We start from the raw sequence: 83,848 nt of genomic DNA, 5'->3' as shown, positions 1-83,848 counted from the left end.
ATTGAAGTCCCAGTAAACGGCGGCCGTAACTATAACGGTCCTAAGGTAGCGAAATTCCTTGTCGGGTAAGTTCCGACCTGCACGAATGGCGTAACGATGGCCACACTGTCTCCTCCTGAGACTCAGCGAAGTTGAAATGTTTGTGATGATGCAATCTCCCCGCGGAAAGACGGAAAGACCCCATGAACCTTTACTGTAGCTTTGTATTGGACTTTGAACGGATCTGTGTAGGATAGGTGGGAGGCTTTGAAGTGAGGTCGCTAGATCTCATGGAGCCAACGTTGAAATACCACCCTGGTGCGTTTGAGGTTCTAACCTAGGTCCATTAGCTGGATCGGGGACAGTGCATGGTAGGCAGTTTGACTGGGGCGGTCTCCTCCCAAAGCGTAACGGAGGAGTTCGAAGGTACGCTAGTTACGGTCGGACATCGTGACGATAGTGCAATGGCATAAGCGTGCTTAACTGCGAGACTGACAAGTCGAGCAGATGCGAAAGCAGGACATAGTGATCCGGTGGTTCTGTATGGAAGGGCCATCGCTCAACGGATAAAAGGTACTCTGGGGATAACAGGCTGATACCGCCCAAGAGTTCATATCGACGGCGGTGTTTGGCACCTCGATGTCGGCTCATCTCATCCTGGGGCTGTAGTCGGTCCCAAGGGTATGGCTGTTCGCCATTTAAAGAGGTACGTGAGCTGGGTTTAAAACGTCGTGAGACAGTTTGGTCCCTATCTTCCGTGGGCGCTGCAGATTTGAGGAAGCCTGCTCCTAGTACGAGAGGACCGGAGTGGACACACCTCTGGTGTATCGGTTGTCACGCCAGTGGCATTGCCGAGTAGCTAAGTGTGGAAGAGATAACCGCTGAAAGCATCTAAGCGGGAAACTCGTTTCAAGATGAGATCTGCCGGGGCCTTGAGCCCCCTGAAGGGTCGTTGTAGACCACGACGTTGATAGGCTGGGTGTGGAAGTGCAGCAATGCATTAAGCTAACCAGTACTAATTGCCCGTGCGGCTTGACCCTATAACTTTGACTGCCAATCGCAGCTCAAGACTGTTATGCCAAGTACGCAATCAAATCCACGCTGATTCACAGACTCTATGAATTTGCTGTGCAGTCCTCACTGCTCAGCAACCCTTTATGCCTGATGACCATAGCAAGTTGGTACCACTCCTTCCCATCCCGAACAGGACAGTGAAACGACTTCGCGCCGATGATAGTGCGGGTTCCCGTGTGAAAGTAGGTCATCGTCAGGCTCTTACAGCCCAAACCGCCCTCCCACTACAACAGTGGGAGGGCGTTTTGCTTTTGGCTTGCACGGTCAACATCGGCCGGCGCACAGCATTCACAACTCCCAGTTGCCCTGTAGATCTGCAGCCAATTCGACCTGCCCCCCTTTAGACGTGCTAGTTGAAGAGTTGACGGTTTGGGCTCCTGCCGGTTTCAAAGACTGAATCGCCCCGGGATTCGCGGAGGCTGTTTGGTTTAAGTCAGGCCACCACCTCGGTGTTCTGACTGGCGAGTTGCCGGTAGTAGTTTGCCTCAGCCTCTGCAGGCGGGATATACCCGATGGGTTCGAGCAGGCGATGGTGGTTGAACCACGACACCCATTCGAGCGTTGCGAACTCCACGGCCTCCTTGGTTTTCCATTGCGCTCGGCGGTGAATCAGCTCGGCCTTGTAGAGGCCGTTGATGGTCTCGGCTAGGGCGTTGTCATAGCTGTCGCCCTTGCTGCCCACAGACGGCTCGATGCCGGCTTCTGCCAGTCGTTCGGTGTAGCGAATGCTGACGTACTGCGACCCTCTGTCCGAATGACAAACAAGGCTTCCATCGCGCTCCGGCTGCCGGGCATATAGAGCCTGCTCCAGCGCGTCGAGTACGAAGTCCGTTCGCATCGAACTGCTCACTCGCCAGCCGACGATACGCCTGGCAAACACATCGATGACGAAGGCCACGTACAGCCAGCCCTGCCAGGTCGAGACGTACGTGAAATCGCTGACCCACAACTGGTTCGGCCGCTCGGCACGGAACTGCCGATTCACTCGGTCCAGCGGACATGGCGCCCTGGAATCGCCAATCGTGGTGCGCACGACCTTGCCGCGCATCACGCCGCGCAGGCCCAGCCGGCGCATCAATCGCTCGACCGTGCAGCGGGCCACGGTCACGCCTTCGCGAGTCAGTTGCCGCCACACCTTGTCGGCGCCGTAGACCTGCATGTTGGCCTGCCAGACGCGCTGAATCTCCGGGACCATCACATCATCGCGCTGAGCCCGGATGCAGCGTTTGTGAGGCTCACGCAGCAGCGCCGCATGCCTTCGATATGCCGACGGGGCGACCTGCAAGACCTTGCAGAGCGGCTCGACCCCGAAGACATCGCGATGCTTGTCGATGAAATCCTTCAGGACTTGAGCCGGCGGTCGAGCTCCGCCTGGGCGAAAAACGCGCTGGCCAGCTTCAATATCTCGTTGGCCCGGCGCAGCTCCTTGACCTCGCGCTCCAGCTCCTTCATCCGCTGGGCCTCACTGGTCGTGATGCCTTCACGCACGCCAGTGTCGACCTCGACGCGTTTGACCCATTCGTACAGCGTCTGCGGCACGCATCCAATCTTCGGCGCGATGGACTCGATGGCCGCCCACGGCGACGGGTACTCCCCCCGGTGTTCCTGCACCATCCTCACCGCCCGCTCACGCACCTCGGGTGAGAACTTGTTCGACTTGCTCATGGCTCAATCCTCTCAGAGTGTTGAGCCTCCTCAAAACCCGGGGCGATTCACAGGCAGCAGCCCACTCAACCAACAGCCGCCCCTGAGCAACCTCTTGGAACTCAACGGCTAGCTCGCCAAACTGATGCCACCGACTGCATAAAGATCCGCCACGCCTAAAACAAAAAATAGTGATATCGACGCAAGGATCAAAAAGGCTGTATACTTCTAAATTCTTCGGAGGGGTGCCCGAGTGGCTAAAGGGGGCAGACTGTAAATCTGTTGGCTTACGCCTACACTGGTTCGAATCCAGTCCCCTCCACCAAATTGTGAGTTGAAGGCGTTGGACCGTACTTGCGCGAAATTCGGTCTTGCGGGAGTAGTTCAATGGTAGAACCCTAGCCTTCCAAGCTAATGACGCGGGTTCGATTCCCGTCTCCCGCTCCACGGTTTGGATAGGTTGGTTAAGAGGAGTTTGACTCCTTGTTGCCCATGTGGCTCAGTGGTAGAGCACTCCCTTGGTAAGGGAGAGGTCGCGGGTCCGATTCCCGCCATGGGCACCACAGTTTCAGGTGCGTCTCCGTTTGGGGTGCATCAATATTTGTCGTGTTGGTGTAGATTTTTTCGGAGTCGAAAAGATGGCAAAAGGTAAGTTTGAACGTACCAAGCCCCACGTGAACGTGGGCACGATCGGTCACGTGGACCATGGCAAGACGACGCTGACGGCGGCTATCGCCACGGTGCTGTCCAAGAAGTTCGGCGGCGAAGCCAAGGGCTACGACCAGATCGACAACGCCCCTGAAGAAAAGGCGCGCGGCATCACGATCAACACCTCGCACGTGGAATACGAAACGGCCACCCGCCACTACGCCCACGTCGACTGCCCCGGCCACGCCGACTACGTCAAGAACATGATCACCGGCGCCGCTCAAATGGACGGCGCCATCCTGGTGTGCTCGGCCGCTGACGGCCCGATGCCCCAGACGCGCGAGCACATCCTGCTGGCCCGTCAGGTGGGCGTGCCCTACATCATCGTGTTCCTGAACAAGTGCGACATGGTCGACGACGAGGAACTGCTCGAGCTGGTCGAGATGGAAGTGCGCGAACTGCTGGACAAGTACGACTTCCCCGGCGACGACACCCCCATCATCCGCGGTTCCGCCAAGCTGGCCCTGGAAGGTGACCAGTCCGACAAGGGTGAGCCCGCCATCATGCGCCTGGCCGAAGCCCTGGACACTTACATCCCCACGCCTGAGCGCGCCGTGGACGGTGCCTTCCTGATGCCCGTGGAAGACGTGTTCTCCATCTCCGGCCGCGGCACCGTGGTGACCGGCCGCGTCGAGCGCGGCATCATCAAGGTCGGCGAAGAAATCGAAATCGTCGGTATCCGCGACACGCAAAAGACCACCGTCACCGGCGTGGAAATGTTCCGCAAGCTGCTGGACCAGGGCCAGGCTGGCGACAACGTGGGCCTGCTGCTGCGCGGCACCAAGCGCGAAGACGTCGAGCGCGGCCAAGTGCTGTGCAAGCCCGGCTCCATCAAGCCCCACACCCACTTCACGGCTGAGGTGTACGTGCTGAGCAAGGATGAAGGCGGCCGTCACACGCCCTTCTTCAACAACTACCGTCCCCAGTTCTACTTCCGCACCACCGACGTGACCGGCTCCATCGAGCTGCCGGCCGACAAGGAAATGGTGATGCCCGGCGACAACGTGTCGATCACTGTGAAGCTGATCAACCCCATCGCCATGGAAGAAGGCCTGCGCTTCGCTATCCGCGAAGGCGGCCGTACCGTGGGCGCTGGCGTCGTTGCCAAGATCATTGCGTAATCTAGTGGGGATCGAAGGGGTATAGCTCAATTGGCAGAGCGTCGGTCTCCAAAACCGAAGGTTGTAGGTTCGATTCCTACTGCCCCTGCCACTTCAGGGTGGTAACAAATCAAGCCCGCCAGCCCCTGGCGGGCTTCGGCGTCTTGTAAGGCGCGATCAAATAGGCGAATTCATCTATGGCCACATCCCAGGTTGAGACGGTCACGACTGGTGCGGACAAGGCAAAGTTGTTCGCGGCAGTGGCGATTGTTCTCGCGTCCATTGCCGGTTTCTATTTGCTGGGTAAGCAAGGGCCCCTGATTCAATGGGGTGTGTTGCTGTTGGGGCTAGTGCTGGCTGTGGCGGTTTTTCTCGTTTCCGAGCATGGACGCCAGTTCGTCGGGTTTGCAAGCGATGCGTGGCGTGAGGTCAAGAAGGTTGTCTGGCCCACGCGCAAGGAAACGCTGCAAATGACGGGCTATGTGTTCGCTTTTGTGGTGGTGATGGCGCTATTCCTTTGGTTCACGGACAAGACCTTGGAATGGGTTCTGTACGACTTGATCTTGGGCTGGAGGAAGTGATGGTGGATGCCGTGGACACGAATGGTGTGCAGCCTCCGGTGGATGTTCCGGTGAATCCAGATCTGCGCTGGTACATCGTTCATGCCTATTCTGGTATGGAGAAGGCGGTAGAACGCAACATCCAGGAACGCATTGCGCGCGCCGGTATGCAGCAAAAGTTCGGCCGCATTCTGGTGCCCACTGAAGAAGTGGTGGAAATGAAGAATGGCCAGCGCAAGACTACCGAGCGTCGCCTTTTCCCTGGTTATGTGTTCGTCGAAATGGTGATGGACGATGACACCTGGCATTTGGTGAAGCACACCAGCAAAGTGACAGGATTCGTGGGCGGGGTGAAGAACCGCCCTGCGCCTATTTCCGAAGAAGAGGTGCAGAAGATTGTCAGTCAGATGCAGCAGGGAACGGACAAGCCGCGCCACAAGATCGAATTCATGGTGGGCGAGTTGGTGCGGGTCAAGGAAGGTCCGTTCACCGATTTCAACGGCTCCGTAGAAGAAGTGAATTACGAGAAGAATCGCTTGCGCGTTTCTGTGATGATCTTCGGCCGCTCCACCCCGGTGGAACTGGAATTTGCCCAGGTCGAAAAGACCTGAGCGTCATTGAAGTATTCGCGCTTTTCGACTCGGTGCGATGAGAGAAGAGAGTCGGTAACCCCGGGGAGCCTGGTGAACGATCAGGCGTTAATACCCGCAAGGAGCAAACATGGCGAAAAAAATCGTCGGCTTCATCAAGCTGCAAGTGCCAGCTGGTAAGGCCAATCCCTCCCCTCCGATTGGTCCCGCGCTGGGCCAACGCGGTCTCAACATCATGGAGTTCTGCAAGGCGTTCAACGCGCAAACCCAAGGTGTCGAGCCTGGTCTGCCGCTGCCCGTGGTGATCACGGCTTTTGCAGACAAGAGCTTTACTTTCGTCATCAAGACGCCGCCCGCAACGGTGCTGATCAAGAAGGCGATCAAGCTGGACAAGGGCTCTTCCAATGCCTTGAGCACCAAGGTGGGCAAGATCACCCGTGCACAGCTCGAAGAGATCGCCAAGACCAAGCTCAAGGACATGAATGCTGCTAGCGTTGACGCGGCAGTGCGCACGTTGGCTGGTTCTGCTCGCTCGATGGGCGTGACGGTGGAGGGTCTGTAAATGGCAAAGCTGACCAAGAAGCAAAAGGCCCTGCAGGGCAAGGTGGACTCTACCAAGCTGTACGCTTTCGCTGAGGCGGTGGCTCTGGTGAAGGAAGCCGCTACTGCCAAGTTCGACGAATCCATCGACGTTGCTGTGCAACTCGGCGTGGATGCCAAGAAGTCGGACCAAGTGGTGCGTGGTGCCGTGGTGCTGCCGAATGGCACGGGCAAGACGACGCGCGTTGCCGTGTTCGCCCAAGGCGCCAAGGCAGAAGAAGCCAAGGCCGCAGGTGCCGACATCGTGGGCATGGACGACCTGGCCGCTCAGGTCAAGGCTGGAGATATGCCGTTCGACGTGGTGATCGCTGCTCCCGATGCCATGCGCGTCGTGGGTACGCTGGGCCAGATCCTGGGCCCCCGCGGTCTGATGCCGAACCCCAAGGTAGGCACGGTGACGCCGGATGTGGCGACGGCCGTGAAGAACGCCAAGGCGGGTCAGGTGCAGTTCCGTGTCGACAAGGCCGGTATCGTGCACAGCACCATTGGCCGTCGGTCGTTCGACAACGACAAGTTGCAGGGCAACCTGGCAGCTCTGATCGAAGCGCTGAACAAGGCCAAGCCTGCGACCAGCAAGGGCGTGTACCTGCGCAAGGTAGCCGTGTCGTCCACGATGGGCGTCGGCGTCCGCGTGGATACGCAGACCATCGCGGCGTAATTGCGAAATCTTCAGACCTGGTGCGCCCATGAGGGCGGCAGGTCTGATGTGGTGGGCTGACAGCTCCTTTGAGGGCTGGCAGGCCATCCAAGACCGTTGGTGTGCAAGGTGCACTTAAACCTTTGGAGGCCAACGCAGATGGCGATCCCGCTGCAGATGGAATGCATGTTCCAAAACAGTTGGTCGCTGCAACAAGAGCGCGCACGGAGGCTTGTCCGAAGTGCGCATATGAAGGAGTAGACCTTGAGTCTTAATCGCAGTGAGAAAGAAGCGGTCATCAATGAAGTGACCAGCCTCGCCGCTAAAGCTCAAACGCTCGTGATCGCGGAATACCGTGGCATCACGGTGGCCGACATGACCAAACTGCGCGTGGAAGCTCGCAGCAAGGGTGTGAGCCTGAGTGTTCTGAAGAACACCCTGGCCCGCCGTGCTGTGGCTGGCAGCCAGTTTGACGTGGTGGCCGACCAGATGACCGGTCCTCTGATCTATGGCTTCTCCGAAGACGCTGTGGCCGCCGCCAAGGTGGTGGCCGATTTCGCGAAAACCAACGACAAGCTGGTGATTCGCGGCGGCGCTTTCGCGGGCAAGGCCCTGGACGTGAACGGCGTGAAGCAACTGGCCAACATTCCTACCAAGGAAGTACTGCTGGCCCAGCTGTGTGGCTTGCTGATGTCGCCGATCTCCCGCACCGCCGTGGTGCTGGGTGCCCTGGCGGCCAAAAAAGGCGAAGGCGAGCCTGCTGCTGCCTGAGGCAGCGTGGCAATCGTCCCCCCTCTCAACCAATTGTTAGGAAATCAAAATGGCATTCGATAAAGACGCATTCTTGACCGCGCTGGACAGCATGACGGTCCTGGAACTCAATGACCTGGTGGAGGCCATTGAAGAGAAGTTCGGCGTGAGCGCTGCCGCTATGGCTGCTCCCGCTGCTGGCGGCGCAGCCGGCGGCGGTGCTGCAGCTGCTGAAGAGAAGACCGAATTCAACGTGGTGCTGGCTGACGCCGGCGCCAACAAGGTGGCGGTCATCAAGGCAGTGCGCGAAATCACCGGTCTGGGCCTCAAGGAAGCCAAGGACCTGGTGGACGGCGCTCCCAAGAACGTCAAGGAAGGCATTGCCAAGGCTGACGCCGAAGCTGCCGTCAAGAAGCTGGTGGAAGCCGGCGCCAAGGCCGAACTCAAGTAATCGACCTTGTCTCCTGGGCTGGGGGTCTTGCAAAAGGCCTCCAGCCTTTGGTGCTTATGGGACGCACTTTAGAGCGCACCAGAAAGCGGCCCCCGTGGACTGTTTTCTAGTGTCTTCTGAACTATCCGACAGCAGAAGACGCCTTGGTTCGGGCGATGTGCAACGCATCGCCGTCCGCCATGGTTGGTAGTGGCCAACCGCCAAGCCTGCAAGGTGGCCGCCTTGCAGGGCAGTCGTCGAAGATCCCATTCCATGTCCTTGCCCGGAGATCTCATGGCCCAAACATCCACGTACAGTTATACCGAACGCAAGCGCATTCGCAAGAGCTTCGGTAGCCGCGACAGTGTGCTCAAGGTCCCGTACCTGCTGCAGATGCAGCGGGATGCCTATACCGCGTTCCTGCAGGCCGACACGGCCCCGCAAAAACGCAGCATCGAAGGCCTGCAGGCCGCTTTCAACTCCGCGTTCCCCATCGTTTCCCACAACGGCTTCGTGGAGATGAAGTTCGTTGAATACAACCTGGCCAAGCCGGCGTTCGACGTGCGCGAATGCCAGACCCGCGGCTTGACTTTTGCATCGGCCGTGCGTGCCAAGGTGCAGTTGATCATCTACGACCGCGAGTCCTCGACCTCGCAGTCCAAGGTGGTCAAGGAAGTGAAGGAGCAGGAGGTCTACATGGGCGAAGTGCCCCTGATGACCGATAAGGGCTCCTTCATCATCAACGGCACCGAGCGCGTGATCGTCTCCCAGCTGCACCGCTCGCCAGGCGTGTTCTTCGAGCATGACAAGGGCAAGACCCACAGCTCGGGCAAGTTGCTGTTCTCTGCGCGCATCATTCCCTACCGCGGCTCCTGGCTGGACTTCGAATTCGATCCGAAGGACATCCTGTACTTCCGCGTGGACCGTCGCCGCAAGATGCCGGTCACGATCCTGCTCAAGGCCATCGGCCTGAACCCCGAATCCATCCTGGCGAACTTCTTCGTCAACGACAACTTCCGCCTGATGGACAGCGGTGCTCAGCTGGAGTTCGTGCCCGAGCGTCTGCGGGGCGAGGTGGCGCGCTTCGACATCACCGACAAGGCCGGCAAGGTGATTGTGGCCAAGGACAAGCGCGTGACGGCGCGCCACACGCGTGAGCTGGAGCAGTCCGGCACAACGCACATCAGCGTGCCTGAGGACTTCCTCATCGGCCGCGTGGTGGCCCGCAACATCGTGGACGGCGACACCGGCGAGATCCTGGCCAAGGCCAACGAAGAGCTGACCGAGGCGTTGCTCAAGAAGCTGCGCGCTGCTGGCGTGCAGGACCTGCAGGTCATCTACACCAACGAACTTGACCAGGGCGCCTACATTTCGCAGACGCTGCGCATCGACGAAACCGTGGATGAATTCGCCGCGCGCGTGGCCATCTACCGCATGATGCGCCCCGGCGAGCCGCCGACCGAGGATGCCGTGCAGGCCCTGTTCCAGCGCCTGTTCTACAACCCCGACACGTACGACCTGTCGCGCGTGGGCCGCATGAAGTTCAACGCCAAGATCGGCCGCGACGAAGCCACCGGCCCGATGGTGCTGTCCAACGACGACATCCTGGCCGTGGTCAAGATCCTGGTGGACCTGCGCAACGGCAAGGGCGAGGTGGACGACATTGACCACCTGGGCAACCGCCGCGTGCGCTGCGTGGGCGAGCTGGCCGAAAACCAGTACCGCACGGGCCTGGCACGTATCGAAAAGGCCGTGAAGGAACGCCTGGGCCAGGCCGAGCAAGAGCCGCTGATGCCCCACGACCTGATCAACTCCAAGCCGATTTCCGCGGCGCTCAAGGAGTTCTTCGGTGCGTCCCAGCTGTCGCAGTTCATGGACCAGACCAACCCGCTGGCCGAGATCACGCACAAGCGCCGTGTTTCGGCCCTGGGCCCGGGCGGTCTGACCCGCGAGCGCGCCGGCTTCGAGGTGCGCGACGTGCACGTGACCCACTACGGCCGCGTGTGCCCGATCGAGACGCCTGAAGGTCCAAACATCGGTCTGATCAACTCGCTGGCCCTGTACGCGCGCCTGAACGAGTACGGCTTCATCGAGACTCCCTACCGCCGCGTGGTGGACGGCAAGGTCACGATGGAAATCGACTACCTGTCGGCCATCGAAGAAGGCAAGTACATCATCGCCCAGGCCAACGCCACGTTGGATGCCGAAGGGCGTCTGACGGGCGACCTGGTGTCGGCGCGCGAGAAGGGTGAATCGACCCTGGTGTCCGCCGACCGTGTGCAGTACATGGACGTGTCGCCTGCACAGATCGTGTCGGTGGCTGCTTCGCTCGTTCCGTTCCTGGAGCACGACGACGCGAACCGCGCGCTGATGGGCGCCAACATGTCGCGCCAGGCCGTGCCCGTGCTGCGTCCCGAGAAGCCCATGGTGGGCACGGGTATCGAGCGCGTGGCGGCCGTGGACTCCGGCACCGTGGTGACGGCCAACCGTGGCGGTGTGGTGGACTATGTGGACGCCACCCGTATCGTGGTGCGTGTGAACGACGACGAAGCCGTGGCTGGTGAAGTCGGCGTGGACATCTACAACCTCATCAAGTACCAGCGCTCCAACCAGAACACGAACATCCACCAGCGCCCCATCGTCAAGAAGGGCGACAAGCTGGCCAAGGGTGATGTGATTGCCGACGGCGCTTCGACCGACCTGGGCGAGATCGCCATCGGCCAGAACATGCTGATCGCGTTCATGCCCTGGAACGGCTACAACTTCGAGGACTCGATCCTGATCAGCGAGCGCGTGGTGGCCGAAGACCGCTACACCTCGATCCACATCGAGGAGTTGGTGGTGATGGCCCGCGACACGAAGCTGGGCGCGGAAGAAATCACCCGCGACATCCCGAACCTGTCCGAGCAGCAGCTGAACCGTCTGGACGAGTCCGGCATCATCTACGTGGGCGCCGAAGTGCAGCCCGGCGACACGCTGGTCGGCAAGGTCACGCCCAAGGGCGAAACCACCCTCACGCCTGAAGAGAAACTGCTGCGCGCCATCTTCGGCGAGAAGGCGTCCGATGTGAAGGACACCTCGCTGCGCGTGGACCAGGGCTCGCAGGGCACGGTGATCGACGTGCAGGTGTTCACCCGTGAAGGCATCCAGCGCGACAAGCGCGCCCAGCAGATCATCGACGATGAACTCAAGCGCTTCCGCCTGGACCTGAACGACCAGTTGCGCATCGTGGAGGCCGACGCCTTCGACCGTATCGAGAAGCTGCTGACCGGCCGCGTGGCCAACGGCGGCCCGCAAAAGCTGGCCAAGGGTACGAAGATCGACAAGGCCTACCTGGCCTCGGTGGAGAAGTTCCACTGGTTCGACATCCGCCCCGCCGAGGAAGAGGTCGCCACGCAGCTGGAGTCCATCAAGAACGCGCTGGAGCAGACCCGCCACAGCTTCGACCTGGCTTTCGAAGAAAAGCGCAAGAAGCTCACCCAGGGCGACGAGCTGCCGGCCGGCGTGCTGAAGATGGTCAAGGTGTACCTGGCCGTCAAGCGCCGCCTGCAGCCTGGCGACAAGATGGCCGGCCGCCACGGCAACAAGGGCGTGGTGTCCAAGATCGTTCCGGTCGAAGACATGCCCTACATGGCCGACGGCACCCCCGCCGACATCGTGCTCAACCCGCTGGGCGTGCCTTCGCGGATGAACATCGGCCAGGTGCTGGAAGTCCATCTGGGCTGGGCCGGCAAGGGCATGGGCCAGCGCATCGGCGACATGCTGCAGCGCGAGGCCAAGACGGCTGAGCTGCGCAAGTTTCTGGAAGAGATCTACAACTCGCGCGGCCGCAAGGAAGACCTGTCGCAGCTGAGCGATGACGAAATCCTGGCCATGGCGCGCGAGCTGACCTCGGGCGTTCCCTTCGCATCGCCCGTGTTCGACGGCGCGTCCGAAGAGGAAATCAAGGACATGCTCAAGTTGGCCTACCCGGACGACCTCGCCCAGGCCAAGGGCCTGACCGAGACGCGTACGCAGGCGTACCTGTACGACGGCCGCACGGGCGAGCGTTTCGAGCGCCCGACGACCGTGGGCTACATGCACTACCTGAAGCTGCACCACTTGGTGGACGACAAGATGCACGCCCGCTCGACCGGTCCGTACTCGCTCGTCACGCAGCAGCCGCTGGGCGGCAAGGCGCAGTTCGGTGGCCAGCGCTTCGGTGAGATGGAAGTGTGGGCGCTGGAAGCCTACGGCGCCGCCTACGTGCTGCAGGAAATGCTGACGGTGAAGTCCGACGACGTGCAGGGCCGTACCAAGGTGTACGAGAACATCGTCAAGGGCGAACACGCGATCGAAGCCGGCATGCCGGAGTCGTTCAACGTGCTGGTCAAGGAAATCCGTTCGCTGGGCCTGGACATCGAGTTGGAACGTTCCTGAGCAGGATCGAGTTTTTAAAAAAGTGAGCGGCTGGCGCTCACTCCCTCTGGGTTTGCAGGTGTTTTGTCTTGCAAATCCTTATGTGGCAAGCGCCAGCAGCTATGTTTTTAGGTGAAAAGGAAAGAGTCACATGAAATCGCTACTCGACCTGTTCAAGCAATTCACGCCCGATGAGCATTTCGATGCCATCAAGATCGGCATGGCTTCGCCCGAGAAGATCCGTTCGTGGTCTTTCGGCGAAGTGAAGAAGCCCGAGACCATCAACTACCGCACGTTCAAGCCCGAGCGCGACGGCCTGTTCTGCGCCAAGATTTTCGGGCCCATCAAGGACTACGAATGCCTGTGCGGCAAGTACAAGCGCCTGAAGCACCGCGGCGTGATCTGCGAAAAGTGCGGCGTTGAAGTCACGCAGACCAAGGTGCGCCGCGAGCGCATGGGCCATATCGACCTGGCCGCACCCTGCGCCCACATCTGGTTCCTGAAGTCGCTGCCGTCGCGTCTGGGCCTGGTGCTGGACATGACGCTGCGCGACATCGAGCGTGTGCTGTACTTCGAAGCCTATGTGGTCACCGACCCCGGCATGACCCCGCTGAAGAAGTTCGGCATCATGTCCGAGGACGACTACGACGCCAAGCGCAAGGAATACGGCGACGAGTTCGTCGCCAAGATGGGCGCCGAGGGCATCAAGGAGCTGCTGGAAGGCATCGACATCGAGATCGAGATCGAGAAGCTGCGCGGCGACCTGACGGGCTCCGAAGTCAAGGTCAAGAAGAACGCCAAGCGCCTGAAGGTGCTGGAGGCCTTCAAGAAGTCCGGCATCAAGCCCGAGTGGATGATCCTGGAAGTGCTGCCCGTGCTGCCGCCGGACCTGCGTCCGCTGGTGCCGCTGGACGGCGGCCGCTTCGCCACGTCGGACCTGAACGACCTGTACCGCCGCGTCATCAACCGCAACTCGCGCCTGCGCCGCCTGCTGGAGCTGAAGGCTCCCGAGATCATCGCGCGCAACGAAAAGCGCATGCTGCAGGAAGCCGTGGACAGCCTGCTGGACAACGGCCGCCGCGGCAAGGCGATGACGGGCGCCAACAAGCGCGCGCTGAAGTCGCTGGCCGACATGATCAAGGGCAAGTCGGGCCGCTTCCGCCAGAACCTGCTGGGCAAGCGCGTGGACTACTCGGGCCGTTCCGTGATCACCGTGGGTCCGACGCTCAAGCTGCACCAGTGCGGCCTGCCCAAGCTGATGGCCCTGGAGCTGTTCAAGCCCTTCATCTTCTCGCGCCTGGAGGCCATGGGCATTGCCACGACCATCAAGGCCGCCAAGAAGGAAGTGGAAGCCGGCACGCCCGTGGTGTGGGACATCCTGGAAGAGGTCATCAAGGAACACCCGGTGATGCTCAACCGTGCGCCCACGCTGCACCGTCTGGGCATCCAGGCTTTCGAGCCCATCCTGATCGAAGGCAAGGCCATCCAGCTGCACCCGCTGGTCTGCGCCGCGTTCAACGCCGACTTCGATGGTGACCAGATGGCCGTGCACGTGCCGCTGTCCGTGGAAGCGCAGCTGGAAGCGCGCACGCTGATGCTGGCATCGAACAACGTGCTGTTCCCCGCGTCGGGAGAGCCCTCCATCGTTCCCTCGCAGGACGTGGTGCTGGGTCTGTACCACGCGACCCGCGAGAAGATCAACGGCAAGGGCGAAGGCATGGTCTTTGCCGACACCGGCGAAGTGCAACGCGCCCTGGAGGCTGGCGAAGTCGAGCTGCACGCCAAGATCAGCGTGCGCCTGACCGAGTGGACCAAGGACAAGGCGACGGGTGAGTTCGTGCCCGAGACCAAGCTCGTGGACACCACCGTGGGCCGTGCGCTGCTGTCGGAAATCCTGCCCAAGGGCCTGCCCTTCAGCAACCTGAACAAGGCGCTGAAGAAGAAGGAAATCTCCAAGCTCATCAACGCGTCGTTCCGCAAGTGCGGCCTGAAGGACACCGTGGTGTTCGCCGACAAGCTGCTGCAAAACGGCTTCCGCCTGGCCACGCACGCGGGCTTCTCCGTGGCGATCGACGACATGCTGGTGCCGCCGCAGAAGGCCGAGATCCTGGCCCGCGCCGAAGCCGAGGTGAAGGAGATCGAGCAGCAGTACGTCTCCGGTCTGGTGACGGCCGGCGAGCGCTACAACAAGGTGGTGGACATCTGGGGCAAGGCCGGCGACGACGTGTCCAAGGTGATGATGGACCAGCTCAAGGTCCAGAAGACCATCGACCGCAACGGCAAGGAAGTGAACGAGGAATCGTTCAACGCCATCTACATGATGGCCGACTCCGGCGCCCGCGGCTCGGCGGCCCAGATCCGTCAGCTGGCCGGTATGCGCGGCCTGATGGCCAAGCCCGATGGCTCGATCATCGAGACGCCTATCACCGCGAACTTCCGCGAAGGCCTGAACGTGTTGCAGTACTTCATCTCCACCCACGGTGCCCGTAAGGGCCTGGCGGATACGGCGTTGAAGACCGCGAACTCGGGTTACCTGACCCGTCGCCTGGTGGACGTGACGCAGGACCTGGTGGTGACCGAGGACGACTGCGGCACCTCGAATGGTTCGCTGATGCGCGCCATCGTCGAGGGCGGTGAAGTCATCGAGTCCCTGCGCGACCGTATCCTGGGCCGTACCGCGGCCGAGGAAGTGCTGCACCCCGAAACGCGTGCCGTGCTGGCGCAGCCGGGCCGGATGCTCGATGAAGACCTGATCGAAGAGCTCGAAGCAGCAGGCGTGGACGAAGTGAAGGTGCGTACCGCGCTGACCTGCGAAACCCGCTACGGCCTGTGCGCCAAGTGCTACGGCCGCGACCTGGGCCGCGGCGGCCTGATCAACCTCGGCGAAGCCGTGGGCGTGATCGCCGCGCAGTCCATCGGCGAGCCCGGCACGCAGCTGACCATGCGTACGTTCCACATCGGTGGTGCGGCATCGCGTGCGGCGGTGGCGTCCAGTGTGGAAGCCAAGTCCAACGGCATCATCGGCTTCAACGCCACGATGCGCTACGTGACCAACACCAAGGGCGAGCTGGTGGTGATTGCGCGCTCGGGTGAAATCATCATCCAGGACGAGCACGGCCGCGAGCGCGAGCGCCACAAGGTGCCGTACGGCGCGACGCTGACGGTGAAGGCCGACCAGAACATCAAGGCCGGCACCATCCTCGCCAACTGGGACCCGCTGACGCGCCCGATCATCACCGAGTACGCAGGTACGGTGAAGTTCGAGAACGTCGAGGAAGGCCTCACGGTGGCCAAGCAGGTGGACGAGGTCACGGGCCTGTCCACGCTGGTGGTGATCGACCCCAAGCGCCGCGGCTCTGCCAAGGTGGTGCGTCCGCAGGTGAAGCTGGTGGACGCCGATGGCAAGGAAGTGAAGATCCCCGGTACCGACCACTCGGTGACGATCGGCTTCCAGGTCGGCGCGCTGATCCAGGTGCGCGACGGCCAGGAAGTGGGCCCCGGCGAAGTGCTGGCCCGCATCCCGATGGAAGGCCAGAAGACCCGCGACATTACCGGCGGTCTGCCGCGCGTGGCCGAGCTCTTTGAAGCCCGCAGCCCCAAGGACAAGGGCATGCTGGCCGAGATGACCGGCACGATCTCCTTCGGCAAGGAAACCAAGGGCAAGGTGCGCCTGCAGATCACCGATCCGGACGGCAAGGTCTGGGACGAGCTGGTGCCCAAGGAAAAGAACGTGCTGGTCCACGAAGGCCAGGTGGTCAACAAGGGCGAGCTGATCGTCGACGGCCCGGCCGATCCGCAGGACATCCTGCGCCTGCTGGGCATCGAGGAGCTGTCGCGCTACATCGTTGACGAAGTGCAGGACGTGTACCGCTTGCAAGGCGTGAAGATCAACGACAAGCACATCGAGGTGATCGTGCGCCAGATGCTGCGCCGCGTCGTGGTCGAGAACCCGGGCGAGTCCACCTACATCGCCGGCGAGCAGGTGGAGCGTTCCGAGATCCTCAACACCAACGAGGCGCTGCAGGCCGAAGGCAAGCTCCCTGCCACGTACTCCAACGTGCTGCTGGGCATCACCAAGGCGTCGCTGTCCACCGACTCGTTCATCTCCGCCGCGTCGTTCCAGGAAACGACCCGCGTGCTCACCGAGGCTGCCATCATGGGCAAGCGCGACGAGCTGCGCGGCCTGAAGGAGAACGTGATCGTGGGCCGTCTGATCCCCGCCGGCACGGGCTTGGCTTACCACCAGGCGCGCAAGGCCAAGGACGCCATGGACGAGGCCGAGCGCCGCGCCATCGCGGATGCCGAAGCCGCCGAGCTGGCCTCTGCCGGCACCGACGACGCAGCCGCCGAGATCGACGGCAGCGCCGACACGGCTGATTAAGCCGTTGCCAGTCCCGCCTCTCGCATGCGGGTACTGAACGCTCCCGGCTTGCCCATCCGGCAGGCCGGGAGTTTCTTTTTTGTCGTGTTACCAATCCCTCGGTTGGCAGGGGCCGTGCCCGCTGGCGCGAAGCCCCGGCTGTGAACATGTTGACCACCTGGATACTTCTCGCCCTGTTCCTGTTCTGGGCCGTGGGCGCCTACAACCGGCTCATCCGCCTGCGATCCGCGGCGCTGCAGGCCTTTGGCGGGCTGGACACCCACATGGTGCGCTGGATTGCCCTGCTGGGTGAGTACGAGGCTGCGCGCGGTGCGCCTGGCGCGGTCCAGGCCATCGTGGGCGACGAACCGGCGCCGGCGGCGGGCGCGCACGACGCCCATGCCGCCCTTTGGGCCGCGGCCACGCAACTCGGCGCCTCGCTGGCAGTAGCGCGCGCGCGCCCGCTGGACAGCGGCGCCGCCGCCGCCCTGGCGGCCGCATCGCAGGTGCTGGAGAACGCCTGGCAGACCGTTGTGCGCGAAGCCGCGCAGGTGAGCGAAGGTGTGGCACCCCCTGCACTCGCCCCATGGGTGGTGCGGCGCGAACAGGTGGCGCTGCACAGCGACGAGGCGCGCCGCCTGTTCAACGATGCCGTGGCTCAGTACAACCATGCCATCGCCCAGTTTCCCGCCAGCCTGCTGGCGTGGCTGTTCGGCTTCAAGAAGGCGCAGACGCTGTGAACAAGCCTACTTCCATCCCGACGCAGGGGGCTCCCGCGGTTGCGTTGAGCCAGTTGCTGGACGCCACCGCCTTGGCGCTGCAGGCGGTGCGCGCAGGACAGTCGGGCACCGTGGCGCTGGAGACCACGGCTGCCGCGCTGCGCCCCGGCGTGCAGGCGCTGCTGTTCCAGGTGCTGCGCCACCTGGGGCGCGCACAGGCCTTGCGCCGCCAGCTGGCACCCCGCAACCCACCGCCGCGGGTGGATGCGCTGCTGTGCACCGCCCTGGCTCTGGCCTGGGACCCGCAGGCCGCTCCCTACGCGCCGTTCACCCTGGTCAACCAGGCGGTCGAGGCCGCCAAGCGCCACCCCGCGACGCGGGCGCAGGCGTCTTTCGTCAACGCCTGCCTGCGGCGCTTCCTGCGTGAGCGCGACACGCTGGTGGCCGCCACGCAGGGCGACGAGGTCGCCGTGTGGAACCACCCCGCATGGTGGATCCAGCGCCTGCGCCGAGACCACCCCGATCAGTGGCAGCAGATCCTGCAGGCGAACAATGCGCCCGCGCCCATGGTGCTGCGGATTTCTAAGTCAAAAAGCACTCCAGCGCTTTACCAGCAAGCGTTAGAAGCTATCAATATTGAAGCGATGGCGGTAGGCCCCGAAGGGCTGGCGCTGGCACGCCCCGTGCCGGTGCAGCAACTGCCTGGCTTTGCAGAGGGTGTTGTCTCGGTGCAGGATGCCGCCGCGCAGATGGCGGCGCCGCTGCTGCTCAACGGGCTGGACGCCGCGCAGCCGCTGCGCTTATTGGATGCCTGCGCCGCCCCCGGCGGCAAGACCGCCCATTTGCTGGAATGGGCCGCCGCACTGCGGGCCCCTTGGCGGGTCACCGCGTTGGAGGTGGATGCGGCACGCGCCGAGCGCATCCATGACAACCTGCATCGTCTGGGGCTGAGTGCCCAGGTGCTGGTGGCCGATGCCGCCGTGCCCGCCGACTGGTGGCAGCAGGCCAGCGGTGGTGAACCGTTCGACGCGATCTTGCTCGACGCGCCCTGTACCGCCTCGGGCATCGTGCGCCGCCACCCCGACGTGCGCTGGCTGCGGCGTGAGAGCGACGTGGCCCAGCTGGCCGCGCAGCAGTCGCGTCTGCTGGCGGCGCTGTGGCCGCTGCTGCGCCCCGGCGGGCGGCTGCTGTATTGCACCTGTTCGGTGTTCCGGGCCGAAGGCGACGGGCAGATCGCAGCGTTTCTTGCGCACAACACTGACGCACGCCTGCTGCCGTCGCCGGGCCATTTATTCCCCGGCAGCCCAGACAAGCGCGACGGGCTCCGTGACAATGGGCCGGGTGAACACGACGGTTTCTTTTACGCCCTGTTGCACAAGGCCCCCGCCTGAACGTGCCGGTCTGCGCAGGCCGGGCTGGCTGTGGGCCGCGCTGGTTTGTCTGCTGGCGCTGTGGAGCGCGGTCATTCCCGCCGCCCACGCCCAACAGCACGGCGAGATTGTTGAACTGCAACTCGACCCGCTGCCCGAGGGACTGTATCTGTCGGCCACGCTGCAGCTGGAACTCCCCGAACTCGTCAAGGATGCGCTCTACAAGGGCATTTCCGTGTTCTTCATCACCGAGGCCGAGGTGGTGCGCCAGCGCTGGTACTGGTCCGACAAAGTGGTGGCGCAGGCCAGCCGTTTTCTGCGGTTGAGCTACCAGCCCCTTACGCGGCGCTGGCGTGTGGTGCAGTCGTCAACGCCCTTTGCACCGTCGGGCCTGGGCGTGTCGCTGGGCCAAAATTTCGACACGCTGCAGGATGCGCTGGCATCGATGCAGCGCATCGCGCGCTGGAAGATCGCCGACGAGGGGCAGGTCGATGAAGGCGTGACCTACGTCATGAACTTCCAGTTCCGGCTGGATACCTCGCAGTTGCCCCGGCCCTTGCAGATCGGTGCGGTGGGCCGCTCGGGCTGGAACATGGTGCTTGCGCGCAGCGTGCCGCTGAGCGTGGTGGAGGCTGCGCGGTGAAAGCGGGCGATCCGCGTCCCGCGGGTTCGGCCCGCCGCGCAGAGACACGCGCACGCGCCGTGCGATGGGCGCTGGGCCTCGGCACGGGGCTGATGTGCGCCATCGCATTGGTGCTGCTGTTCCTGCTGACGCTGGCCACCAACAACCGTGACCTGTACGAACGCAACTTCGCCTGGCTGCTGGGCGTGAACGTACTGGTGGCGCTGGTGCTGCTGGCCGTGTTGGTCTGGGGCGCGCTGCGCCTGGTGGTGCGCCTGAGGCGGGGGCGCTTCGGCAGCCGGCTGCTGCTCAAGCTCGCGGGCATCTTCGGGCTGGTGGGCGTGATCCCCGGGCTGCTGATCTACGTGGTGTCCTACCAGTTCGTCTCGCGTTCCATCGAGAGCTGGTTCGACGTCAAGGTCGAGGGCGCGCTGACCGCCGGTGTGAGCCTGGCGCGCGTCACGCTCGACACCATTGCCAGCGACCTGGCCTCCAAGACGCGCACCGCCAGCAGCCAGTTGGCCCAGGTGCCCGATGCGGCCGCGGGCCTGGTGCTGGAGCGCATGCGGGACCAGTTGGGGGCCACCGACCTCGTGCTGTGGAACGCCGCGGGCCAGCCCGTCGCCGCCACCGGGCAATCGCGCTACATGCTCAACCCCGAGCGCCCGAGCGCGCAGCAGTTCCGCATGGCGCGGCAAGACCGCGTCACCTTCCAGATCGAGGGCCTGGACGACATCACCGACCCGCTGGCCGCGGAGAACGCGCGCGTGCGCGCGCTGGTGCTGGTGGCCAACCCCGGCGTGGGTCTGCTGGCCGAGCCGCGCTTCGTGCAGGCCACCGTGCCCTTGCCCCAGGCGCTGGTCGCCAACGCCATTGCGGTGCAGGAAGCGAACCGCGAATACCAGGAACGCGCGCTGGCGCGCGGCGGGCTGCGGCGCATGTACATCGGCACGCTGACGCTGAGCCTGTTCCTTGCCGTCTTTGGCGCGGTGCTGCTCGCCGTGGTGCTGGGCAACCAGCTTGCGCGGCCCCTGCTGGTGCTGGCCGACGGCGTGCGCGAAGTGGCGGCAGGCAACCTGTCGCCCAAGGCCGCGCTCCAGACCAAGGACGAGCTGGGCGGGCTGACGCGCTCTTTTGCCCTGATGACGCAGCAGCTTGCGGACGCCCGCGGCACGGTCGAGCAAAGCCTGAACGCGCTGGACGCGGCGCGCGGGCACCTGCAGACCATCCTGGACAACCTCACGTCGGGAGTCATCGTGCTGGATGAAAAAGGCATCGTCCAGTCGTCCAACCCTGGTGCGACCCGCGTCCTGCGCGCGCCGCTGGCGGCCTACGAAGGACGGCCGCTGGCTGAGGTGCCGGGGCTGGCGGATTTCGCGGCGGCCGTGCAGCGGCACTTCGATACCTTTTTGCTGGATCGTGACCACCACGGTCTGGACCACTGGCAGCAGACCTTTGAGCTGCACGCGGCGGGCGGTGGCGTCACCACGCAAGGCACCAGCCTGGTGGCGCGCGGCGCGCAACTGCCCAACGAGGCGCGGCTGCTGGTGTTCGACGACATCTCCGAAATCGTCTCCGCGCAGCGCGCCCAGGCGTGGGGCGAGGTCGCTCGGCGTCTGGCGCACGAGATCAAGAACCCGCTGACGCCGATCCAGCTCTCGGCCGAGCGTCTGGAGATCAAGCTCTCAGGCAAGCTGCCTGCGGCAGAGCAGGCCGTGCTGACCAAGTCGGTGAAGACCATCGTGGACCAGGTGGATGCGATGAAACGGCTGGTCAATGAATTCCGCGACTACGCGCGCCTGCCGTCTGCGGAACTGCACACGCTGGACCTGAACGCACTGGTTGCCGATGTGCTGCATTTGTATGGCGCCGAGACCGCGCAGGTGCCGGTCGAGGCCGAGTTGGACCCGCGCTGCCCCGCGATCTCGGGCGATGCCCAGCAATTGCGCCAAGTGGTGCACAACCTGCTGCAGAACGCCCAGGACGCGACGCAGCAGGCGGCCGAGCAGGGGGGCGTTCCACCGCCGCCCGTGCGCATCAGCACACGCTGGAGTGAATCCGCGCAACGTGTGCGGCTGACGGTGTCGGACTGCGGGCCGGGCTTTCCTCCACACATCCTACAGCGCGCCTTCGAGCCCTACGTCACGACCAAGCCGCGGGGCACCGGGCTGGGACTGGCCGTCGTCAAAAAAATCGCGGATGAACATCGCGCGCGGATCGATCTGGTCAACCGCGTGGAAGACGGCGTGGTGAAGGGCGCACAAGTGTCGCTATCATTCGCCCCTGAATCGGCGGTGGCGCTCTAACAACACCGCACGTGCAGCAAGGGTGCATTTACACACATGGCAAATATTCTGGTGGTCGACGACGAACTGGGGATCCGGGACCTGTTGTCAGAAATTCTGAACGACGAGGGGCATAGCGTCGACCTTGCCGAGAACGCCACGCAGGCCCGCAACGCGCGCTTGAATGGCAGCTATGACCTGGTGCTGCTGGATATCTGGATGCCCGATACCGACGGGGTATCGCTGCTCAAGGAATGGGCCATGGCCGGCACGCTGACCATGCCAGTAATCATGATGAGCGGCCACGCCACCATCGACACGGCCGTGGAAGCCACGCGCATCGGTGCCTTCTCCTTTCTCGAGAAGCCCATCACCATGCAGAAGCTGCTCAAGGCAGTGGAGCAGGGCCTGGCACGCAGCACGGCGCAGCCACCAGCAAGCGCTGCCGCGCCGGCCCAGACCAACACCGCACCTGCACCCGCAACAACCGGTGCCATTGCCAATGGCGCGCCGGCTCCTGCGCCTGTTGTTGCGGTGATGGAGCAGGCGCCCATGTCCCACCAGGGCTTCAATCTCGACCGACCCTTGCGTGAGGCGCGCGACGGTTTTGAAAAAGCCTACTTTGAATTCCATCTCGCCCGCGAAGGCGGCTCAATGACACGCGTCGCCGAAAAAACAGGATTGGAGCGCACACATCTTTACCGCAAGCTGCGCCAATTGGGGGTGGACCTCGGGCGCAACAAACGCAACGCGTGAATTGGCAAAAATTTTGCAGCTTGGCGTCATGCCCCGATTTCTCGGGCTATAATTCAAGGCTCAGGCCCGGTAGCTCAGTTGGTAGAGCAGAGGATTGAAAATCCTTGTGTCGGCGGTTCGATTCCGTCCCAGGCCACCACATACAACGCCCAACCACTCGGTTGGGCGTTTTTGTTTCTGCACTGCCACGCTGCGTGGAACGACGCAGTTGTTGCGTACCCTCATCCTCCAGCGCTGCACAGGACCTCTCCGTGATTCGGGGCCTTGTTTCTTTCGCGGGACGGTAGTCCTTTCTTTGGGAGCCAATACCTGCAGGCACGGGTGCGGGGCGTACGGAAGCCAGGCACTCTCCCATGCCCCAAAGATCCCGCGCTGCGGGCAGCTCTACGCAGGGCGACACTTCGGGCTGCATGTACGCTCATGTGTCATGAGCGTGTGACGGCTTTGAACTACAGTGACCGGATGCAAGACTTTTCACGCACGCTTTCGCTGACGGGGGCGTCCAACTTCCGTGATCTGGGAGGCTATGCGGGGCTGGATGGACGCACGGTACGCTGGCGCCGGTTGTTCCGCTCCGATCATCTGGCGGCCCTGACACCGCAGGACGCGCAGGTGCTGGCCGGTTTGGGGCTGACCCGCTCGGTGGACTTTCGCGGGCCGGTGGAGAGCGCGGCCCAGTCGTATGCGCTGCCGCAGGTGCGCTATCACGCGCTGCCGATCGAGCCGACCGTCGTGCAGCGCGCCAAGGAACTGGCAGTAGCGGGTCAACAGATCACGGCACCCGTTGCGGTAGGGCTGATGCAGGACACCTACCGCGCCTTTGTTTCCGACAACGCGCAGCAGTTTGCGGGCTTGTTCGGGCAGTTGCTGGCAGAGGATTCCCCCCTGGTCTTTCACTGCACTGCGGGCAAGGACCGCACCGGTTTCGCCGCGGCCCTGATTCTGCTGGCGCTCGGCGTGTCGCGCGAGGTGGTCATGCAGGACTACCTGTTGACTAACGCGCTGTATCGTCGGCCCGCGGGGCTGGGCAGCTCTGCGCCGCAGGAGGTGCTGAACGTGATCTGGCGCGTGCAGGAGGACTTCCTGGAGGCCGCATTGCAAGCCGTTGACCAGGACCACGGCGGCGTGCAGCGTTACCTGGAGCGACGCCTGGGCGTGGACGATGCCGCGCGCAGCCGCCTGGCGCAGCTGTACCTGCAGCCGTTGCCGGACTGGCGCCGCGGCCGTGCGCCCTGGGCCGCTCGGGTATAAAAAAAGCAGCCCGGAGGCTGCTTTTTTTGCGAAACCCGCGCCACGGTGTCAGAGCGTGGCGTCCTTGAGTTTCTTCAGTGCGCGGGTCTTGATCTTGACCGATGCGGGCTTGGCGGGGAACCAGCGCTCTTCGCCGGTGAACGGGTCCTTGCCGAAGCGCTTCTTCTTGGCGGGCACTTGCTGCAGGCCGATCTTGAGCAGGCCGGGCAGCGTGAACTCGCCGGAGCCCTTCTTGTGCACGGAAGCCAGGATGGCCGTCTCCAGCGCGGCGAGCACGGCCTTGGCGGCCTTGGGCTCGACACCCGCCTGCGTGGCGAGGTGGGCGATCAGCGCGGTCTTGGTGAAGGCTTCCTTCACGGGCTTGATGGCAGCAGGAGCTGCGGGGGCGGCTGCCTTCTTGGCAGGTGCCGCAGCCTTTTTGGCGGCGGTCTTTTTCACCGGAGCGGTGGTCTTCTTTGCAGTTGCCATGATGTCGGATCGTTGTAAGGTGTATAGAAGCAGGCCAGCCAGGCTGGTGATCGGATTCTAGGCGCTGTCTGTGCGCGTGGGGTGCCCTATTCATGCGGGTTTGCGCGAGAAAACCACGCTATCGCGGGCCTGTGGACGGCACAGGGCACGCACATGCCGCACGGGTGGCGCGCATGCGGGTAAGCTGTGCAACCATTCCCTGATGCACCAGGAGCAGGCCATGAGCGATAGCACCCCTTTCGGCTTCGGGCGTTTCGTCCCGGGATTTGATTTCCTGCAGAACCTGGCCAAGGGCGCTGCGGCGGGTATGCCCACCATGCCGGGGCTGTCGGGCTGGGTGGCGCCCACGGTGAGTGTGGACGAGCTGGACAAGCGCATCCAGGACCTCAAGGCCGTGCAGTTCTGGCTGGAGCAGAACGCGCGCGCCCTGGCCGCCACCGTGCAGGCGCTGGAGGTGCAGAAGATGACGCTGGCCACGCTGCAGGACATGAACGTGGCGATGGGCGACCTGGCCGCGAGCTTCGGCGCCGCCGCAGGCCAGGACAAGGAGCGGCCCGCCGCACGAGCCGCCGAGCCACCGTCCGCGTTTCCGTTCACCTCTCCGCCCGCGCCCGCACCGGAGGCGCAATCCCCTGCAAACGACGCCTCGGCGGCGCGTAGCGCGCGAACACCACCGGACGATGAAGCAGCGCCCGAGCAGACCAAGGGCGTGGCCGACCCGATGCAATGGTGGGGTGCGCTGACCAGCCAGTTCCAGCAGATCGCGGCGCATGCCCTGCGGGATGCGGGCACGCACCAGGCGGCCTTCGACGCCACGCGCGAGATGGCCAGCGGTGCACTCAAGACCGCCTCCAGCATGGCGGCGCAGATGGCCGCGCAGGGCATGCACGGCATGCGCGCGGCGGCGCAGGCCGCCGGTGCGGCGCCTGCGGCAACGCCCGCACCTGCCGCCGGTAAGCCTTCCACAAAGGCGGCCGCCCGGCCGGCGACCCAACCGGGCGGCAAGGCCAACGACAAGGCCAACGACAAGGCACGTCCGGCCGCCAAGCGGGCTGCCGTGGCCAACGCGGGCGCCAAGCGTGCCCCCGCACCATCGCCAACCGAAAAGGCTGCCGCGTCCCGCACGCGGCGGCCGGCAGGTTGAGCTGCGCGGCGGCGCCTGTACCCCATCGCAGGGCTGACACATGAGACTCTTTCCCAATGCACACGCCACCCATCCGCAGTGGCACATGGCCGCGGTGCTGGTGCTGGCGCAACTGCGGGCGCAGATGGCGCTGCCCCAGTACGCCAGTGCACCCACGCTGGGGCTGCTCTACATCACCGACCACTACGCGGACGATGCCGCGGCCCTGCTGGACCTGCTGCGGCGCGAACTGCCGACGGTCACCGACTGGGCAGGCGCGGTCGGCGTGGGCGTGGCGGGCAACAACGTCGAATATTTCGATGAACCCGCGCTCTCGCTGATGCTGTGCGACCTGCCGCGCGCGCACTACCGCGTGTTCTCGGGCGTGGCGCCGCTGGCGCACGGCGATGCGGCCGGGGTGGGCTTTGCGGCCCACACGGCGCTGGTGCATGCGGACGGCCAGACCCCCGAACTGGCGGACCTGGTGGCCGAGATGGCGGGCCGCACCAGCAGCGGCTACCTGTTTGGCGGCGTGGTGGCCAGCCGCGGGGCGCAGGTGCAGCTGGCGCTGCCCGCCGGCGGCGAGGGCGACGGCGTGCTGCACGGCGGCCTGTCGGGCGTGGCCTTTGATGCGCAGGTGGAACTGGTCTCGCGCGTCACGCAGGGCTGCCAGCCCATCGGCGCGCAGGCGGCCATCACCGCCGTGCAGGACAACGTGGTGCTGGAGCTGGACGGCGAGCCCGCGCTGGACGTGCTGCTGGACACGCTGGGCGTGACGCTGCAGGGCGACGCCCAGGCCGCGCTGCGCGCCGTGCGCGCCACGCTGGCAGGGCTGGAGGACGCGGACGCACCGCAGCGCCAGCGCACGGGCCATTTCGGCGCCGACACGCGCGTGCGCCACATCGTCGGGCTGGACGCGACGCGCAGCGGCGTGGCGCTGGGTGACCATGTCGAGGTGGGCATGCGCCTGGCCTTCTGCCAGCGCAACGTCGGCGCGGCCCGTGCCGACCTGATGCGCATCTGCGCCGAGATCCGTGAGGAGCTATCGCCCCAACTCGAAGAGGCGCAGGCGCTGCCCGCCGCAGGCAGCGCGCCGCATGCCGAGCCGGCGGGCGGCCGGCGCATTTGCGGTGCGCTGTATGTGAGTTGCTCGGGCCGCGGCGGGCCGCACTTCGGTGGGCCCAGCGCCGAGCTGCAGATCGTGCGCCATGCGCTGGGCGACGTGCCCCTGGCGGGCTTCTTCGCCGGCGGCGAAATCGCCGCGCACCGGCTCTATGGCTACACGGGCGTGCTGACGGTGTTCGTCGCATCGGACGGGGCTTTATAAGCCTTTTTGGCCTCTAGCGCCCGTCCATCAAGCGCAAGCAGCTATGCAATGCATAGCGCCGTGGCGCTTGCTCAAACGCCGATGACGGCGGGGCGGGGCGCCGCAGCAGGGCGCGGCAGGCCGCAGAACGCGAAGTCCAGCTCCGGCTCCAGCCCGCTCACGATGCGCGCGATGGACTTGCCCGAGCCGCAGGCGTGGGTCCAGCCCAGCGTGCCGTGGCCGGTGTTCAGGAACAGGTTGCCGTAGCGCGTCTTGCCGATCAGCGGCACGTTGCTCGGCGTGGCGGGGCGCAGGCCGCTCCAGAACTGCGCCTGGCTCGCATCGCCCGCGCCGGGAAAGAGCTGCTCCACGCGCCGCACGATGGCTTCGCAGCGCACGGCGTTCAGTGCGCGCTCGTAGCCGTTGAGCTCGGCCGTCCCCGCGATGCGCAGCCGGTCGCCCTGCGCGCTGGTGTAGCGTGAGAAGACCAGCTTGTACTCATCGTCCGTCAGGCTCACCTGGTAGGCGGCGGCCGTGTCGCGCACCGGCAGCGTCACCGAATAGCCCTTGGCCGGGTAGATCGGCAGGCGCAGGCCCAGGGGCTGGGCCAGCAGCGGGCTGAATGCGCCCAACGCCAGCACGTAGGCGTCGCCGCGCACGCGCTCGTAGCCGCCGGCCTCGTTGGTGATCTCCACATGGTCGATGGCGCCGCCCGCCGGGTGCAGCGCGGTGATGTGGCAGCCCAGGCGGAATTGCACGCCCGCGGCCTGGGCCACGCCGGCCAGCGCGCGCGTGAACAGGTGGGCGTCGCCGGACTCGTCCTCCGCCGTGTAGGTGGCGCCCGCCAGCTGCGGGCGGACGTGGGCCAGGGCTGGCTCGATGCGCACGGCCTCGTCGGCATCCACCACGCGGCGGTGGCAGCCCAGCGCACGCATCTGCTCGGCGGGCGCCAGCGCGGCGTCGAGTTCCTGGGCGCTGGTGTAGAAGTGCAGGATGCCCTGTGTGCGCTGGTCGTACTGCAGGCCCGTGTCGGCGCGCAGTTGCTGCAGCGTGCTGCGGCTGTAGCTGCCCAGGCTCACGATCTGCTCGATGTTGTGGCGCGTGCGCGCGGGCGTGCATTCGCGCAGGAATTGCAGGCTCCAAAGCCACTGGCGCATGTCCGCGCGCAGGCGAAACAACAGCGGCGCATCCTCTTTGCCCAGCCACTGCAGCACCTTGAGCGGCGCGCCGGGGTTGGCCCAGGGCTCGGCGTGGCTGACCGAGATCTGGCCGCCGTTGGCGAAGCTGGTTTCCGCACCGGGCACAGCCTGCCGGTCGATGACGGTGACCTCGTGGCCGAGTTGCTGGAGAAAGTACGCAGAGGTGGTGCCGACGACGCCGGCGCCCAGAACGATCACGCGCATGGTTTACAAGCCTTTTTCAAGGTTTGCGCAGGCAGGGCGCGCGCGAGCAGCTATTGAATGAATAGCGAACAGCGGGCGCGACCTGGCCTGGCTGCCGCTCCCCCTGTCCTTGGTACCTGAGAGATTCATGCCGCGCGGGACCGTGCGCGGCACTTGCTCCTTCGGTGCGCCACGGCGGGCGTGGCGGCTCTCCAGACGGCTGTGTGGGTATGCAGTACGGAACCTGAGCGTGTATGGGAGTTTGCGCCTTCGGTGAAACGGCATGCAGCCGTTTGCTCTCCTGCGCCGGCCATCGTAGCGGCCCGGGCGCGGCGCCCCCAGCGGGCTAACCCTCAAACCATGAACACGCTCTCAGGGCGGGGCGCCGGGTGCATGCTCAGGGGTAGACCGCTTCGCCCAGGTTGAGCATGAGGCGGTTGGCCCAGGCGAACAGCGCGGCGGCGTGCACCGTGTCCAGGATTTCCAGGTCGCTCAGGCCCGCAGCGCGCAGCGGCGCGATGTGCTGCGGCCCGAATGCACCGGGCGCGCGCGTGAGCGCGGCGCTGGCCTGCGCCAGGGCGCGTTCGCGGGCGTTGGTGCCGGCGCTGTCGGGGTCGGCGAAGATCTGCGCGATCACGTCGTTGCGCTTGGCCAGCTGCTCGAAGCGCTGCGCATGCACCGCCGCGCAGTACACGCAGCCGTTGATGCGCGAGACCACGGTGGTGGCCACCTCGCGCTCGGCGCGCGGCAGGCCGCCAGGCGCGTACATGATGGCGTTGAACGCCTCCGAGCGCTCGGCGAGCACGCGGGGCTGGTGCGCCAGCACGAGGTAGAAGTCCGACGTGCGTGCCTTGGGGTGGCTTGCGTCCAGCACGGCGTTCTGCTCGGCGCTGGCGGTTGCGGGGTCCACCACGGGCAGCCAGGCCTTCCAGTCCAGCGTCTCGCTGGTGTAGCCGGCCAGGCGCAGCGGCTCGCCGGGCGGGGGCAGGTTGGCGGGGTGCACGAAGGGCGCGTCCGGCGTGGTGGGAGCGACCGCCGTGGCTGCGGTGCCCGCGGGGCCGAGGGCGGCCAGCGCCGCCACGCCTGCCACCAACCGCGCCTGGTAGGCCACGAAGCCGATGAGCTGCGCGAGCAGCACCACGTCCGGCGTGGCGAGGCCCGCCTGGGGCAGGGCGAGCAGGGCCGCGCGGTCGGCCGCGGCGGGCTGCGTAGCCAGCAGCTGCGTGAAATGCGTGATGGCTTGCCAGCGCGCATCCGCCAGCGGGGCTGGCAGGCCGGCCAGGCGCGCGCCGTAATGGTCGGCCAGCGTTGCCACGCCGCTGGCGGCCGCCACGGCCTGGGCCACGGACAGGCGCTCGGCCAGCGCCAGGCCCCCGGGCAGTGCTGGCGCGAGCAGCAGGTCTTCGCAGGCCTGGGTGGCGGTGATGGCCTTGGCGCGCTGTTGGCGCGCGGCCTGGGCATGGGGGGCATGGCCCAGGCGGGCGAGCTGGTCGATGGTGTCGGTCATGGCGAAGGCAGGATGCGTTGGGAGGTGTCGGCGGGCGTCCATTCGTCGCCCAGCAGTTCCGGCTCGGCATAGGCCTGCAGCGCGGCGAAGTGGTGCTCCACGTCCTCGCGGTACAGCAGGCCGGCGATGCCGCTGGCCAGGCGCCGTGCACCGTCGCTGATGGCGGGGATGTCGCCCGACACCGTGCCGTGCGACAGCGCCGCCGGGTAGCAGAAGCAGTGGATGCGGTCCAGGCCGGGGCAGGCGCCGGCGGCTTTCTCGCGGAATTCGAACACCGGGCCGAGGTCGGGCGAGTCGGACAGTTCGCGGTCTTCATCGCCGGCGGGCGGCTGGTAGCGCTCGCCCCAGGTGCGGACATGGCGCGCAAACGGCGCGAATTCGGGCTTTTGTGCCCAGTCGATCACGAAGCCTGTGGCGAGGACCAGGAAGTCGAATGCGAACGTACCCTTGGCCGTCGCCACGTGCAGCGCGTGGCCCACCTGCGTAACGTCCTGCACTGCGCAACCGAAGTGGAAGAAGGCGTTGGCGTGGCCGGACACGCGCAGCGTGCTGCCGTGCGGCGGCGGCACCTGCTGCACGTTGATGTAGTGGCGTATGCGCCACTTCCATGCGTCGGGCAGGTCGTGGTGCCCTTGCGTGAGGCCGGGCACGCCCGAGCCCTTGGACTTGTTCACCGTGGGCATGACCGCGCGACGCGCGATCAGGTCCACGCTGGCGGCGCCGCATTCCAGCGCCGTGCCGGCGCTGTCCATGGCGGACGAGCCCATGCCGATCACGCCCACGCGCTTGCCCTTGAGCGTGGCGTAGTCCAGCACGTCGGACGAATGCGCCCACAGGCCACCCTGTGCGGCGTGGGCCACGCCCCGCATGAAGGCAGGGACCTGCGGGCCGCCCAGGCCGTCGCGGCCCGTGGCCAGCACCACGCGGCGCGCCAGCCAGGTGGCGTGGCCGGTGGGGGTCTGCACGTCCACCGCCACCAGGCCGTCGGCGCGTGGGTGCACGGCGGTGACGGTGTGTTCATTGCGCACGTCGGCCTGCGTCACGCGGCGGTACCAGCGCAGGTAGTCCATCCACTGCAGGCGCGGGATCTTGTCGAGCGCGGCCCAGGCCTCACGGCCCCACTGGGCCTCGAACCAGGCGCGGAAGGTGAGCGAGGGCACGCCGAGCGCGGGGCCGGTGAGCTCCTTGGGCGAGCGCAGCGTGTCCATGCGCGCCGTGGTGGCCCAGGGGCCCTCGTAGTCGGCGCGCGCGCGGTCCAGCAGCACGGCGGCAATGCCCTGCTGCGCCAGCGCCATGCTGGCCGCCAGGCCCGCCTGGCCGGCGCCGATGATGAGCACGTCGATGACGGGCTGCCCTTCATGGGTGCGAGGCGGCAGCCATGCGCGGGCGCGCCAGTTGAGGGTGAGCAGGTCGTGCCGCAGGCGGTCTTCGAGGGCGGCCAGGCCGGCCGCCCCCAGGGGAAGCGAAAAAGACATGGAGGACGTCGAAGAAAGCGTGGAGGGCGAAATCAGTCGATGCTGATTTTGGCGTCCTTCACCACCTGCGCCCACTTCGCGCGGTCCTTGTGGACCGTTTGGCGGAACTGCTCGGGCGTTTCGATGCGCACCGTGTTGCCCTGCGACTCGAAGCGCTGGCGCACGTCGGGCTGCTCCAGCACCTCGCGCAAGGCGGTGTTCAGCTTCTGGACCACGGCCGGGTCGGTGCCCTTGGGGGCGAAGATGCCGAACCAGATCGAGCTGTCAAAGCCCTTGGTGCCGGGCAGGCCGCTGGCGCCGATGGGCGGCACCTCCTTCACGGCCGCCACGGGCTTGGCCGTGGTCACCCCCAGCAGGCGCACCTTGCCGGTCTTGTAGTGCGGCAGCACGGTCTGCACCTGGTTCATGATGCAGCAGGTCTCTCCGCGCAGCACCGAGGTGATGGCCTCGGGCCCGCCCTTGTAGGGCACGTGCACCATGTTCAGGCCCAGGCGCGCATTCAGCTCGGCAAAGGCCATGTGCGTGCCCGTGCCGTTGCCGGTGGATGCGAAGTTGTACTTGCCCGGGTTGGCGCGCACGGTCTCGACGAACTCCTTGAGGTTCTTGGCGTCGATCACCGCGGGGTTGATGGTGAGCACGTTGGACACGTCGACCAGCGGGGCGACGGGCACGAAGTCGGCCTCCACGTCGAACGGCAGGTTCTTGTAGAGCGCGGCATTGCTGCCGTGCGTGGCGGCCGTGCCGAAGGCCAGGGTGTAGCCGTCGGCCTTGGCCCGGGCCACGTACTCACTGGCGATGTTGCCGGCCGCGCCGGACTTGTAGTCGATGACCACGGGCTGGCCGAGTTTCTGGCCCAGCGGCTCCTGCACCGCGCGCGCCACCACGTCCACGCCCGATCCGGCCGGAAAGCCCATGATCAGGGTGACGGGCTGCTTGGGCCAGTCCGTGGCCTGGGCGAGGGCGGATGTGACGGTCAGCAGCGTGGCCAGGGCGGCGGTGGCGTGGCGCAGGAGGGGCATGGCGAATTTCCTTGTGATGGGTCAGTGCAAGGCGGCGCCCTATCGTGTAGGCACAGCCGAAACACGCCCATTGTGGAGAAATTCACATGCAACGCGCTATATGCATATGGACGGCCCGTCGCCGTCCCGGGCCATGCTGCGCGCGGACGACCGGCGCTCGGCCGTTCATCTCCGGTAGGGGTTGTCGGGCCGGCGGTCGTGGCGGTTGGGCACGCCGTCGCCATCGCGGTCCCAGCCGCCGCGCACGAAGCGCCATTGGTCACTGCGCTGCACCCAACGCGGCTGGCGGTAATGGTGGCCGTGGCGCACCTGCATCCACTGGCCGGGCACCCACACATGGCGGTGGCCGCGCCATTCCCAGTGGCCCTGCGACCAGACCATGCCGCGGCGCGGTGCAGGCACGCGCTCGTAGCGTGGAGGCGGTGGCGCGTGGTATTGCACCGCATAGGCGGGCGGTGCCGAGTAGTGGGGCGTGCCGGCCTGGATCACGACGGTGGCGTTGGTGGCCGCATGCGCGGCGCCTGCCAATGACAGCAGGGCGACGAGGCTGCCGGCTGCGGCAAGGGTGGTGGTGCGGACCATGGCGTTCTCCTTTGTTGTGGGATGCGGCGCGGGGCGCTGCGGGAGACTCCATGCTGCGGGCCGCATGTCAACGTTTCGGCCGCGTTGTTGCATCCCCGGCAAAGGTTTGTGAGCAGGTGTGACGGCGGCCTTCCGGCGGGCAGGATTCAGGTGTTGGAAAGGCTGCAGCCCTTGTCAGAGAAGCGCCACAAGCTCCTTTTTCAATAGTGAGAGAGGCGCGACCAGTGCGCGGCGAGGCGCCGCGGTGCTTGGCGCACCGCCCGCCACGCCACGATTGCTTGCATGTGCCGTGGGATTGACCCCCTCTGGGGCCGCCCCCAAGATCAAACACCGCACACGGCTTGGAGAACTGGGGGGGCTTGCATGGACACACCCAACTGGGCCCTGGTGGCCAATGGCTCGATGGCGCGCCTGCTGGAGCTTGACCCTGCGGCAGCCACGCACTGGACGGAAAGGCAATGCCTGACGCATCCGGCCGCCCGCCTGCATGGCAGTGCGGCGGGGCATGAGCCGCCCGGACATTCGATTGCAGGACGCAGCGGTCTGGCGCCGCGCAGCGAGGCCGCCGCGCAGGAGCGGCGCACCTTCGCGCGCGAGGTGGCCCACGCGCTGCGCGAGGCCGTGGGCGCGGCCGAGCGCAGCCGCGTGGCCGTGTTCGCGTCCAACCCCTTCCTGGGCGAGCTGATGGAACAGCTGGATGGTGTCACCCACCAGCGGCTGGTGGCCAGCCATGCACAGGATCTGACGCACCTGAGCTTGCAGGAGTTGGCGCGGCATTTGCAGGCAGAACGCGGCGGCTGACACGGCCCCGGTGTGAGGACCGACCATGCGCGCCATGGTGCTGGACGGACCCGGCCAGCCGCTGCGACTGGCGGAGTTGCCGTGCCCCGTTCCGCAGGCAGACCAGCTGCTGCTGGCGGTGGAAGCTTGCGGCGTGTGCCGCACGGACCTCCATCTGCGTGACGGCGAGCTGCCGGACGCGGTGTGGCCCCTTGTGCCGGGGCATGAGATCGTGGCCCGTGTCGCCGGCCTGGGGCCGGGCGTGCGGGGCTGGCGGCAGGGACAGCGGGTAGGCGTTCCTTGGCTGGGGTGGACCTGTGGGCACTGCCGGTTCTACTCCAGTGGGCGCGAGAACCTGTGCGTGCAGGCGTGTGGGGGCGACGGATGGTCCAGTGTGGGCACCGCGAAGGGGGAAGTCAATGGCAGGCCGACTGCGTCGGGTTTTGGGTGTTTTAAGGCGCTGGCACCCGTCCATCAAGCGCCATAAGCTATTAATAAAGGAGCATCACGGCCTTGCGGTGCGGCGCATCTGGGCAAAGGCCTCGAACTCCCAGCTGCGCATGGCCAGCAGCAGGGTGTAGCCCTCGCGCTCACGCTCGGGCAGGCGCTGGTCGGCCAGGTGCTGCTGCGCGAAATCCTGCGCCACGCGCTGCAGCCGCTCGGTGAAGGCCGGCGCCAGGCTGCGTGCGATGGAGCCGTGCACCAGCAGCACGCCCTCGCCCGGCGCCTCGAAGCCGCCGTTGAAGTAGTCCAGCAGTGCATGGTCGCGGAAGTAGTGCATCACCGGCCCGTGCGGGCGCCAGCGGAAGGTCTTGGCAAGCTTCAGGCGGTAGCGGTTGAGCGGGCGCAACTCGATGATGCCGATGCGGTCGAGCTGCGCCAGGTACTGGATGCCCTCGGCCTCGCTCAGCCGGTAGGTGGTGGTGATCTGCTCCAGGGTCCACTGGCTCAGCACGCAGATCGCCATCAGCAGCAGCTTCTTGTCGGCCACCACGGCCTTTTCCTGCTCCTGCGTCAGCTCGCTCAGCAGCGGCTGGCTGTCAGCCACGCGCCGCGCCAGGTCGGCAAAGTCCAGCCGCAGCACGCGGCAGATGGCGTCGATGCGCGACAGCGGCATGTCGCCCTTGGCCAGCATGCGCTTGACGCTGGACTCGGCCATGCCCAGCGCCTGTGCCAGGCTGGCATAGGTCATCTGGGCGGACTTGAGTTCCTTCTTCAGGGCGATGACGAGGTCGGCGGTGGTGCTCATGGGGTGCTGGAGGTGAAAAGTATCGAATGGCGATACCCTAAGTGTGATCCAAGCCACCAAGGCCCACAAGCGGCTGGCCTGTGCGGGCTTTGTGCGCACAATGCGCGGCACCTTCACACCCCAGCACACCGCATATGAGCGCGCAGCACCCCGTGACCTTGTCGCCCACCGCCCAGCCCGCCGAGGCGGCGCACCCCAACCAGTTCGCGCTGCTGCGTCAGCGCCGCTTCGCGCCGTTCTTCTGGACGCAGTTCGCCGGCGCGGCCAACGACAACCTGTTCAAGTTCGCCTTCACGGTGATGGTGACCTACCAGCTCAGCGTGTCGTGGATGCCGCCGGCGCTGGCGGGACTGGTGATCGGCGCGCTGTTCATCCTGCCGTTCCTGCTGTTTTCCGCCACGGCGGGGCAGCTCACGGACAAGTACGAGAAGACGCGCATCATCCGCTTCGTGAAGAACCTGGAGATCGCCATCATGCTGGTGGCGGGCGGGGGCTTCGTGGCCGGCAGCGCGGCCATCCTGCTGGGCTGCGTGTTCCTGATGGGGCTGCATTCCACGCTGTTCGGCCCCGTGAAGTTCGCCTACCTGCCGCAGGCCTTGAACGAGCGCGAGCTGACGGGCGGCAACGGCATGGTGGAGATGGGCACCTTCGTCGCCATCCTGCTGGGCAACGTCGCGGGCGGTCTGCTGGTGGCGCTGCCGGGCATCGGCCACACCACGGTGGCGTTGGCCTGTCTGGCGCTGGCTTTGCTGGGCCGCCTGGTGGCGCAGTTCATTCCGCCGGCCCCGGCCACCGACCCGGGCCTGACGGTGAACTGGAACCCGGTCAGCGAGACGTGGCGCAACCTGAAGCTGGCGCACGGCAACACCGTGGTGTTCCGCTCGCTGCTGGGCATCTCGTGGATGTGGTTCTTCGGCGCGGTGTTCCTGTCGCAGTTCCCCAGCTTCGCCAAGGACGTGCTGCATGGCAACGAACAGGTGGCGTCGCTGCTGCTGGTGGTGTTCTCGGTGGGCATCGGCATCGGCTCGCTGCTGTGCGAGGTGCTCTCGCGCCGGCATGTGGAGATCGGCCTGGTGCCGCTGGGCGCCATCGGCATGAGCGTGTTCGCCATCGACCTGTACTTCGCCTCGCGGGCCCTGCCGCCGTCGGAGGTGCTCACCCTGGCGGCCTTCGCGGCGCAGCCCGCGCACTGGCGCGTGATGACCGACCTGCTGCTGCTGTCGCTGTTCGCGGGCCTGTACAGCGTGCCCATGTACGCGTTGATCCAGATGCGCAGCCAGCCCACGCACCGCGCGCGCATCATCGCCGCCAACAACATCCTCAACGCGCTGTTCATGATCGCCAGTGCCGTGCTCGCGGGGGCGCTGCTGTCGGCGGGCTTCACGGTGCCGCAGATCTTCCTGTTCACCGGCATCGCCAATGCGGTGGTGGCGTTCTACATCTTCCTGCTGGTGCCCGAGTACCTGCTGCGCTTCGTGGCCTGGGTGCTGTCGCGCTGCATCTACCGTTTCAAGGTGCGCGGCGACGAGCACATTCCCACGGAGGGCGCGGCCATCCTGGCCTGCAACCATGTGAGCTTCGTCGATGCCGTGCTGCTGATGGCGGCCAGCCCGCGCCCCATCTACTTCATCATGGACCACCGCATCTTCCGCATCCCGGTGCTGGGTGCGCTGTTCCGCCTGGCCAAGGCCATTCCCGTCGCGCCGCAAAAGGACGATGCCGCCACCTACGAAGCCGCGTTCGAGCGCGCGGCCCAGGTGCTGAAGGACGGCGACCTGCTCGCCATCTTCCCCGAGGGCGGCATCACGCGCGACGGGCAACTGCAGGCGTTCAAGGGCGGCATCATGAAGATCATCGAACGCGCGCAGGCCGACGGCGTGCGGGCGCCGGTGGTGCCCATGGCGCTGACCAACCTGTGGGGCTCGTTCTTCAGCCGCATCGAGCAGGGCGGCGCCATGGTGCGGCCGTTCCGCCGGGGCATGTTCAACCGCGTGGGGCTGAACGTCGGCGCACCGCTGCCGGCTGCCGAGGTGCAGCCCGCCCTGCTGCGTGAGCGGGTGGCGGGGCTGCTTCAGATCAGCGCCTGAGCCAGCAGGCGCCCCAGAGCCTGCGCATCCGCTGCGGCTTCAGCCGTTGCGAAAAAGAAAGCTGTACGCGTTCAGGGCCGGCACGCCGCCCAGATGCGCGTACAGCACCTTCGATCCGGCCGGGAATTCGCCGTTGCGCACCCGCTCGATCATGCCGTGCATGGACTTGCCCTCGTACACCGGGTCCGTGAGCATGCCCTCCTGGCGAGCGCACAGGCGGATGGCTTCCAGCGTACCTTCATTGGGCAGGCCGTACTCGGGGCCGCCGTAGCGCGTGTCCAGTACCACATCCTCGGCAGTGATGTCCTGGCCCAGCTCCACCAGATCGGCGGTGCTCTGCGCGATGCGCAGGATCTGCGCGTGGGTCTTCTCGGGCGTGGCCGATGCGTCGATACCGATCACCCGGCGCGCGCGCCCGTCGGCGGCAAAGCCCACCACCATGCCCGCCTGCGTGCTGCCCGTGACCGAGCACACGACGATGTAGTCAAACCGAAAGCCCAGCTCCTTTTCCTGCTGGCGCACCTCTTCGGCAAAGCCGACGAAGCCCAGGCCGCCATAAGGGTGCTCGGAGCAGCCCGCCGGAATGGGAAAGGGCTTGCCGCCGGCCCGCTTCACGTCCGCCATGGCCTGCTCCCAGCTCGGGCGGATGCCGATGTCGAAGCCCGCCGCGTCCAGGCGCACGTCGGCGCCCAGGATGCGGCTCATCTCGATGTTGCCGACGCGGTCGTACACCGCGTCGCTGTAGTTGACCCAGTTCTCCTGCACCAGCACGCACTTGAGCCCCAAATGCGCGGCCACGGCGGCCACCTGGCGCGTCTGGTTGGACTGGATGCCGCCGATGGACACCAGCGTGTCGTAGCCGCCGGCAATCGCCTCGGGGATCAGGTACTCCAACTTGCGCGTCTTGTTGCCGCCGAAGGCCAGGCCCGAGTTGCAGTCCTCGCGCTTGGCGTAGAGCTCCACCTTGCCGCCCAGGTGCTGCGACAGGCGCTTGAGCGGCTGGATGGGCGTGGGGCCGAAGGTCAGGGGATGGCGGGGGAATTTCTGCAGGTTCATGGCGGTGTTCCGGTCGATGGGGAAGGTGCCTTGCATCGTAGGAAAACCGCGCATTAACAGGGTTGTGAAATAAGATGATCTCAAGAATCAAAAAGAGTACTCAACGCCAAATAGCAGTATTTCATTTCCCCAATCAAGCCATGGCCGCAATAAAAAAACGCAACGTGAATGCCGCGGCAGAGGGTGCCGAGGTGGACCGCACCGACCGCGCCATCCTGCGCCTGCTGCAGCGCGACGCGTCGCTGTCCAACGTGGCCCTGGCGGCCAAGGTGCACCTGAGCCCGCCGGCCTGCCTGCGCCGCGTGGAGCGGCTCAAGCGGCTGGGCTTCATCGATGGCGTGGTGGCGCGGCTGAACCCGCAGGCGGTGGGTGCGGGCATGCTGGTGATGATCGGCGTGGTGCTGGACCGCTCCACGCCCGAGTCGTTCTCGGCCTTCGAGAAGGCGGCGGCCAAGATCTCGGGCTGCATGGAATGCCACGTGGTCACGGGCGAGTTCGACTACTTCATGCTGATCCGCACGCGCGACAGCGAGAGCTTCAACCGCCTGCATGCCGAGCAGCTGCTGTACCTGCCGGGCGTGCGGCAGGTGCGCTCGTTCATGGTGCTGCGCAACGTGCTGTCCACCACCGAGCTGCCGCTGGCGATCTGAATGTGGTATCGCATGGCGATACTTTTCGCCGCTGGATAGGTTACTGCGTCGGAATATCGGCTGCTTTGGCGCCGTGCGGCCGCAGCATCCGCCCCGTGTTCAACCAACGCCTGCGGGCACCGACCACCATGCATTCCTCTACCCCCACCCTCCAGCGCGACACGCGGGCCTGGCAGTTCCAGGTGTGGGCTTCGTTCGGCATCGCCGTGTTCCTGTGCGCCACCGGCCTGGCCTGGCTGCCGGGCGAGCGGCTGGAGGTGGCCTTCATGTTCATGGGCTACGTGTTCTGCCTGTCTGCGGCCTTCATGCTGGCCAAGTTCGTGCGCGACAACCAGGGCGCGCGCCGCGGCGCCGGCCAGGGCGGTGGCGACACCCCGCTGTGGAAGCTCGTCGTCTGGGGCGGCTTTGCCGTGGCCATGGGGCTCACCGGCTGGGGGCTGTGGGGCATGGCGATCAGCGCCACCTACAAGGCCTTTTTGGGCGTGAGCTGGCTGTACCTCATCACCTGCGCGTTCACGCTGGCCAAGATGCTGCGCGACCGCCACGAGGCGGATCTGGCCGACGCCCGCCTGCGCAGCCGCCTGCAGGCCCGCACCGAGGCCGCTGAATGATGCCCGCCGCGCAGGAGACCCACATGCCAACCCTTTTTCGCAAGACCTTCGCCCCCGCGCTGCTGGCGCTGGGCCTGCTGTGCGGCGCGGCGCTGCCGGCGCGGGCGCACAGCGAGGCCTCTGCAGCGCTGTCGCTGATGCCGGTGGCCTCCGTGGTCGTGGCCGCGGGCGGGGCGTCCGCGGCGGCGGGCGCCGTAGTGGCCCTGCCGGCGGCGCTGTCGGTGGGCGGCGCGGTGCTCACGGTGAAGGCCGTGCAGGCCTCGGCCACGGGCACGGTGTACCTGCTGGAGCGTGCATCGGACGGCGCCCAGGCCAGCGTGGAGGTCTCGGGCCGCGCCGCCGGTGCCGCCAGTGGTGCCGTGGGCACGGTGCTCACCTGCAGCGTGATCGGCACGGGCGTGATCCTGTCGGCCGCGGGCGAGGTGCTGGCCTTCGTGCCCAACGCGCTGGGCCGCGCGCTGCTGCACAACGAAAGGCTCTGACCATGCGCACCCTGCACTGGATCGCGGCCGCCGCCCTGGCACTGGCGGCCATGGCGGCACATGCGGGCCGCTCCTGCGAGCCGCGCCAGCCCACGGCGCAGACCATCGCCCAGGGCATGCAGCTGGCGCAGCAGACGGCCCAGGCGCTGGACGCCAGCGGCGCCCGCGTGGTGGTGCTGGCGCGCGCGGGGCAGGACTTGTCCCGCTACGGCCTGCGCCACTCGCACCTGGGCTGGGCCTACAAGACGCCCGAGGGCCCGTGGCGCGTGGTGCACAAGCTCAACGACTGCGGCACCGCCGTGGCCGCCGTGTACCGCCAGGGGCTGGGCGAGTTCTTCCTGGACGACCTGTGGCGCCACGAGGCCGTGTGGGCCGTACCCACGCCCGCCGTGCAGCAGGCGCTGCTGCCCGTGCTGGCCGACGGCGCGCGCGCCACGCGGCTGCACCAGCGTGCCTACAGCATGGTGAGCTATGCGTGGGGCACGACCTACCAGCAGTCCAACCAGTGGGCGCTGGAGACCCTGGCCCTGGCCATGGAGCCCGAGCGCGCCCACACCCGCGCGCAGGCCCAGGCCTGGCTGCGGCTGCAGGGCTACCAGCCCACGGTGCTGCGCATCGGGCCGCTCACGCGGCTGGGCGGGCGCATGACGGCGGCCAACGTCGCCTTCGACGACCATCCGCCCGCGCAGCGCTACGCCGACCGCATCGAGACCGTGACGGTGGACTCCGCCCTCGCATGGCTGCAGCATGCGCGGCTGGCGGGCGCCCCGCAGGTGCAGGTGCTGGGCCCGGAGAAGTTTTAAGCAAAAATGGGCTCTTGCGCTTATCCATCAAGCGCGAGCAGCTACTATTCCAATAGCAAACATCGTGAGGGATCACACATGAGCAAGGCATTGCGACTGTCGGAGAAATGGTTTCGCCGCGGCCTGTGGCTGGTGGCGCTGGTGTTCGCCAGCTTTCTGATCGGGCTGGGCGGCACCATCGTGGGCGACCTGCCCAAGGTGGAGGCGCCCTTGCAGCTGGACGATTTCCTGGACCGCGACGCCGCCCAGGCGCTGCGCGCCCAGGTCAAGGAAGCGCGCCAGGCCGAGCAGGAGGCCCAGACCGCGCTGGAGCAGGCCCGGCTGCAGCACGCCAAGGCGCGCAGCGAGACGCAGGCCGAGCGCGAGACCTTCAGCAACTGGTTGGCCGCACGCCGCGCCACCCAGCGCGCCGAGCACGACCCCGAGGTGATCGCGCGCACCCAGGCGCTGGACGCCCTCAAGGCCCAGGAGCGCCGGGCCCAGCAGGCCGTGCAGGCGCAGGATCAAGCCCTGCTGGACGCGCGCCAGGCCGCGCAGGCCGCGCAGCAGCGCCTGGGGCGCCTGGAGCAGGGCGGTTACGAGAAGATGGCCGCCGAGCGGCGCAAGGTGGAGTTGCGCGTGTTCCTCTACCGCCTGGCGCTCACGCTGCCGCTGCTGGTGGCGGCAGGCTGGCTGTTCGCCAAAAAGCGCAAGAGCACCTGGTGGCCGTTCGTGTGGGGCTTCATCTTCTTCGCGGTGTTCGCGTTCTTCGTGGAGCTGGTGCCCTACCTGCCCAGCTATGGCGGCTATGTGCGCTACGTGGTGGGCATCGTGGTCACGGCGCTGGTGGGGCGCTACGCCATCCTTGCGCTCAACCACTACCTGGAACGCCAGAAACAGGCCGAGGCCCTGCCCGAGCAGGAGCGCCGCAAGGAGCTGGGCTACGACGTGGCCCTGGCGCGCCTGGCCAAGGGCGTGTGCCCGGGGTGCGAACGGCTGGTGGACCTGAAGGACGGGGTGACCGACTTCTGCCCGCACTGCGGCATCGGCCTGTTCGACCGCTGCGGTGCCTGCGGCACGCGCAAGAGCGCCTTCGCCCGTTTCTGCCATGCCTGCGGGGCCGGTGCGGCGCCGTCCGGGATGGCCTCGCCCGGTGTGGCCCCTGCGGGTGCGGTCCCCTCGGGCATGCCGCCCGCCGGCGCGGCCCCCGCCGGTACGCCACCCCAGGGTGCGATGCCCGGCGCGGCAGGGAATCGCTAGGCGCAGGCCTGGTGCAGGTCCAGCGCGTTGGCAGCCGCCGCGCCGCTGGCCGTGTTGTCGAAGATGCACCAGACGCTGCGCGCTGCCAGGGTGGCGACCCGCAGCCGTGCCGCTAGCGCGTCGACCAGCGCCGCGTCATAGGCCGAGTAGTACACGCGCGGTGCGCCATGCAGCCGGCAGTAGACCAGGCCGGGCCAGCCGCCGGGCACCTCGCCGCCCGCGTGCAGCACCGGGTCGGCCAGCACGCGGCCGGCCTGCCAGGCGCACAGCAGCGTGTCGCCCTCCGGCGTGAACCAGCTGGCGTGGCGCGGCTCCACGGCAACGCTGCCGTGGGGAATGCCGTTCGCGCAGGCCGCGCAGGAACGCCTCGGCGACGGGCCGGTCGAGCCGCAGGCTGGGCGGCAATTGCACCAGCAGACAGCCCAGGCGCTCCCCCAGCCCCTGCACCTGTTCCAGGAAAGCCTCCAGCAGCGCGTCCGTGCCCTTCAGGCGCGCCGTGTGCGTGATGCTGCGTGGCAGTTTGACGCTGAAGCGGAACGCTGGCGGCGTGGACGCGGCCCAGCGCTCGTACGTGCTGCGCTGGTGGGGGCGGTAGAACGATGAATTGATCTCCACGGCGGGCAGCCGGGCGGCGTAGCGCTCCAGGTGCGAGCCTTCGGCCGGGAACCGGTGCCGGCTGCCCTGCGGCACGTTCCACCCCGCGGTGCCGATGTGCAGCGGTGCGGCTGTCGACGGTCGGGTGTCCATCGCCCCAGCATAGGAAGGATGGCGCGGCGCCGCGCGCGGAATGCGCCGGCCCTCGCCGTCAGCCGCCGCCTACGCGGCGCTATACGCCGCGTGCGCGCTCGGCCTTGAAGCGCGCGCGGAATGCGCCGAACTGGCCGGCGTCCAGCGCTTCGCGCACCTCGCGCATCAGGTTCAGGTAGTAGTGCAGGTTGTGGATGGTGGTGAGCATGGGCCCCAGCATCTCGCCGCAGCGGTCCAGGTGGTGCAGGTAGGCGCGCGAGAAGCCGCCGCGGCCCCCGTCGTTCCAGCTCACGCCCTCGGTGCCCGCGCAGGCGTGGCAGGTGCAGCTTGGGTCCAGCGGCTGGTGGTCGGTCTTGTGGCGGGCGTTGCGGATTTTCAGGTCGCCATAGCGCGTGAACAGCGTGCCGTTGCGCGCATTGCGCGTGGGCATCACGCAGTCGAACATGTCCACGCCCTGGGCCACGCCCTCCACCAGGTCCTCCGGCGTGCCCACACCCATCAGGTAGCGGGGCTTGTGCGCGGGCAGGCGGTGGGGGGTGTGCGCCATGATGTCCAGCATCTCGTCCTTGGGCTCGCCCACGCTCACGCCGCCCACGGCGTAGCCGGGGAAGTCCATCTCCACCAGGGCTTCGAGCGATTCCTGGCGCAGGTTCTTGTACATGCCGCCCTGCACGATGCCGAACAGCGCGTTGGGGTTGCCCAGGCGCTCGAATTCATTCTTGGAACGCACCGCCCAGCGGCGGCTCATCTCCATGCTCTTGCGCGCCTCGGCCTCGGTGGTCTTGTGACCGTTGGTCTCGTAGGGCGTGCACTCGTCCAGCTGCATCACGATGTCGCTGTTGAGCGTGGTCTGGATCTGCATGCTCACCTCGGGCGACATGAACAGCTTGTCGCCGTTCACGGGCGAGGCGAAATGCACGCCTTCTTCGGTGATCTTGCGCATGCTGCCCAGGCTCCAGACCTGGAACCCGCCCGAGTCCGTGAGGATGGGCTTGTCCCACTGCTCGAAGCCGTGCAGGCCGCCAAAGCTCTGCATCACGTCCAGGCCGGGGCGCATCCACAGGTGGAAGGTGTTGCCCAGGATGATCTGCGCGCCCATCTCGCGCAGGCTGCGCGGCATCACGCCCTTGACGGTGCCGTAGGTGCCCACGGGCATGAAGATGGGGGTCTGCACCACGCCGTGGTTGAGCGTGAGCGTGCCGCGGCGCGCGTGGCTGGAGGTGTCGGTGGCCAGGATTTCAAACTTGAGCATGGGCGCGATTGTCCCAGACTGCACCGGCGGGGATTGGTGCCCGCAGCGCCCCGCGCGGCCTACACTGACCCTATCGACACAGCATTGCAAGGAGGTGCCCCCATGTTCCGAATCCTGATCGCCGTTGATGGCTCCGAACTCGCGCTCGACGCCGTGCGCCATGGCGTGGCCCTGGTGCGCCGCGGCGGCCTGCAGGCCACGCTGGTGCTGGGCCACGTGCAGGAAGAGGCCTCGCTGATCGAGCTGGCCACGCAGGGCGCGGACGCCGTGGCCGCCGCGAGCGTGGAGGCGGGCCAGCACCTGATGGCGTCGGCCGTGGCGATGGTGGAGGCCGCGGGCGTGCCGTATGAGACCGAGATCGGCCTGGGCCCCGTGGCGGCCACGCTGGTGGACATGGTGGAGCGCTGCGGCTGCGACGCGCTCATCATCGGCGCGCGCGGCCTGGGCGGGCTGCGCGGCACGCTGCTGGGCTCGGTGTCGCAGGCGCTGGTGCAGCAAAGTCCCGTGCCCGTCACCGTGGTCAAGCATGCGGAGCCGGAGGAGCTGCCCGAGGATGATGACCAGGACGACGACGTAGGTGCGCAGGACTGACACCAGAAACAACGGGTCCCGCGGGACCCGTTGTGCTATTGAATCAAGAGCTGCTGGCGCAGATGGGCAGGGCGTTCAGGCCGCTTTTTTCCATTGCTGCGCCGCGCGCTGCAGCTTGCCGTGCGGCAGGCTGGCCAGGCGCGTGAACATGCGCCGGCAGTAGCCGCTGATCCACAGGCATTTGTTGAGCTCGTCCACGGGCAGCGGGCCGGAGACGACCACGATGTCGTTGGCCACGTCCGCCGCGCCAGCGGCGCGCAGGCGCCGGCGCGTGTGCGTGGCCCAGGACTGGATGCGTGCCGGGCTGCCGTGCTGGTGCACCTCGCCGGTGTGCAGGTCGAAGGCAATGGCCACGGTGTCGGTCTTGAGCTTGAAGCGACGCTCGCCCGTGACTGCGCTGGGCGTTTCGCGCATGTCGTACAGGTAGTAGCTGCCGGCCTTCAGCTGGTATTGCAGGTCCATGGTCGTCGTCCTCCGGGCTGCATTGTGCGGACGGCGCTGGCCGGTGATGGGGCGAATACCGCGCGAAAGCAGGCGCTTATTGCGCAGGGCGCGGGCCCGCCCCCGGCGGCGCCGGGGTGCGCCCGATTGTGTCGGCGCACTGCGGCGCCTTCAACCCGCCGGCCCGGTCAAAGGGTAACCGGTTGTGATCGGGCCGGCAGGCGCGCGTGGTGCGCCCGCCCATCCATTCGCGCTGTGGGGTTCAGAAATCCACCAGGCTCAGGCCCACGCTGAACACGGTGCGCTTGCGGTTGTAGTCGATCAGGCTGTCGCCGTAGCCCGTGAACAGCTGGGTGTGCAGGCGCAGGTTGGTGCGGTTGCCCACCAGGCTGGTTCCGAGGGTTTGCAGCCATTCCAGCCGTGCCGAGCCGCGCCCGGTCGCCCCCAGCGAATGCCGTGCGGTCAGCGCCAGGGTGTTGTCCTTGTCCACGTTCCAGGTCAGGCCCAGCTCGGCCCGGCCCACGTAGTTGCTGATGCCGGGGTTGTCGTCGCTGTCCGCGCTCTCGTGCAGGCGCTTCCACAGGCGGCCGGTGACGGTCCAGCGGTTGTCCAGCTCCATGCCGGTCATCAGGTACACGCGGTTCCAGCTGCGCGACAGAGGCAGGCTCTGGCCGTTGGACTGGTGCACCAGGCCGATGCCGCTGTAGCGCCAGCGCCAGCCGAAGGGCAGCTTGGCGTCGGTGGGGTACACGTACATGATCTCGGGCTCGTGGTCCGTGGTGCGGAACGGCCGCGAGATGCCCGGCGAGAACAGCTGCCAGTACGACTGCTGCGTGTAGCCCGCCCACAGCGAGTCGCGCAGCGTGGGGTGGCCGCGCGTGAGCAGGCCCTGCGCGAGCTTGGTACGCACCGACAGCTGCACGCGCATCTCGGTCTTGCGGTAGTCCACCTCGCTGGCGGCATTGTTGTCCGGGCTGCCCGAGGTGGGCAGGCGGTTGACGCTGGTGGCGCCCACGACGGACACGCTCATGGGCCGGTAGCCGCGAAAGCGGAACGCCCCGCAGTCGCTGCCCGTCTCCAGCTCCCAGAAGCGCGACAGGGTGCTGTACTGGCCGTCGCGGCAGCCGTCCACCTGCGCCACGTCGATGATGCGCGTGGCCGGCAGCGTGGCGTCCACCGGCGGGGGCGGCGCCTGCGTGGCGGCGGCGGGCTGGGCGCTGGCCGAAGCGGGCGGCGCCTGCCAGCTCTGCTCGCCGGCCCACTGGTCAAAGCAGGCCAGGCGTGCCTGGCTGTCACCGGTGAGGGCGGCGCACTGGCGCCAGCCGGCCACCCGGTTGACGGCGGGGGCTGCGGCGGTTTCGGCCCAGCTGACCAGCGGCAGGGCCGTGCCCAGCAGCGCGGTGGCCAGGCCCAGGCGGGACAGGGGGTGTGAAGGCTGTGTCATGGTCGGATGATGCGCGTGGTCGGTGACGGCTGCCATGCAGGTCAGGGCCGGGAAGGGGCCTGCTTGCGCAGGGTGAAGGTGTAGGGCCGGTCGGCCTCGTCGGTCCATTCGCCGCGGATCTCGCGCGCGCAGCTGCCTTCGACGACGTCGCCGCTCCAGTTGCCGCTGACCCGCGTGCCGTCGCGCGACTCTTCCAGGGTGAGCCGGCCCTGGTGCACGTCGCCCACCACCACCGAGGTGAAGCCCGGCCACTGGATGCGTCCCTTCACCGTGCCGTCCCATTCGGGGTGGGGGCCCAGTTCCAGCAGCACGGGCTCGGCCATGCCGTCCAGCCGCGCCTGCCAGCGGCCCACCAGTTCGGGCTGCTCCATCTGCGCGGCCGTGGGGCAGGCCGGGCGCGGAGGTTGAGAGGGTTTTTGGGCGCAAGCGCTTGCCAGTAAAGCGCTAGTAGCTATCAAAAATATAGTTTTCAACATGGGTTCAGGGTGTGGCGGGGCTGGGGGCGGCCTGGGCCTTGCGCGCGAATTCCTCGCGCAACTGGCGCAACTTGTCGCGTGGGTTCTCGCGCGCCGTGGCGGCGTCCAGTTTCATCTCGGCAATGAAGCGGCTGGGCTGGCAGGCCACCATCTCGCGCCCCTTCTTGCGCTTCTTGGTCCAGCTCACGGCCAGCGTGCGCTGGGCGCGGGTGATGCCCACGTACATCAGGCGGCGCTCCTCCTGCAGGCGCTGCAGGGTGTCGTCACTCACCTTCTGCTGGCGGCCGTCGTCATCGTCCAGCTTGAAGGGCAGCATGCCCTCGGTCACGCCGGCCAGGATCACGTGCGGCCACTCCAGCCCCTTGCTGGCATGCAGCGTGGACAGCACCACCATGTCCTGCTCCTGTTCGCGCTCGGAGATGGTGGACAGCAGGGCGATGGTCTGCGCCACCTCCAGCAGGCTCTTGGTCGCGGCCTGCACCGTCGCGCCCGCGGTGTCGTCGATCTGGCCGCCCGCGCGCTGTGCCATCCAGTCGCAGAACTCCAGCACGTTGCTCCAGCGCGCGGCGGCCACCTTTTCGCTGTCCTCGCTGTCGTACAGGTGCTGCTCGTAGCCCATGTCCTTGAGCCAGTCGGCCAGGAAGGCACGCGCGGCTTCGTGGCCGTGCGTGTGGCGTGCGCGATGCTCCAGGTCGTTGACGGTGCGGCCGAACTCCAGCAGGCCTTCCAGGCCCCGCTTGGGGATCACGGCGGGCAGCATGGCGTTGAACAGCGCGCCGAACATGCTTTGCTTGTGCTGCGTGGCGAACTCGCCCAGCGCCGCCAGCGTGGTGTGGCCCACGCCACGCCGCGGGCTGGTGACGGCACGCAGGAAGGCCGGGTCGTCGTCGTTGTTGATCCACAGGCGGAACCACGCGCACAGGTCCTTGATCTCGGCGCGGTCGAAGAAGCTGGTGCCGCCCGAGACCTTGTAGGGGATGTTGGCCTTGCGCAGGGCCTTCTCGAACGGCTTGGCCTGGTGGTTGGCGCGGTAGAGGATGGCGAAGTTCTTCCACGCCGGCGGTGGATTGCTGGCTGCCCGCAGGCCCTGGATGCGCGCCACGGCGCGCTCGGCCTCGTGCTCCTCGTTGTCGCAATCGACCACGCGCACGGGCTCGCCCTCGCCCAGCTCGCTGAACAGCGTCTTGGGAAACAGCTTGGGATTGGGCTGGATGACGTGGTTGGCCGCGCGCAGGATGGCGCTGGTCGAGCGGTAGTTCTGCTCCAGCTTGATGACGTTGAGCTGCGGGAAGTCCTGCGGCAGCTTCTTCAGGTTGTCCAGCGTGGCGCCGCGCCAACCGTAGATGCTCTGGTCGTCGTCGCCCACGGCGGTGAAGCGCGCGCGCTCGCCCACCAGGTATTTCAGCAGCTCGTACTGCGTGGCGTTGGTGTCCTGGTATTCGTCCACCAGCACGTGGCCCAAGAGGCGCTGCCACTTCTCGCGCACCTCGGGGTGGTGGCGCAAGAGGCGCATGGGCATGCCGATCAGGTCGTCGAAATCCACGCTCTGGTAGGCCGTCAGGCGCTCCTCGTAGCGCTGCATGATCAGGGCGATGCTGCGCTCATGGTCGTCCTGGGCCATGGCGAGCGCCTTGCGCGCATCCCAGCCCTGGTTCTTCCAGTTGCTGATGGTCCACTGCCACTGGCGCGCGGTGGCCAGGTCGGTGGTGCCGCCCGCGCAGTCCTTGAGGATGCCCGTCACGTCGTCCTGGTCCAGGATGCTGAACGAGGGCTTGAGTCCCAGCACATGGCCGTCCTCGCGCACCATGCGCACGCCCAGGGCGTGGAAGGTGCACACCAGCACGTCCTTGGCCTGGCGGCCGATCAGGCCGGCGGCGCGCTCGCGCATCTCGGCCGCGGCCTTGTTGGTGAAGGTGATGGCGGCAATGCGCCGGGGCGCCAGGCCCGTCTCGATCAGCCGCGCGATCTTGTGCGTGATCACCCGCGTCTTGCCCGAGCCCGCGCCTGCCAGCACCAGGCACGGGCCCTCGGTGTAGTGCACTGCCTGCAACTGAGCAAGATTGAGACCGGACATGGATGCAGCGGGAGGAACGGGGCGCGCCTGCGCCGCGGGTTGCGGCGGGCGGCGGGTGAGAGGGAGAACAGCGGGTGTGCATGATAGCGGCGTGCGCGCACCAGGGTGATTGCCCGGGGTGGCACGCCCGGTGACAAGGCGTTTCAGCGCGCGGCGGCGCTGCGACAATCGCGCCCGTGCTGTCCGTCCTGCTGATCACCTTCCCCTTCTTCGCCCTCGTGCTGTGCGGCTACCTGGCCACGCGGGCCGGGGCGCTGCCGGTGTCCGCCATCGGGGGGCTGAACAGCTTCGTGCTGTATTTCGCGCTGCCATGCATGCTGTACCGCTTCGGCGCCAGCACGCCCATCGCACAGCTGCTGGACCCGGCCGTCGCCGGGCTGTACCTGCTGTGTGCGCTGCTCATGGTGGGCGGCACGGTGGCCCTCACGCTGCGGCGCCGGGGGTGGAACGATGCGGCCTTCGGCGCGCTGGTGGCTGCCTTTCCCAACACCGGCTTCATGGGTGTTCCGCTGCTGGTGGCGTTGCTGGGCGAGGCCAGTGCCGGCACCGTGATCGTGGTGCTGGCGGTGGACCTGGTGATCACCAGTTCGGCGTGCATCGCGCTGTCGCGCCTGGATGGCGCGGGTGCGCACGGCGTGGCCGTGGCGCTGCGCAACGCGCTGCGCGGCATGGCCACCAACCCCATGCCCTGGTCCATCGTGCTGGGCGGCGTGGCGTCGGTCCTGCAGTGGCAGCTGCCGGGCCCCGTGGACCAGACCCTGGCCATGCTGGCGGGCGCGGCATCGCCGGTGGCGCTGTTCACCATTGGCGCGGTGCTGGCGCGCTCGCAGATGAACCAGCAGGAATACGTGCCGCCGGGCCAGTACGTGCCGATCGCGCTGGCCAAGCTCGTCGTGCACCCGCTGCTGGTGTGGTGCGTGGGGCGTGCGGCGATGGCGCTGGGGGTGGACCTGTCGCCGTTCACGCTCACGGTGATGGTGCTGCTGGCCGCGCTGCCCAGCGCGAGCAACGTGGCGCTGCTGGTGGAGCGCTTCGGGGCCCACGGCGGGCGCGTGGCGCGCATCATCCTGGTGAGTACGGCGCTGGCTTTCCTCAGCTTTTCGGCCGCCGTTGCGCTTTTGGTTCAAAAATGAGAGCGCTTGGCGCAGGGTGGGACTGCGCTAGGTGTCGATTTGGCTAAAAAATATCCACCTGAAGCGCAGCCGTTGTACCGCGTGCGCCAGACCGACGGCCATTGGGCAAGGACCTGGACCGGCCGCGCCGCGAGGGTGCCGTCCCCCTGCCCGTATTGCGACGCGAGGGGAGGGCAGGGGAAGGCGCGGGCGCCTGAGGGGCAGACTTCAATACTCCCAGAACATGCGCTGCAGTTCCTGCGTGCTGGCGCCCTTGGCCAGGGCGAGCATGGTCAGGATGCGCGCCTTTTCGGGGCGCAGATCGTGGGCCACCACCCAGTCGTGCTTGTCGTCGGGCTGCTCGGCGTTGCGCAGCACGAAGCCGTAGGGCACGCGCGCCGAACGCACGATGACCACGCCCTTGGCGCGCGCGTCCTGCAGCGGCTTGACCATGCGGTCGGCCACTGAGCCGTTGCCCGTGCCGGCATGGATGATGGCCTTGGCGCCGCCGGCCACCAGCGCGTTCACGGCCGTGGGCTGCACGTTGCCGTAGGCATAGACGATGTCCACCTGGGGCAGCGAGGTGATGCTGTCGATGTCGAATTCCGATTGCGTGGTGTGGCGCTTCACCGGCGCGCGGAACCAGTAATTCTTCCCCTCCACCACCATGCCCAGCGGGCCCCACTGGCTCTTGAAGGCGCTGGTCTGGATGTTGATGTCCTTGTTCACGTCGCGCGCGGTGTTGATCTCGTCGTTCATGGTGACCAGCACGCCCTTGCCGCGCGCATCCTTGGAGGCCGCCACGCTCACGGCGTTGACCAGGTTCAGCGCGCCGTCGGCCGACAGGGCAGTACCCGGGCGCATGGAGCCGACCAGCGCGATCGGCTTGTCGGTGCGCACTGTCAGGCTCAGGAAGTAGGCGGTCTCGGCCAGCGTGTCGGTGCCATGGGTGATGACGATGCCGTCCACGTCGCCCTGCTTGGCCAGTTGCGACACGCGCTGGGCCAACTTCAGCAGGTGTTCGTTGGTGAAGCTCTCGGAAGCGATCTGGAACACCTGTTCGCCCGACACCTGGGCGACGTTGGACAGCTCGGGCAGGCCGGCCAGCAGCTTGTCCACGGGCACCTTGGCGGCCGTGTAGGTGGCGCTGTTCATGGCCGAGGCGCCGGCGCCGGCGATCGTGCCGCCCGTTGCCAGCACCACCACGCGGGGCTTGGCGGCGGCCGGCTGGGCCTGCGTGGCCGCCGTGGCGCGCGTGTCCTGCGCGTGGGCGAGGGTGGGGGCGCCGGCAAAACCGGCAACGGTGATGGCAGCGGCCACCAGCGACATGCGAAACGCTTGGAAGGTCATTGTGGGTTCCAAAAAAGAAAAGCGGTCTCGTGGACCGGGGGCGGAACTTTGCCCCGATGGCGCAGCGCATGCCATGCGAGAAAACCCGCGGGCACCGCCCGCAGCGGTGGCGGCCTCAGATCGCCTGCGGGTCCACGTCCACCAGCCAGCGCACCAGCCCCTTGTGGCGCGGCCGTTCGGCATGCAGCAGCGGCTGCCAGGCGGCCAGGAAGCGCTGCAGCGCGGCGCGCTGGGGGCTTTCCAGCAGCATCTGGGCGCGCTCCATGTTGGCGACCCGCTGCACGGCCAGCGGCACGGGCGGGAAGAGGAAGACTTGGCTACTGCCCGGCAGCTGCGCGGCGCGCGCGGCGTCGGCGGCCGCCTGCAGGAAGGCCTGGGCGGCCTGCTGGGTGCGGGCGTCGGCGCGCACCAGGGCCTGGTGGGCGAAGGGCGGCATGCCGGCCTCGCGGCGCTCGGTCAGCTGCTGGGCGGCAAACGCCGGGTAGTCGTGGCGGCGCAGCGCGGCGTACACGGCGTGGTCCGGGTGCCAGGTCTGCACCCACATCTCGGGCGGGCTGCCCTGGGCGGCGATGTACTGCGCATCGCGCCCGGCGCGGCCCGCCGCCTGCATGAGCAGGGCGAACAGCCGCTCGGGCGCGCGAAAGTCGCTGGAAAACAGCGCCCCGTCGGGCTGCACCGCCGCCACCAGCGTGATGCGCCGGAAGTCATGCCCCTTGGCCACCATCTGCGTGCCCACCAGCACGTCCACCGCGCCCGCATGCACCTGGGCCAGCTGCTCCTGCAGCGCGCCCTTGGCGCGGGTGGTGTCGGCGTCGATGCGCGCCACGCGCGCGGCGCGGCGCTCGGGCGTGATGACGTTGCGCAGCAGCGCGGCCAACTGCTCTTCAAGCTGCTCGGTGCCCCGGCCGATGGGGGCGATGTCCGGGTTGCCGCAGCCCGGGCAGGCGCGCGGCACGCGTTGCGTAAAGCCACAGTGGTGGCAGCGCAGCGTGCGGTCGCTCTTGTGGAACACCTGGTGGGCGCTGCAGTGCGGGCAGTCGCTCTTCCAGCTGCAGTCATGGCAGTGCAGCACGGGTGCAAAGCCCCGGCGGTTGAGCAGCACCAGGCACTGCTCCCCGCGTTGCACCCGTTCGGTGATGGCGGCCAGCAGCGGGGGCGAGAACACGCCACCCGCCCCCGAGCTGCGCGGCTGTTGTCCCATGTCCACCAGGCGCACGCGCGGCAGCTCGCCTGTGCCGGCGCCGTCCCCTGAGCCGATACGGCTGGGCATGTGCAGGCGCAGGTAACGGCCCGGGCCGCCCTCGCTGGCCGGGGTGCTGGCATGCCAGCTCTCCAGCGACGGGGTGGCGCTGCCCAGGATCACCTTGGCGCCCTGCTCGCGTCCGCGCCACAGCGCCAGGTCGCGCGCGGAGTAGCGCGCGCCCTCCTGCTGCTTGTAGCTGGCGTCATGCTCCTCGTCCACCACGACCAGTGCCAGCCCCGGCAGGCTGGCGAACACCGCCATGCGCGTGCCGAGCACGATGCGCGCAGCGCCCGTATGCGCGGCGAGCCAGCTCTTCAGGCGCTGTGCCGGCGTCATCCCGCTGTGCATGCTGACCACGGCCGCCTCGCCGTACAGGGGCGCGAAGCGCTCGCGAAAGCGCGCCTCCAGCTGCGGGGTGAGGTTGATCTCGGGCACCATCACCAGTGCCTGTGCGGCGGGATGGCCGGCCAGGGCGCGCTGCACGCAGTGCAGGTACACCTCGGTCTTGCCGCTGCCCGTGCTGCCGAACAACAGAAAGGGCCCGCGCTCTGCATCGATTTGGGCCGTAGCGCTTGCCTGTTCTGCGGTAAGTGCTATTGTTTTTGTAACTGCTTCGGACGGGTGCGCCGGCGGTGCGGGGCGGCGCAGGCGCCGCGCCAACTGCTCGGGCGTGAGGTCGCGCAGCTGTGGGGGCAGGGCGGCCAGCGCCACCTCGCCCACCGCGCGTTGGTAGTAGCGCGCGGCGAAGGTCACCAGACGGCGCCAGGCGGCGTCCAGCGGCGCCACGCCTTCGAGCACGCCCGCCACCGTGCGCGGCACCATGCCCGGCGGTAGCGCCGCTGGCTCGGCGGGCGCGTCCCAGACCACGCCCAGCACCTCGCGCGCGCCCAGCGGCACGCGCACCAGTGTCCCGGCAGGCAGCGGGCGCGGGCTGGCGTAGCTCAGCGGTTCGCCCACGCCACTGTGCGCCGGCGTGCTCACGGCCACGCAGAGCAGGCAGGCTGCGCTGTCATGCGGCGTGGTCGGGGGCGGGGAACGGTCAGGCATGGGCGGTGGGTGAAAACGCGGGCGGCACCGGGGGCGCGGCCCCGCATGATTCCACAAGCGTGCCCACTGCTATGAGAGGTGCTGTGGATAACTTTGTTGAAAAGCAGCGTGCAACAGGCTGCGGGGCGCGCCCCGGTTGGACTGGGCGCTAGCGGATTTGTAGACGGCGCGATGCAAAAAAAGCTTATGAATCAACGTTCTTTGCTGCGCCGCAAACAGTGCCGCAGCGGTTGTCGGGCGACGCTCTGCGCAGGGGGCGCAGTTGCCAGCATGTGAACAACTGGCGCTGTCAATAGGGAAGAGCATCCCCGGATGTGGTAGGCGTTGCAGCCACTGTGGGACTTTTCCTTCACTTCGTGCGGCAAGTGCTTGATTTTGCGAGGGAAACACAGGAAGTTCAGATTTTCTGTGGATAACTTTGTTGATATCCCGGCTGGGCCGCCCGAAAGCCCTTGTCTGGCCGTGGTTTGCTTAGGGTGCCCACAAAATCGGCAGGCGCAGGACTTTCATATGAATCAACCACTTACGAGGTTCGGAGTGATTTGTTGCCGTTTGTTGCGCTGCTGGCTGCGGGCCGCGCGGCAAGCCGGATGCGGCTGCCGCAGTGTGAATAAGTCATGCCGGCGCCGCAGCCCTGGTAAGTAGGCATTCACCGCTGCCGCAGGCTGCGTGAATAGCCATGCACAGCTTCCACCAGCGCGGCCACGTGTTCGGGCGGGGTGAACTGGCTGATGCCGTGGCCCAGGTTGAAGATGTGCGTGGGACCGGTGGTGGTCTTGTCAGTGTGCGGCGTGCCGAAGCTGTCGAGCACGGCGCGCACCTGGGCTGCCACAGCCTCGGGCGGGGCGAACAGGACGTTCGGGTCGATGTTGCCCTGCAGCGCCTTGCCGGGGCCGCCCACCTGCCCGCCGACGATGGCGCGGGCCTTGCCCAGGTGGGCCGTCCAGTCCAGGCCCAGCACCTCGCAGTCGATGTCCTTCATGTCGTCGAGCCAGATGCCGCCGCCCTTGGTGAAGACGATGCGCGGCACGTCCTGCCCGTCCACGCCGGTGCGCTTGAGCTGCGCCAGCACGCGCCGGGTGTATTCCAGGCTGAAGTCCTGGAAGCACCCGTCGGCCAGCACGCCGCCCCAGCTGTCGAAGACCATCACGGCCTGGGCGCCGGCGTCGATCTGGGCGTTCAGGTAGGCGGCCACGGCGTCCGCATTCACCGCCAGGATGCGGTGCATCAGGTCCGGGCGGCTGTACATCAGCGTCTTGACGAGGCGGTAGTCGTCGCTGCCCTTGCCCTCGACCATGTAGCAGGCCAGCGTCCAGGGGCTGCCCGAGAAGCCGATCAGCGGCACACGGCCGTTCAGCGCGCGGCGGATGCTGGTGACGGCGTCGAACACATAGCGCAGCTTGTCCAGGTCGGGCACGGCCAGCGCGGCCACGTCGGCCTCGTCGCGCACCGCCTTGGCAAAGCGCGGGCCTTCGCCCTCGGCGAACGACAGGCCCAGGCCCATGGCGTCGGGCACGGTGAGGATGTCGCTGAACAGGATGGCCGCGTCCAGCGGGAAGCGCTCCAGAGGCTGCAGCGTCACCTCGGTGGCGTACTCCACGTTCGTGGCCAGGCCCATGAAGCTGCCGGCCTTGGCGCGCGTGGCCTTGTACTCGGGCAGGTAGCGGCCCGCCTGGCGCATCAGCCACAGGGGCGTGTAGTCGGTGGCCTGGCGACGGCAGGCCCGCAGGAAGGTGTCGTTCTGGAGGGGGGCGAAGCTCATGCGCGCGATTGTCGCAGGCCGGGTCCCGCAGGCCTTGGGCAAGCCCCGCGGGCTTGCCTCAGATCAAGGAAAGGGGCGCTGCAGGACGATGCGCCGTCTCCTCAGACGGGGGAACGGGTGGGGGCCGGGTTCCACAGCGTCCCATCGGCTCCGGCCTCCAGCAGCCGGGTCAGCAGCGGGTGCATCACCTTGCGGGCGCTGTAGATCAGGTGGAACTGCTCATGCACCTCGGGGGTGGTGCCCACGGGCACGAGGCCATGGGTCTGCTCCAGGTGCGCGCCCAGGGTCTCGGGCGCGGGCATCACGCCCATGCCGGTGGCAGCGAAGGTGCTGAGCAGGGCGCTGTCCTCGAATTCCCCTGCAATGCGCGGGCGGATGCGCTCGCGTTCCAGCCAGTGGTCGATGCGCGCGCGCAGCGCGGCGTGCTCGGTGGGCAGCAGCACCGGCACGACCGCCAGGCTGCGCGGGAATGCGTGGCGCGCGGCCTGCGCCCACAGCGGCGGGGCATACCAGCCAATGGCGCTGGTGCCCAGCAACTGGCTGGTGGTGCGCAGCGCCGGGTTCGGCGGGGCGGGGCGGTCGGCCAGTACCGCGTGCAGCTTGTGCAGCGCCAGCTCGCCCAGCAGGGGCTGGAATTCCCCCTCGTGGCACAGCAGGCGCAGGTGGGGCTCGTCCAGCACGGGAGTGAGCAGCCGGTGCACCGCCAGTTTGGCAATGCCGTCGGAGATGCCCAGGTTCAGGCGCAGTGTGGGGCCCGAGGCGGCCTCGCGCACGCGCTGGGGCAGCTGCTCGCCCAGCGCGAAGATGTGGTCGGCCTCGTGCAGCGCGGCCACGCCGGCCTCGGTCAGCATGAGGTTGCGGCCCTCGGCGCGCAGCAGGCTCACCCCCAGGGACTTCTCCAGCTCGCGCACCTGTGCGCTGATGGTCTGCACGGCCATGTCCAGCCGCTCGGCGGCCCGTGCCATGCCGCCCTCCTTGGCGACGACCCAGAAGTAGTACAGGTGGCGGTAGTTGAAGCTCTGGCTCATGGAGTTACTTCGTAAAAACCGAAGTAATAGTATCGATAAGGCAGATTTTTTGGAATCCATGCGACCTCTACATTGCACCTCCTCGGGCTGTGGGCCCGTCAGTACAACCTTGTTGGAGAAGGAACGCATGGAAACGATAGGCACCTGGTGGATGTGGGCGGGCTTCGCCGCCTTTGTGGTCGTGGCGATCGCCGTGGACCTGCTGGTGATGGAGCGCCAGGGCGCGCACCGGGTGACGATGGGCGAGGCCGCGCGCTGGAGCCTGCTGTGGTTTGCGCTGGCGTTCGTGTTCGTGGGACTGCTGTGGTGGTACCTGGACGGCAGCCAGGGCCGCGACGTGGCCAACACGGTGTCGATGCAGTTCATCACCGGCTACCTCGTCGAAAAGAGCCTGTCGGTGGACAACATCTTCGTGTTCCTGATGCTGTTCAGCTACTTTGCCGTGCCGCCGCAATACCAAAAGCGCGCCCTCATCATCGGCATCATCGGCGCCATCGTGTTGCGCACGCTGCTGATCCTGGCGGGCGCGTGGCTGTTGGCCACGTTCCACTGGCTGCTGTACGTGTTTGGCGCGTTCCTCGTGGTCACCGGCATCAAGATGTGGTTTGCAGCGGGGAAGGAGCCCGACATCGCGACCAACCCGGTGCTCAAGCTGCTGCGCCAGCGCATGCGCATCACCGACCGGTTCGACGGAGAGAAACTCTCCACCATGATCGACGGCGTCAAGCACTACACCCCGCTGTTCGTGGTGCTGGTGCTGATCGGCACCACCGACATCATCTTCGCGGTGGACAGCATCCCCGCCATCTTCGCCATCACCAGCGACCCGTTCATCGTGCTCACGGCCAACGTGTTCGCCATCCTGGGCCTGCGCGCGCTGTACTTCCTGCTGGCCGACCTGGCCAACCGGTTCCACCTGCTGGCCTATGGCCTGGCGCTGGTGCTGGTGTTCATCGGCACCAAGATGCTGCTGATCGACCTGGTGAAGATTCCCATCGGCTACGCGCTGCTGGTCACGGCGACGCTGATTGCCGGCTCCATCGTGCTGTCGCTGCGCGGCTCGGGGGGGAGCGCGGCGCGCCCCGTGCCCCCACTGCCGGGCAAGCGCTGACCTGCCCTGCGCGCCCCCCGGCCGGGGTCACGCCCGGCCGTGGGTGGCCCGGTTCAGCGCGTGCGTGCCAGGGCCTGGTCGATATCCCAGAGGATGTCGTCCAACTCCTCGATGCCCACGCTCAGGCGCACCATGTCCGCGCGCACGCCGGCGCGGGCCAGCTCTTCCTCGTTGAGCTGGCGGTGCGTGGTGGAGGCGGGATGGATCACCAGCGTCTTCGCGTCGCCGATGTTGGCCAGGTGGCTCAGGAACTCGCAGGCGTCGATGAACCGCTCGCCCGCGGCTGCGCCGCCCTTCACCCCGAAGGTCAGGATGCCCGAGGCGCCGGGCTGACCGTCCAGTGCGCGGAACTGTTTTTGCGCCAGCGCGTAGTGGGGCGAGTCCGGCAGGCCCGGGTAGTTGACCCAGGCCACCTGCGGGTGCTGCTGCAGGAACCGCGCCACGGCCAGCGCGTTGCGGCAATGCTCGCGCATGCGCAGGTGCAGCGTTTCGGCGCCCTGCAGCAGCAGCCAGGCGTTCAGGGGCGAGAGCACGCCGCCGAAGGTGCGGTTGACCTCCATGCGCGCCTTCATGGTGTAGCCAAAATCGCCGAAGGTCTCGTAGAACTTCACGCCGTGGTAGGCGCGGCTGGGCTCCACCATCTCGGGGAATCGGCCGTTGTCCCAGGGGAATTGGCCACCCTCCACCACCACGCCACCCATGGTGGTGCCGTGGCCGCCGATGTACTTGGTGGCGCTGTGCACCACGATGTCGGCGCCCAGGGCCAGCGGGTTGCACAGGTAGGGGCTGGCCACGGTGTTGTCGATGACCAGCGGCACGCCGTGGGCGTGGGCCACCTCCGCAATCGCCGCGATGTCCAGCACGTTGACCAGCGGGTTGCCGATGGTCTCGCCGTACACGGCGCGCGTGTTCGGGCGCATGGCGCGGGCGAAGTTCTCGGGGTCGGACGGGTCGACGAAGGTCGTCTCGATGCCCAGGCGGCTGAAACCCACGCCCAACTGCCCCACCGTGCCGCCATAGAGCGTGCTGGCGGCCACGATGTGGTCGCCGGCCTTCAGGATGGCCAGCAGCGCCGCCATCTGCGCGGCCATGCCGCTGGCGCAGGCCAGGGCCGCGCGGCCGCCCTCCAGGCTGGCCATGCGCTCCTCGAACACGGCGACCGTGGGGTTGCTGATGCGGCTGTAGACGTTGCCGAAGGTCTGCAGGTTGAACAGGCTGCTGGCGTGTTCGGCGTCGTCAAAGACGAAGCTCGTGGTCTGGTGGATGGGCGTGGCGCGCGCGCCGGTCACGGGGTCGGGCTGGGCGCCGGCGTGGATGGCGCGCGTGCCGAAGCCGAAGGCACGGTCGGCTCCAGAGCCGGGTGGGGTGGATGCGGTCATGGTGTTATGGGTCAAATAGGCCTCTAGCGCTTATCCATCAAGCGCTAGCAGCTATCAATATGGGAGCTTGCGCAGGCGCTTGGACGAGATCACCTGGGTGTTCACGCCCATCCAGCCCAGGCCGCCGAACAGGCGTGCGTGCTCGATCTTCACGCAGCGGTTCTGGATCACGCGCAGGCCCGCGGCCTCGGCCTGCGCGCCGGCGGCCTCGTTGAACACGCCCAGCTGCAGCCACAGGCATTGCGCGCCCACCGCGATGGCTTCAGCCGCCAGCGGCGGGATGTCCTCGCTCTTGCGAAAGCAATCCACCATATCGATGCGCGCGCCCTGCGCGGCCAGCGCGGCGGCGGCATCAAGCACGCTGGCGTAGGCGGTCTCGCCCAGGATCTGCCCGCCTTCGCGCGCGACCAGCGGGTTCACGGGAATCACGCGGTAGCCGTGCGCCTGCATGTACTTGGCGGCAAAGTGGCTGGGCCGGTGCCATTGCGGTGACAGGCCCACCACGGCGATGGTGTGGCACTGCGTGAGCACGTCACGCAAAGTGCTGATGGTGTCGGGTGTGCGGAGCATGGCGGCAGTGTATGCACAGCCGTGGGCCCACGGGTATCCGCGCCACCCCTCAGGCGGTCGTGGCGCGGCGCTGGAGCCACCAGCCCCACGCCAGCCCCAGCAGCGCGGCCAGGCCCGAGGCCAGCAGCACGCCGCGCTTGGCGGCGTCCAGCAGCGCGGCGCTGTCGAACGCCAGGGTGGCGATGAAGATCGCCATGGTGAAGCCGATGCCCGCCAGCAGCCCGGTCAGCAGCAGCCCGCCCCAGCCCATGCCCGCGGGCAGGGCGCACAGGCGCAGGCGCACCGCCAGCCAGCAGGCCAGCAGCACGCCCAGCGGCTTGCCGGCCACCAGCGCCAGGGCCACCGCGGCCATGAGCAGGCCGGTGCCCGGCGCCGCCGGCTGCGCGCCGCCTGCACTGCCCAGCGCCACGCCGGCATTGGCCAGGGCAAACAGCGGCATCACGCCAAAGGTCACCCACGGGTGCAGGCTGGCCTGCACGCGCTGCACCGGGGGCGCGGGCTCGCGCCCGGCCAGGGCGTGCACCGGCGTCACCAGGCCCAGCACCACGCCGGCCAGTGTGGGGTGGGCGCCCGTCTGCCAGATGCCCCACCACAGCACCGCGCCGGCCGGCACATAGGCCCAGGCGCGGCGCACACCCAGCTGCTGCAGCAGCAGCACGCCCGCCAGGCCCAGCGCGGCGATGCCGAACATCGGCCACTGCAGCCCGCCCGAGTAGAACAGCGCGATGATGAGCACGGCCACCAGGTCGTCGATGATGGCCAGCGTGAGCAGGAACACCCGCAGCACCGGCGGCAGGCCGCGCCCCAGCAGGGCCAGCACGCCCACCGCGAAGGCGATGTCGGTGGCGGTGGGCACGGCCCAGCCGCTGCGCAACGCGGGCGGCACCAGCGCCAGGTACAGCAGCGCCGGCACGGCCACGCCGCCCAGCGCGGCCAGCACGGGCAGCAGCGCATCGCGGGGCTGGGCCAGGGCGCCGTCGTGCAGTTCGCGCCGGATCTCCAGCCCCACCACGAGGAAGAACACCGTCATCAGCGCGTCGTTCACCCAGAAATGCAGCGACTGCGTGAGCTGCCAGCCGCCCACGGCGACCGACAGCGGCACGTGCCACAGTGCGTGGTAGCTGGCGGCCCAGGGTGAATTGGCCCAGGCCAGCGCGGCGGCGGCCGCGATCAGCAGCACGATGCCGCCCGCGGCATCGGCATGCGACAGGCGCGAGAGCAGAGCGGTGCAGCGGTCGGCCAGGGGAAGCAGGGCGGGCTGGCGCGGCGCAGCGCGCCGCGGGGTAAGGCGGTCGGTCATGGACAGGCGGGGCCGCATGCTGCGGCCCGTGGTGCACAGGCGGCCCGACCTGCGCTGCAACAATCCTGCCCTGCCGCCCCATGCGGTGGACACCCGCGGGCAGTATAGGAAGCCGCGCCCAGCGTGCCCGCGCAATGCCCTGGCCCTACACTGGCTTTTTTCGCATGCCCAGGAGTTTGCGATGGTCCGTGCCACCTCTGCCGCTTTGCAAGGCGTATGTTTGGCGCTTGTCCTGGCCGCCAGCGCGGCGCAGGCGCAGCCGGCCGCGCCGGCCCTCTGGGTGAATGCGCTGGGCATGCCCTTCGTGCGCATCGCGCCAGGCAGCTTCCGCATGGGCAGCAGCGAGCCCGTCGACGCGTTGGCCCGTGCCTACCCGACGCTGGAGCGCTGGCGGTTTGAGCAGTTGGCCGACGAGGCGCCCGCCCATACCGTGCGCATCACGCGCGCGTTCTACCTGGGGCAGACGGAGGTCACGGTGGGGCAGTTCCGCCGCTTCGTGCAGACCTCCGGCTACGTGCCCGAGTCCGAGGCCGACGGCACGGGCGGCTACGGCTACAACCCGGCCTACGACCCCGCCGCCAGCGCGCGCGGCGACGCATTCGAGGGGCGCGACCCGCGCTATTCCTGGCGCAACCCCGGCTTCGCCCAGGGCGACGACCACCCGGTGGTCAACATCACCTGGCACGACGCGCATGCGCTGGCCGCGTGGCTCAGCGCCACCGAGGGCCACCGCTACCGCCTGCCCACCGAGGCCGAGTGGGAATACGCCTGCCGCGCCGGCACGCGCACGCGCTACCCGCATGGCGACGACCCGGCCGCGCTGGCGCGCCACGCGAACGTGTTCGACGAGGATGCCGCGCCCTACTGGCCGCGCTGGCGGCCCCAGGCCGCGCCGGGGCACGACGGGCATGCGTTCACCGCGCCCGTGGGCCGCTACGCGCCCAACGCCTTCGGCGTGCACGACATGCTGGGCAACGTGTGGGAATGGGTGTCGGACTGGTATGCCGAGGAGGGCTATGCGCACTCCCCGCAGGACGATCCGCAGGGCCCGGCCACCGGCCAGGTGCGCGTGCGCCGCGGCGGTTCCTGGCACACCTGGCCGCTGTACGCGCGCTGCGCGTTCCGTAACTGGAACACGCCCCAGACGCGCTACACCCTGGTGGGCCTGCGCCTGGTGCGCGAGATCGACCCGCCGCAATCGCCACGGCCACGCGGCGCGCGGCGGTGATCAGAGCGCGGACATGGCGGCGCGCAGTTCCGACTCGCCCAGGATCTCGGAGAACACCACCGGCGCCTTGCCCGGCGCATGCAGCACATAGACCGGCACGCCGCTGCGGCCGAGCTGCGCCAGCGCGGCGGTGATGGCGGGGTCGCGCCGCGTCCAGTCGGCGCGCAGCAGGGCCACGTTCTTCGTTGCAAAGTCCTGCAGCACCGCAGCGCTGGCCAGCGTGGTGTTCTTGTTGTACTGGCAGGTCACGCACCAGGCGGCCGTGTAGTCCACGAACACCGGGCGGCCCTGGGCCACCAGCTCGTCGGCCAGGCCAGGGCGCCAGGGCTGCCAGGAGGTCACGCCGGCCACGCCGCTGGGGGCGGAGGCTGCGGCCATGGGTGTGCTTTCCAGTTCAATGATATTTGGGCCCCAAAGCCATACCAGCCAAGCGCAAGCAGCTATTGAAAGAGGAGCGAGAACGGCCCGCGTGGCCCCGCGCAGCGTGAGCGCCCACACGGCCATGCTGAGCGCCACCAGCAGCGCCAGCAGCGCCGCCGCGCCGTTGATGCCGCTTTGCTGGCCCAGCACCCACACCAGCCACACCACGGTGGCGAACATCGGGAATGCCAGCAGGCGGCGCAGCGTGTCCATCCACGCGCCCGGCCGCGGCAGGGCGCGCGCAAACGCGGGCAGCCAGCTGGCCAGCAGGTAGGGCAGGGCCAGGCCCAGGCCCAGCGCCGCGAAGATGGACAGTGCCTGCCCCGCGGGCAGCGTGGCCGTGAGGCCCAGCGATGCGCCCATGAACGGCGCCGTGCACGGCGAGGCCACGGCCACGGCGAGCACGCCGGTCAGGAAGGCATCCAGCACGGGGTGGCGCGCCTGCAGGCCCGCCAGCGACGAGGGCAGCATGCGCCCGAACTCGAACACGCCCGCCAGGTTCAATCCGATCAGCGTGAACAGCGCGGCGAGCGACGCCACCACCGCCGGCGACTGCAGCTGAAAGCCCCAGCCCACGGCCTCACCCGCGGAGCGCAGGCCCAGCATCAGCGCGCCCAGCAGCAGGAACGACAGCACCACGCCCGCGGTGTAGGCCAGCCCGCCGATGCGGTGGGCGCGCTGGTTCTGCGCATGGCGCGCAAAGCCCACCACCTTGATTGCCAGCACCGGGAACACGCAGGGCATGAGGTTCAGGATCAGCCCGCCCAGCAGCGCGCCGGCCAGCGCGGCCAGCCAGGTGCCCAGCGGCGCGGGTGTCGCAGCGGCGGGGGCCGCGGGCGCGGCGGCATTGGCGGCGTTGGCTTTCAGCGCGGCCTCCAGCGCGGGCGACATGCCCTTCAGTGCCGCCACGGCGGGCCAGCCGCCCGGCACGGGCAGCTCGGCACGCCAGCCCTGGCCGCCATGGGCCAGCACCACCGGCATCGGCGCGGGCCCGTCGCTGCGCTGGGGCGACAGCGGCAGGCGCGCGGTCCACACCGCGCCGTCCCACTGCTGCGTGGGCGTGGCGGCGGTCTCCACCACGCCCGTGGTCTCGGGGAACACCTCCAGCGTCTGGCCCTGCAGCGCCGGGGGCAGGCCGGCCACGCGCAGCAGCACGGCGTCGCCCTCGACCTGCGCGCTGCTGCCGCCTAGAGCCGGCAGATCGCGCGGGTGGGCCGCGGCGGCGGCATCGAACGCGGCGGCATGCAGCGCCGTCGTGCCTTGCAGCGGCAATTGCAGCGTGAAGCTGCCCTCCTCGGGGATGCACTCCTGGCGGCACACCAGCCACGAGGCCTTGAGCTGGAAGGTCGCTTCCTTGGCCAGCGGGCCGGGGTTGAAGGCCGGGGAGACGGTCATGGGCACGGGCAACAGCACCGTGCCCTCGTAGCCGTAGTTGGCCAGGTTGCCCAGCGGAATCTTCCTGGGCACGGGCCAGGCGACCTCGCCCGCGTCGATGCCCGCCGGCAGCTGCCAGTCCAGTTGCGTGGGCAGGCCGGAGTCGCCCGGGTTCTTCCAGTAGGTGTGCCACTCGGGCTGGTGCGTGATCGACAGGCCCAGCCACAGCGGCTTGCCCGGGCCCACGCCGTCGGGCGCCTGGGCCACCAGCTCGGCGCGCACATGCGGCGTGACCACGCTGCTGCTGCCCGCGGCGGCGGTTGTCTTGAGCTGAATTTGGCCGATGGCGCCCGTGGATAAAGCGCAAGCAGCTATGAAAAAAAGAGTGTGCAGGGAGCGCTGCAAAGGGCGAAGGCAGGACATGGCGCAGGGTGGGAGCGGCGGGGACGGGGTTTGGTTCCTTGGGGGCTGGCGTTCAGGCGCCCAAGCCCAGCACCACGCGGCGCGACATGGCGCCCTTTTTCTCGATCTTGGTGACCACCACGGCGCCGATCTCGCCGGTGCGCGCCACATGCGTGCCGCCGCAGGGCTGCAGGTCGATCTGTGCGGCGTCGCCGTCGCAGGCGCCGCCCACGCGCACCGTGCGCACCGTGCCGGTGCCGCGCGGGGGCTGCACGCTCATGCTCTTGACGAGCTGCGGGTTGGCGTCCAGTGCCGCGTCGCTGATCGCGCCGATGGTCACCGCATGGTCCTGCGCCACCAGGCGCGCGATGGCGGCGGTGAGCGCGTCCTTGTCCAGCGCACCGTCCATGTGGAAGTCCAGGCGCGCGTAGTCGGGCGTGATCGAGCAGCCGTTCACCGGCTGCGCGACGATGTGGCACAGCAGGTGCGTGGTGGTGTGAAAGCGCATCAGCCGGTGGCGGCGCTCCCAGTCGATGCGCGCCGTGACCGCGTCGCCCACCGCCAGTCCCAGCGCCTGGCCCGGCGCGGGCACATGCACGATGTCCGCGGTGGGCCGCCCCTCGGCGTCCTTGCCCTTGCGCGTGTCGGCGATGGCCAGTGCCGTGCCATCGGGGCGCAGCAGCACGCCGGCATCGCCCGCCTGGCCGCCGCCCAGCGGGTAGAACACGGTGCGGTCCAGCACCACGCCACCTTCGGGCGTGAGGGCGGTGACGGTGGCGCTGCATTCGCGCAGGTAGCTGTCGGCGCGGAAAAGGTCGTGGGTCATGGTGGGCAATGGTAGAGCGTCCGCCCAGGAGTGCGCGGACAGGCTCTAAGATGGCCCGCATGCGATATCCCTCCCGCTTTTGGGCCGATCTGTCCGCCCGCGACTTTGCCCAGGCGCAGGCCTCGGGCCTGGCCGCGCAGACCGTGGCGGTGCTGCCCGTGGCCGCCGTCGAGCAGCATGGGCCGCACCTGCCGCTGTCGGTCGATGCCACGCTGCTGGCCGGCGTGATCGACGCCGCCTTGCCGCTGCTGAGCGCTGACCTGCCCGTGCTGCTGCTGCCGCCGCAGAACGTGGGCCTGTCCACCGAGCACCTGTCCTACCCCGGCACGCTCACGCTGTCGCCCGCCACGCTGATCGCGCTGTGGACCGAGCTGGGCGCCTGCATCGCGCGCGCGGGGGTGAAGAAGCTCCTGCTGCTCAACGGCCACGGGGGCAACGTGGCGGCCATGGACATCGTGGCGCGCGAGCTGCGCCAGCGCCACGGGCTGCTGGTGTACGGCAGCAGCTGGTTCAACCTGGTGGACGAGGCCAACAACGCACGTTTTGCTGCGCAGGAGCACCGCTTCGGCATCCACGGCGGTGAGATCGAGACGTCCATGATGCTGCACCTGGCGCCCGCCACCGTGCGCATGGAGCATGCGCAGCATTTCCACTCGACCTCGCAGGACCGCGCGGCGCGCTATGGGCTGCTGGGCAACGGCAAGAGCGCCAAGATGGGCTGGGCCATCGAGGACTACAACCCCGCCGGCGCCGTTGGCAATGCCGCGGCCGCCACTGCCGCCCAGGGACAGGCCATGGTGCAGGCTGCCGCAAGGGGGCTGGCCCAACTGCTGGGCGAGCTGCATGCGCTGCCGCCCGAGACGGTGGCAAAAATTTAAGCAAAAAGCGGCTCTAGCGCTTTTCCATCAAGCGCTAATAGCTCACTTTTCAATAGCAAACGTTCTCAGGCGTGCGTTGCCCAGCCGCGGTGTTCGGGCGTGTCCAGGTGCGGCAGCGTGTTGAAGGTCTGCAGCATCAGGCGTTTGGGGCTGATGCTGAACTCCGTGACCGCGCTGTTGCGGATGCGCATGTTCAGCGCGATCGTGACCTCGGGCGGGGTGCAGAGCACCTCGCCCACGGCGGTGGCGATGGGCCCGCCGCTGGAGACCAGCAGCACGTTGTGTCCCGTGTGCTGGCGCCGTACATGGTCCAGCGCCGCGCGCACCCCGCCAGAGAAATCGTCCCAGCAGGGCATGCCCGCCGGGCTGATGGTGCCCGCCATCCACTGCGCCATGGCATCGCACAGCAGGCGAAAGTGCTGCTTGTACAACTCGGGCGTGTCGGGGCGCGGCAACGGCATGGGGTGCACGCAGTGGATCAGCGCATGGCTGTCGTATTCGTTGAGTCCCGGCATCAGCAGGGGCTCGGGCGTGCCCTCCAGCCCTTGCTGGATGCCTTGCAGCGTCTGCGCATGGCGGCGCAGCGTGCCGCACAGCACCGCATCGAACTGCAGCCCGCGCTCGCGCCAGTACGCGCCCAGGCGCACCGCCTGCTCATGGCCGCGCGGGCTGAGCTGGTCATAGTCGTCCGCGCCAAACGAGGCCTGGCCGTGGCGCACGAGGTAGAGGGTTCCCATGGTCTGGAATTGTGGCGAGGCCGCTGCCGCGCGCTTGTCGCGGCTGCGACCGGCGGCGCGCTAGGCGGCAAGCGCCGCCCGCGCCTGCGCCGCCGTGGGCAGCAGGCGGCGCTGCTGCAACTGGCCGAACCATTTGCGGAACATGTCCTCGGTGTCCATGCACGCATGAAAGCCCGCCTGGCGGATCTTCACCGAACTCATGATCACCGGTGGCAGCGGGGCGGCCCTGCCGTGGTTCATCTGGAAGTCGGCATACGCTGCGCCCTGGCCGATGAAGGCGGTCAGATCGCGCGGCGCCGCCAGCTGGTACTTGTCCACCAGGCGCTCCCACGCGGGCTGCTGGTCGGCCAGCGCGGTGGCCAGCGACTGGGGCTCGGGCTCGCCCACGGGCATGCCCAGCGCGTCGGCGATGGTGGGCCAGACGTTCTGCCAGACGAACACGTCGCCGTTTTCCAGGTTGAAGGTTTCGTTGCGTGCGTTGGGCGCCTGCGCAGCCCAGGCGCAGGCCTGGGCGATCAGGTCGGCGTCGATGGCCTGGTTCACGCGCGCCGGGCCGCCGGGGTAGGCCAGCGGCAGGCCCTGTTCATGGCGCAGCCAGGCATAGACGCCGATGGCCGGGATGGGGTTCATGTTGCTGCCCGCCGCGTCGCCGAACACGATGCGCGGGCGCATGATGGTGAAGTGCCACTGGCCCTTGCCCTGGCGCTCGCGCAGGAAGTCCTCCTGCAGCCAGTAGAAGTTCTCGTGGGGGTCGCGCGGCCAGCGTTCGCGTGCGGGCACGGCGATTTGCGGGTGGATGTGCACGCCGTAGGCCTTGCCGCCCTGCATGATGGTCACATGGCGCAGCGCACCGCCCGGGCGGTCCAGCGGCTCGACCACGTTGCGCAGCATTTGCAGGTTGATGCGCATCTGCTCCTGGTCGCGCCAGCCGCCCACGAGGCCCCCGGGCTGCTCGTACACGGCGGCATAGACCACATGGGTGATGTCGTCCCGCGCGCCCAGCGCAGCCTGGCAGGCCGCCGCGTCCTGCAGGTCCAGCTGCAGCGCGGTGGCGCCCGCGGGCAGGGCGATGGCGCGGCGCGCCACGCCCACGGCGCGCCAGCCGGGCAGGGCGGCGAAGTGGCGCAGGCAGGCCTGGCCCACGACGCCGGTGGCGCCCACGACGAGTACGGTGTTCGTCATTTCTTCACCATGGGGCACTTGGACTGCGACAGTGGCAGGAAGGCCTTGTCGCCGGGCACCGTGGCCACGAGCTTGTAGTAGGGCCTGTTCACACTATTTTTGCCAGATGCGTTGCGATCAAAAAGGGCCAGGCGCAAGGCGCCAAACGAAGCTGGGGTGCTACCCCAGCGAGGCTTGGCAACGCCGCGAATGGCCCTTTTTGATCGCAACCCGGAGGGAACGGAGTGAAAACCGCGCCACGCGTCGTTGCCCTCCTAGCCAAGGCCCCGGCCTTGGCGTCGTCACGCGCCTAGATTGGCGCGGTTTTCACGCCATTCGCACTGGCAAAAATAGTGTGAACAGGCCCTAGTCCCACGGGTACTTGGACTCGGCCTGCGACTTGACCTCGAACAGGTACATGTCGTGCACCATGCGGCCGTCCTCGCGGATGCGGCCGTTCTTGGCGAAGAAGTCGTTGATGGGCGTGGCCTTCATCTTGGCCATGACCTGGGCCGTGTCGTCGGTCTTGGCGGCCTGCACGGCCTTCAGGTAATGCATGGTCGAGGAATAGGCGCCCGCCTGGCTCATGTTGGGCATCTTCTTCATCTTCTCGAAGTAGCGCTTGGACCAGGCGCGCGTCTCGTCATTCATGTCCCAGTAGAAGCCCTCGGTCAGCATCAGGCCGCCGGCGGTGCGCAGGCCGATGGCGTGGATGTCATTGATGTACATGAGCAGGCCGGCCAGGGTCTGTTTGTTCTTGCCCGTGGTCAGGCCGAACTCGCGCGCGGCCTTGATGGTGTTCACCGTATCGCCCCCCGCGTTGGCCAGGCCGACGACCTGGGCCTTGCTGTTCTGCGCGCTGATCAGGAACGAGGCGAAGTCGGTCGCAGCGATCGGGTGGCGGGCCGCGCCCAGCACCTTGCCGCCCTGGGCCGTGACCACGGCGCTGGCCTGCTCCTGCAGGCTGTGGCCGAAGGCGTAGGGCCTGTTCACACTATTTTTGCCAGATGCGTTGCGATCAAAAAGGGCCAGGCGCAAGGCGCCAAACGAAGCTGGGGTGCTACCCCAGCGAGGCTTGGCAACGCCGCGAATGGCCCTTTTTGATCGCAACCCGGAGGGAACGGAGTGAAAACCGCGCCATTCGTCGTTGCCCTCCTAGCCAAGGCCCGGCCTTGGCGTCGTCACGCGCCTAGATTGGCGCGGTTTTCACGCCATTCGCACTGGCAAAAATAGTGTGAACAGGCCCTAGTCGGCGGTGATGAAGAACCAGTCCTTTCCGCCGCGTGCGGTGATGGCGCTGGCCGTTACGTTGGCCAGGGCGTAGGTGTCGTACACGTAGTGCACGGTGCTGGGCATGCACAGGTCGCCCGTGAGGCGGTCCAGGCCGGGGCCGTTGAAGATGACGACCTTCTGCTTTTGCTTGGCCACCTCCAGCACCGCCAGCGCGGGCGCGGAGACGGCCACGTCCATGATGGCGTCCACCTTGCCGGTATCGAACCACTCGCGCGCCTTGCTGGAGGCGATGTCGGCCTTGTTCTGGTGATCGGCCACCACCAGTTCGATCTTCTTGCCCGCTACCTTGCCGCCGAAGTCGTCGATGGCCATCTGGATGGCGGCGGCGCTGCCGGGGCCGGTGATGTCGGCGAACGGGCCGTTCAGATCGGTGAGGATGCCCAGGCGCACCACGTCGTCAGAAATTGCCGTGTCCTGGGCGGTGACGGTGGCCGTGGCGGCCAGCAGGGCAAGGCCCGTGCACAGCGCGCGGCAGGCGCGGGTCAGGGGGTGCGGAGTGAGGTGGACGGGGCGGTTCATGGTTGTCTCCTTCGTTGGTGTGTGTAGGGGGAATCACAGGGTGGCAATGGGGGTCACGGGCGAGCCCACGGCGCCCGGCAGGCGCAGTGGTGGCGCGGTGAGCAGGAAGCGGGTGCGCCCGAGGGCGTGCAGGTGGTCGGCCAGTTCTTTCAGGTACCACAGCTCGCCCAGCGGCAGGCCCAGCTTGAACAGGCAGTGCTCGTGCAGCGGCAGCACGGGGTAGGGCGCACCGTCCTCGGGGACGCGGCGTGGCGGGTGGCGCTCCACGGCGTAGTTGTCGGCGATCAGCGCGGCGATGCCGCTGTCGGTGATCCACTGCAGCAGCTTTTCGTCGCCGCCGTCCAGCGCGGCGCAGCTGTGGTGCAGGCGGTGCGCGTCGGGCTGGCGCTGCATGGACAGCACCAGTTCGGCAAAGCCGGTGCGCAGCAGCAGCATGTCGCCGGGCTCCACGCTGGCGCCGCTGCGCTCCATGGCACGCATGAGTTCGTCGTAGCCGATGTCGCGGAAGTCGGTGCCGTAGGCGCGCTCCAGGTCCACCAGGACGCCGCGCCCCTGCATGCCCTTCACGGCCAGGTGCTCCACGCCCAGCGCGCGGGCCACGCTCTCGTCCGGCGCGCGGCCGGCGCAGCACACGGGCTGGTAACGTGCCGCCGCGCCGTCGCCGTCGCGCGCGGGGATGCCATGGTCCTGCGGACCCAGGATGTGCTCGTGGCCGCGGTAGCCGTTGTAGTACACCGTGCGCGGCTGGCCATCGCCGTCGGGGTCGAACAGCGCGCCCACATGCGCCAGCGAGTCCCATTGCGTGGAGTACTGCAACGACAGCAGCACCTGGTCGTCGCTGACCACGTCGGTGGCGCCGGGGTACACATGGCCCAGCGGAAAGTTGACGTACGGAATGCCTTCGCGCCGCGTGGGGCGCAGTTGGGGCGGCAGGCGGCGCGCGTTCAGCACGTTGCCGCCAGGGTAGTCCAGCGGCAGCGACAGGCACAGGCTGATGCCCTCGCGCACTTCCTGCACGCCCTTGCGCACCTGCTCCGGGCCTATCAGGTTGGTGCGGCCCAACTGGTCGTCGGGCCCGAAGTCACCCCAGTTGGAGCCGGCGGGGCGTTGTCTCCATCGCATATTGGTGTCTCCAGCGCCGCGGATGGGTGCGGCTTGGAAGCAATGGTGTTGGCGCAGGCAGGGCTGCGTCAAACACCGCGATGAAAGTTTTGTTGGTTGAAATCACCCGCCGGGAAAACCCTGGCGTTCTCTGGCCGGCCTCGTGCGGCGTGTTTTGCAGGTCGAAACCCGCAGTCACTGCCCCATCAGTACCCGGGCGAACAACGCCGCATCCACATTCCCGCCCGTGAGCGGCAGGCCTGCGCACTGGCCGCGCAGGGCTTCCCGCTCCTGCAGCGCGGCAGCCAGTGCCGCCGCGCCCGCGCCCTCGGCCACGTTGTGGGTGTCCGTGAACAGCGCGCGCATGGCGGCGGCCACTGCGTCATCGTTGACCTGCACCACCCGGTCCAGTTCAGGCAGCAGCACGGCCAATGCGTCCGGGTCGGCCATGCGCACCGCCAGGCCGTCGGCGATCTGCGTGCTGACGGGCGACGCCACCACATGGCCCGCGGCGAACGAGTCGGCATAGGTGGTGGCGTGGCAGCTCACCACGCCCACCAGGCGCACCCCATGTCCCAATGCCCGCTTGGCCGCCACGGCAGCGCAGGCGCCGGAACCCAGGCCGATGGGCACATAGGCCACATCCATGTGCGGCACGGCGCGCAGGAATTCCCACCAGTAGGTGGCCACGCCGCGCACCAGGTCGGGGTGGTAGCTGGGCACCATGTGGGCGCCGCGTTCGGCGGCCAGCCGCAGGGCGTGCTCGCGGGCGGCCTGGAAATCGTCGCCGTGCTCCACCAGGTTCACGCCCAGTGCGCGCATGGCCGCGTTCTTCTCCACCGAATTGCCGTGCGGCACAACGATGGTGCAGGCCACGCCATGGCGTCGCGCGGCCCAGCCGATGCTCTGGCCGTGGTTGCCGCGCGTGGCGCTGATGACCTCGCGCGGCAGCTCACCCCGCTGCGCCAGCTGGTCGAAGTACGTCAGGCCGCCGCGGATCTTGAACGCGCCCACCGGGTTGTGGTTCTCGTGCTTGAGCCAGCACTCCGTGCCGAGGCGCTCGCCCAGCAGGCCCCAGCGGTACTGCGGCGTGGGCTGGAACTCCTGGTAGACGGTGCGTGCCGCGGCTTCGATGTCGGCCAGCGTGGGCAGCGGTGCTGCGGCGCGCGTCACAGCCGCGCCTCGCCGCGCACGCAGGTGACGGAGTGGCCGCCCACCCAGATCTGCGGGCCGTCCTGCTGCACATGCACGCGCCCGGCGCGGCCCAGCGCCGTACCCTGGCTGGCCACATAGCGGCTGGGCGCCAGGCCCGCGCCGATGAGCCATTGCGCCAGCGCCGCGTTCAGGCTGCCGGTGACGGGGTCTTCCGCCAGACCGTTGTTGCCCGGGAAGAAGGCGCGCACCTCGAACGCAATGCCCTCGGCATCGCTGGCACCCACCACGCCGACCTTGCCGCGCGGCCCCACCACGCCCACGTCCAGCCCGGCCAGTACCGCGCCGTCGGGCCTGAGCCCGAGTACCTGCTCGGCCGAGCGCAGCATCACGCCGCGCCAGTTGGGGCCGTTGTCGCACCAGGCATGCGCCACGATGTCGTCCCGCACCACGCCCAGGCCGCGCGCGATGAGCTGCACGTCCTCCTCGGCCAGCGGGCCGCTCTTGACGAGCGGCGGCGCGGCAAAGGCAAGCTGCTCGCCGTCGCGCCGCAGTGTGACCAGCCCCACACCGCATTCCTGCACGATGCGCCCCGTGGCGCGCGGCTGGCCGCCTGCCTGCAGCCAGGCGTGGCAGGTACCCAGCGTGGGGTGGCCGGCAAAGGGCAGCTCGCGCCCGGGGCAGAAGATGCGCACGCGGTAGTCCGCGCCGGCCGCATGACCCTCGGGCGTCGGCGGCAGCACGAAGGTGGCCTCGGACAGGTTGGTCCAGTTGGTGAACCGCTGCATCTCCTCGGTGGACAGGCCCTCGCCGTCCAGCACCACGGCCAGCGGGTTGCCGAGGTAGGGCGTGGCGGTGAAGACATCGACTTGCTGGAACGGGCGCAGGCGCATGGAAAGGCTCCGGAGATGGGGTGGAAATGGGTGTGGGCATGCGGCGGCGGCACCTGCGCGTGCGCAGGGCTGCAGCCACCTTCCCGCGCGGGAAGGTCAGGGTTTGAAGGGCGTCAGGCCGCTTCGCGGATGGCGGCGGCCAGCGCGGCAATCGCGGTGCGGATCTGGCCCTGCGAGGCCGTCACGAAGGACAGCCGCAGCGTGCGGTCGTCCGGCTGGTCGGCGTAGAAGGCCGCGCCGGGCACGAAGGCCACGTTGCGCTCCACCGCGCGCGGCAGCAGTTGCAGCGCGCTCATGCCTTCGGGCAGGCGCAGCCACAGGAACATGCCGCCGTCGGGGCGGTTCCAGGTCACGCCCAGGCCCTGCATCTCCTGCTCCAGCGCGGCCACCATGGCCTGGCACTGCTCCTTGTAGAGCTGGCGGATGGTGGGCACGTGGCGGTCCAGGAAGCCGTTCTTGATGACCTCGGACACCAGGCGCTGGTTGAAGCTGGGCGTGTGCAGGTCGGCCGCCTGCTTGGCCTGCAGCAGCTTGGGGTACATCTGGCGCGGCGCGACGACGTAGCCCAGGCGCAGGCCGGGGGCCAGCACCTTGGAGAACGAACCCATGTAGATGCAGCCCTCGGGGTTGCGCGCCGTCAGGGGTTGGGGGGGCGCCTGGTCGAACCACAGGTCGCCATAGGGGTTGTCTTCCACCAGCGGCAGGTTCAGCGCGGCGGCCTGGGCCACCAGGGCCTCGCGGCGGGCTTCGCTCATGGTGCGGCCCGTGGGGTTCTGGAAGTTGGGCAGCACGTACAGGAAGCGCGCCTTGTCCGCGCCGCTGCCGGCCTTGGCCGCCAGGTCGTCGATCAGCACGCCCTCGCTGTCGCTGGCCACCGACACCACCTGGGGTTCCATGGGCGCGAAGGCCTGCAGCGCGCCCAGGTAGGTGGGCGTTTCCACCAGCACGCGGCTGCCCGCGTCGATGAGCACCTTGCCGATCAGGTCCAGCGCCTGCTGCGATCCGGTGGTGATCAGCACCTGGTCGGGGTGCACGTCCCAGGGCAGGAATGCGGCAATGGCCTCGCGCAGCGGGGTATAGCCCTCACTGGCCGCGTACTGCAGCGCCGATGCGCCGTCGGTGGCCAGCACGGACGCGGCCGCGGCGGCGAAGGATTCGATCGGGAAGGTCTTGGGCGAGGGCAGCCCGCCGGCCAGGCTGATGATGCCGGGCTTCTCGGTCACCTTCAGGATTTCCCGGATCACCGAGGGGTTCATCTTTTCGGCGCGTGCGGCCAGGGTCCAGTTCGTCATTCGTTTATCTCCAATGGCGCGCTGCTGCGCGCCGTCTATCCACTCAGAAATGCCGTTGTGCGGCGGTGTGCGGCCCTGCGGGTGGGGCAGCGCGCGCAGCATACGGCAACGGCGCACCGCCCGAGGGGCGCGGCGCCGGGTCCAGGGTTTTCACGGGGCGGCGGTTCACCGGCGCACCGGCATGCGCCGCCCCAGGGCCACGGTGGCCAGCACCGCCAGGCCAAACGCCACGCTCACCGCGTCCAGCGACTCGCCCAGCAGCGGCACGGCAAACAGCATGCTCATGAACGGCTGGGCCAGTTGCACCTGGCTCACCCGCACCGTGCCGCCCAGGGCCAGGCCGCGGTACCAGGCGAAGAAGCCCAGCCACATCGAAAACACCGCCACGTAGGCAAAGCCAGCCCAGGCCGCGGCAGGCACCGCCGCCTGCGGCCATGCCAGCCAGGCCAGCGGCAGCGATACGGGCAGCGACAGCACCAGGGCCCAGCAGATCACCGCATCGGCGCGCATGTGCTGCGCCAGCCGCCCGCCCCAGGCGTAGCCCACGGCGGCGCAGGCCACGGCGGCCATCAGCAGCAGATCGGCCGGATGCAGCGACAGGCCCTGCCGGCCCGAGCGCAGCACCGCGAACACCACCACCAGCGCCGAGCCCAGCAGCGCGCAGGCCCAGAACGCGGCAGACGGCCGCTGGCGGTGCAGCAGCGCGCCCACGGTGGCGGTCGCCAGCGGCAGCAGGCCGATGATCACGGCCGCGTGCACGGCGCCCACGTAGCGCATGGCGATGGAGGTGAGCAGCGGAAAGCCGAACACCACGCCCAGCGCCGTCACGGCCAGCGGCCACCAGTCGCCGCGCCGCGGCAATGGGGCGCGCTGCCACAGCAGCAGCGCGGCCGACAGCAGCCCGGCCACCGCCGCGCGGCCCATGGCCAGGAACAGGCCGGACATCAGCGGTGCCTCGGGCGTGCCGACGGCCAGGCGCGTCATGGGCAGGGTGAGCGCGAAGATCGCCACGCCCAGCAAGCCCAGCAGCAGGCCGCGTGATTCCGAATCACCCCCTGAGTCGCTTCGCGCCTTCCCCCTCCAGGGGGACGCCGCCGGTGGCCTGGCCAAGCCAGCTCCACGGCGTCCGCTGGCTTGGCCTGCTCCGCGGCCTTTCGACCAATGAGGATGCGCCGGTCTCATGCGGCCACCATCCACAGCGCCGTGGCCAGCAGCACGACGGCCATCGCGCGGTTGAACCACAGCAGGCGCTGTCCGTGGGCCAGCCAGTGGCGCAGCAGCGCACCCGTGGCGGCGTAGGTGAAGTTGCTGGTCAGTGCGAAGAAGGCCATTGCCGGCAGCACCACGGCCATGCGCTGCAGGCTGTCGTCGCGCCCGATGACCCAGCCGGCCACGATGGTCAGCGCGAGCAGCCAGGCCTTGATGTTCACGAACTGCAGCGCCACGCCCTGCCAGAAGCCCACCGACAGGCGTGCCGCATCGGCCTCGGACAGACGGCCCGTGTTCGACAGCTTGAACGCGAGCCACAGCAGGTAGCCGATGCCCAGGGCCTTGATGGCCCAGCGCAGCGCCGGCACCGCCACCACCACCGCACCCAGCCCGGCGGCGCACAGCACCAGCAGCAGACTCCAGCCCACGGGCACCGCCACCACGAAGCGCATGGCGGCGGGCAGGCCGCGGTTGGCGGCCAGCGCGGTGGACAGGGTGGTGTTGGGCCCGGGGGTAAAGCTCATGGCGGTGGCCAGCACCAGCAGGGCGGTGAATTCAACCAGGGGCATGGGTGGGGTCCATCGTTGGGAATGAAGTTATGCGATGCACTGTAGGGGCAAAGTCCATTACAGTACCAATACAGTCAAACCCCACAATTTCATGCACTGTATCGGCAATTGCATTGGCACAGTGCCGGCTCAGGAAACGCCTCCATGCTGACCCGCACCCCCGACCGCACCCTGACCGAACAGCTCGCCGAGCGCTTTGCCGAGCGCATCCGCGCGCGGCTGCTGCCCGCGGGCGCGCGCCTGCCGTCGGTGCGCGAATGCGCGCGCCAGCAGGGCGTGAGCCCCTACACCGTGGTGGCAGCCTACGACAAGCTGCTGGCCCAGGGGCTGGTGGAGGCCCGGCGCCAGCGTGGCTTCTTCGTGCGCGATTTTGTGCAAAAACAGGCTCCGACGCCCGAGGGGCAAGCGCTGACAGCTCCTACAGAAGGAGCAAAAAATGTGTCGCCGCTGACCGGTGTCGGCGTGCGCCTGTCGGGCTCGCACATCAACGCCACGGCGCTGATCCGCGGCATGTTCCACCAGGCGTCGAGCAAGCCCCAGCCCGGTGCGGGCGTGCTGCCCATCGGCTGGCTGGATGAGGCGCGCTTCATGGGCGCCGCGGTGCGCAAGATCACCGGCAGCAGCGCGCTGCGCGACGGCTCGCTGAGCTACGGCGAGCCCATGGGCGAGCCCGCGCTGCGCGAGGCGCTGGCGCGGCGCATGGCCGACATCAACATCCACGCCCAGCCCGATCAGATCATGACCACCGTGGGCGCCACGCAGGCGCTGGACATCGTGAGCCGCACGCTGCTCAAGGCGGGCGACCCGGTGATGGTGGAGGAGCCCGGCTGGTCGGTGGAGTTCGCGCGCCTGGACGCGCTGGGCATGCGCGTGCTGCCCGTGCCGCGCGGCCCCGAGGGGCCGGACCTCGCCGTCATGGCGCGCTACTGCGAGCTGCACGCGCCCAAGCTGTTCGTGAGCGTGAGCGTGCTGCACAACCCCACGGGCTACAGCCTGTCGCCGGGCAGCGCGCACCAGGTGCTGCAGCTGGCGCAGCAGCACAACTTCCACGTGGTCGAGGACGACACCTACGGCCACATCGCCGCCGACCACGCCACGCGCCTGACGGCGCTGGACGGGCTGCGCCGCACCATCTACGTGAGCGGCTTCGCCAAGATCTTGGCGCCCAACTGGCGCGTGGGCTACCTGGCCGCACCGCCCGACCTGGTGGAGCGGCTGCTGGACACCAAGCTGCTGTCCACGCTGACCACGCCCTCGCTGCTGGAAAAGGCCCTCGCGCTGTGCATCGAGCAGGGCCAGCTGCGCCGCCATGCCGACCGCATGCGGCTGCGCCTGGCGCAGGCCCGCGCGCGCAGCGTGCAACTGGCGCTGGAGGCGGGCTGCAGCTTTGCCGCCGAGCCCGCGGGCATGTTCGGCTGGGTGGAAACCGGCGTGGACACCGACATGCTGGCCCAGCGCATGCTGGACGAGGGCTACCTCATCGCGCCGGGCGCGCTGTTCCACGCCACGCGCCGCCCCTGCACGCTGATGCGCATCAACTTCTGCACCACGCAGGACCCGGCGTTCTGGCGCACGTGGAAGAGAGTGGTCCAATCGGGCTGAAGCGCTTGATGGGCAAGCGCAAGCAGCTCTCTTTTGCGTAGCGCTGGCGTCAACGCCGCGGCGGCGTGAGCCCCAAGGCGGTGTTCACCTTGTCCAGGTTGTCCACGTGTGCCTGCAGCATCTCCTGCAGCCCGGCGCGGATGCCCGCATCGTCCACCAGCGGCAGCAGCTCGCGCAGCTTCTTGGCCACCCAGCCCTGGCCGCGGTTGAGGAAGGCCAGGCGCTCGCGCAGGTCGGGTACGGCCATGGCCTTGTCGTAGAAGTCGCCCGTGCGGCTGCCCGGCGTGCCCTCCAGCGTGCGGATGGCGCGCATCAGCATGCCGCACCACTTCACTTCGTCGCGGTGGATGGCGTCGATCAGCGCGCGCAGCGCTTCGTCCTCGGTTTCGGTGCGGCTGCGCAGCGCCACGCGCGCGCCGGCGCGCTCGGCCTCCAGCAGCTCGTCCAGCCGCGCGATGAGTGGGGCGTGGCGCTCGCGCTCCGCATCCCCCGCGTAGCACACGGGGGACGCCACGGCCACGGGCGTGTCGTTCAGCAGCCGCAGGTGCGCGGCGGCCTCGGCGGCGATGCGGCGCAGCCGCTCGCCCGCGGGTTCGATGGCCGTGATGCGCCCCACACCCTGGCCGGCGTACAGCGCCATGGCCTCGAAGTCGCCGGTCATGGAGCGCAGCGGCGAGTCGGTGCTGAACAGGTAGATGGGCCGGCCTTCCTCGTCGCCGATCACCGTGCGTGGGATGTCGCCTGTGGCGGCGAACGGGTCGCCGCGCTCGCGCCGCGTGACGCTGTTGGCCAGCACACGCACCGCGGCGTGGGGCGGCCAGTTGATGTGGAAGTCCTCGGTCAGCACGGTGTCGCCGGCCTGCGCGGCCACCAGCCGCTGCTTGTGCGCGTCGTGGGCGAAGGACTCATGCGTGGCCATCAAGGCGGTCCCCAGCACCGCGGCCTGCGCGCCCTGGGCCAGTACGCGCGCCACGCCCTGCCCATCGGCCAGGCCGCCCGCGGCGGCCACGGGGACGCTGGCCATCGCCAGTACCTCGGACAACAGCTCGGCCAGCGGCTGGCGCCCGCGCACATGGCCGCCGGCCTCCACGCCCTGCGCGATGAGCACCTGCGCGCCGGCCTCCTGCGCCTGCAGCGCCTCGGCGGCGGAGCCGATCTGGTGCACCACGGTGACGCCCGCTGCGCGCAGCCGCGCGATCACGCCGGCATCCACGTCCCAGAACAGGCTGACCACGGGCACCTGCAGCGCGATGAGCAGGTCCACCTGCGCGCGCAGCAGGGGCGCGGGCGTGGCCGCGGGGATCAGGTTCACGCCGAAGGGCAAGGCCGTGCGCTGGCGCACCTGCGCCACCTCGCGCTCGATCAGCGCCAGCGGCTCGCGCACCATGCCCAGGAAGCCGAACCCGCCGGCCTCGGTCACCGCGGCCACCAGTTCGCTGCGCGACACGCCGCCCATGCCCGCGAGCATCAGCGGCAGGCGGCAGCCCAGCAGGCGGCACAGGGGGGTGGCGGGCGGCGCGTCGTGCATGGAGTTCTCCTGTGGGCTGGCGGCTATGGAAGAGCCGGCCATCATGCGTCCTGCGCCACGCACGGTGCAAAGGCCATGCCGGCGCCATGGATGGCGTGCGCTATGAAAAAACTAGCTGCTTGCGCTGGCCAGGAAAGGGTTGCGCGGTGTTTTTGCTCAAAACGCCGAGGTGCCGCGCCGTCACGCGCCGGAGAACACCCCCAGCCCCGCGAGCATGACCAGCAGGATCAGCACCGGCGTGACCCAGCGCAGCAGCAGGCTCACGACGCGGGCCAGCCCCTGGTTGCCCAACTGCCCGTGGTTGGAGAGTTGCGCCGCGAATGCGCGCTCGCCCCAGGCCCAGCCGACGAAGAGCGCGATGGCGATGCCCCCCGCGGGCAGCAGCAGGTTGGACGAGAGGTAATCCGCCCAGTCGAACAGGGTGCGCCCGCCCGGCTGGAAGGCGGCCAGCGTGCTCTGGCTCAGGGCGCAGCCCGCGCCCAGCAGCCCCAGGATCAGCAGCGTGAGCAGCGTGGCCCGGGGCCGGCTCAGGCCCCAGCGCTCGTGCAGGATGACGACCGGCACCTCCATCAGGGAGAGCATGGCGCCGGTCGCGGCGATGGCGGTGAGGAGGAAGAACGCCGCCAGCAGCACCGAGCCACCCGGCATCTGCGCGAACACCGCGGGGATCGTGATGAACACCAGGGATGGCCCCGCCGACGGCTGGAAGCCGAAGCTGAACACCGCGGGGAAGATCGCCATGCCCGCCAGCAGCGACACCGACAGGTCGGCCAGCATCACGCGCGTGGCGGTGGCCGGGATGTTCTGCTCGGCGGTGAAGTAGCTGCCGTAGGTCATCATCGTGCCCATGCCGATGGACAGCTTGAAGAACGCCAGGCCCATGGCGGTCAGCACCACCGCGGGCGTGATCTTGTGCCACTCGGGCGCGAACAGGAACGACAGCGCCTGGCCCGCGCCGGGCAGCGTCAGGCTGTAGCCGCCCAGCAGCACCAGCAGCAGGAACAGCAGCGGCATCAGCCGTTTGGTGGCCGCCTCGATGCCGCGGGTGACGCCCAGCAGCAGGATGCCGCCGATGAAGGCCAGCACCACCCACTGCCACAGCAGCGCCTGCACCGGGTCCCGCACCAGGGCATCGAAGCTGGCCTGCGTCTGCACCGGGTCGCTGGACAGCAGGCTGCCCGACAGGGCCTTGGCCACGTAGGCGAACACCCAGGCGACGACCTCGGAATAGAACGCCATGATCAGGAACGCCGCCGCCATGCCTGCCACGCCGATCAACCACCACGGCGCGCCGCGGGGCTGCAGCTGGCGCAGCGCAGAGATGGGATTGGCGCGCGCCTGGCGGCCGATGGCGATCTCGGCCACCATGAGCGGCAGGCCGATGAACAGCGTCGAGAGCAGGTAGATCAGCAGAAAGCCCGCGCCGCCGTTGGCGCCGGTGAGCGAGGGGAACTTCCAGATGTTGCCCAGCCCGACGGCGGAACCCAGCGTGGCGGCGAGCACGCCCAGGCTGGAGGAGAAGGCGCCGCGGCTGGTGGCTGCGTGGGCGCGGGAGGCGTCGGTGCTTGAAGGGCCGGATTTGCTCATGATTTGATAGTGGTCTGCGCGCCTGGATTGTGCGCTACGGCCCAAAAACACCACGGGCCGTGAGTCGCCATCAGTGCGCGTGCGGGCGCTCCACCACCAGCTCGGACAGCACGCGCAGCAGCGCGCGGTTGACGTATTCCAGCTCCAGCTCATGCGTCTCGCACAGCTGGCGGATGGCGCCCGCGTCGTCGCTCTCCAGCGCGCAGGCCATCTCCAGGCTGGGGGCGTAGGGGCCGGTGCGCAGCACCGCGGCGTCGTACACCCGCTCGGACAGCGGCACGCGGCGCAGGATGGTGCCCAGAGGCTCGCGCAGCACCTCGTCCAGCTGCGAGAACAGTCCGCTCAGGTACACCTCGCGGCGCAGGTCTTTGCCCACGCCAGCGTCCAGCAGGTGCTCGGTCAGGCGCGCGCGCAGCACCATGCTGGCGCGGATGGGGCGCAGATCGGGTTCGGTGGCAGCGTGCGGCAACTGGTCGGCCAGCCAGCGCCCCAGCGAGCCGTAGCCCATCATCACCAGACCGCGGCGCAGCGAATCCACGCCGGTGGACAGGCCGAGCGCAGCGGAGTTGGTGTAGACCATGAAGCGGTAGGCCAGCAGCGGATCCTCGCCCAGGATCTGCTCGAAGCGGTCGATGGACTGCTCGTCGTCGATGGCCTTCATGAGCTTGAGCACCACCTCGTGCGCGGGCTGGGGCTGGCGATGGCGCAGGCTGTAGAGCACGTCCTCCACGGGCCAGCCGGCCACGGCCAGCGCGCCGCCTTCGTCCAGGCAGTGCGTGAGCAGCGCGCGGCTGGCCACGTTGTCGTACATCTGCCCGGCGATCAGCGGGCTGCGCCGCGCGGCCTTGGCGGCCTGCAGGGCCTGCACGGCATCGCCGCTGGACAGGTGCAGCAGGCTGTTGTCAAAGAGCCGCGCCGTCTCGGCGTCGGGCAGGTGGTCCAGCTCGCCGCGCCACACCAGGCGCAGGCCGCGGGCGTGGGCCTGGCGCGCGCGCTCGCGGATCGCGGGCACGTCCAGCCAGGCCTGGGGCACTTCGATCCAGGGCGCGCCGCGAGGGGCGTGCTCCAGCAGGTCCACCAGCAGCTGCTGCGAGCGAGCGGACAGCAGCAGCGGCGGCGAGCTGGAGGTCCACAGTTCCTGGATGGTGCGCAACAGGTGCGGCGCATCCACCAGGGTGGCGCCCTCGCTGTGAACGTACAGCTGGATGCCGGCCAGCCGGCGCGCGGCATTCCAGAGGGGCCGGTAGCCCAGCACCAGGCTGCCAAGAACGGATTGGACCATGGGGTAGAAGTGTGGTCAGAGCGGGATGCGGGCCATTGTCACGCCAGTCGCGCGGGCGCGCACGTGGCGAAACCCTGCGTGCGCGGCGTCAGCTGATGAAATTGAAGAGCGACAGGCGCTGCACCTGCGCGTAGGACTTGAGCGCGGCCTCGTAGCCCACGCTGGCGTTCTGGAAGTCCGAGATACCCTGCACCATGTCGAGGTCCTCCGCGCGCGAGCGGTCGCCCTCGAGCTGGATCGAGCGCTTGTCCTGGTCGCCGGTGATGCGGTCGGCGCGGTTGAGCAGCTCGCCCGCATAGCCGCGCATGTTGTGCAGGCGTTCCATGCCGGCGTCGATGTTGGACAGGGCCTGGCCGACGGCCTGGGACGCGGCCACGCTGTCGGTGGCGTCGGTGATCCCGCGGATCGCGCTGTCGATGGTGCCCATCAGGCTGGAGCTGGGCTGCAGGGCAACGCTGTCGCCCGCCGCGGGCGTGCCCGTCAGGCTGAACGACATGACCGTGTCCGGGCCCTCGTTGATGGTGATGGGAATGGGCTGGCCGGTCTTGACGGGCGCGGTGGTCACGTTCGAGGTGGTCACCGTGCCGTCCTTGGCGGTCTTGGTCAGCGTGTAGTCGACGACGGTGGTGCCCGCTACCGGGTCCACCGTGACGGTGTTCACGGCCAGCGCATACTGCGCCCCGTCCAGTGCCTCGCGGTTGGAGGTCGTGATGGCGCTCGTCACCAGGGAACTGCCCGCGCCGCGCGTGACGGTGGCGGTGTACACGCCGTCGCGCACCGGGTCGAACATCAGTGCCGCGTGCCCGTCCACGGTGGTGGGAATCGACGTGCCGCCGCTGGCCGCCTGGCCGGGCAGGCCGGCGAACAGGTAGTCGGGGTTGCTCAGCAGCGGGCCGGTGAAGGGCTCGAGCGCACTGCCCAGTGCGCCCAGCAATGGAATGCCGTTGGTGTCCTTGCGGTTGATCACCTCGGTGAGCTGCTCGCGCAGGCTCTGGATCTGGTTGGCGTAGGTCTTGCGGTCCTCGGGCTTGAGCGCGCCGCCACCGGCGGCCACGACCAGCTGGCGAATCTCCTGCACCAGTCCCACGGCGTCGCCCAGGGTGGACTCGGCCTGCGCGATGGCGTTGCGCTGCACGTCCAGCGCGCGCTGCTCGGTCTGGATGCGGCTGATGCGCGTGAGCGCGCGCTCGGCCTGGGCGGCGGCCACGGGGTCGTCGCTGGGACGCACCACGCGCTTGCCCGCGGTGAGGTTCTCCTGCAGGTCCACCAGGGTCTTTTGCCGTGCGCTGAGGTTGCGCAGCGTGGCGTCGTACATGTTGGCGGTGCTGACGCGATAGAAAGAGCTGCTCATGGCGGTTCCTTTCAGCGGCCCATGGACTGGATCAGGTTGTCGAAAATGTTCTGCGCGATCTGCAGCATCTTGGCGGATGCCTGGTAGGCCTGCTGGTATTGGATGAGCCGCGCGGCCTCCTCGTCCAGGTTCACACCGGAGACGGCCGTGCGGCTGGCTTCCAGATTGCTGGCGATGGAGTCCGAGAGCTTGGCCGCGTACTGGGCGCTCTGCGTGCGCGTGCCCACCTGGGCCATCAGCCCGGCGTAGCCGTCGGACAGCGTGGACTCGTCGAACATCTTCACGTCGCGCAGCGCCATGAGGGCCGATGCGTTGCCGGCGTTGCGGGTGTACCAGTCGCCACTGAGCTTGGCATCCCCAACGGTTACCGTGTCCCCGTCCTTGGGGGTGCCCTGCAGAGTGATGGACCAGCCATTTATTTGTATGGGCTTTCCAGACACGTATGGGATAACAGTGCCCGGCGTATAACTGCCAGGCGGGTCAATGTTGAGAGGGGGCTCGTCGGTTCCGCTCACAAAGAACCCTCTAGCACTTTCCTTTTCCCTGTAAGTCAGTGTAATTTGAGGGATGGGGGGGACTTGTGGTTCAGGTGGTGGCGGGATGCGCAAAACATCGCCAACAAGACCATTGGCGACGGTCTCGGCTGGCGGGTTCGTCTTCGTATATTTTGGATCTTTCCAGTGCAATCCTGTGGCACTGAGCTGCGCAAGTTGTAGTGTTCCGGCGTTGGATGTTCCCATGGCGGCATTGATCGGGTTGGCAACCGCCAGATCGCGTGGCGAGTACACCAGTGCCTGTATGTTGGCCGCGGCGCTGGCAAAGGGCTTGAATAGCACGCGCTCGTTGACGGCGCCCGCGGTGCTGA

General features: G+C 68.0%; 66 protein-coding genes, 5 tRNA genes, 2 rRNA genes, 4 pseudogenes, 1 riboswitch and 1 other annotated feature (2 of these 79 cut by a window edge). Of the genes and pseudogenes, 38 read left to right on the top strand and 39 right to left on the bottom strand.

All coding sequences use genetic code 11. The annotated features are described in order from the left end of the window. Positions 1 to 1,019, top strand: a 23S ribosomal RNA gene (locus HND92_RS17650) (it extends 1,855 nt beyond the left edge of the window). 120 nt (positions 1,020 to 1,139) lie between these two features. After that, positions 1,140 to 1,252, top strand: a 5S ribosomal RNA gene (gene rrf, locus HND92_RS17645). 234 nt (positions 1,253 to 1,486) lie between these two features. Here rrf and HND92_RS17640 read toward each other — a convergent pair. Continuing rightward, positions 1,487 to 2,718 (bottom strand): IS3 family transposase gene (locus HND92_RS17640; protein WP_371814808.1). Its coding sequence is split into 2 segments (ribosomal slippage): positions 1,487 to 2,427 and positions 2,427 to 2,718, totalling 1,233 coding nucleotides; the frame shifts between segments, so codons are not numbered across the junction. Continuing rightward, positions 2,324 to 2,440 (bottom strand) — a sequence feature (AL1L pseudoknot). Its footprint overlaps the gene before it by 117 nt. Positions 2,719 to 2,936: 218 nt before the next feature. Between HND92_RS17640 and HND92_RS17635 the strand changes: the two genes are divergently transcribed. From HND92_RS17635 to HND92_RS17540, 20 genes are all read left to right on the top strand, one after another. Beyond that, positions 2,937 to 3,022 (top strand) — tRNA-Tyr (locus HND92_RS17635). A 48-nt stretch (positions 3,023 to 3,070) separates the two neighbouring features. Next, positions 3,071 to 3,144, top strand: a tRNA-Gly gene (locus HND92_RS17630). Between the two features lie 41 nt (positions 3,145 to 3,185). Beyond that, a tRNA-Thr gene (locus HND92_RS17625) sits at positions 3,186 to 3,260 on the top strand. Positions 3,261 to 3,335: 75 nt separating this feature from the next. Next, positions 3,336 to 4,526: an elongation factor Tu gene (gene tuf, locus HND92_RS17620; RefSeq protein WP_012655361.1), complete on the top strand. Its 1,191-nt coding sequence runs from the start codon at positions 3,336 to 3,338 to the stop codon at positions 4,524 to 4,526. 15 nt (positions 4,527 to 4,541) lie between these two features. Next, positions 4,542 to 4,617, top strand: a tRNA-Trp gene (locus tag HND92_RS17615). A gap of 85 nt (positions 4,618 to 4,702) precedes the next feature. Then, positions 4,703 to 5,086, top strand: coding sequence for a preprotein translocase subunit SecE (secE, locus tag HND92_RS17610; protein ID WP_015914495.1), 384 nt, complete (start codon positions 4,703 to 4,705; stop codon positions 5,084 to 5,086). Beyond that, positions 5,086 to 5,676 (top strand): transcription termination/antitermination protein NusG, encoded by a 591-nt coding sequence (gene nusG, locus HND92_RS17605; RefSeq protein WP_011806989.1) that lies wholly within the window; start codon positions 5,086 to 5,088, stop codon positions 5,674 to 5,676. Before secE ends, nusG begins: the two co-directional genes overlap by 1 nt. A 109-nt stretch (positions 5,677 to 5,785) precedes the next feature. Next, the gene (rplK, locus tag HND92_RS17600; RefSeq protein ID WP_011806988.1) at positions 5,786 to 6,217 is read left to right on the top strand and encodes a 50S ribosomal protein L11; all 432 of its coding nucleotides are present in this window, start codon (positions 5,786 to 5,788) and stop codon (positions 6,215 to 6,217) included. After that, positions 6,218 to 6,913 carry a 50S ribosomal protein L1 gene (gene rplA / locus HND92_RS17595; RefSeq protein WP_011806987.1) on the top strand — a complete coding sequence of 232 codons (696 nt, stop codon included), beginning with the start codon at positions 6,218 to 6,220 and terminating at the stop codon, positions 6,911 to 6,913. A 243-nt stretch (positions 6,914 to 7,156) separates the two neighbouring features. Beyond that, positions 7,157 to 7,663, top strand: coding sequence for a 50S ribosomal protein L10 (gene rplJ / locus HND92_RS17590; protein ID WP_011806986.1), 507 nt, complete (start codon positions 7,157 to 7,159; stop codon positions 7,661 to 7,663). Positions 7,664 to 7,712: 49 nt separating this feature from the next. Beyond that, positions 7,713 to 8,093 carry a 50S ribosomal protein L7/L12 gene (gene rplL / locus HND92_RS17585; protein ID WP_011806985.1) on the top strand — a complete coding sequence of 127 codons (381 nt, stop codon included), beginning with the start codon at positions 7,713 to 7,715 and terminating at the stop codon, positions 8,091 to 8,093. A gap of 273 nt (positions 8,094 to 8,366) precedes the next feature. Then, entirely contained in the window at positions 8,367 to 12,491 is a 4,125-nt protein-coding gene (gene rpoB, locus HND92_RS17580; protein WP_088888203.1) for a DNA-directed RNA polymerase subunit beta, read from the top strand. 130 nt (positions 12,492 to 12,621) lie between these two features. Further along, the gene (rpoC, locus tag HND92_RS17575) at positions 12,622 to 16,851 is read left to right on the top strand and encodes a DNA-directed RNA polymerase subunit beta' (protein WP_172208805.1); all 4,230 of its coding nucleotides are present in this window, start codon (positions 12,622 to 12,624) and stop codon (positions 16,849 to 16,851) included. Between the two features lie 146 nt (positions 16,852 to 16,997). Beyond that, a complete protein-coding gene (locus HND92_RS17570) occupies positions 16,998 to 17,570 on the top strand; it encodes a LemA family protein (protein ID WP_172208803.1) in 573 nt (190 codons plus the stop codon). Next, positions 17,567 to 18,940, top strand: a complete 1,374-nt coding sequence (gene rsmB, locus HND92_RS17565) for a 16S rRNA (cytosine(967)-C(5))-methyltransferase RsmB (protein ID WP_172208801.1) — start codon at positions 17,567 to 17,569, stop codon at positions 18,938 to 18,940. Before HND92_RS17570 ends, rsmB begins: the two co-directional genes overlap by 4 nt. A 10-nt stretch (positions 18,941 to 18,950) precedes the next feature. Continuing rightward, complete coding sequence (locus tag HND92_RS17560) at positions 18,951 to 19,562, top strand: DUF4390 domain-containing protein (protein ID WP_371814902.1); 612 nt, start codon at positions 18,951 to 18,953, stop codon at positions 19,560 to 19,562. A 92-nt stretch (positions 19,563 to 19,654) separates the two neighbouring features. Beyond that, positions 19,655 to 21,847: an ATP-binding protein gene (locus HND92_RS17555; protein WP_371814901.1), complete on the top strand. Its 2,193-nt coding sequence runs from the start codon at positions 19,655 to 19,657 to the stop codon at positions 21,845 to 21,847. Positions 21,848 to 21,883: 36 nt separating this feature from the next. Beyond that, positions 21,884 to 22,582 (top strand): response regulator, encoded by a 699-nt coding sequence (locus tag HND92_RS17550; protein WP_011806978.1) that lies wholly within the window; start codon positions 21,884 to 21,886, stop codon positions 22,580 to 22,582. Between the two features lie 63 nt (positions 22,583 to 22,645). Continuing rightward, positions 22,646 to 22,721: transfer RNA gene (locus HND92_RS17545), tRNA-Phe, on the top strand. A gap of 323 nt (positions 22,722 to 23,044) precedes the next feature. Continuing rightward, positions 23,045 to 23,833: a tyrosine-protein phosphatase gene (locus HND92_RS17540; protein WP_172208799.1), complete on the top strand. Its 789-nt coding sequence runs from the start codon at positions 23,045 to 23,047 to the stop codon at positions 23,831 to 23,833. 48 nt (positions 23,834 to 23,881) lie between these two features. Here the strand turns inward: HND92_RS17540 and HND92_RS17535 are convergent, their stop codons facing one another. Then, on the bottom strand, positions 23,882 to 24,301 hold the full coding sequence (locus HND92_RS17535; protein ID WP_011806976.1) for an HU family DNA-binding protein: 420 nt from the start codon (positions 24,299 to 24,301) through the stop codon (positions 23,882 to 23,884). Positions 24,302 to 24,521: 220 nt separating this feature from the next. Between HND92_RS17535 and HND92_RS17530 the strand changes: the two genes are divergently transcribed. Next, positions 24,522 to 25,445, top strand: coding sequence for a PhaM family polyhydroxyalkanoate granule multifunctional regulatory protein (locus HND92_RS17530; protein WP_172208797.1), 924 nt, complete (start codon positions 24,522 to 24,524; stop codon positions 25,443 to 25,445). Positions 25,446 to 25,485: 40 nt separating this feature from the next. Beyond that, on the top strand, positions 25,486 to 26,751 hold the full coding sequence (locus HND92_RS17525) for an FIST N-terminal domain-containing protein (RefSeq protein ID WP_172208795.1): 1,266 nt from the start codon (positions 25,486 to 25,488) through the stop codon (positions 26,749 to 26,751). A 71-nt stretch (positions 26,752 to 26,822) separates the two neighbouring features. Here HND92_RS17525 and HND92_RS17520 read toward each other — a convergent pair whose 3' ends face one another. The 5 genes from HND92_RS17520 to HND92_RS17500 form a co-directional block, all read right to left on the bottom strand. Next, positions 26,823 to 28,133: a D-amino acid dehydrogenase gene (locus HND92_RS17520; RefSeq protein ID WP_172208793.1), complete on the bottom strand. Its 1,311-nt coding sequence runs from the start codon at positions 28,131 to 28,133 to the stop codon at positions 26,823 to 26,825. A gap of 93 nt (positions 28,134 to 28,226) precedes the next feature. Then, positions 28,227 to 28,338: riboswitch (glycine riboswitch) on the bottom strand. Between the two features lie 171 nt (positions 28,339 to 28,509). Next, a complete protein-coding gene (locus HND92_RS17515) occupies positions 28,510 to 29,619 on the bottom strand; it encodes a peroxidase-related enzyme (RefSeq protein WP_172208791.1) in 1,110 nt (369 codons plus the stop codon). After that, positions 29,616 to 31,094 carry an NAD(P)-binding domain-containing protein gene (locus tag HND92_RS17510; protein WP_172208789.1) on the bottom strand — a complete coding sequence of 493 codons (1,479 nt, stop codon included), beginning with the start codon at positions 31,092 to 31,094 and terminating at the stop codon, positions 29,616 to 29,618. Before HND92_RS17510 ends, HND92_RS17515 begins: the two co-directional genes overlap by 4 nt. Positions 31,095 to 31,126: 32 nt before the next feature. Further along, positions 31,127 to 32,113, bottom strand: a complete 987-nt coding sequence (locus HND92_RS17505) for a tripartite tricarboxylate transporter substrate binding protein (protein ID WP_172208787.1) — start codon at positions 32,111 to 32,113, stop codon at positions 31,127 to 31,129. 165 nt (positions 32,114 to 32,278) lie between these two features. Then, entirely contained in the window at positions 32,279 to 32,695 is a 417-nt protein-coding gene (locus HND92_RS17500; RefSeq protein WP_011806969.1) for a YXWGXW repeat-containing protein, read from the bottom strand. A 363-nt stretch (positions 32,696 to 33,058) separates the two neighbouring features. Between HND92_RS17500 and HND92_RS17495 the strand changes: the two genes are divergently transcribed. After that, positions 33,059 to 33,496, top strand: a complete 438-nt coding sequence (locus tag HND92_RS17495) for a host attachment protein (protein WP_103738086.1) — start codon at positions 33,059 to 33,061, stop codon at positions 33,494 to 33,496. 25 nt (positions 33,497 to 33,521) lie between these two features. After that, a pseudogene (locus HND92_RS17490) lies at positions 33,522 to 33,875 on the top strand (alcohol dehydrogenase catalytic domain-containing protein); the annotation flags it as partial. 105 nt (positions 33,876 to 33,980) lie between these two features. Here HND92_RS17490 and HND92_RS17485 read toward each other — a convergent pair. Beyond that, the gene (locus HND92_RS17485) at positions 33,981 to 34,724 is read right to left on the bottom strand and encodes a helix-turn-helix transcriptional regulator (protein WP_172208785.1); all 744 of its coding nucleotides are present in this window, start codon (positions 34,722 to 34,724) and stop codon (positions 33,981 to 33,983) included. A 134-nt stretch (positions 34,725 to 34,858) separates the two neighbouring features. On the opposite strand from HND92_RS17485, the gene HND92_RS17480 reads away from it, so the two are divergent. Beyond that, positions 34,859 to 36,811, top strand: a complete 1,953-nt coding sequence (locus tag HND92_RS17480) for an MFS transporter (RefSeq protein WP_172208783.1) — start codon at positions 34,859 to 34,861, stop codon at positions 36,809 to 36,811. A 39-nt stretch (positions 36,812 to 36,850) separates the two neighbouring features. Here the strand turns inward: HND92_RS17480 and HND92_RS17475 are convergent, their stop codons facing one another. Continuing rightward, the gene (locus tag HND92_RS17475; protein WP_041836436.1) at positions 36,851 to 37,867 is read right to left on the bottom strand and encodes a 1-aminocyclopropane-1-carboxylate deaminase; all 1,017 of its coding nucleotides are present in this window, start codon (positions 37,865 to 37,867) and stop codon (positions 36,851 to 36,853) included. Positions 37,868 to 38,007: 140 nt separating this feature from the next. Between HND92_RS17475 and HND92_RS17470 the strand changes: the two genes are divergently transcribed. From HND92_RS17470 to HND92_RS17450, 5 genes are all read left to right on the top strand, one after another. Next, a complete protein-coding gene (locus HND92_RS17470) occupies positions 38,008 to 38,517 on the top strand; it encodes an Lrp/AsnC family transcriptional regulator (protein WP_015914407.1) in 510 nt (169 codons plus the stop codon). Positions 38,518 to 38,645: 128 nt separating this feature from the next. After that, a complete protein-coding gene (locus HND92_RS17465; RefSeq protein WP_015914406.1) occupies positions 38,646 to 39,128 on the top strand; it encodes a YiaA/YiaB family inner membrane protein in 483 nt (160 codons plus the stop codon). Positions 39,129 to 39,151: 23 nt separating this feature from the next. Further along, complete coding sequence (locus tag HND92_RS17460; RefSeq protein ID WP_172208781.1) at positions 39,152 to 39,610, top strand: hypothetical protein; 459 nt, start codon at positions 39,152 to 39,154, stop codon at positions 39,608 to 39,610. Between the two features lie 2 nt (positions 39,611 to 39,612). After that, positions 39,613 to 40,413: a DUF2145 domain-containing protein gene (locus HND92_RS17455; protein WP_172208778.1), complete on the top strand. Its 801-nt coding sequence runs from the start codon at positions 39,613 to 39,615 to the stop codon at positions 40,411 to 40,413. Between the two features lie 78 nt (positions 40,414 to 40,491). Continuing rightward, positions 40,492 to 41,652 (top strand): serine endopeptidase, encoded by a 1,161-nt coding sequence (locus tag HND92_RS17450; RefSeq protein WP_172208777.1) that lies wholly within the window; start codon positions 40,492 to 40,494, stop codon positions 41,650 to 41,652. Here the strand turns inward: HND92_RS17450 and HND92_RS17445 are convergent. Continuing rightward, a pseudogene (locus HND92_RS17445) lies at positions 41,649 to 42,399 on the bottom strand (DUF72 domain-containing protein). The gene HND92_RS17450 and the pseudogene HND92_RS17445 overlap by 4 nt on opposite strands. 79 nt (positions 42,400 to 42,478) lie before the next feature. Continuing rightward, on the bottom strand, positions 42,479 to 43,651 hold the full coding sequence (tgt, locus tag HND92_RS17440; protein ID WP_015914401.1) for a tRNA guanosine(34) transglycosylase Tgt: 1,173 nt from the start codon (positions 43,649 to 43,651) through the stop codon (positions 42,479 to 42,481). 102 nt (positions 43,652 to 43,753) lie between these two features. Between tgt and HND92_RS17435 the strand changes: the two genes are divergently transcribed. Beyond that, the gene (locus tag HND92_RS17435) at positions 43,754 to 44,242 is read left to right on the top strand and encodes a universal stress protein (protein WP_011806956.1); all 489 of its coding nucleotides are present in this window, start codon (positions 43,754 to 43,756) and stop codon (positions 44,240 to 44,242) included. 75 nt (positions 44,243 to 44,317) lie between these two features. Here HND92_RS17435 and HND92_RS17430 read toward each other — a convergent pair whose 3' ends face one another. The 4 genes from HND92_RS17430 to HND92_RS17415 form a co-directional block, all read right to left on the bottom strand. Continuing rightward, complete coding sequence (locus tag HND92_RS17430) at positions 44,318 to 44,704, bottom strand: hypothetical protein (protein WP_011806955.1); 387 nt, start codon at positions 44,702 to 44,704, stop codon at positions 44,318 to 44,320. A 241-nt stretch (positions 44,705 to 44,945) separates the two neighbouring features. Then, the gene (locus HND92_RS17425; RefSeq protein WP_172208775.1) at positions 44,946 to 46,127 is read right to left on the bottom strand and encodes a phospholipase A; all 1,182 of its coding nucleotides are present in this window, start codon (positions 46,125 to 46,127) and stop codon (positions 44,946 to 44,948) included. Positions 46,128 to 46,168: 41 nt separating this feature from the next. After that, positions 46,169 to 46,498: a hypothetical protein gene (locus HND92_RS17420; protein WP_246867487.1), complete on the bottom strand. Its 330-nt coding sequence runs from the start codon at positions 46,496 to 46,498 to the stop codon at positions 46,169 to 46,171. 109 nt (positions 46,499 to 46,607) lie between these two features. Continuing rightward, on the bottom strand, positions 46,608 to 48,677 hold the full coding sequence (locus tag HND92_RS17415) for an ATP-dependent helicase (protein WP_011806952.1): 2,070 nt from the start codon (positions 48,675 to 48,677) through the stop codon (positions 46,608 to 46,610). A gap of 176 nt (positions 48,678 to 48,853) precedes the next feature. Between HND92_RS17415 and HND92_RS17410 the strand changes: the two genes are divergently transcribed. After that, positions 48,854 to 49,810, top strand: coding sequence for an AEC family transporter (locus tag HND92_RS17410; RefSeq protein WP_172208771.1), 957 nt, complete (start codon positions 48,854 to 48,856; stop codon positions 49,808 to 49,810). A gap of 207 nt (positions 49,811 to 50,017) precedes the next feature. Here the strand turns inward: HND92_RS17410 and HND92_RS17405 are convergent, their stop codons facing one another. The 4 genes from HND92_RS17405 to HND92_RS17390 form a co-directional block, all read right to left on the bottom strand. Beyond that, on the bottom strand, positions 50,018 to 51,139 hold the full coding sequence (locus HND92_RS17405; RefSeq protein ID WP_172208769.1) for an asparaginase: 1,122 nt from the start codon (positions 51,137 to 51,139) through the stop codon (positions 50,018 to 50,020). Positions 51,140 to 51,254: 115 nt separating this feature from the next. Continuing rightward, positions 51,255 to 53,429, bottom strand: a complete 2,175-nt coding sequence (gene priA / locus HND92_RS17400) for a primosomal protein N' (RefSeq protein WP_172208767.1) — start codon at positions 53,427 to 53,429, stop codon at positions 51,255 to 51,257. A 649-nt stretch (positions 53,430 to 54,078) separates the two neighbouring features. After that, positions 54,079 to 55,191 carry a uroporphyrinogen decarboxylase gene (gene hemE / locus HND92_RS17395; protein WP_172208765.1) on the bottom strand — a complete coding sequence of 371 codons (1,113 nt, stop codon included), beginning with the start codon at positions 55,189 to 55,191 and terminating at the stop codon, positions 54,079 to 54,081. A 101-nt stretch (positions 55,192 to 55,292) separates the two neighbouring features. After that, positions 55,293 to 56,219 (bottom strand): LysR family transcriptional regulator, encoded by a 927-nt coding sequence (locus HND92_RS17390; protein WP_172208763.1) that lies wholly within the window; start codon positions 56,217 to 56,219, stop codon positions 55,293 to 55,295. Positions 56,220 to 56,346: 127 nt separating this feature from the next. Between HND92_RS17390 and HND92_RS17385 the strand changes: the two genes are divergently transcribed. Next, the gene (locus tag HND92_RS17385; protein ID WP_172208761.1) at positions 56,347 to 57,330 is read left to right on the top strand and encodes a TerC family protein; all 984 of its coding nucleotides are present in this window, start codon (positions 56,347 to 56,349) and stop codon (positions 57,328 to 57,330) included. 53 nt (positions 57,331 to 57,383) lie between these two features. Here the strand turns inward: HND92_RS17385 and HND92_RS17380 are convergent, their stop codons facing one another. From HND92_RS17380 to nhaA, 3 genes are read right to left on the bottom strand one after another with little or no spacing between them, the layout of a single operon-like run. Continuing rightward, positions 57,384 to 58,709: an O-acetylhomoserine aminocarboxypropyltransferase/cysteine synthase family protein gene (locus HND92_RS17380; protein WP_172208759.1), complete on the bottom strand. Its 1,326-nt coding sequence runs from the start codon at positions 58,707 to 58,709 to the stop codon at positions 57,384 to 57,386. A 54-nt stretch (positions 58,710 to 58,763) separates the two neighbouring features. Continuing rightward, the gene (locus tag HND92_RS17375) at positions 58,764 to 59,279 is read right to left on the bottom strand and encodes a CoA-binding protein (protein WP_015914389.1); all 516 of its coding nucleotides are present in this window, start codon (positions 59,277 to 59,279) and stop codon (positions 58,764 to 58,766) included. 49 nt (positions 59,280 to 59,328) lie between these two features. Beyond that, positions 59,329 to 60,579, bottom strand: a complete 1,251-nt coding sequence (gene nhaA / locus HND92_RS17370) for a Na+/H+ antiporter NhaA (RefSeq protein ID WP_172208757.1) — start codon at positions 60,577 to 60,579, stop codon at positions 59,329 to 59,331. A gap of 181 nt (positions 60,580 to 60,760) precedes the next feature. Here nhaA and HND92_RS17365 point away from each other — a divergent pair, with 181 nt between their 5' ends. Continuing rightward, positions 60,761 to 61,807, top strand: coding sequence for a formylglycine-generating enzyme family protein (locus tag HND92_RS17365; RefSeq protein WP_172208755.1), 1,047 nt, complete (start codon positions 60,761 to 60,763; stop codon positions 61,805 to 61,807). Here HND92_RS17365 and HND92_RS17360 read toward each other — a convergent pair whose 3' ends face one another. Continuing rightward, positions 61,808 to 64,024, bottom strand: a complete 2,217-nt coding sequence (locus tag HND92_RS17360; RefSeq protein ID WP_172208753.1) for a protein-disulfide reductase DsbD — start codon at positions 64,022 to 64,024, stop codon at positions 61,808 to 61,810. Between the two features lie 52 nt (positions 64,025 to 64,076). Further along, positions 64,077 to 64,829: an alanyl-tRNA editing protein gene (locus tag HND92_RS17355; protein WP_011806940.1), complete on the bottom strand. Its 753-nt coding sequence runs from the start codon at positions 64,827 to 64,829 to the stop codon at positions 64,077 to 64,079. Between the two features lie 50 nt (positions 64,830 to 64,879). Here HND92_RS17355 and HND92_RS17350 point away from each other — a divergent pair, with 50 nt between their 5' ends. Next, positions 64,880 to 65,707: a creatininase family protein gene (locus HND92_RS17350; RefSeq protein ID WP_172208751.1), complete on the top strand. Its 828-nt coding sequence runs from the start codon at positions 64,880 to 64,882 to the stop codon at positions 65,705 to 65,707. A 65-nt stretch (positions 65,708 to 65,772) separates the two neighbouring features. Here HND92_RS17350 and HND92_RS17345 read toward each other — a convergent pair whose 3' ends face one another. From HND92_RS17345 to HND92_RS17300, 10 genes and pseudogenes are all read right to left on the bottom strand, one after another. Then, positions 65,773 to 66,444 carry a histidine phosphatase family protein gene (locus HND92_RS17345; protein WP_047349195.1) on the bottom strand — a complete coding sequence of 224 codons (672 nt, stop codon included), beginning with the start codon at positions 66,442 to 66,444 and terminating at the stop codon, positions 65,773 to 65,775. A 60-nt stretch (positions 66,445 to 66,504) separates the two neighbouring features. After that, complete coding sequence (locus tag HND92_RS17340; RefSeq protein ID WP_172208749.1) at positions 66,505 to 67,626, bottom strand: SDR family oxidoreductase; 1,122 nt, start codon at positions 67,624 to 67,626, stop codon at positions 66,505 to 66,507. Positions 67,627 to 67,971: 345 nt separating this feature from the next. Further along, positions 67,972 to 68,586: pseudogene (locus tag HND92_RS17335) on the bottom strand (ABC transporter substrate-binding protein); the annotation flags it as partial. Between the two features lie 267 nt (positions 68,587 to 68,853). Further along, positions 68,854 to 69,417 (bottom strand): annotated as a pseudogene (locus tag HND92_RS17330) (ABC transporter substrate-binding protein); the annotation flags it as partial. A 33-nt stretch (positions 69,418 to 69,450) separates the two neighbouring features. After that, on the bottom strand, positions 69,451 to 70,539 hold the full coding sequence (locus HND92_RS17325; protein WP_011806935.1) for a cyclase family protein: 1,089 nt from the start codon (positions 70,537 to 70,539) through the stop codon (positions 69,451 to 69,453). A gap of 174 nt (positions 70,540 to 70,713) precedes the next feature. Beyond that, positions 70,714 to 71,691: a threonine dehydratase gene (locus HND92_RS17320; protein WP_172208747.1), complete on the bottom strand. Its 978-nt coding sequence runs from the start codon at positions 71,689 to 71,691 to the stop codon at positions 70,714 to 70,716. After that, positions 71,688 to 72,563 (bottom strand): PhzF family phenazine biosynthesis protein, encoded by an 876-nt coding sequence (locus HND92_RS17315; protein WP_172208745.1) that lies wholly within the window; start codon positions 72,561 to 72,563, stop codon positions 71,688 to 71,690. Before HND92_RS17315 ends, HND92_RS17320 begins: the two co-directional genes overlap by 4 nt. 113 nt (positions 72,564 to 72,676) lie before the next feature. Then, positions 72,677 to 73,855 carry a PLP-dependent aminotransferase family protein gene (locus HND92_RS17310; protein WP_172208743.1) on the bottom strand — a complete coding sequence of 393 codons (1,179 nt, stop codon included), beginning with the start codon at positions 73,853 to 73,855 and terminating at the stop codon, positions 72,677 to 72,679. 165 nt (positions 73,856 to 74,020) lie between these two features. Beyond that, positions 74,021 to 74,965: a DMT family transporter gene (locus tag HND92_RS17305; protein ID WP_172208741.1), complete on the bottom strand. Its 945-nt coding sequence runs from the start codon at positions 74,963 to 74,965 to the stop codon at positions 74,021 to 74,023. Positions 74,966 to 75,033: 68 nt separating this feature from the next. Next, positions 75,034 to 75,633 carry a LysE family translocator gene (locus HND92_RS17300; RefSeq protein WP_011806930.1) on the bottom strand — a complete coding sequence of 200 codons (600 nt, stop codon included), beginning with the start codon at positions 75,631 to 75,633 and terminating at the stop codon, positions 75,034 to 75,036. A gap of 144 nt (positions 75,634 to 75,777) precedes the next feature. On the opposite strand from HND92_RS17300, the gene HND92_RS17295 reads away from it, so the two are divergent. Further along, the gene (locus HND92_RS17295) at positions 75,778 to 77,235 is read left to right on the top strand and encodes a PLP-dependent aminotransferase family protein (protein ID WP_172208739.1); all 1,458 of its coding nucleotides are present in this window, start codon (positions 75,778 to 75,780) and stop codon (positions 77,233 to 77,235) included. Positions 77,236 to 77,284: 49 nt separating this feature from the next. On the opposite strand, the gene HND92_RS17290 is transcribed toward HND92_RS17295, so the two are convergent. The 5 genes from HND92_RS17290 to flgK form a co-directional block, all read right to left on the bottom strand. Beyond that, positions 77,285 to 78,763 (bottom strand): nitronate monooxygenase, encoded by a 1,479-nt coding sequence (locus HND92_RS17290; protein ID WP_172208737.1) that lies wholly within the window; start codon positions 78,761 to 78,763, stop codon positions 77,285 to 77,287. 180 nt (positions 78,764 to 78,943) lie between these two features. Beyond that, positions 78,944 to 80,350: a sodium-dependent transporter gene (locus HND92_RS17285; protein WP_172208735.1), complete on the bottom strand. Its 1,407-nt coding sequence runs from the start codon at positions 80,348 to 80,350 to the stop codon at positions 78,944 to 78,946. Positions 80,351 to 80,420: 70 nt separating this feature from the next. Beyond that, entirely contained in the window at positions 80,421 to 81,632 is a 1,212-nt protein-coding gene (locus HND92_RS17280) for an HDOD domain-containing protein (protein WP_172208733.1), read from the bottom strand. 88 nt (positions 81,633 to 81,720) lie between these two features. Next, positions 81,721 to 82,983: a flagellar hook-associated protein FlgL gene (flgL, locus tag HND92_RS17275; RefSeq protein WP_172208731.1), complete on the bottom strand. Its 1,263-nt coding sequence runs from the start codon at positions 82,981 to 82,983 to the stop codon at positions 81,721 to 81,723. An 11-nt stretch (positions 82,984 to 82,994) separates the two neighbouring features. Beyond that, on the bottom strand, positions 82,995 to 83,848 hold the end of the coding sequence (flgK, locus tag HND92_RS17270; protein WP_172208729.1) for a flagellar hook-associated protein FlgK. It continues 1,222 nt past the right edge of the window; the window shows 854 of its 2,076 coding nt (coding positions 1,223–2,076); its start codon lies beyond the right edge, outside the window; its stop codon occupies positions 82,995 to 82,997.

Source organism: Diaphorobacter sp. JS3050 (genome assembly GCF_013154915.1).
In the GTDB taxonomy this organism is placed as follows: Bacteria; Pseudomonadota; Gammaproteobacteria; order Burkholderiales; family Burkholderiaceae_C; genus Diaphorobacter; species Diaphorobacter nitroreducens.
The sequence above is the reverse complement of the archived record's forward strand: the minus strand, read 5'-3'. Positions and strand labels throughout refer to the sequence as shown.

What these genes read in the sequence shown, in the direction of transcription:
- HND92_RS17365 (WP_172208755.1), top strand. Translation starts at nt 60,761, where the DNA reads ATGGTCCGTGCCACCTCTGCCGCTTTGCAAGGCGTATGTTTGGCGCTT.
- HND92_RS17530 (WP_172208797.1), top strand. Translation starts at nt 24,522, where the DNA reads ATGAGCGATAGCACCCCTTTCGGCTTCGGGCGTTTCGTCCCGGGATTT.
- flgL (WP_172208731.1), bottom strand. Translation starts at nt 82,983, where the DNA reads ATGAGCAGCTCTTTCTATCGCGTCAGCACCGCCAACATGTACGACGCC.
- HND92_RS17300 (WP_011806930.1), bottom strand. Translation starts at nt 75,633, where the DNA reads ATGCCCCTGGTTGAATTCACCGCCCTGCTGGTGCTGGCCACCGCCATG.
- HND92_RS17525 (WP_172208795.1), top strand. Translation starts at nt 25,486, where the DNA reads ATGAGACTCTTTCCCAATGCACACGCCACCCATCCGCAGTGGCACATG.
- HND92_RS17510 (WP_172208789.1), bottom strand. Translation starts at nt 31,094, where the DNA reads ATGTCTTTTTCGCTTCCCCTGGGGGCGGCCGGCCTGGCCGCCCTCGAA.
- HND92_RS17360 (WP_172208753.1), bottom strand. Translation starts at nt 64,024, where the DNA reads ATGTCCTGCCTTCGCCCTTTGCAGCGCTCCCTGCACACTCTTTTTTTC.
- tgt (WP_015914401.1), bottom strand. Translation starts at nt 43,651, where the DNA reads ATGCTCAAGTTTGAAATCCTGGCCACCGACACCTCCAGCCACGCGCGC.
- HND92_RS17435 (WP_011806956.1), top strand. Translation starts at nt 43,754, where the DNA reads ATGTTCCGAATCCTGATCGCCGTTGATGGCTCCGAACTCGCGCTCGAC.
- HND92_RS17515 (WP_172208791.1), bottom strand. Translation starts at nt 29,619, where the DNA reads ATGACCGACACCATCGACCAGCTCGCCCGCCTGGGCCATGCCCCCCAT.
- HND92_RS17405 (WP_172208769.1), bottom strand. Translation starts at nt 51,139, where the DNA reads ATGACCTTCCAAGCGTTTCGCATGTCGCTGGTGGCCGCTGCCATCACC.
- HND92_RS17385 (WP_172208761.1), top strand. Translation starts at nt 56,347, where the DNA reads ATGGAAACGATAGGCACCTGGTGGATGTGGGCGGGCTTCGCCGCCTTT.
- priA (WP_172208767.1), bottom strand. Translation starts at nt 53,429, where the DNA reads ATGCCTGACCGTTCCCCGCCCCCGACCACGCCGCATGACAGCGCAGCC.
- HND92_RS17325 (WP_011806935.1), bottom strand. Translation starts at nt 70,539, where the DNA reads ATGCGATGGAGACAACGCCCCGCCGGCTCCAACTGGGGTGACTTCGGG.
- HND92_RS17520 (WP_172208793.1), bottom strand. Translation starts at nt 28,133, where the DNA reads ATGCGCGTGATCGTTCTGGGCGCCGGCGTCGTCGGCACCACCTCTGCG.
- HND92_RS17480 (WP_172208783.1), top strand. Translation starts at nt 34,859, where the DNA reads ATGAGCGCGCAGCACCCCGTGACCTTGTCGCCCACCGCCCAGCCCGCC.
- HND92_RS17290 (WP_172208737.1), bottom strand. Translation starts at nt 78,763, where the DNA reads ATGCACGACGCGCCGCCCGCCACCCCCCTGTGCCGCCTGCTGGGCTGC.
- rpoB (WP_088888203.1), top strand. Translation starts at nt 8,367, where the DNA reads ATGGCCCAAACATCCACGTACAGTTATACCGAACGCAAGCGCATTCGC.
- HND92_RS17350 (WP_172208751.1), top strand. Translation starts at nt 64,880, where the DNA reads ATGGCCCGCATGCGATATCCCTCCCGCTTTTGGGCCGATCTGTCCGCC.
- HND92_RS17415 (WP_011806952.1), bottom strand. Translation starts at nt 48,677, where the DNA reads ATGTCCGGTCTCAATCTTGCTCAGTTGCAGGCAGTGCACTACACCGAG.
- HND92_RS17430 (WP_011806955.1), bottom strand. Translation starts at nt 44,704, where the DNA reads ATGGACCTGCAATACCAGCTGAAGGCCGGCAGCTACTACCTGTACGAC.
- HND92_RS17355 (WP_011806940.1), bottom strand. Translation starts at nt 64,829, where the DNA reads ATGACCCACGACCTTTTCCGCGCCGACAGCTACCTGCGCGAATGCAGC.
- HND92_RS17495 (WP_103738086.1), top strand. Translation starts at nt 33,059, where the DNA reads ATGGACACACCCAACTGGGCCCTGGTGGCCAATGGCTCGATGGCGCGC.
- HND92_RS17485 (WP_172208785.1), bottom strand. Translation starts at nt 34,724, where the DNA reads ATGAGCACCACCGCCGACCTCGTCATCGCCCTGAAGAAGGAACTCAAG.
- HND92_RS17315 (WP_172208745.1), bottom strand. Translation starts at nt 72,563, where the DNA reads ATGCGCCTGCGCCCGTTCCAGCAAGTCGATGTCTTCACCGCCACGCCC.
- HND92_RS17570 (WP_172208803.1), top strand. Translation starts at nt 16,998, where the DNA reads ATGTTGACCACCTGGATACTTCTCGCCCTGTTCCTGTTCTGGGCCGTG.
- HND92_RS17425 (WP_172208775.1), bottom strand. Translation starts at nt 46,127, where the DNA reads ATGACACAGCCTTCACACCCCCTGTCCCGCCTGGGCCTGGCCACCGCG.
- HND92_RS17280 (WP_172208733.1), bottom strand. Translation starts at nt 81,632, where the DNA reads ATGGTCCAATCCGTTCTTGGCAGCCTGGTGCTGGGCTACCGGCCCCTC.
- HND92_RS17550 (WP_011806978.1), top strand. Translation starts at nt 21,884, where the DNA reads ATGGCAAATATTCTGGTGGTCGACGACGAACTGGGGATCCGGGACCTG.
- HND92_RS17340 (WP_172208749.1), bottom strand. Translation starts at nt 67,626, where the DNA reads ATGACGAACACCGTACTCGTCGTGGGCGCCACCGGCGTCGTGGGCCAG.
- HND92_RS17345 (WP_047349195.1), bottom strand. Translation starts at nt 66,444, where the DNA reads ATGGGAACCCTCTACCTCGTGCGCCACGGCCAGGCCTCGTTTGGCGCG.
- rpoC (WP_172208805.1), top strand. Translation starts at nt 12,622, where the DNA reads ATGAAATCGCTACTCGACCTGTTCAAGCAATTCACGCCCGATGAGCAT.
- hemE (WP_172208765.1), bottom strand. Translation starts at nt 55,191, where the DNA reads ATGAGCTTCGCCCCCCTCCAGAACGACACCTTCCTGCGGGCCTGCCGT.
- nhaA (WP_172208757.1), bottom strand. Translation starts at nt 60,579, where the DNA reads ATGACCGACCGCCTTACCCCGCGGCGCGCTGCGCCGCGCCAGCCCGCC.
- rplK (WP_011806988.1), top strand. Translation starts at nt 5,786, where the DNA reads ATGGCGAAAAAAATCGTCGGCTTCATCAAGCTGCAAGTGCCAGCTGGT.
- HND92_RS17505 (WP_172208787.1), bottom strand. Translation starts at nt 32,113, where the DNA reads ATGCCCCTCCTGCGCCACGCCACCGCCGCCCTGGCCACGCTGCTGACC.
- HND92_RS17470 (WP_015914407.1), top strand. Translation starts at nt 38,008, where the DNA reads ATGGCCGCAATAAAAAAACGCAACGTGAATGCCGCGGCAGAGGGTGCC.
- HND92_RS17375 (WP_015914389.1), bottom strand. Translation starts at nt 59,279, where the DNA reads ATGCTCCGCACACCCGACACCATCAGCACTTTGCGTGACGTGCTCACG.
- HND92_RS17455 (WP_172208778.1), top strand. Translation starts at nt 39,613, where the DNA reads ATGCGCACCCTGCACTGGATCGCGGCCGCCGCCCTGGCACTGGCGGCC.
- HND92_RS17310 (WP_172208743.1), bottom strand. Translation starts at nt 73,855, where the DNA reads ATGACGAACTGGACCCTGGCCGCACGCGCCGAAAAGATGAACCCCTCG.
- HND92_RS17380 (WP_172208759.1), bottom strand. Translation starts at nt 58,709, where the DNA reads ATGACCGCATCCACCCCACCCGGCTCTGGAGCCGACCGTGCCTTCGGC.
- tuf (WP_012655361.1), top strand. Translation starts at nt 3,336, where the DNA reads ATGGCAAAAGGTAAGTTTGAACGTACCAAGCCCCACGTGAACGTGGGC.
- HND92_RS17555 (WP_371814901.1), top strand. Translation starts at nt 19,655, where the DNA reads ATGTGCGCCATCGCATTGGTGCTGCTGTTCCTGCTGACGCTGGCCACC.
- rplL (WP_011806985.1), top strand. Translation starts at nt 7,713, where the DNA reads ATGGCATTCGATAAAGACGCATTCTTGACCGCGCTGGACAGCATGACG.
- HND92_RS17390 (WP_172208763.1), bottom strand. Translation starts at nt 56,219, where the DNA reads ATGAGCCAGAGCTTCAACTACCGCCACCTGTACTACTTCTGGGTCGTC.
- HND92_RS17535 (WP_011806976.1), bottom strand. Translation starts at nt 24,301, where the DNA reads ATGGCAACTGCAAAGAAGACCACCGCTCCGGTGAAAAAGACCGCCGCC.
- HND92_RS17475 (WP_041836436.1), bottom strand. Translation starts at nt 37,867, where the DNA reads ATGAACCTGCAGAAATTCCCCCGCCATCCCCTGACCTTCGGCCCCACG.
- secE (WP_015914495.1), top strand. Translation starts at nt 4,703, where the DNA reads ATGGCCACATCCCAGGTTGAGACGGTCACGACTGGTGCGGACAAGGCA.
- HND92_RS17420 (WP_246867487.1), bottom strand. Translation starts at nt 46,498, where the DNA reads ATGGAGCAGCCCGAACTGGTGGGCCGCTGGCAGGCGCGGCTGGACGGC.
- HND92_RS17450 (WP_172208777.1), top strand. Translation starts at nt 40,492, where the DNA reads ATGAGCAAGGCATTGCGACTGTCGGAGAAATGGTTTCGCCGCGGCCTG.
- HND92_RS17295 (WP_172208739.1), top strand. Translation starts at nt 75,778, where the DNA reads ATGCTGACCCGCACCCCCGACCGCACCCTGACCGAACAGCTCGCCGAG.
- HND92_RS17460 (WP_172208781.1), top strand. Translation starts at nt 39,152, where the DNA reads ATGCCAACCCTTTTTCGCAAGACCTTCGCCCCCGCGCTGCTGGCGCTG.
- nusG (WP_011806989.1), top strand. Translation starts at nt 5,086, where the DNA reads ATGGTGGATGCCGTGGACACGAATGGTGTGCAGCCTCCGGTGGATGTT.
- HND92_RS17285 (WP_172208735.1), bottom strand. Translation starts at nt 80,350, where the DNA reads ATGAGCAAATCCGGCCCTTCAAGCACCGACGCCTCCCGCGCCCACGCA.
- HND92_RS17500 (WP_011806969.1), bottom strand. Translation starts at nt 32,695, where the DNA reads ATGGTCCGCACCACCACCCTTGCCGCAGCCGGCAGCCTCGTCGCCCTG.
- HND92_RS17540 (WP_172208799.1), top strand. Translation starts at nt 23,045, where the DNA reads ATGCAAGACTTTTCACGCACGCTTTCGCTGACGGGGGCGTCCAACTTC.
- rplA (WP_011806987.1), top strand. Translation starts at nt 6,218, where the DNA reads ATGGCAAAGCTGACCAAGAAGCAAAAGGCCCTGCAGGGCAAGGTGGAC.
- HND92_RS17465 (WP_015914406.1), top strand. Translation starts at nt 38,646, where the DNA reads ATGCATTCCTCTACCCCCACCCTCCAGCGCGACACGCGGGCCTGGCAG.